The following is a 111273-nucleotide window of genomic DNA, read 5'->3' as shown; positions in this document are numbered from 1 at the left end:
GCTTTGAGATTTCTTTGGACCTTTCTCCCTCTGTAAAAAATAATTTAGACAGGCTTATTGAGGAGGTCATAAGTCAGCTAAAAGAGTGGAATGTGGAGGTGAGAGATGAGGCGGGTGAGCCTTTTGGAGCTTCAAGCCCTTAAGGAAGAAAAAGGGGATTTCATACTATATGTGAGGTCTGACAGGGCAAGGGAGAGGATAAGGGAGGTCTTTGATACGGATGTGGTGGTGCCAGAGCTGGAAAAGAGCTTTAGGCTAGATTTTTTCTCCATAAATGCGGATGAGGAGCCAGATGTGCTAAAGGAGTTTCCCCTCCCTTCCCTCATACTTTTCAAGGATGGAAAAGTTGTTCATGTGCTAAGGGGTATAAAAAATTGGAACGAGTATGTAAAAGCCATAACAGAGACCTACTTTTAGGAGGATTGGCATGCTTATGAACGCTCCCGCCTTACTCAACGAGATCCTACAGGCCCTAAAGGACCTCTACGAAAAAGGAAAGGAACACATCATATACTCCAACAAGGTGCCCATAACGGAGGAAGACAGAATAGCCATACTGGATGTTTTGGGAGAGGGTCAAATAAAGATAACGCTGAACTCTAAAAGTCAAAAGGTGGAGTGGAGGGAGACAGGTATATATGGAGTGTGGATAGGTGTATTCTACGATAGGGACAACAAGCCCATTCTGGAGACTGTAGAGATAAGCTACTTTCCAAAATTGGCCTCTGCGCAGAGGGAGGATGTGGAAGAGTCCATAAAGGTTTTGGAAGAGAGGATAAGGGCGCTTCTTAGCCCTCTTGAGGCTGAAAGAGTGCCTGACCAAGAGAGAGGCCCCCATCCGTAGGTGGCACCCTCTGATGTGTATAGACCTTAAAGCCTTCCGCCTCCAAAAGCTCCTTTATCTTGCTTACAAGGGGGTCGTTCTGCATCACACCTCCAGAGAGGCATACCCTTTCCATGCCCAACTCCTTTGCCACATGCAGGCATACATGGGCCAAAGTGTTTATAAACCTTGATGGAATCTTTTCCCTTTCCCTGTCCTTTATGATCGCCTCAAGCATGGGCCTCCAGTCTATCTGCCTTTTTTCCAAGGCGTAGGGGTAGTGGTCCTTTACAAGGGGGTCGTAGAGGTCCTCAAGCATCATGGCACCTTGGCCCTCATAAGAGACCACTTGCCTTAGCCCTATCAAAGAGGCTACTGCATCAAAAAGCCTTCCCACAGAGCTGGAATAGGGTGAGTTTATCCCCTTGGACCATGCTATGTATAGGTTTTTTAAATCTTCTTCCCTGAAGGACCTTACAGGCTCTAAGGACATGCCTGTGGCATCCTCTCTGTAGAGTTCAAAGAGTAGGGATAGGGCAACCCTCCTTGGCTCCTTTACAGCCCTCTCACCGCCTATTAGCCTAAAGGGTCTAAAGTAAAAGGCCCTTTCATAGCCTTTGTAATCGCACACTAAAAACTCACCACCCCAAAGGCTTCCATCCTCACCATAGCCCGTTCCATCCCAAGCTATGCCAAGCACCTTTCCTTCTATCCCCCTCTCTCCCATGCAGGAAAGCACATGGGCAAAGTGGTGCTGGACCTGAAGGAGTGGAATGCCTTTCCTCTGAGAAAACTCCTTTGCCCACCTTGTGGTCTCATACCTGGGGTGTAGGTCGCACACCAAAAGCTCTGGCTCAAACTCATACAGGCTCATGAGGTCAAAGACCATATCCTCAAAGCTTTTTAATGTTTCTATGTTCTCTATGTCTCCCACATGTTGGCTTAGTATTACCATGTCTTCAAAGCCTATGGCAAAGGTGTTCTTTAGCATGCCCCCAAGGGCCAAAACCTTCCTTTTTAACTTAAAGGGTAGCCTTATGGGCATAGGTGTATAGCCCCTAGACCTCCTTATGGGTGTGGGCAAACCACCTATGACTTTGACCACAGAGTCGTCGCACCTCCTTTTTATATCCCTGTTGTGGAGAAGCAAAAGGTCTGCCAAGGGACTTAGCCTCTCTATGGCCTCTTGGTTGTCCTTTACTATGGGCTCATCCGAGAGATTGCCAGAGGTGGCCACCACTGGAAAGTCCAAAGAGTGCAAGATTATATGGTGTAGGGGTGAATAGGGCAAAAAGGCTCCTATCCTTTTGAGGCCTGGGGCCACAGAGGGCGCAAGCCCTCCCTTACTCCTTATAAGCACAATGGGCCTCTCTGGAGACAAAAGCAAAGCCTTTTCAAGCTCCGTTGGCTCCGCATAAAGGAGTAGCTGTTCCATATCCCTGAACATGACCGCAAAGGGCTTTTCCTTCCTCCTTTTCCTCTCCCTCAAGGTTCTCACCGGCTCTTCCCTTGTGGCATCACACATAAGATGAAAACCACCTATGCCCTTGACTGCCACAATCTTTCCCTCTTTTAAGGCTTGCAGGGTGGCCTTTATGCTTTCTTCTCCCTCCGCCAAAAGTTCTCCATCCTTTGTAATCAGGCTAAGGCTTGGACCGCAGGATGGGCATGCAATGGGCTGGGCATGGAACCTTCTGTCCCTTGGGTCCTCATACTCTTTTTTACACTGAGGACACATGGGAAAGGCCTTCATTGTAGTGTTTGGCCTATCGTAGGGAAGCCTTTCAATGATGGTAAACCTTGGACCGCAGTAGGTGCAGTTTATAAAGGGATACATATACCTTCTGTCCTTTGGGTCAAAAAGCTCTTTGAGACACCACTGGCATGTGGCTATGTCGGGCAGTATGAGAACCTCCTTCTTCCCCTCCTCCTTGCTTTCCCTTATCTCAAAATCCTCATAGCCTACCTCTTCCAAGTATTCTATCTCTTGAGAGTATATGTGGGCCAAGGGAGGCTTCTCTGTTTGAAGCCTAAGGAGGAACTCCTCCAGAAGTTGCACCTTTCCTTCCACCTCTATCTCCACGCCGGAGGAATTGTTTATGACCCAACCCCTAAGGCCCAAATCCTTTGCAAGCCTGTAGACAAAGGGCCTAAAGCCCACACCTTGAACGGCTCCCTTAAGCCTTACCCTTAACCTCATCCTCACATTCCAATTCCAAACTCTTCAAAAGCAAGTCCTGTCCACCTTTTATATGGGTCTTCAAAGACCCACAGGCTGGACACAAGAGGTTTAGCTCCTCCTTTTCGTATTCCCTTTTGCAGTCCTCACACCAAAGCCTTAGCCTTTCTATCTCCAAAACAATCTCCGCCTTTTCCGCAATGGTCCCTTCCTTAAAGGTGTTAAAGGCAAGCTCCAAAAGGTGAGGCTCCACACCGGATAGCACACCCACCAAAAGCTCCACCCTTAACACCTTTTGCGCCTTGTGCCTTTTTGCCTCCTCTTCTATTACCTCCAAAAGGCTTTGGACTATGGAAAACTCATGCATCAGCAGATCCTTGGTAAAAGCTCTCCCATGGGTGGCTCAAGGAACCTTTTTGTCCCATAAGGAGTCTTCAGTATGACCGATGGCCTCCCTTCAGGCCTTATGGCGTAGCCTATGATGCTTGCCTCCTCTCCCTTAGGATGTTCCTTTAAGACCTTAAGGGCCTTCTCTGCCTCCTCTCCCTTTACTGCAAAGACTATCCTGCCCTCACAGGCAAGGTGGTATGGCTCAAGGCCCAAAAATTCACATATACCAAGCACCTCCTCTCTGATTGGCACCTTCTCCTCCTCCACCAAAAAGGAAACTTGAGAGGCCATCGCCCACTCATGAAGCACGGCCGAAAGGCCTCCCCTGGTTGGGTCCCTCATGGCATGGACTTCCACACCACTCCTTAGCATGTGTTCCACCAGGTCCCAGAGTGGTTCGCAGTCGCTCCCAAAGCCCTCTCCAAAGTAAAAACCTTCCCTTTCTGCCAACACGCAGGCACCATGGTCTCCTATGGGCCCAGATACAATTACGGCATCCCCTTCCCTTATGTTCCTACAGGAAAGGCCCTCATAGACCACCTTCCCTATGCCGGAGGTGGTAATAAAAAGGTCCTCGCCCCTGCCGGATGGTATGACCTTTGTATCACCAGCCACTATGAGAACTCCCGCCTCCCTTGCCGTCCTTGCCATGCTTTCCACTATCTTTTCTAAGTCCTCGTAAGGAAAGCCCTCCTCTATCACAAAGGCCACAGAGAGGTAAAGGGGCTTTGCACCCATTACCGAAAGGTCGTTTATGGTGCCAGCCACCGCCAGCTTCCCTATATCTCCACCCCTAAAGAACAGGGGCTTTACTGTAAAGGCATCGGTGGTAAAGGCCACCTTTGAACCCACCTCAAGCAGGGCAGAATCCTCAAGGGAAAAGAGTATGGGGTTGTTAAAATGCTTTAAAAAGAGACCTTTTATGAGCCTCCAGGTCTCTTCTCCACCACCACCTTCAGAAAGTTTTATCCTCTTCATCTTATCACCTCAATGGGTTGTGCATACAGAACACAGGTCAAAGCTTCTAAGCACCATCTTTGCATGAATTTCCTTTTTTAGGCCCAAAAGGGCCCTTTCTGCCACCCCATAAAACCTTTCACACCTTGGCCCAAGGTTCCACTGGGATGGTGTAATTATTAAATAGCTATCTATAATGCCCTTCTTTATCCTTATCCTGTGGATAAGCGTCCCCCTTGCTGCCTCCACAGCACCATAGCCCAAGCCATTGACCTCTAAGGGAGGCCTCTTTATACTTGAGGACCTATCTTGTAAGACCTCCTTTAACTCCTCCGTCCAATCCTCTATCTTCTTTGCCACAGTCCAAACCTCCAAAAGCCTTGCAAAAACCCTTACCACAAAGGAGTCCTTCAATTCTTTATGCATTGCCTTTATAATGGGTGTGCCCGCCAAGAGCTGTCTGGAGAGGGGTCCAGTCTCAAAGGGTAAGCCCCTGTACCTTACAGGCCTTGCCCTTGTGTATTCTGGTGCTTCCATCTCCTCCACACAGCCAAACTTTAACCTGCCATGAACCATCCTCTTCATGTAGTATCCAGAAGGGCCATAGAGGCTTGCAAAGCTTATAAACCTATCGTAGGACCTTCCAGCCTCCAAAAGGTCTTCCCTTTCGCAAACCTCAAGAAAAATAGCCATATCACCCTTAACATCCCTCCAGCTACCCTTATAAAGCCACTGGTTAAACTCTCCCTCTTCCATACCCACCACAAGCTTGAGGAAGAAGTCCTTGAGGGCCAAAAGGGTCTGTTTTAAAGATACTATGTCCTTGGGTGTGGGCTGTGATGTTATGCCGCCGGGTATGGCGTAAGAGGCGTGGGGCCATTGTCCGGAGAAGAGGGCTATGGCCTTGGTTATGCTTGATGCCACCTCTATGGCCTCTTTCCATCTTTTGCCAACAAAGGGCCCATAAAGGTCCCGTAGGCTGTTTTCTATGAGGACAAGGTCTGGCATAAGGAACAGATAGAACCATTTGATATGGTTTTGAAGGACCTCAAGGCTTTGGGTTATGTTCCTAACAAGCTCCGCCTTTTTGGTAGGACCTATACCAAGGGCATCCTCTATGGCCTTTGCAGTGGCTATAAGATGTGCATGTCCGCATATGCCACACACCCTTGGTGTTATAACCAAGGCATCCATATAGGGCCTGCCCACAAGCACCCTCTCTATACCCCTTGTAGAAAGGATGTTTATCCTTGCATCCGCCACCTCTCCATCCTTCCAAAAAAGCTCAAGCCTTGCCTCGCCTTCAACCCTTGGAAGACTTATACCTTCAACCCTCATCCTTTAACCTATCGGGTGCAAACATCTTTGCTACGCCGGAGAGCATTATGTAGCCCCTCTTGGAAACACCTATGGGGAGCTCCGCCGGTATGCCAGCATATTGCTTTGTCTCCCACAGACCTATGCGTGGGAAGTCATACTCGGTGCATCCAAAGCAAGGAGTTCCCGCCCTTGTCTTTGAATTAACACCGTTCCAAAGGATTTGATTGCAAGAACTGTAGCTAAGGGGCCCTCTACAGCCAAAGTGATAAAAAAGGCATCCCTTTTTTGAACCAAGCTCCTCGGCCTCCACCTTCCATTCAAAGTATTCGTTCCTTGTGCATCCACAATGGGTAAGGGAGGAGTAAAAGGCAAGGGGCCTGCCCCATTGGTCAAGCTCCGGCCTTATGCCCTCCGCAAGCATAAGCATGGTCGTCGCTATCCATTCTGGGTGGGCCGGACACCCAGAGAGGTTAATAACGGGCAAGCCTCCCTTTGAGAGGAAATCACCGCCCAAAAGGCCACCCCTTTCCTTAAACCTATAAGAAAGGCCACAGATATTTTGGTCCGAAAGGGCTGGTATGTTGCCATACACGGCGCAGTTGCCAACGGCCATAACAAAAAGGGCCCTCTGGCAAAGCCTTTTTATCTCCTCATCATCACACCTTACCGCACCCTCAAGCACCAAAAGGTCTATATCTTCTCCTGTCTCAAGAATTCTCTCTATTACTCTATCCTGTGGTTCCAAAGAAAGGGAAGGGTGGTATATAAACTCCACACTCTTTAAAAGGCTTTCCCAGTTTTCATAGTTGAGGAAGGAATGTGTGTTGCCACAGCAAGACAATCTCTGTATCCACAAAACCCTCATACCAAAGCCCTCTTATAGGCCTTTACCTTAAACCTTATATAGTCCAGCCAATCTTCCATGCCCTCTCCCGTCTTTGCAGAAAGCCTTATTATGTCCATATGGGGGTTTACCTTCCTTGCGGAGTTTATAGCCCTTTCTATGCTAAAGTCCACAAAGGGAAGGAGGTCTATCTTTGTTATAACCATAAGCTGTGCGCCTTTGAACATAACGGGATATTTTTCTGGCTTGTCATCGCCCTCCACCACGGAAAGGAGGACCACGTTCATGTGGGCCCCCACATCATAGCTTGCTGGACATACAAGATTTCCCACATTTTCTATAAAGACAAGGTCAAGCTCCTCAAGGGGAAGGCCATGTATGCCCTTATGCACCATAAAGGCATCAAGGTGGCAGGCAGAGCCGGTGCTTATCTGAACCGCTGGCGCACCCTTGGCCCTTATCCTCTGAGCATCCCTGTCCGTTTCCAAGTCCCCCTCTATAACACCTATCCTTAAATCCTTCAAAAGCTCTATGGTCCTCTCCAAAAGGCTTGTTTTCCCAGCACCCGGCGAGGACATGAGGTTTATGGCAAAGATGCCATGCTCTTCAAAGTGCTTTCTATTTTCCTCCGCCTGATGGTCGTTCTTTTCAAGGACCTTTTTAAAGATGGCAACTTCCTTATGTGTATCTTCCTTATGGTTTATGGAGCATCCGCATTCCTCACACATGGCTACCTCCTGAATAATTATTCACCTAAATTAATATAGGCTACTACCTCCTTTTTGCAAGCCATGTGCAAAAAATATTTGAGACAAAAGATAGGGCTTAGTGCTTTTTACCCCCCGGAGAAGGGGGGTAGGAGGAGGTGAGCCATGGGGGATCGCTGGGATTAGAGTATAATAATATAGCATGGAATTTGCAAAATTGCAAGGGTCCGGAAACGATTTTATAGTAATAGACAACAGGGATGGAAAGGTAGATAAGTTAATTGAAAAGCTTGGCATTTCAATAAAAGACTTTGTAGTAAGGCTTTGTGCTTTCCATACGGGCATAGGTGCGGACGGTTTAATACTCATAGAAAACCCAGAAAACAAAGAAAACCATTTTAAGTGGAAGTTCTTCAACTCCGATGGCTCTGTGGCGGAGATGTGTGGCAATGGTTCAAGGTGTGCGGTGAGGTTTGCCTACGAAAAGGGTATAGTTGGAGAGGAGGTAAGGTTTGAAACCTTAGCTGGGCTTATAAGAGCTTGGGTGCTTGAAGGAGGGAGAAGGGTAAAGGTGCAACTTACCAAGCCCTTTGGCTACAAGGATGTAGCCCTTGAGGTGGACGGGCAAAGGATAGAGGGAAGCTTTATAAACACGGGCGTGCCACATTTTGTGGCGGTTGTGCAGAACTTGGATAGCTTGGATGTTAAAAAGCTTGGAAGGGCCATAAGGTTTCACAAGGAGTTTGAACCAAAGGGAACCAACGTAAACTTTATAGAACCTATAAGTGAGATGGCCATAAGGATAAGGACCTACGAGCGTGGTGTGGAGGCCGAAACACTTGCCTGCGGGACTGGCGCCACAGCCAGCGCCATAGTGGCCTACAAAAAGGGCCTTGTGAAAGAAAGGCCTGTGGAAGTTTATACAAAGAGTGGCGAACTATTGAGGATAGACTTTGACCAAGGCTTTGAAGAGGTCTTCCTTGAAGGTGGTGTTTGTAAGGTTTTTGAAGGCATTTTTACAGAAGAGGCCCTTCTTTGTATGAGATAGCTCAAGGTCAATAGACTTTAAAGGTTCTATAATCTTCCTATGCCTGAGATAATAATAGCGGAACATGCGGGCTTTTGCTTTGGAGTAAAAAGGGCCATAAGCCTTGCGGAAGAAGCCCTAAGGGATGGTCAAAAGGTCTTTAGCATGGGTCCCCTCATACACAACCCACAGGAGGTGAAAAGGCTTGAGGAGAAGGGCCTTGTGCTTCTCAAAGACGAGAACCATCTAAAAGAGGGCCATAGGGTGCTTATCCGTTCCCATGGCATTCCACCCCAAAAGGAAAGGGAACTCCTTTCAAAAGGTGTGAAAATAATTGATGCCACATGTCCCTACGTCAAGGCGGTGCATTCTGCAGTTATAAGGCTTTGCCAAGAGGGCTACTTTGTGGTTTTGGTAGGAGAGAAGAACCATCCCGAGGTGATAGGCACCCTTGGGTATTTGCAAGAGTGCGGCGGCAAAGGAATAGTGGTAGAGAACAAAGAGGACCTCAAAGAAGCTCTTGGAAAGGAAAGGGTGGGCGTGGTGGCCCAAACCACCCAAAAGGAGCAGTTTTTCAAAGAAGTGGTGGGAGAGCTTGCCCTGTGGGTAAAGGAATTAAAAGTAATAAATACCATATGCAACGCTACATCCGAAAGGCAGGAGGATGTTTATAGCCTTGCGCCCAGGGTGGATGTGATGGTCATAATAGGCGGTAAAAACAGTGGAAACACAAGAAGGCTTTATGAGATAGCCAAAAGCCTAAACCCCAACAGCTACCATGTGGAAACCGCAGAAGAGCTAAAAGAGGAGTGGTTCAAAGGCGCCCAAAGGGTAGGCATAACGGCAGGTGCCTCTACCCCCGATTGGATAATAAGGGAGGTGGTGGAAAGGATAAGGGCTTTGACTGTATAATTAAATCTATACGTGGGGTGAGAAATTCATCCTTTGTAGTGGCAGGTTTTAAACCTGCCAAATTATAAAACATCAGGCGGGTTCAAGACCCGCCACTACTTTTGGATTTTTTATTAGTAGTTGCACGGCATGCCGTGCTTCTACATTTCTTGTCTCATTTATTTTTTGCAAGAAGGTATGATGGTATCCCAGCTTCTTAATTAATTTCTCACCCGGCGTGTGTTTTGACTGTATAATTAAATCTATGAGATGGTTTTTCTTTTTGCTTTTTGTTTTTAGCTTTTCCTTTTCACAAGACCTCTACACAGAGTTTATAAAATCCCAAGTAAAAGAGATACCCCTAAACAAGGCCATAGTGGTAGGGAAGGGAAAAAATGAACTCATCAGCTTTATAAACCCCGACTGCGGGCATTGTAGGAAAGAGTGGAAGGCCCTAAGGCCCCATCTGGACAAGGTCAAGATATACGTGTTTTTACTGCCCTTTAAAACCTTTCCGGAGAGCTATGCAAAGTCCAACTACATAGCCTGTTCAAAGGACAAGTTAAAGGCCCTTGATGAGGTCCTCTCTGGAAAGTTTGACGGAAGGCCTCCCCTTGTAAAAGACTGCCCTCTTGTGCAAGAACACATAAAGGTGGCGGAAAAGTTAAACGTGCAAGGCACGCCCTACAACATAATCCTTAAAAATTACAAGGTAATAGAAGGCTATAGCCCAGCCCTTCTTAAAGAGCTTGGTATTCAATGATAGTGGTTGTTATGGGCCTTTCTGGCTCTGGCAAGTCCTTTTTGGCAAGCCTTTTGCATGAAGAGTTTGGCTTTGAATGGATAAGGAGCGACCAGGTAAGGAAGGAGCTGGCGGGTATAGAAGCAAGCCAAAGGGTAAAGGTACCCTACGGGGAAGGTATATACTCTCAAGAGTGGACTCAAAGGGTCTATAAGGAGATGGTAAGAAGGGCAAAGGAGAAGGCAGAGGAGGGAAAGGATGTGGTCTTGGATGCCACCTTTCTTGAAGAGTGGCAAAGGAGCTTGGTAAAAGAGGAGTTCAAAGATGCTCTTTTTCTTTTGGCCTTTGCCCAAGAGGAGGAGATAATAAGGAGGTTAAAAAGCAGGAAAGATATATCTGATGCGGACATAGAGGTTTATCTAAAACAAAAGGAGAGGTTTGTGCCACCAGCGTATGCCATCCCAATAGATACTCAAAGGTCCAAGGAGGAGCTTAAGGCTGTCCTGCTGGAGCTACTCCAAGGTTATGGATGGAAAGGCACTCAATAGACTTATTTAAAAAATCGCCATTGGTCAGCTTACAATCTGGGCTCAATCCCTTATCGCTGGTTATAGTTTCTCCACTTGGTAGTTTCATCTCAAAAGTGACAAGCCTTAGGACATGACCGCAAGGGTCAAGAGGGTATAAATTGCTTCCCACATACTTTCCAACTGTGTTTTCTCCAACTATAATAGCTTTTGCGTGTCTTTTCAAAAGCACGGCCACAAGCTCGGCAGCGGAAGCAGTTTGCTTGCTAACCAAAATAACCATAGGCTTGTTTAATCCTTCCTTGTTTTTAAACTGGTATACACCGAAGTTTCTATCCCTACCCTCCAAATAGAACATCACACCCTCTCCACCAACCAGCATATCCACTATACCCTTTGCTACGGAAATTAGACCACCACCGTTGTCTCTAAGGTCCAAAAGTAATACATCAAAACCCTCTTGTTTTAATTCTTCCAAGGCCTTTTCAAAGGCTCCAAGGGCAGGCTGGGTAAAGTTATTTATCTTTACATAGCCCACCCTAAGCTCCCCATACCTTAATACCTTTACATCCTCCACAACAGGAACTTCAAACTCTCCCTTTACCACTTCAACTTCTTTAAAAAATCCCTCCCTTATAAGCTCAACCTTTATGATTTCACCCCTCTTTGCCTCTGTTAAAACCTTTCTCCATAGGCTTTTGTCCATAACACCGTTAATGGAAATGATAAGGTCTCCCTCCTTTATGCCGTATTTTTCCGCCGGCGAGTTTTTAAAAACTCTAACCACATATCCTTTATCATCCCATCTTATACCCAAGCCCAGCATCTTGGAAGAGGAATACCATAGCCTTTCATCCTCTTGCTTTGTTATGGCACTCCAACGGTCTCCTATCTTCCTTAGGTATTGGATTAGCTCCTGCTCATCCTTCCACTGTATGTCTTTTATTTTGTCCCACCAAAGATAGTGTCTTTCCATCAAAGATTTTATGTTTTTTAAAAGCTCTTCCTTTGGGCAGTCCTCCCCTCCCAAGGCTACACGAAAGAGTAAAAGGATAAGGATAAGGGGCGCACCCATAAACGTATAAAAATTATACACTATCGCAAGCCCTTGAAAAACTCCTTTATTAAAAGGCTTGCTTCTTCCACCGGAAAGTACTCCCACCTTACCCTGTGGTTAAAGCACTCCTCATCCAATAGGTTAAACCTACTCATAACCGCACCGTATTTCTCATCGGGGGCAAAAAAGACTACTTTTTCTACCCTTGAAAGCACCAAGGCATAAGCACACATGGGGCATGGCTCCAGACTAACATAGACCTCACAACCATAGAGGTATTTACTATCAAGAGCTTTTGTAGCCTCCCTTATGGCAAGCATCTCTGCATGGGCTGTGGGGTCTTTTAGTTCTTGTACTCTATTATGGGCCTTTGCAACCACTTGACCATCTTTGACCACCACACACCCTACTGGTACCTCCCCCTTTTGAAAGGCATCTTTAGCCTCTTGCAGACAAAGCCTTATAGCCTCTTTCACAACCCAAATGTTAAAATCTCTTCTTCTACAAACTTGCCGTCAATTAGCTCCCAGCTTCTGTAAGATACCACCTTACCCTTGCTTACAGAGAGTATTATGTAGGACCAGCCTTCAAAGGCTCTATCTTGGTCAAACTGGGAGGGCCTGTCGGGATGGTCTGGATGGGAGTGGTATACACCAACTATTTCAAGGCCAAACTCCTTTGCCTTCTTTTCAGCCCTTAGATAGTCCTCTGGAGCTATCTCATACCTGTCGTGCTTCCTGTCTGGGTTGGCGTTTGGTGTTTCATAGGCTCCAAAGACGGTCCTAAGAGGCCCTTCTATCTTACCCAAAAGAAGCCCACACGTTTCGTAAGGGTAATCCCTTTCTGCTTGTTCTATGATCTTCCTTAAAGCTCCTTCTCTTATTCTAAGCATGTTTAAACCAAGGCATATTGGTGTAAAAGTTCTGCTATCTGCACTGCGTTGGTGGCTGCGCCCTTACGTATGTTGTCGGCCACCACCCACATGGAAAGCCCGGGCTCAAAGGCAAGGTCCCTTCTTATCCTTCCCACAAAAACCTCATCCCTTCCTGCTACCTCTATGGCAATGGGGTATGCCCTTTCTTCTGGATCATCTACCACAACCACACCCTTTGCCTTCTTTAGAATCTCCCTTGCCTCCTCCGGAGATAACTCTCCCTTTAGCTTTACGCTTATGGCCTCCGAATGTCCATAAAAGACTGGTACCCTCACGCATGTGGCGGAGACCCTTATCTCTGGGTCGTGAAGCATCTTTCTTGTCTCATTTAGCATCTTCATCTCTTCCTTTGTGTAGCCGTTTTCTGTGAAAACATCTATCTGGGGTATGACGTTAAAGGCTATCCTTTTTGGTAGGTTTTTGGCCTCCGGCATCTCTTTCCCTTCACACCAGGCTTTTACCTGTTCTTCAAGTTCCCTTATGGCCTTTGCACCTGCACCAGAAACGGACTGATAGGTGGAAACTACTATGTGGGATATGCCCACCGCATCGTATATGGGCTTTAGAGCCACAAGCATCTGTATGGTGGAGCAGTTGGGATTAGCTATTATGCCCTTATGTTCTTTTACATCCTCCGGGTTTACCTCTGGTACCACAAGGGGCACCTCTGGGTCAAGCCTCCAGGCGGAAGAGTTATCTATTACCACTGCACCATCGGAGGCAAACTTGGGAGCATATTCTTTGCTGATGGAAGAACCTGCGGAAAAGAGGGCTATATCTATACCAGAAAAGCTACTGGCCTTGTTTAGAGCTTGAACCTTTATCCTCTCTCCCTTAAAGGTTAGTTCAATGCCTTCTGACCTTTCTGAGGCAAAGAGATAAAGCTCATCCACGGGGAAGTTCCTCTCTTCCAATACTTTGAGAAAGGCTCTTCCCACTTCTCCAGTGGCACCTACTATTGCTACCCTGTATCCCATGGGTATAAATTATAAGACAGTAAAATATCCTTGGGGTGTGTTATGAGCGAAGACCTAACACCAATGCTCTCTCAATACCACCACTTTAAAAAGCAGTATCCAGACTGCCTTCTTCTCTTTAGGCTTGGAGACTTTTATGAGCTTTTCTATGAAGATGCAGAGGTGGGTTCAAGGGAGCTTGGTCTTGTGCTTACCTCCAGGCCCGCAGGAAAGGGCAAAGAAAGAATTCCCATGTGCGGAGTGCCCTACCACTCTGCCAGCTCTTACATATCAAGGCTTGTGGCAAAGGGCTACAAGCTTGCCATATGCGAACAGCTGGAGGATGCCTCCCAAGCCAAGGGCCTTGTAAGGAGGGATGTGATAAGGGTCATCACACCCGGCACCTACTTTGAAAAAGAGGCCTGCGGGCTTGTAGGCCTTGTAAAGAGGGGAAAGGAGCACCTATGTGCCTATCTAAACCCAGCCACGGGCGAGTTTGTAGGCGGTAGCTTTGACCTACGGGGTGCCAAAGAGTTCATCCTCAAGTTTTCACCAAGGGAGCTTTTGCTTCCAAAGGACCTTGAATTTGAAATAAAGGAGATGGAGGTCTTTATAAGCAGGCTGGAGGAAGAGTTCTTTGAAGAGGGGCTAAGGGCATTAAAGGAGGAAATGAACATATACAGCGCTAAGGGCCTTGGCTTTGAAAAGGAAGAGGACCTTTTGCCCTTTGGTGCCTTGTACCTTTACCTTAAGAGGACCCAAAAGTCCTTTCTGCCCTATTTGAGAAGGCCAAGGCCTTATGGAAGTGAAGGCTATGTGCGCATAGACTACAGGACGGCCAGAGGCCTTGAGCTTTTAGAGTCCTACGATGGCTCCGAGAGGTATTCCCTCTTTGGTGTGATAAACAGGACCCTAACGGGCATGGGAAGAAGAAGGCTAAGGTTTCATATATTGCACCCCTTCAGAGACAAGGAGACCATAGAAAGAGTCCAAGAGGCTGTGGAGGACCTAATAGACAAAAGGGAACTTCTAAGGTCCATAAGAGAGAGCCTTGAGAACATGCCAGACCTTGAAAGGCTCATAAGCAGGATAAGCGGAGGACTTTCCACGCCAAAGGACCTTGTGCATATCAAGAAAACCCTATACGCCATTGAGAACTTGAAGGCTATCCTCTCTTCTGCGAAGGCATCCATGCTGAAAGAAATAGGCCAAGGCCTGCTTGAGCTAAAGGAGCTGAGGGAGGACATAGAGAGGACCCTTGTGGATGACCCACCCCTTCACCTCAAAGAGGGAGGCCTTATAAAGGAGGGTGTGGACCCAGAGCTTGACCAGCTAAGATACTACAGGGACAACGCCCAAAGGCTTATAGAGGAGTATGAAGAAAGGCTAAAGAGGGAGACGGGCATACAGAGTCTAAAGATAGGCTACAACAGGGTGATGGGCTACTACATAGAGGTGACAAAGCCCAACCTCAAGTATGTGCCAGACTACTTCAGAAGAAGACAGACCCTCTCCAATGCGGAGCGCTTCACCACCGATTACCTTCAAGAATTGGAAGATAAGATCCTTTCCTCTCAAAGCAAGATAAACAACCTTGAGTATGAGCTCTTTTTAGCCCTCAGGGAAAGGGTTTTAAAGAGGCTTGAGGAGCTTGCGGAGAACGCAAGGCTTTTGGGCTTGCTTGACTACCTTCAAAGCCTTGCCACCATAGCCCTTGATAAGGGATGGGTAAAGCCAAAGCTTGTAGAAGACAAGGTGCTTTACATAGAGGAGGGGAGGCATCCGGTAATTGAGGAGTTTGTAAGGCCCTACTGCCCAAACCCAACCAAATTGGACGAGGAGAACCTTGTCCTTATCATTACAGGGCCCAACATGGCTGGAAAATCCAGCTACATAAGGCAGGTGGCCATCCTCACCATCTTAGCCCACATGGGATCTTTCTTGCCCTGCTCTTCCGCCACTACAGGCTTAGTTTCGTCCATCCATGCCCGCATAGGCTCTGGAGACATCCTTGCCCTTGGTGTCTCCACCTTTATGAACGAGATGCTGGAAGTTTCCAGTATCCTTAACAATGCAGATTCAAGGAGCCTTATAGTGCTTGATGAGGTGGGGAGGGGCACATCCACCTACGATGGCATAGCCATAAGCAGGGCAATAATAGAGTATATATTGGATAACATAAGGGCCAGGACCCTTGTGGCCACCCACTTCCTTGAGCTCACAGAGATAGAAAGGAAAGGTGTTAAAAACTACCACATGGCCATAAGCAAGGAGGGAGAGGAGATAAACTTCCTATACCTTTTGAAGCCCGGAAGGGCGGAGGGTAGCTTTGGTATAAAGGTGGCCCAAAAGGCAGGACTGCCTAAAGAGGTCATAAGAAGGGCAGAAGAACTCCTAATGGACCTCAAGGCTTCAAAGAGCCTGCCTGTGCTAGAAAGGGTCTATACGGAAAGCTTAAAGGAAGAAGAAAAACAGATATTGGAAGAGCTAGCCCAGCTGGACATAGCCAACCTCACACCCCTTCAAGCCCTCCTGAAGCTGGCAAGTTTGAAGGAGAGGCTTATGGAGATAAGGAAGGTAGGAAAATGAAAGAGGAGGTAAGGGAGGGCTTAGAAGAGAAGGGTGAGTTTGGCAGGTTGCTAAGGTATACCATTGGAGGGTATGTCGGTGGGCTTTCCCTCGGGGCTTTGCTGGATTTTCTAGGCTATCAGCACAACCCTGTTGGAGAATGGGCAGTTCGCACCCTTTCGGGAGAGGGAGAGAGCATCTTTGAAGGGGTTTATGCCTTACGTCAGAGGCTTAGTGGCGTAGCAGGGTCTATGGCAGAGGCCTACGGATGGGGCAAGTTTTTGGGAATGACCTTCCCATGGTTTATTGATTGGGGAAGTCGTCTCTTTGGTATAAACGTTTATGGAGTGGAAGGCTTTTACATTCCATACTTTTATGCACTCAGCGACCAGATAGGAGCCAACATATCTGGGTTTATCTATCTTTACAGAAAGGAAGGATCTTTGTTAAAGGCCATAAGCCAGTATATTCGTCATCCGGTGATGCTCACCAGTCTATTGATTATTTTGATTGTTCCAATAGGATTGCTTATAGCCCGCCTTATAGGCTTTAGCCCAACCACACAGGTCTATACGGCCTTAGAAACGATTGTGGCAAATCTTTGCTGGCTTCCCCCTTTAGTGGGATGGCTGAAGGAAAGATTTCAAAAGAGCGTTTAGCAATATGTATGGGGGTTGATGGAATTTTATAAAAAGGTTGGTGGGAGTTATCGTTTATTGACAGGGTTATAGGTTTTTGGTATGATGATAGGCAATATACGAGCCGTAGAAAATTGGGAGGTGTAGTTGAAATGGATAAGGAAGGTAGGAAAATGAAAGAGGAGGTAAGGGACAGTTTAGAGGAAAAAGGTGAATTTGGTAGGTTGCTAAAGTACACCATTGGAGGGTATGTTGGTGGGCTTTCCCTTGGAGCTTTGCTGGATTTTCTAGGCTATCAGCGCAACCCTGTTGGAGAATGGGCAGTTCGCACCCTTTCGGGAGAGGGAGAGAGCATCTTTGAAGGGGTTTATGCCTTACGTCAGAGGCTTAGTGGCGTAGCAGGGTCTATGGCAGAGGCCTACGGATGGGGCAAGTTTTTGGGAATGACCTTCCCATGGTTTATTGATTGGGGAAGTCGTCTCTTTGGTATAAACGTTTATGGAGTGGAAGGCTTTTACATTCCATACTTTTATGCACTCAGCGACCAGATAGGAGCCAACATATCTGGGTTTATCTATCTTTACAGAAAGGAAGGATCTTTGTTAAAGGCCATAAGCCAGTATATTCGTCATCCGGTGATGCTTACCAGTCTATTGATTATTTTGATTGTTCCAATAGGATTGCTTATAGCCCGCCTTATAGGCTTTAGCCCAACCACACAGGTCTATACGGCCTTAGAAACGATTGTGGCAAATCTTTGCTGGCTTCCCCCTTTAGTGGGATGGCTGAAGGAAAGACTTGATGCTAAAATATAAACCTTAATGAAAAAGGTTCTAATCCTAGGCAGTGGTCCCAATAGGATAGGTCAGGGTATTGAGTTTGATTATGCCTGCGTTCATGCCGTTTTTGCCCTAAGGGAACAGGGCATAAGGACCATAATGTTAAACTGCAATCCGGAGACGGTCTCCACCGATTACGATACGGCGGATGCCCTCTACTTTGAGCCCATAGTGCTTGAAAATGTTTTGGAAGTGATACGCAGGGAGAGGCCCGATGGGGTCTTTTTGCAGTTTGGAGGCCAAACGCCTCTAAAACTTTCCTTGCCTCTTAAAAACCTTGGTATAAACATCCTTGGCACACCACCGGAAAGCATAGACATGGCAGAAGACAGAGAACTCTTCAGAAACCTCATAAACTCCCTTGGGATAAAACAGCCACCAAGCGGGACCGCAAGGACAAAAGAAGAAGCTTTAAAGATAGCACAGGAGCTTGGCTATCCTGTGCTTGTGAGGCCCTCTTATGTGCTTGGTGGTAGGGCTATGAGGATCGTTTACGATGAGGAGGAGCTTTTAAAGTACCTTGAGGAGGCGGTAAGCGTTAGCTACGAGAGGCCCATACTCATAGACAAATACCTCTCCGACAGCGTTGAGGTGGATGTGGATGCCATTGGAGATGGTGAGGATTACCTCATAGGTGCAGTCATGGAGCATATAGAAGAGGCTGGGGTCCATTCGGGGGACAGCGCAGCCAGCATACCACCCTATACACTTTCAAAGGATGTGGTAGAAGAGATAAAAAGGCAGTCAAAACTTATAGCCAAGGCATTAAAGGTAAAAGGCCTTGTAAACTTGCAGTTTGCGGTAAAGGATGGAGAAGTTTATGTGCTGGAGGTAAACCCAAGGGCATCAAGGACTGTGCCCTTTGTGAGCAAGACCATTGGCTACCCCCTTGCCAAGCTATCGGCCCTTATTGGCATAGGCAAGAGGCTAAGGGAGCTTGTGCCAGAGGTCTTTGAAAGGCTATCTCAAGGGAGGGCCCACTTTGCCAGCGACTTTATGCCGGCGGACAAACACATATATTCGGTAAAAGAAGTGGTCTTTCCTTGGAACAGGTTTCCCGAAGAAGACCCAGTGCTAGGCCCTGAGATGAAAAGCACCGGTGAGGTGATGGGTATTGCGGAAGACTTTGGCCTTGCCTACTATAAGGCACAACTTGCAGCAGGAAGTAGGCTACCCCTAAAAGGTAGAGTATTCATAAGCGTGGCAGACAGGGACAAGCCAAAGATAGTGGACTTGGTAAAGGGTTTTTTGGATTTGGGCTTTGATGTGTATGCCACAAGCGGCACTTATAGATTTTTGAAGGAAAGTAGCCTTGATGTAAAGCATGTGCTAAAGGTGTCCGAGGGAAGGCCCAACGTGGTGGATATGATAAAGAACCAGGAGATAGACCTAATAATAAACACGCCCACTGGAAGAAAGGAAAGGGGTGATGCATACCATATAAGGAGGTCTGCGGTCCAGTATAGGGTTCCTTACACCACCACCGTGAGGGGTGGTTATGCCATGCTTTTGGCCATAAGAAGCTATTTAAACAACGGGGGAAGGCTAAAGGTGTATGCATTGCAGGATCTATGAAGATAGTCATCACTGGCGAGCCGGGTGTGGGTAAGACTACCCTTATAAAAAGGCTTGTAAAGGCCTTGGGAGACAAAGCCATAGGCTTTTGGACAGAAGAAGTAAGAGACCCAAAGACAAAAAAGCGCACAGGCTTTAAAATAATAACCACAGAAGGCAAAAGCCTGCTCTTTGCCAGCAAAACCTTTACATCAAAACACCTTGTGGGGTCCTATGGTGTAAATGTGGGAAGGTTTGAAAGCTTGGCACTGCCCATACTTCAAAAGGCCCTCTCGGAAAAGAAGATAGTGGTGGTGGATGAGGTGGGTAAGATGGAGCTTTTCTCCAAGCCTTTCAAAGAGCTGATAAGACGGATCATTTACGACCCTACAAAAAGCCTTGTCATCACCATACCCATAAGGGATGTGGACCCACTTGTGGCGGAGATAAGGAGGCTTAGAGGTGCGGTGCTTTTGGAAATAACCAAAGAAAACAGAGACAGCCTACTGGAGGATGTCCTATACCTTTTAGAAAGTGCTTGACTTTTATAAGAACTGTCATAAATTGTTAAGCAAGCGGAGGGGTAATGAAGGGTGAAGGTGTGAATTTAATATTGCCTTTGGGGTGTGGCTCACAATTAACGCCTTGCTTTTCTAATGTGGCCCAAGGGGAGGACTTTTTATCCATACTGTTTGGAGTTATGGAAGAAGAGGGAAGTGATAAGATAAGCGACAACAAAAAACAGGAGGTTCTTATTACATCCTTTGTGAATGTTCCAAATACCATTCCACCTTTTAAGGTTGATGCTCCTTTAGAGTTCAAACAGCAAGGTGTTGTAATTAATACTAAAGAAAACACCTCTCAAGGAACTACGGTTCAAAAAGAGACAAAATTATTTGTAGACAATGGAGAGTTTATAAAACTTCCTGAGGTACAACAGGATGGTCTAGAGTATGCTTTAGCCTTTGAAAAGGCTGAAGTGTCCGAGGAAGTCCTTAGCTTTAGAAGTGATAAAAGTAATAAGGTAATCACGGAAGAGTTTAGGTTGGTACATGAAAATACCAGTTTAAAGGAAATGGAAAACATTCAAACTACCAGCTTGGATAAGGGAGGTAAAAAGCCTATTACAAATAACACAAAAATAGCACACCTGTTAAATCCTATGGGGGTGGAAGGTTCATATATAAAAGATAAAAGTAACCAAGGCACTTTTAATCAAAAAGGTGGTAATGAGGCTTTTATAAACACTAAAGAACCAGAGCAAGCTATCAGACCGAAAGAGTCATATCTTTTAGAACCTTTTAAAAACCCAGAGCCTACAGCTCCAAAGGAATTTTTAAAACCTTTACAACCTTTTCAAAAAATGCAACTTGATAGCAAAGATATACCACTTGAAAATAAAACAGTAGAACAGAAGGTTTCTCATAAGGATGCTGTCCAGAGCCTGATCTTGGAAGATATATCACAAAAGGATACCTTAACACTCTTTAAAGAAAACGCACCTACATGGGAAGAGCATCAAAAGGTAAAAAGTGAATATAAGGAAGAGAGGTTTATGGATGACCTAACGCTTCATAACCCTGTACGTAAAGAAGAAGCAACACCTATTAAACAAGAGGATACAAAGATAGAATCTGTAAGAAGGCATGAGCCCATTATAAACCACGAGCCAAAGCAGATAAGCATAAAGCTTGATGAGGCATTTCTAAAGCTCAACCTTCTTGGAGACAAACTCAGACTTTCCATAAACCTTAAAGAAGAGGCCTACAGACAGCCTACAGAGTTTGAGGTTCAAAGGCTTGTGCAATCACTGCAAAATCTTGGTCTTAACCTTGAGGTTTTGAAGCTAAACGGCAGCACGCTTTACTATAGCGATCAAAGACAGAATAAGAGGGAAGACAGAGAAAGGAGCTTTTTAAGCGCTGTAAGTGAAGGAAACAAAGTTAGTAAGGAAGAAAAGAAGAGCTTTAGCCTATATCTTTAAACTTTAAAGATCTTTAGCTTGCTCAGAAGCTCAAGGAATACTTTGGCAAAATACACGTTGGAGACAAAGGAGGCTATGGTGCCTATGGTAAGTGTGGTGGCAAAGCCCTTTACGGGACCACTGCCAAACTGAAAGAGAATGAGGGCTGCAACCAGCAGGGTTATGTGGGTATCCCACACGGCGCTTAAGGTTCTTCTGTAGCCAAGCTCTATTGCCTTTCTTACACTGTTGCCAAGCCTTAGCTCCTCCTTTACCCTTTCAAAGATGAGCACATTGGAATCCACCGCAATGCCCATGTTTAGGATTATGCCCGCTATACCCGGCAATGTCAAAGTTCCACCGAGGAGCACCAAGCCAGCCCAAAGCATGAGGGCGTTAAGGAGTATGGAAAGGGTGGCTGTTATGCCAGAGGTTTTGTACCTAAATATGAGTAAAAGCACAAGAAGGACAAAGCCTATTATACCAGCTCTTATGCCTTGCTCTATGGCGTCCCTACCGAGGGAAGGACCAACCACCGTCTCTTGGAGAAATTCTACCTTTGTAGGCAATGCTCCAGCCCTTAGCACAATGGCAAGCTCCTTTGCCTCCTCTGGTGTAAAGTTTCCGCTTATCTGGCCCCTATCGCTTATCTTACTTCTTATCACCGGTGCAGAGATGACCCTTTTATCAAGCACTATGGCAAGCCTTCTTCCTATGTTCTTTTCCGTAGCCTCCGAAAAGGCCTGAGAGCCTTTGTCTGTGAGTTCAAAACCCACCGCCGGCATGCCAAACTCATCGGTAGTAACATAAGCCGTCTTAAGGTCCGCTCCGGTTATGACAGGCACCTTTTCCACCAAAAACCATTCAACACCCTTTTGGTTTGGAAGAAGCTCATAGTCCCTTGTTAGCTTCTCTTGCAAGGCTTCCTTTGGACCAGAGTCTACAACCAATTTTAGCTCTAAGAGGGCTGTCCTACCCACTATGGACTTGGCCTTTTTTATGTCCAAAACGCCGGGAAGCTCCACCAATATCCTATCGGAACCTATGCGTGTTATAACAGGCTGTACCACACCAAGCTCATCAATCCTTTTCCTCAAAACCTCTATGGTCTGCGTAAGCACTCCGTTTTTTAGCTGTTCTATTTCAGACTCCTTTAGCCTTAAGATCACCTCACCTTTTTGCCTAACTATCTCAAACCTTGGAAAATCCTTTTCCAAAAGGGCAGAAAGCTTAGCATAATCACTCTCTTCTAAGAGTTCAATCCTTATCCCATCTTTTTGAGGCACTACATCAAGCACCTTTATATCTCCCTTCTCCCTTATCTTCCTTTCTATATCTTTGGCATACCTTTCATACTCCTGCTCAAGGCTATAGTTTATGTCTGGCTGTATTACCATAGATATACCGCCCTTTAAGTCAAGCCCAAGGTTTATAGGCTTTAGGAGGACTATTGCAATAGAAATGCTTGTCAAAACAAGCAATAGAATAAGGTTTAGTCTAAGGTCCTTCATGTATGGGTAATTATTTTACATTAAAAACACACGCCGAGTGAGAAATTCCCTTTAAGCTAAACCTTCCATATCAATAAAAAGACAGCAGGGCTACTATAATAGTAGCCCTAAAAACCATCGGAGGTTTTTACCATGGAAATTATACCACCTTACCTACGCATCTACCAACAAATCCTAAAAGACCTTGAAAATGCCTTGCCATTCCTTAATGTGCCAAAAGCTAAAGCAGGCAGAAAGCCTAAACTCACAGACATCCATATAGCAGCCATCTTTATACTCTCCTACATAACCAATACAAAAGTTCTTACATTAGCCCAATTACTTATTGACCCATCCATACAATCATGGCATATCTTCAGAAGATACAGACTCAAGAGAGTATACAGGATATTGAGAGAATACAAGCTTCACAAGCTGAGGCTTATGATTTTAGCAAGGCTTTTGTATGGTAAGAAGATAGAACTTGTAATAGATGGAACCATAGTGGACATAGCCAATGTAAACAGGGCGAGGACACAGAAGATAAGGAGGGTAAGAGGGAAGGTATGGTGGGCAAAGAGGAGAAGGAAGATAGTTCGGAGAGACAATGGGAAGGTAGTGGAGTTTGAGGAGGTCAGGTATGGCATGTTGATGATGGTGTTATGTGATAGGTGGGGAAGAGTTTATGATGTGTGGATAAGCTTTGGAAGTGTGCATGAGGTTAGGGCATTTAGGGAAAGGAAGAGAAGGAGTTTATGGTTTAGGAAGCTTGTGGAGAGTTGTGTGGTGTATGGAGATAGGGGTTATAGGGGTTGTGAAGGTGTGATTGTGTGTGGTAGTAGGGAGATGAGGGCAAAAAGGCAGGTAGTGGAAGGTGTTATAAGTCAGATAAAGCTTTTTAATGCTGGTAGTGGGTGGAGGACTTTAACTTGTGTGCTTGTGTATGTATATGCTTATGCTATTGGATATAGCTATTATAGGAGGGGCGAACTTGAGGTCTAATTTCTCACCCAGCGTATCCATATGCTTATACTTGGGAATATGGAAGGGTGAGCCGCTAAAAAGGCTAAGCAAAAACCCCACGGCGGATTACATCATAAGTTGCAATAAAAGCTTAGGTAGGATTATCAAAGAGTATGACCTAAGTGGTAGAAAGGTATACCTTGAGGCATCCTCTGGTGGTTTAAATTATTAAAACATGGATATAAAGCCGGAAGAGGTCTACACTTTAGAAAAGAGAATTCTGGTGGATATTAGAAGTCCATCCGAATACGAGGAGTTTCATATACCGGGAGCTATTAACATACCTATTTTTGAAGACGAGGAAAAAAGGCTAATAGGCCTTGTGTATAGAAGGGAGGGAGTAGAAAAGGCAAAAGAGCTTGGCTACGAGATAGCTTGGGAAAAGCTACAAAGCCTTCTTGAAAGGTTTAGGAATCTTAAAAGGGATTATAAAAATGTAGTAGTCTATTGCTGGAGGGGAGGGCTAAGAAGCCAAGAGCTTTACAAAGTGCTAAGGTCTATGGGTATTGAGGTCCTGAGGTTGGAAGGAGGCTATAGGGCTTACAGAGAGTTTATCCTAAGGGACATGGAAAGGCTTTTAGAGGGTAAAAGCTTTTTGGTACTTACTGGCAAAACGGGGGTGGGAAAGACAAGGCTTCTTAGAAGGCTAAAGGATGAGGGCTACCCTGTTATAGACCTTGAAGCTATTGCACAGCATAGGGGATCTGTTTTTGGAAGAGTGGGCATAAGAAAAAGTGTAAGTCAAAAAATGTTTGATGCCTTGCTATACGAAGAGCTAAGAAGGATAAACTCTGATATTTTGATAGCAGAAGATGAAAGTAGGGTAATAGGAAACATACACATACCAGAAAGTTTATGGCAAAAAAAGGAACAGGGTATATTCATAGAAATAGAAGCGGACCTTGAGACAAGATTAAAAAACATCATAGAAGAATACACCGCTTTTGAAGGTTGGCAGGAGGAAATACAGCGTGCAATAAACAAAATAAGAAAATACCTTGGAGAAGAAAAATATAAAACCGCAATAGGAATGCTTAAAAATGGCCAAACAGAGGAGCTTGCTCTTTTTTTAATGAGGGAATATTACGACAAAATTTACAAGCTTAACAAAAGGGTACATATTAGGCTGCACTGCTCTAATGAAGAGGAATGCCTAACGAGAGTAAAAGAAATTTATTCAAACCTTCTTAAGGAAGGGGTAATCTCTAAGCTTGGCGGGTAGCCTTTTGTCTCTCACTTCAAGTTCTACATCAAGGCCCTCTTGCCTAAGGTGGACATCCACAAAGCACAAGGCTATGCCCTTCTGAAGGGTGGGAGAGTAAGTGCCACTGCTCACATACCCTATGGGCTCATCCTTATAAAAGACCCTGTAGCCTTCCCTTGGCACACCCCTGCTAAGAAGTTCCAAACCAAAAAGCCTTCTTTTTATTTCCTTTTTTAAAAGCTCTTCCTTTCCCAAAAAGTCTTTTTCAAGGCTAACATATCTATCCAGGTTTGCTTCAAAAGGTGTTATTTCTTCAGAAAGTTCATGTCCATATAGTGGCATGCCCGCTTCTATCCTAAGTACATCCCTTGCACCAAGCCCGCAGGGAGTGCAAGCCTTTATCAGTTTTTCAAAAAGCTCAATCCCTTTTGAAGTCTCTGCATACACCTCAAAGCCATCCTCTCCTGTGTAGCCCGTCCGTGATACAATGGTGCCGTCAAAGACCTCAAAGTGGTAATACTTTATCTCTTCCACCGGAAAGTAGTTCTTTAGCACTTCCACAGCCTTATGACCCTGAAGGGCGAATTGGATTGTCTTGTTGCTTATATCCTCCACCTTTATACCGTTATCTTTAAACCATTCATACACCTTTTCTTTGTTTGCCGCATTTACACAAAGGAAAAACTCATCTTCGGAAAGCCTATATATGGTTATATCATCCCTTATGCCACCCCTTTGGTTCATAAGGAGGTTGTATTGGACTCTTTTGGGCTTTAGCTTGGTTATCCTCCTTGAAGTAAGGTATTCAAGCCTTTCAAGGCTGTCTTTTATCAAAAGCCTTCCCATGTGGGATATGTCAAAAATTCCGCAAGCCTCTCTTACAGAAAGCACTTCCTTAGAAATGGATGAATACTCTACAGGCATCTCCCAGCCTGCAAACTCTGTAAACTTGGCTCCTAGGCTTTTGTGCAGATTGTATAAGGGCGTCTTCATATTAAAATTTTAACCTATGCTTGCCAGATACATGCTTTTGAACTACACAAAAACCTTTTTCATCATACTTTTTGTGCTTTTTGGCCTTCTGTATTTTTATCTTATTGGTGAAGTTTTTACAGTCTTTAAGCAAAAAAGTATTAAGATATTTTTGTCTTACACATTTAACCTTTTACCATTGGTCTTTTTTTATATAAGCGCCTTTGTAAGCGGTTTAGCTCTAATCCTATTCCTTAGAAGGCTCATACAGAAAAAGATGGACCTTTTGACCCAGAGCTTTGGTATATCTCCTTTGAGCTTTTCTTTTTCTATCATAGTTTTTTCCCTATTTCTCTTCCTTGTTAATCTTATAGGGTCTTACGAACTTTATGCAGAAAATCAAAAAAGGTTATACGTAATAGAGAAGGAATATAGGAAAGCCAAAGAATTGGAAAAGGGGATAATAAGAGGCCTTTGGCTCTTGGAAGAAAAAAATGGAGAAAAAGGCTTTTATAACTTTGAACTTATAGACCTATCCACTGGAAATGTTTATGGTTTTTACTACCTTAAGGTGGCGGAAGGCTCCATAAAGGAGTTAATAGTGGCACAAAGGGGGCTGTGGAGGGGAGAAAACATAGAATTGAAGGAAGCGAAAATAAAAAATCTATTTACGGGTGAGGAGTATGTAAAGGATATAAGGGTCCATTATATTGACCTTTCCCAAATAAGACCTCTTGCCGAAAGGCCAGAACACCTATCTATGAAAAGTCTATTTATGCTTAGCTTGATAGGTGAAAAGATAGGTATAAACCAACGGTATTACCTTTATGAGGTCTTGAGGCGTGTGCTTACAGCCCTTCTTCCCATCTTTATAACCATAAGCATAAGCTGGATGTGTTTGAGGTGGCGACGCCTTAGCTTTTCTCTTTTAGGCCTAATTGTCTTATTTTCCTACCACTGGCTTTCTTTGAACATAATAAAGTCCTTTGTGGAAAACACTAACATAAGCCTTACCCTTCTTTCTTTGATCTATGCACCACTACCCACACTATCCCTAAAAGGACTTTACGATCTTGGCAAAGGATTCAGGGTCTAGGCCGGCCCCACCCACCAGTAGCCCATCCACGTCCTTCATCTTCATAAAATCTGGTGCATTATTCGGGTTTACGCTTCCGCCGTATAATACCCTAGTTTTTCCAGCATGCTGTGGGTTTATGCTATAAAGTAAGTCCTTTATGAAGGCATGCACAAGCTGGGCATCCTCTGGCGTGGCTGGGTTTCCCGTGCCTATGGCCCAAACGGGCTCGTAGGCTATGTCTATGCTGTCTGTGTAGGGCTCTATGCCCGAAAGGGCAAGCCTTATTTGAGTTTCTATAACCTTAAAGGTAAGCCCTGCTTCCCTCTCCTCTATTCTCTCTCCCACGCACAGTATGGGTCTTATGCCTGCCTTCAAACAGGCCGTTAGCTTTTTGTTTATAAGCTCGTCCGACTCTCCAAAGATCCATCTTCTTTCCGAGTGGCCCACTATCACGTAGGAGACTCCAAGCTCCTTTAACATATCCAAAGATATCTCACCGGTGAAGGCCCCCTTTGGCTCAAAGTGGCAGTTTTGGGCTCCAAGCTTTACCTTTTTTTCCTTTAGCATCTCACTTGCCACGCATAGAGAAGTGAAAGGCGGGCAAAGAAGAATTTCCCTGTCTTCTATTCCCTCCACAAGGGGCAAAAACCTTTGTATGTATTCCTTGGTTTGAGATGGTGTTAAGTTCATCTTCCAGTTGGCGGATATGAGTTTCATCGGATAATTATAACATAGGATTATTATCTCAAAAACACATAAGCATAAAGCAGGCCAACTAATATTCTGTAGACTCCAAAGACAAAAAAGGAATGGTTTTTTAGAAAGTTAAGGAGTGTTTTTACACTCAAAAGGGCAAAGAAAAAGGCCGTTATGAAGCCTACAAAAAGGACTTGCCACTCTTGGAGGTTAAAGCTTTGATGGGATTTGTAAAGGTCGTAGCCTGTGGCTATGAGCATGGTTGGGACTGCCAAAAGGAAGGAAAACTCTGCAGCAGTCTTCCTGTTTAAGCCCATAAGCATACCACCTATTATGGTGGCGCCAGAGCGGGAGACTCCCGGTATCATGGCAAGGCTCTGAAAGACTCCAATGGCGAAGGCCCTTGGATAGCTAAGGTCCCTTATATCTCCCATATAACAAAACCTCTCACAAAGCCTGTCTGCAAAAAGGAGGAAAAAGCCTCCCAAAACCAAGGCTATAACCACCACATGGTCGTTGCCTATAAGGTAGCCCTTTATGAACTTGTAAAGGCTAAAGCCCAAAAGACCTGTGGGCAAAAAGGCAGTGATGATTCTCTTCCAAAGCTCCACATCTTTTAAAAACCTTTGCCAGTATAGGAAGAGGATCGCCATTATGGCTCCAAGCTGTATGGATATTTCAAAGCTTTTGGTAAAGCTATCCTGAGGTATGCCAAGTATATGGGCTGTGAGAATAAGGTGGCCTGTGGAAGAGATGGGCAAGAACTCTGTTATTCCTTCTACTGCTCCCATAATAAAGGCATGTTTTATATCCACTATAGCACCTCCGCATATATGCCCTTTAGATAAAGGGTGTTTGGCATCTGAAGTATCCAAGGATGGTCAAGGTCTTGGAAGCTCTCTCCCACTATCCTGAGCTGTCTTCTGGCGTCCTTGCCAGCGGACAGAAGGGTTTGCAAAAGGTGGTCCCTTGTGATGTGGAAGGAGCAAGAGTAGACTGCTAAATAGCCTCCGGGCCTGGTGAGCTGTATGCCTCTCAAAAATAGCTCCTTATAGCCCCTTAGGGCGTTTGGCACTGCCGCCTTGTTCTTTGCGAAAGATGGTGGGTCAATTACCACCACATCAAAGCTTTTGCCCTCGGAGAGAAGTTTTTTGAGTATATCAAAGACGTTTGCCTCTATCCACTCTATACCGGATAGTTGGTTAAGCTCAGCGTTTTTCTTCCCTACCTCAAGGGCTTGGTCTGAGATATCCACCGCCATAACTCTGCTTGCACCAGCCTTTTTCATGCTTAGGGCAAAACCGCCCGTATGGCAAAAGAGGTCAAGGCATTCCGCACCGGGCTTTACAAAGCCTCTTATAAGCCTTCTTGCCTGCCTCTGGTCCAAGAAAAAGCCCGTCTTTTGCCCCTGTGGTATGTTTACAAAGAACTTAAGGTCATGCTCCCAGATGATGATCTCCTCTGGCACCTCCCCATAGATGACACCTTCCTTGTTATCCATTCCCTCCACAGAGAGCACATACTCGCTCACCTTTTCATAGATGCCCTTGGGCTTAAGAAGGTCTATGAGGGCTGGTATTACCCAATGTCTTAGCTTATTCATCCCGTAGGTGGTAAACTCCACTACCGCATACTCACCATAAACATCCACTATAAGGCCCGGCAGAAGGTCTCCCTCTGAGTGCACAAGCCTGTAAGCGTTGCTATCAAGGTATAGCCTTTTTCTGTATTCAAGGGCTTCCTTTAATCTTTTTCTTATAAGCTCTTCCGTTATAGGCTCTTCCTTGTCAAAGGAGAGTATTCTTATGCTTATGTTGGCAGAGGGGTTTATGTATCCGTAGCCCAAGAACTTGCCTGCAAAGTCTCGGACTACTACCAGGTCTCCCTTTTGTGGGCTTTTTGAATAGCCTATTATCTCAGGCCTGTATACCCAAGGGAAAAAGCCCCTTATCTTGTCTTCTACCCCAGGCCTTACCCTTACCTGTATCATTGATACCTTACAAGCATCCTTTGAGCTACCTCCATCGCCTTCTCTTTACCCACAAGCTTTTCTGCCAGCTTAAGACCAAACTCAAGGGCTGTGCCAGGTCCTTGGCTTGTCACTATGTTCTCATCCTCCACCACAGGCTGGTTCACAAAGTGGGCTGGCTTTATCTCCTCCACAAGGGAAGGATATACAGTAGCTTTTTTGCCCTCCAACACTCCAAACTTTGCCAAGGCTGTGGGTGCTGCGCATATGGCACCTATGAGCTTTTTCTTTTCTTGCATGGCCTTTATGAGCCTTTCCACCCTTGGGTCTTGCTTTAGCCTTTCCACACCGCCCGCACCGCCGGGCAGTATTACCATATCAAGCTCTTCAGGGTTTAGGTTATCCACCGTAGTATCTGGCACTATCCTAACATTCCTTGCGCTCGCCACAGGCTCGGGAGTTAGCCCTGCTATGATAACTTCCACACCAGCACGCCTTAGCACATCAATAGGAGCTACAGCCTCTACCTCTTCAAAGCCTTCTGCCAATATGATGGCCACTTTTGCCATGGCACTACCTCCTACCTTATTATCTCCCTCTCCCTTACCCTCGGGTCAATTATGGCCAAAAGTATGTCGGCAATCAGGTTGCCCACAAGTAGCATTATAGTACCAATATATAGCCCACCCATCACAAGGAAAAGGTCTTGGGATAGCACAGCATCCAGCATAAGGGTTCCAAGCCCTGGCCAGCCCACTATTATCTCAATGAGGGCCGCACCGGAAAGCAGGCCAGCTATCTCATAGCCGATGAGTGTGGTAAAGGGGTTCATGGCGTTTTTAAGTATATGCTTTATCATAACCCATTGGGAAACACCTTTGGCCTTGAGCATTATCACCATAGGGCTGTTTTTTATTTCTATCACTGCACTTCTCATGAGCCTTATAAGGCCTGCAGAAGAGACAAGGGTAAGAGTTAGCACTGGCACAAACATATGGGCCAAAAGGTCTACTATCTTGCCAAAAAGGCTTAGCTCATGGAAGTTGGGGCTATGCACACCGCCCACTGGCACATGGCCAGTTTTTGAGACCAAAAGAAGGATTATAAAGGCTAAGAAAAAGGAAGGAAAAGATACAAAAGCATAGCTGTACAGCCTTATTATCTTGTCTGGGAGTTTGTCCTCCTTTAGGCCCGCCAAAAGGCCCAAGGGAACTGCAATGAGCCAGGAGAGTATGGTTGAGGTAAGAGTGAGAAGAAGAGTGTTCCCTATCCTCTCTCCTATAAGCTGGGATACGGGAGCATGGTATTGGAAGCTATAACCAAGGTCAAAGGTCAAGGCGGAAGAGAGCCATTTAATATACTGCACAAAAAAGTTTTGGTCCAAGCCATACTGTCTTTTTAATGCTTCTATGGTCTCCGGTGAAATCTGTGGGTTTAACCTTAGCTGGTCCAAGTAGTCTCCCGGCGCCAGCTTTATTATCAAGAAGGACAAAAAGGTAACGCCTATAAGCGTCAAAAAAGCCTGAAAGGTCCTATAAGCCAAAAACCAAAGCATTAGAAGTAATTGGCTATAAAGTGCTTTACCTGTGAAAAGTACCTGTTTATCTCTTCCTTATGCTTATTCTTCACATATTTTAGCAATTTGTAGTCATCCCAATAGCCGATAAGTGGTATTTTGTCCGGTATGGAGTCCCTATCCTCTATAAGGTAGAGGAGGGCAGATATGAAGTCCCTTTTGGCCTCTTCCTTTAGGTCAAACTCCTCATCGGAGAGTATCCTCATAAGCATCTTGGCATCAAGGATAAGGTTCCTCACATACTCCATGGTGGGTGGAATACGGTTTAGCTTCTCCTCCAAAAGCCTCCTTAATTCCTTTATGCCAATATCCCTGTAGTACTTTCTGAGCTTCTCCTCCATGGGAGTTTTATTATAGCATTACCTACGGCTCCAAACTATAAAAACTATCCCTTCTAAACTCCTCTCTTTCGTGAGGGTAATCCACCCTATAATGCACTCCCCTGCTTTCCCTTCTCCGCAAAGCACAGGTAAGGGTTGCCAAAGCCACAAGGCTTATGTCAAAAAGTTCTCTATTCTCCACTGTGGGTTTCCACTCCTTCCAACTCTCAAGCCAGCTCTGTAGCCTACTTATGGCCTCTTTTAACCCCTCCTCTTCCCTCTCAAGGCCACAGTTTTCCCACATGAGCCTTCTTAGGTCCTTAAAGCCGTAAGGTGGGTCCATCTTCCCTTCCCTTCTATTCTCAAAGTGGCCTTCCTTAAACTTCAAAAAGCCTATATCACCGCATATCCTATAGGCAGTCCTATATCCAAAAACCACACCCTCCAAAAGAGAGTTGGAGGCAAGCCTGTTGGCACCATGCACGCCAGTGCAGGCACATTCTCCAACCGCATAAAGGCCTGGTAAGGTGGTCCTTCCATAGTTATCTACCTCTATGCCACCGATAAAGTAATGGGAAGCTGGTGTGATGGGTATGGGCTGTCTTTCTGGGTCGTAGCCTTTTTCCCTTAGCATGGTGTATATGGTGGGAAACCTCTCTGAGAGCTTTACACCCTTATGGATAAGGCCTCTTAAGTCTATAAATACCTCTTGTCCTTCCTTTATCTTTTTGTATATGGCTCTTGCCACTTCGTCCCTTGGCTTTAGCTCATCTACAAACCTCTCACCCCTTTGGTCTATAAGCACTGCACCCTCACCCCTTACGGCCTCCGATATGAGTATGCTGGTGTTCTTTACCACCGTGGGGTGGAACTGCACAAACTCTGGGTTCATCAAGCTTAATCCCTTCCTCAAGGCTATTCCGAGGGCATCCCCCCTTACCTTAACTGGGTTGGAAGTGTGTAAGAACATGCTTGCTGCACCGCCTGTGGCAAGCACAAGGACTGGAGTTCTTATAAGCTTTAACTCTCCATCGTTGTATATTAGCCCTTCAACCCTATCTTCTCCCAGAATCTCTTGAAGCTCTCCCATCAAAACCCTTATATTTAGTTCCTTTACCCTCCTCCAAAGGGCTTCGTATATAGCCCTGCCCGTGTAGTCCTTTACCTTATAAACCCTTGGAAAGGAATGGCCCCCTTCTATGGTGGTCTCCTCGTCAAACTCCACACCCCACCTTTTTAAATCCATAAGCCTTTGAATGCCTTCATCCACCAAAATCCTAAGACTTTCTTCTTTACACAGACCCCTTCCTGCCCTAAGTGTATCCAACATATGAAGGTAGGGACTGTCCTTTGGATGAAGGGCGCAGGCTATCCCACCTTGAGAATAATAGGTGTTCCCAATGCCCCTTGTCAAAATGATGGGTTCAAGGCCAAGCTCCTTTAAGACTATGGCCACAGTTAAGCCGGCTATACCGCTACCGCATACAACTATATGGGCTTTTTCTGTGGGAAGCTTTGAAGTATCAAAGTCAAGAAAATACAGCATGCTTTTTGTATATTTCTACTATAAGGTCTGCAAGCCTTTTGGAATCGTGCCTTACAAAGTCTTCCTTTTCGCCTATTAGGTCTTCTGCATACACTTCAATACCCTCCTTTGCTATCTTGGCTACATCGGGTATAACCGGCTCTTGTCTTTCCTTTATATACCTTCTTAAAATCTGGTCCGATGGCATTTTTGTGTTTACAATGGCTGCATCTATTCTATCTATGCCGGTAATTTCTTTGAAAACCCTAATATGGTCATAGGCCGTAAAGTCATCTGTTTCTCCCGGTTGGGTCATTGCATTGACTATAAATATTCTAAGGGCTGGCGACCTTAATACTGCTTCCTTTATATCCTTTATAAGCAGGTTTGGTATAATGCTCGTGTAAAGACTTCCCGGACCAAAGACTATCACATCGGCCGATTCTATTTTGGCTATTGCATCAATGGGGGCCTTGGCATCCTCCGGTTCTATCCATATGCTTTCAATCTTTGCCTCTTTTGCCTTACCGTATTCCGTTATATCCTCTTCTCCACATATCTTTTCTCCATCGCTGAACTTTGCGCAAAGCTGTATGCTTTCAAGGGTTGCGGGTATGATCTCGCCCTTTGTTCTAAGTATCTGAGAGGCTATGTTTATGGCTTGCATAAAGCTCCCTGTTATCTCTGTAAGTGCCACAAGAAAAAGGTTTCCAAAGGCGTGCCCTTCAAGTTCTCCCCCCTTAAACCTAAACTGGAAAAGTTCCCTTATTATGTCTTCGCTTTCCGAGAGGGCCACTATGCAGTTTCTTATATCTCCAGGTGCTGGAAGGTTATACACCTTTCTTAGCCTTCCAGTGCTTCCTCCGCTGTCTGCAACGGTAACTATGGCAGAAAGGTCCTGTATTTCTTTTCCAACCTTTTCCTTTAATCCCCTCAAGAGAGTAGAAAGACCTGTTCCTCCTCCTATGGCTACAAGCCTCATTCATACCTCCTTGAAATCTTTTTAAGCATGTATATTTTAAAACATATGGTTAAATTAAACCTAAAGGAACTTTTTAAAACAAGAAAAAAGTTTTCTCAAAACTATGTTTTTAAACCGGAAGATATTAAACTACCTCCAGACTTAGGAGAAATAAAAGAACCCATATCTTTGTATGTGGAAATAACAAAAGAGAAGGGCGCCTATAAGGTTTATATGGAAATAGAGGGCTATGTGGTGCTTGAGTGTAGTAGGTGCCTTACCCTATACCATAAGGATATAGGTAAAAAAGAAGTGGTAAGGATAGAGCCATATCCCACAAAGGATGTTATATATCTAAGGCCTTCTGACTTGGAAGTCTCCTTCTATGAAGACGAAGAAGCTTTTGACCTGACTAATCTACTAAGAGAACAGATCATTTTAAGCATACCAACTAAACCCCTATGCAGTCCAGACTGTATGACGGGCTTTGAAATAAGCTTGAAAGAAGAAAGGACTACCCTTGGGGACCTTCTAAAAAAGAGTAATGTGCTATAATAGAAATCTCTTATCAAACCTACGGAGGCGTTAAAATGGCTGTTCCTAAGAGAAAGACCTCAAAATGGAGAAGGGACCAAAGAAGGGCTCAAAATTTCTTTTCCAAGCTAAGTGCCATGTCTTTGGCTACATGTCCAAACTGTGGCGAGCTTATGATGCCCCATAGGGCATGCCCCTACTGCGGCTACTATAAGGGCAGGGAAGTTGTAAAAACTTCATGACAAGGATAGCAGTTGATTGTATGGGGGGTGATTACGCCCCCGAGGAGATAGTAAAGGGTTGTCTTTCAGCTTATAAGGAATTGGGCCTTGAAAGCATATTGGTTGGAGACGAAGAAAGGATAAAAAGCATACTAAAGAGGGAGGGCTTTAAGGGAGAGCTGGAGGTGGTTCATGCACCAGAGGTCATCCAGATGAACGAGCCACCTTCCAACGTTTTAAAGAAAAAACAATCTTCCCTTTTTGTGGCTGGAAAGCTTGTAAGGGACGGGCTTGCCGATGGCTTGGTCTCCGCCGGAAATACGGGCGCAGTGCTTACAGTTGGTAAGTTTGTCATAGGGTCTATTGAGGACCTTGAGCGCCCGGCCATTGGTGTGGCACTTCCAAACCCAAAGGGAAGAACTGTGCTTATTGATGTAGGTGCCAACGTGGACTGTAAGCCAAGGCATCTATTGCATTTTGCCGTAATAGGGCATACTTACGCCGAGGAGATACTGGGAATAAAGAATCCAAGGGTGGGAATCCTTAGCATAGGAGAGGAGGAAGGCAAGGGCAACGAGCTTGTAAAGGAAACCTATCCGCTTTTGAAGGCAAGCAACCTAAACTTTAAAGGGAACGCTGAAGGAAGGGACATATACGCGGGCACCTTTGACGTTATAGTATGCGATGGCTTTGTGGGCAATGTTATACTAAAGGCAAGTGAAAGCCTTGGCTTTGCTGTGCTTCAGATGATAAAGGAGGAGGTGCAAAAGAGCCTTTTGGCAAAGATAGGGGCCTTGCTCATGAGGCCTGCCTTGAACAACTTCAAGAAGAAGGCAGACTTTACCGAGTATGGTGGCATACCCCTCCTTGGTGCCAAAAAGCCAGTCATAATAACCCATGGAAGGGCAAACGCCAAGGCCATAAAGAATGCCATAAGGGTGGCCAACGAGTTTTTAACCCATCACTTCAACGAAAGGCTTTCTGAAAACCTTAAAAGATTATTGCCTCAAGAGGTAAAGGTCTGATGGGTATAAGCATAAAGGGTATGGGCCATTACACTCCAGAAAACCTTTTGACCAACTTTGACCTTGAGAAGATGGTGGATACATCCGACGAGTGGATAACCACAAGGACCGGCATAAAGGAAAGAAGGATAGCAAAGGAAGAAAGCCTTGTTGATATGGCATACAGGGCAAGCCTTAGAGCCTTAGAGGATGCGAGCCTCTCCGTAGAGGATATTGATGTTATAATCCTTGCCACCCTCACGCCAGACCTTGGCTTTCCAGCCAGCGCATGCCTTTTGCAGGCAAGGCTTGGATGCCACAAGGCCTATGCCTTTGATATATCTGCCGCCTGTAGCGGATTTTTGTATGGCCTTGAGATAGCCAGCGCCCTACTAAGTTCTGGAAAGGCAAAAAACATCCTTTTGGTGGGCGCTGAAAAGCTATCTCAGATAGTAAACTGGACGGACAGGGCCACATGCGTCCTCTTTGGAGATGGTGCGGGTGCGGTGGTTCTCTCCTCCGAAGGGGAAGGGGAGCTTTTGGCGTCGGTCATGAGGTCTGACGGCAACTATTGGGAGATACTGTACGCCGAAAGGTGTGGCTATATAAACATGAAAGGAAAGGAGCTTTTTAAGCTGGCCGTGAGGGCCATGGCCGATGTATGTGAAGAAGTTATGCAAAGGGCTGGAGTTTCCAAAGAAGACATAGATTTGGTAGTTCCACATCAGGCAAACATAAGGATCATGCAGGCCTTGGCCGAAAGGCTTGGTATTCCTATGGAAAAGGTCTATTCAAACATACACAAGTATGGAAATACGAGCGCCGCATCCATACCCATAGCCCTGTGCGAGGCCAAAGAGGAGGGAAGGCTAAAAAGGGGTAATATGGTCCTCCTTACTGCCATGGGTGGTGGCCTCACATGGGGGGCAAGCCTCTTGAGGTTCTAACTTGAGGTATGATGCTATAGTCGTAGGAGGAGGTCCGGCTGGGGCCTCTACAGCCTACCACCTCTCAAAGAAAGGCCTTAAAGTCCTTCTTGTGGAAAAGGAAAGGCTTCCAAGGTTTAAGCTTTGCGCCGGCTGTCTTTCTGCCAGAGCCTTAAAACTTCTTCCAGAAGGCTATGAGAAGCTTTTGATAAACAGAATAAGGATTGGAAGGCTTGGCTATAGGGGGCTTGAAGAGTATAAACTGGAGGCGGGCAAAGAAATAGCCTACATAGTGGACAGAAGGGATTTTGACCACTTCCTTGTAGAAAAGGCCCTTGAGGCTGGTGCGGACCTCTTGCAGGCAAGCTTTTTAGGCTTTGAGAAGGAAGGACAAGGCTACAGAGTTTATACTTCTTCTGGAAGTGTTCTTTCGGACTTTATAGTGGGTGCAGATGGAGCCAATTCAAAAACGGCGGATATTTTGGGCTTTGGGAAAAGAAGGGCCTTCAAAAGCCTTGAGTTTTTTACAGAAGGAGACCTAAAGGAGGAGGTGCTTATAGAGATAGGCTGGGTAAGCAGGGGCTACCTTTGGGTCTTCCCTCACGGTGATGGCATAAGCGTGGGCATTGCCACCACGGGCAAAGAAGACCTTTTGAAAATACTAAGAGAGTATTCAAATAAAAAAGGCATAAAGTTTATCCATCCGAAGGGTTGGCACATACCCTTTCCAGAAGGGGACCTAAGGCTTGGAAGGGATAGGGTGTTGCTTGTGGGAGACTCGGCAAGCATGACAGACCCACTTTTGGGAGAAGGCATATACTACGCCCTTTGGGCGGGAAGGCTTGCCTCGGAGGCAATAGTCAAAAGCCCGCAGGAGCCTCTAAAGGCCTACAGAGAGCTTTTAAGGCCTCTAAAAGAAGAGCTTCTGAGTGCTGGAAAGATAGCCAAGCTTGCCTATAGGTTCCAATATGTGGCGTATAAAATGGGAAGGGATTATGCCTTGAAAAACTTTTACAGGGTGCTTTTAGGAGAAAAAAGCTATGGAGAGCTTTACCTTAAAGGATTGTTTGAATTTTTAAAACACTTGACCATAGAGAGCTTTAAGAGTATACTTAACCCACATGAGGGGAGGAATAGTAGGGGTATTTTTAGTCGGAAGTTTGGCCTTGGCAGGAACGGATAGCATAGTTCTTACAGCCCTCACCTATATGGAGAGGCCTTACCAGTTTGGCGCCAATGAACTTTACCGAATGGACTGTTCCGCCTTTGTAAAAAGGGTGTTTGAGGTAAACGGTATAAGCCTTCCGAGAAGCACGGCAGAACAAGCCCAAGTGGGAGTTCCAGTAAGCCTTGATGAGATAAGGCCGGGAGACCTACTGTTTTTTAGCACATACAGGCCGGGGCCTTCCCATGTGGGTATATACATTGGCAACGGTAAGATGGTCCATGCCAGCGAAAGCAGGGGAATAACCATAGATAGGATAGATGACCCCTATTGGCAGAGAAGGTTTCTCTTTGCAAGGAGGGTAGATAAGAGGCCCGTTGTGGCCAAAGCAGTGAAAGTGGATAGAGGTAGGGAAGACAAGGGCCGTGATGAGATAGCAGAGCTTATTCTTATACTTTCCAACCGTTGAGGGAAAGCCTCACTTTATCCTTAGCTTCTCCCATATCCTATCTATCTTTTCTTTTACTTCCTTTGACATCTCTATCACCTTTGGCCATTCCCTTGTGTAGCCCTCTTCCTTCCACTTGGTTGTAGCATCTATTATCATCTTTCCACCAAAGCCTACCTGATTGGTGCTGTGGTCCAAAACGTCTATAGGGCCTTTCAATATAAGCACATCCCTTGATGGGTCCACATTATTGCCCCAGGCCCAAAGCACCTGCCCAAAGTCATGAACGTCTATGTCTTCGTCAAAGACCACTATATGCTTTGTGAGGGACATAAGGCCAAGGCCCAAAAGGCCATAGGCTACCTTAAAGGCATGCCCTGGATAGCGTTTCTTTATGGATACAAAGCAGAAGTTGTGGAAACAGCCTTCGGCGGGCAGGTGGTAATCTACCACCTCAGGCAGGTTGAACTTTATAAGGGGCAAAAATATCCTCTCCGTTGCCCAGCCTATGTATTTGTCCTCTTGTGGTGGTCTTCCCACTATGGTGGTAAGGTATATAGGATTGTTTCTGTAAAGGATGGCCGTTACGTGCATCTTAGGATACTTGTCCACAGGCGTATAAAAGCCCGTGTGGTCCCCAAAGGGACCTTCATCTATCAGAGGCTCTTCTGGGTCCACATAGCCTTCTATCACTATCTCCGCATGGGCTGGATATTCAAGGTCAACGGTTATACCCTTTATGAGTTCTACACCCTCCTCCCTTATGAGGCCTGCAAAGAGGTATTCATCCACCTCCGGTGGCAAAGGTGCAGAGGCCACATAGGAAAGCACAGGGTCTCCACCTATGGCAATGGCCACCTCAAGCTTTTTCCTTAACCTTTTTGCCTTCCAGTAGTGATGGTTTCCATCCTTGTGTATCTGCCAATGCATGGCCAGTTCGGTAGAAGATAGCACCTGAAGGCGGTATAGGCCCACGTTCCTTATTCCGCTTTCTGGGTCCTTTGTGATAACCTGGCCAAAGGTTATATACCTTCCGCCATCCTCTGGCCAGCATTGGAGTATGGGAAACTCAAAAAGGTCAATCCTTTCCCTTTTTACATTCTCCCTTATGGGACCATCCTTTACAACCTTTGGCAAGGCATCGTTTAACTTTTTTAGCTCTGGCAGTCTTTTTAGCTTGTCAAGGAAGGTATGAGGGATCTCTGGCCTCAAGAGTTTGTATAGCTTCCAGCCTATATCCTCAAGCCTTTCATAGCCAAGGGCAAGCTTTATCCTTTTTTCAGAACCCAAAAGGTTGGTAAGCACTGGAATAGAGTAGCCTTTTGGCCTCTCAAAGAGTAAGGCCTTTCCACCACCGGGAAGCTTACAAACCCTGTCTGTCACCTCCGTTATCTCAAGTATGGGAGAAAGTTCTTCTTCTATCCTTATAAGTTCTCCTTCCTTTTCAAGCCTTTTTATAAAGTCTCTAAGGTCCTTGTAAGGCATCTTCTCCTCCTTCCATAAGGCAAAGGTCTTCCCTACACCTTACCGCTGGCGCTTTGCTGATTTTCTTTGAGACATCAAAAAGCAGTTCTCTTATAGAATTTCTCAAAGATTGGCGAAGCTCATACAGCTCTTTTAGCTTTTTAGAAAGCTTCTTTGCAGTTCCCTCTTTTCCTTGCGCCAAGGCGCAGTCCATCCTTCTTATTACCTTCTCCGCAGACTCATCGCAATGCACCAAAGCCATAGAAAGATGTTTTAGAACACACCAAAGGCTCTCTATCTTGCTCCTGAACTCTCCACCACCTTCCCCCGATAGATCAAGAATGGAGAAAAGAAGGTTTCCTACAGTTTTTCTCCTGTTCCTTAATTCATCTATGTATGTCACAAGGTCTTCAAGCTTTGTCTCTCCTTCCAACTCCATAAGGTGCTGTTCCGCATGGGCAAGATGGGCTATCAGATATATCATCTCCTCCACCAAAGCCTCTTCCCAAAGGCCTTTTTCCATAAAGGATAATATTAATGCAAAATACATACGTTGGCTATCGCATTTATTTTGAGAAAAAGCATACCTTTGGCGAGAAGTTTATCCTTTGTAGGAGCAGGTTCAAAACCTACCCCCGATTATTGGACAGATCTTGGACCCGAGGGCAAGCTTGAAACCCGCCACTACATTTGGAAAATCAACGCGCCAGAAGCTTACGGGCTTTAATTTCTCACCCAGCGTATAATATGGAATACAATAATAGCTTATGAAAGTGAAGCAAAGACCAAGAAGTAAGGATTTGGAACACATTATAAAAACCTTAAGAAAACACCTTAGGTATTTAAGGAAGGAATATGGAGTTAAAAGCTTGGCCATATTTGGTTCTTATGCCAGAGGAGAACATAAAGAAAGTAGTGATGTGGATATACTGGTAGAGTTTAGCAAGCCAATAGGACTAAAATTCATAAGTTTGGCGGACTATCTGGAAAAAATATTGGGGAAAAGAGTGGACCTTCTTACACCCAACGCCCTCAAACAGGTGCCTGAAGTTTGGAAGAAAGTGAAGGAGGATTTGATACCTGTAATATAATAATCTCCATGAGATTAAAGGTCCTTCTATTTTTCTTACTTGCCTTTCTTATCTCATGTTCTAAATCCAACTATGCACATGTAGAAAAAGCACCTTCAAACATACCATCCAACACCACACCTTGCACTGTGGTCCGTGTGGTGGATGGAGATACATTCCATTGCACCTTATCCAATGGAGAAGAGGTTAAGGTAAGGCTTATAGGAGTGGATACGCCAGAAAGCGCAGACAATCCAAAGGCCAGAAGAGATTCGGAGAGGACTGGGCGCTCCTTGGAAGAGATCATAAAAATGGGTAGGCAGGCCAAGGAATTTACAAAAAGCCTTCTCCCAAAGGGTGAAAAGGTGTATTTGGAGTTTGACGTGCAGAAGACGGATAAATACGGAAGGCTTTTGGCCTACGTGTGGCTATCCGATGGTAGGATGCTAAACGAAGTTTTGATAAGGGAAGGCTATGCACAGGTCTATACCATACCACCCAACGTGAAGTATCAAGAAAGGTTTTTGGAGGCCCAAAGGTATGCAAGGGAAAACAGAAAGGGCCTGTGGGGACAATAAATAGTATTTACTTCTAAGGTCCCTATCCTATATTAAAATATTAACCCATTTACTCTTTTGAGAGGTGAAGGAATGGAGCTTTTGGAATACGACTCCTGCGGTGTAGGCTTTGTATGCAATATAAAAGGAGAAAAAAGCCATCAGATTGTAAGCTGGGGCATTAGGGCCGTTAAAAACTTAACCCATAGGGGTGCAGTGGGCGGTGATGGCAAAACGGGCGATGGTGCGGGTGTTCTTATAGAGGTTCCAAGAAGATTCTTTGCGGATTTTATAGATAAGGAAGGGCTTGAGCTTTCCTCCTTGGAGAACCTTGCGGTGGGTGCAGTCTTTCTCTATGAAGATGTGAGACCTCAGATAGAAGAATACATAAGGAAAAGTCCCTTCTCCTTGGTAGGTTGGAGAGAGGTGCCTGTGGACAAGTCCGCCGTAGGCGAGTCTGCCCTTAAGGTTATGCCCAAAATATTCCACCTTCTTTTGGACACGGAAAAGTGCGACCCAGAAAGGAGAGAATTGGAGCTTTACATCCTAAGAAGGCGCATAGAAACGGACAAAAAGATAAAGGACAAGGTTTATTTTGCTTCCCTCTCTTCTAAGACCTTGGTCTATAAGGGTATGCTTGTGGCACCCCAGCTGGATGTTTTTTATCCAGAGTTAAGGGACGAAAGGATAGAGTCTTCTTTTTGTCTTTTCCATCAGAGGTATTCCACCAACACCTTCCCAAACTGGAAGTTGGCACAGCCTTTTAGATACTTAGCACACAACGGAGAGATAAACACCTTGCTTGGCAATAGAAACTGGATGAGAGCCTTAGAGCAAGAGCTTCAGCATGAGGTTTTTGGAGACAACATAAAACTTGTAAGGCCTTTGGTCTATAATGATGAGAGCGATTCTGCTTCCCTTGATAGAGTCTTTGAGCTTCTTTTGCTTGTGGGCTATAGTCCAGAACACGCCATAAACATGCTCATACCACCAGCATGGGAGGGTATGCCTTGGCTAAGCAAGGAAGTAAGGGACTTTTTTGAATACCAGTCCCTCCTTATGAAGCCTTGGGATGGTCCTGCAAGCATAGCCTTCACCGACGGCAAAAAGATAGGCGCCCATCTGGACAGGAACGGCCTTAGACCCGCACGGTACGTGCTAACGGAGGATGGCATCCTTGTGCTTGGCTCAGAGGTTGGGATGGTGGATTTGGAAGATAGAAAGGTCCTAAAGAAGGGTAGGCTTGGGCCTGGGGACACTTTGGTGGTGGACCTCTCAAAGGGCGAGGTAAAGGAAACAGAGCAGATACTAAAAGAGCTTGCCTCTAAAAAGCCTTATGGAGAGTGGCTTGAAAAGCATTTGGTTAGACTATGGAAGATAGTAAAGGATTACAACCTTCCAGAACCAAAGGAGGACCCAGAAAGGATAAGGAAGCTTGTGGCCTTTGGATACACCCAAGAGGAGATAAAGCATGTCTTGACGCCTATGGCGGAAGAGGGCAAAGAAGTTACCTTCTCCATGGGTGATGATACACCAATCCCACCCCTATCAGAAAAGCCTGTGCTTCTCTTTAGATACTTCAAGCAAAGGTTTGCCCAAGTTACCAACCCACCCATAGACCCCATAAGGGAAAGGTCTGTCATGTCCCTTAAGATGAACTTGGGACACAAGAGAAACTTCTTAAAGGAAGATGAAGAACATGCCAAGAGGCTCCAGATAGAAAGCCCCATCCTTTTGCCATACCAGTTTAAGGCCTTGATGGAGCAAAAGGATTTTAAGGTGGCCTGGGTTCCAATGACATATCCCAAGGAAAGAAGCTACTGCGTTGTAGAGCTACAAGACTTAGCTGGCGAAAGGAGGATAACGGATATCCTTTATGACGCCATGTATGAGGGTATAAGCATATGCGACCTCAGACTTGGTGTGGAGATAGTCTGCAGAAGGGTGGAGGAGGCGGTAAGAGAGGGCGCAAACATTGTAGTGCTTTCCGATAGGAATATATCAAAGCATAGGCTTGCTGTGCCAAGCCTTTTGGCCGTTTCCGCCGTCTTTAAATGGCTATCGGACAGGGGCCTTGCCAACAGGGTCTCCATTGTGGTAGAAACGGGCGAGGCAAGGGACACACACCATATGGCATGCCTTATAGGCTATGGAGCTTCTGCTATATATCCATACCTTATGTATGAGCTTATAGGTGAGCTTTGTCAAAAGGGTGAGATAAAGGTGCCTTATGATAAGGCCTTGTTCAACTACAAAAAAGCCTTGGAGGATGGGCTTTTAAAGATAATGTCCAAGATGGGTATATCCACCCTCAATTCTTATCAAGGTGCCAAAATATTTGATACGGTGTGCCTAAACAGAGACTTTGTGGAGGAGTATTTCCCGGGAACTCCAACAACCCTTGAGTCTGATGGCATCTTTGAAATCCAAAACAGCCTTTTGGCAAGGCATGATGCGGCCTATGAGACAGATAGCCCACAGCTTGACTATGGTGGTGATATGAAGTTTAGGAAGGGGGGCCAATACCACGCCTGGTCTCCTTTTGTGGTAAGGGCTTTGCACAAGTTTTTAGAGACAAAGGATTATAAGGATTACAAGGAGTTTTCCCGTATAGCCAACGAAGAGCATCCCACCTTTATAAGGCACCTTTTGGACTACAAGAGGGCAGAAAAGCCTATACCCATAGAAGAAGTAGAACCCGTAGAGAGCATTCTTAAAAGGTTTGTAACGGGCGGTATGTCCTTGGGAGCTTTGTCTCCCGAGGCTCATGAAGTAATAGCGGAAGCCTGCAACAGGCTTGGTATGAAGAGCAACTCTGGAGAGGGTGGAGAGGACCCAGCAAGGTATTGGACCATAAAGAACTCCGCCATAAAGCAAGTGGCCTCTGGGCGTTTTGGTGTAACACCTACCTACTTGGCTTCCGCCAAAGATATTGAGATAAAGATAGCACAAGGTGCAAAGCCTGGAGAGGGTGGCCAACTTCCCGGAAAGAAGGTAAACGAGTATATAGCAAGGCTAAGGCATGCCCAGCCGGGCATAACCCTTATCTCCCCACCACCACACCACGATATATACTCCATAGAGGATTTGGCACAGCTTATAAACGACTTAAAAGAGTCAAACCCACAGGCTAAGGTATGCGTCAAGCTTGTGGCCGAAACGGGTGTGGGAACCATAGCTGCCGGTGTGGCAAAGGCCTATGCAGATATAGTGCAGATAAGCGGTGCGGAAGGCGGAACGGGCGCAAGCCCCTACTCCTCCATAAAGAACGCAGGAAACTACTGGGAGATAGGCCTCTCTGAAACTCAAAGGGTCTTGATGGAAAACAACCTAAGGGACAAGGTAAGGCTTAGGGTGGATGGTGGCATGAGGACTGGTAAGGATGTGATCATAGCTGCCCTTCTTGGTGCGGAGGAGTTTGGCTTTGGCACGGCGGCCATGATAGCGGAAGGTTGTGTGATGGCAAGGCTTTGCCACACCAATCAATGTCCCACAGGTGTGGCCACCCAAGACCCCAAATACAGGGAGAAGTTTAAAGGAAAGGTGGAAAACGTAATGGCCTACTTTAGGGCTGTGGCGCAAGAGGTGAGGGAAATATTGGCGGAGATGGGAGTAAGGTCTCTTGATGAGATAATAGGAAGGAGAGACTTGCTTGATATAAAAACTTACGACCACATACCCGGTTCCAAGAGGGTAAAACTGGAAGAGTTTTTAAAGGAGGGCTATCCCAAAGACAAACCCTTAAGGTGTATGCAGGAGAGGAACGACAACCCAAGAAGGAGCGACCTGGCAAAGAGGCTGGAGGAGGAGGTTCTTCCATACATAGAAAGGGGAGAAAGGTTTTACGGAGAGTATACTATAAGGAACGTAGACAGAAGCGTGCCTACAAGGCTTGCTTATTACATAGCCTTAAAGTATAGAGATGAAGGCCTTCCTGAGGATACCATACAGCTTGTCTTTAAAGGCACTGCAGGCCAGAGCTTTGGAGCCTTCAACCACAAAGGAATGTCCTTGACCCTTATAGGTGATGCCAACGACTATGTAGGTAAGGGCATGTACGGTGGAAGGATAGTCATAAGGCCTTACGATGTGGAGGACACTCAAAACCATGTGATCATGGGCAATACATGCCTTTATGGTGCCACAGGTGGTGAGCTATACGCCAGCGGAAAGGCTGGAGAGAGGTTTGCAGTAAGGAACAGTGGAGCTATGGCGGTGGTGGAAGGTGCTGGCATGCACTGCTGTGAGTATATGACCGGTGGTGTGGTAGTGGTCCTTGGCCCTGTGGGAATGAACTTTGGAGCGGGAATGACCGGAGGCTATGCCTACGTTCTTGATGAAGATATAGACCTTAAGATAAACAAGGATTATGTGATTACGAGGGAGCTTTTGGATGCCGAAAGGGAAGAGCTAAGAGGTCTAATAGAAAAGCATGCGGGCTATACACAAAGCCCATGGGCCAAGCATATATTGGAAAACTGGGAGGACTTTGTGGAAAGGTTTAGAAAGGTTATGCCCATTGAGCAGTGCAAGAGGGACCCCTATGGCATTACAGACCAGTGTGAGATAGAGGTTCAAAAATAAGGGCAGTAAGGCTTTTCTCCTTTGCCCTCTATGACTCTGGAGAAACCATCTTAGGAGCCCTCCTCTTCTCCACCCTTTACCCCCTCTATATTACCCAGCACATAGACGTAAAAACCTATTCAACCCTCTATGGCCTTGCCTTTTTACTTTCCTTTTTTATTGCCCTAAGGCTTAGCAAAGTGGCAGATTACAGAGGCCTAAGGAAGACATTCTTCAGCCTCTTTAGCCTTCTCATACCACTTGTTTGCTTTGCCCTCTACCTTTCCTTTCACAGTGTAGAATTGAACTTCCTCCTTTACCTTCTTTTGGCCATCATCCACCAGCAGGCCATGCTCTTTTATAACTCCTTGCTAAAAATCTTTGAGACAAAAGGGACGGCCTCCGGCCTTGGTGTGGCCTTGGGCTACGTTGGCTCTGCGGTGGCTTTAATACTTTTTGCACCAAGGCTTAGCCTTCCCACAGCCTTCATCTTCATAGCCCTTATCTTTTTCCTTTTGTCCCTTCCTTCCCTAATTTACCTCACAGAACCAAAAGAAAGACAGATCATAAGCATAAGGGAGGTTCTAAAGGACAAAAACTTTCTTTTAACCATGGCATCCATGCTTTTGCTTATGGAGCTTGCCAATACCATGATAGCCATGATGGGGGTCTATTTGAGGGAGGTCTATGGGCTAAAGGAGGGGGAGATATACAGGACCATAGGCCTTTCGGCCATTGGCGGTGTGCTTGGAGGCCTTCTGTGGGGAAGGCTTACAGATAGAATTTCGGCCAACAGGCTTTTCCCTTTTGGCTTTTTTCTTTGGAGTGCCTTTTTAATACTCCTTTTCTTCACGCCAAGGTCCATGATACTCCTACTTGGCCTCTTTGCAGGCCTTTCCCTCTCCCACCTTTGGACCACATCAAGAGTGCTTCTTATTGAAAAATTCACAAAGGGAGACATAGCCATAAGGTTTTCTTTCTATTCCCTTAGCGAGCGTATAGCCTCAAGCTTGGGCCTCTTAAGCTGGTCCCTATTACTCTATCTTACAGGCGGAAACTACAGGCTTTCTGCCCTTCTCATGCTTGTCTTTCCCATTCTGGGCTTTGTCATATACAAGCTTTCAAACAGGAGGCCTCAGATATATGGGTTCTAAAAGCACGGGGTTATCACCACCATAGCCTTCCATTAACCTTTTGTATGCCCAAAGGCCACCATAGAGGGAAAAGGGAAAAAACTCAAGAGAGATATCTCCCAGGCCTTGACCGCTTAGCCCTACCACCTTTATGCTTTCCGGCAAGCTTTTTAAAACCTCTATCTCCCCTATCTTCCCATCTTTGCATCTTCTACAAAATATCTGGTTGCTAACTTTGAGTGCCACACAAAACTCCCCTTCCCTTTTTAGAAAGTGGCACATCATATAGAGGTTTTCATAGCCCACTATGGGCTTTTTGGTAAGGTATGCCAAGGTCTTCATAAAGGTTATGCCTATCCTCAAGGAGGTCAAATAGCCCACCCCCAAAGAGACGGCGAAGGCATCCATATGCTCTGGCTCTACGCCAAGGCTTTTCAGCAAAGAAGGCAGATGTTCTAAGGTCTTTTTCCCATCATCCACATAGTGGTGCAAGACCACCTTGCCATCCTCTATAAGGGTGAGGTTTATAAAAGAAAAGGAAGTGTCAAGGGATAGTAGCCTCATGGGTGTGTTTATTTTACAATAGATAGTGTATGGAAGGAAGGCATAAGGCGAGATTGATCATAGGTGATAGTAGGAGTATGGCTGAAGTAAAGGATGGGGAAGTGGATTTAATCATAACATCTCCGCCTTACTGGCATTTAAAGGATTATGGAGTTAAAGGACAGATAGGATACGGTCAAACTCTCCATGAATACCTTACAGACCTATATATGGTATGGAAGGAGTGTTTTAGGGTGCTTCGGGAGGGCGGTAGGCTATGTATAAACATTGGAGATCAATTTTCAAGAGCTGTTGTATATGGAAGGTATAAGGTTATACCTATCCATGCCGAGATAATAAGCCAGTGCGAAAGTATAGGCTTTGATTACCTTGGCTCTATAATATGGCAAAAAAAGACCACCATGAACACCACAGGCGGAGCTGTAGTTATGGGTTCCTTTCCTTATCCACCTAATGGCATAGTGGAAATAGACTATGAGTTTATTCTCATATTTAAAAAACCTGGTAAGAATAAGATTGTGCCAAAGGAAATAAAAGAGGCTTCAAAGCTTACAAAAGAGGAATGGAAAGAATATTTTTCTGGGCATTGGCGGTTTGCAGGGGCTAAGAAGATAGGCCACGAGGCTATGTTTCCAGAAGAGCTTCCAAAAAGGCTTATAAAAATGTTTTCCTTTGTAGGCGATACGGTGCTAGACCCCTTTCTTGGTAGTGGAACCACTATGAAGGTTGCAATGGAATTAAACAGAAAAGCCATAGGCTACGAGATAAACAAAGAATTTCTTAGTCTAATCTTGTCAAAAATAGGAGATGCTAATCAGATTGACATTATTGAAAGAGAAGTTGATATTGTAAATAAGCCACCCATAGAATATTTACCAAGAATAAAAGATGCTAAACCGCTTATAGAACCAAAGAGTTTTAACTTTAATGGAGAAAGGTTATATAAAGTTATTAGAATTTTAAATGAAGAAACTATTGAGACCAATACAGGTTTAAATATAAAGTTCCTGGGGGTTAAAGTCATAGATAGAGAAAGGACGCTGAAGTATTTAAAGGATTATATTCTTGGAAAGGAAATATTCATAAGAAATTACCAAGTGCTTGATGAACATACAGTAAAAGCTTATGTTTATTTAAAAAATAAAATCTTTGTAAATGCCTACCTTTTAAAATCCGGCTTAGCACTGCCAGACTTATCTGAAAACCACCTTTATAAGAAAAAATTTATCAAACTATGGCAGGAGGTATCCAGTGGGGAAAGAGTGGATACTTAACATAGCAACCAATAGATGGGGCTATAACAAGAAAAAGTATGTAGGCCCTGTAGCAGAATGGATTCGTGAAGCTTCTCCTAAGAATTTGGAAGAATGGAAGGAACGTTATTATGAAAAATTATTAGAAAAGCTTAAAAGTGAAGGTGTGGATTTAACTCCTGATGAGTATCTTGAAAACTTAGGACAGAAGTTATATGTAAAAATTTCGGAGGTGCTACAGTCAGAAATATCTGAAATAACGCAGGAGGATTGTATAAGTTATATAAAAGAGCTGGTACTTAACAGAACTTATGAAGAGTATAGAACAGAGATTGATACCATATACGGACAATTGGCGGATTATCTTGGCGTTGAGATAAGGCCCGCTCCAGACGAGTGGGACAGGTTATACAATGTAGATTTTTATATAGAGGTTGATGGAAAGTATATAGGCTTGCAAATAAAACCCATAACTTATAAACACACATCTAATATTCATAAATGGGAGGATATACTGAAGAGAACTCATGAAAAATTTAAAAGTGAATTTGGGGGAAGTGTTTTTATAGTCTTTTCAATAAAAGAAAAAGATAAGAAGGTGATATATAACAAAGAAATTGTAGAAGAGATAAGAAAAGAAATTGAGAGATTGAAAGGAGAGCAGGGTAAGTAAGGTGGCTATGATCTTTGATATGGAAAGGCCTGAGGGCTTTGACCCTTATGAGGTGCTTACAAGCCTTGTGGTGCCAAGGCCCATAGCATGGGTATCTTCTATGAGCCAGGAGGGCCTTTTGAACCTTGCACCCTTTAGCTTTTACAATGCGGTATGCGATGAGCCACCGGTTATCCTTATATCTATAAGCAAAAGGGAGGACGGTAGCAGGAAGGACACAGCGAGGAACATCCTTAGCACAGGCGAGTTTGTGATAAATCTTGTCTCAGAAGAGCTAATCAAAGAGGTGAAGATAAGCTCGGAAGACTTTCCACCAGAGGTAAGCGAGTTTGAAAGGGCTGGCCTTGAGCCGGCAGAAAGCTATAAGGTAAGGGTGCCAAGGGTGGCAAGGGCTAAAGCATGGCTTGAATGTAGGCTTTTAAAACACGAAGAACTTTTTGGCTATGACCTCATCTTTGGCAGGGTCCTTTTGGCCGGTGCAGAAAGCCTAAATGTGTGGTCCTTGAGGCCTGTTGGTAGGGTCTTTGGAGGCTTTTGTAAAATCATTGAGATAAATCAAGAACTTTAAGGCATTTCAAGATTAAAATAAATATTGCAATGGCTAAGGTAAAGATAAACGGAAAGGTGTTGGAAATTCCGGCGGGCGTAAAGTTTGGCGAATACCATCATGAGATAGAAAAGGCTGGGGTTGAGTTTGGTTGCACCGACGGTCAGTGTGGTGTTTGTGTATGCACTGTGGTAAAGGGGCTTGAGTGCCTGGCAGAGCCTTCCGAGCAGGAGGAAGAAACCCTCTGGCGCATAGGAGAGTATGAGGAGAACAGGAGGCTCACCTGTCAGCTTGTTATAGAAAAGGAAGGCTGTGAGATAGAGCTGGAGACGGATTAACAGGTGCATTCCTTTATGCCCAGCCTCCTGTAAAGGCTAATTACAGGACACCATCCAGTAAAGGCAGACTGTATTTGGTTTATGGACATAAAGACTATAAAGAGCTTCCAAAACCAATGAATGTCCGCAGGACGTATGGCTATAAGAAAGACTATCAAAAGCACCAAACCAGAGGTTAGTCTAAGGGCCCTATCCATAGTCATGGCTTACCTCCACGCATAAGATTATAAGAATATTCTAATTTACTTAAAAGCCTTAGTCAAGAGGTAAGGGAGGTTGTTTCAAAAATCCATCCTACTTAAGGACCTGTTCCCGCATCCTAAGCTTTATAATTTTCCTATGAGGCAGAAGGGCTTTACACTTATAGAGCTTTTGGTGGTTATCATCATCCTTGGTATATTGGCAGCCATAGTGGTTCCAAGGATAACGGGAAGGGTGGATGAGGCAAAGATTGAGGCTACCAAAGTTCAGATGAAGGCCATAAAGGATGCCTTGGAACAGTATAAACTTGACAACGGCTTTTATCCCACCACAGAACAAGGGCTAAAGGCCCTTGTGGAAAAACCCACCACACCACCCATACCCCAAAGGTGGAGGCAGTATCTGGACAAGCTTCCAAAGGATGCTTGGGACAGGGATTTTATATATATGTCTCCTGGGATAGGAAGGCCATATGAACTGAGGTCTATGGGGCCGGATGGAAAGGAAGGCACGGAAGACGATATAGATGTGTGGCAATAGGGGCTTTACCCTTCTTGAGCTTTTGGTGGCGCTTGTTGTGCTTGCAGTGGGCTTTTCTGTAGTCTTTGAAGTTTTATCCTTTGCAAGGCTTGAGTATTCAAATGCTTATGAACTTTCCGAAGACCTAATAAAGCTCAATAACGCTCTGGTGGAGGGAAAAACAGAAGGCTTGGAGGTGGAAAAGAAAAGCCTTGAGGATTATCCACAGCTGGAAGAGATAAGCTACAGGCTTGGGTCTGCGGAAGTATTTATCTATAAATTAAAAGATGAAAAGGGCCTTTACCCTCATTGAAGTGCTTTTAGCTTTGACCCTAATGGGCCTCTTTTTGGGCTTGCTTTCCTATAGCTTTTACTCTTCTTTGCGTAGCTCCTATCTTCTCTCCCAGTCTTCACAGCTCACAAAGGAAGAGATATTGCTCTTTTGGAACCTTCAAAGAAAGCTAATAGGCGCCACAGACCTTTACTTAAGAAAGGATGCTATCTTTATGATAACTTCCTCCGGGGATTACTATCAAGGCATAGTAAAGTGTGCATACATATACAAGGATGGCTGGCTCTATTACTATGAGTTTCCCTACCCTTATGGGGATATAGCCTTTTATGAGGAGGACAGACTTATAAAGCTTGGAAGGTTTAAGGACCTTTCCTTTAGGGCCTTTTCCAACGGAAGCTACTATGAGGAGTTTAAAGGGCTTCCTCAGTGGGTTGAACTGTTCTTTGAAGGGAAGCTTTTGAGGATAGGTTTACAATAATTAACATGCTTACGCCGGGTGAGAAATTAATTAGGAAGCTGGGATACCATCATACCTTCTTGCAAAAAATAAATGAGACAAGAAATGTAGAAGCACGGCATGCCGTGCAACTACTAATAAAAAATCCAAAAGTAGTGGCGGGTCTTGAACCCGCCTGATGTTTTATAATTTGGCAGGTTTAAAACCTGCCACTACAAAGGATGAATTTCTCACCCCACGTATAGGTTTACAATAATTAACATGCTTGTGTTTTACCCTTTAATTCTTCTGCCCTTTTTTGTGCTTATACTATTGTATATTTGGATAGCAAAGGATATTAAAATTGTGCCACCGGATTTAAAAAGGGAAAGCCTTCAAGTTTCAAGCCTTTTTTCAAAGTTTGAAAGCCTCTATCCAAAAAAGGAGGAAAAGCCCACATCCATTAAACTGCTTGCCACGGCTACAGGCTCTGTGCGCCTTGCCCTCATTGAAGTGGATGGCTCCACTCAAACTGTAAGGATAGGCTCAGAAGTAAAAGGCTACAGAGTAGTGGATATAGAAAGGAACTACATAGTCTTGTCAAGGGATAAGGATAGGCTTGCCATAGGCTTTAGCTTTAAATCTGGAGAGCCTTCTATGCAGGTCTCCAAATCCACATCTCCAACACCACAGGCCACAAAGAGCCTCCAAGCCAGCGTATCAAAAGAAGAACTCCAGCGCATCACCGCAGATCCTGGCGTAATGTTTAGGCAGATAAGGCTTGTGCCTTTTGTGCAGGAAGGAAGGACAAAGGGCTTTCTCTTTGAGTGGATAGAGCCCGGAAGCATCTTTGAAAGGGCTGGTATAAAACCAGGAGATGTGCTACTGTCTATAAACAACCAAGAGATAAAAAGCGGTGAGGACGCCTTTAGAATATTGCAGGTGCTAAGAAACGAAAACAGTATAAAATTGAACTTGCAGAGGGGCAGTGAAATTATAGAATTGCTTTTGAGGGTAGAAGGATGAAAAGGTTAATGGCGGTGTTTTTGCTTCTTTTCTTTTTTGTGCCTGCGTGGTCTCAGGATGCGGAGGCTATCCAAAAGCAGGCTCAAGAGCAAAAAAGGACTGGAAAGGTATTCCTTAACTTCCAAAATGCGGATATATCCCTTGTGGTAAAGTTCATGTCGGAGCTCACGGGCAAAAACATAGTGCTTGACCCCAACGTGAAGGGAACTATAACCATAAGCTCTGCCAAGCCTGTAAGTATTAAACAAGCCTGGGACCTTTTTGTTATGTCCCTTACCCTTCAAGGCTACGGTGTGGTGGAGGACAAAAACTTTGTGCGTATACTTCCCATAGCTCAGGCTGTGCCTCTGGCGGAGCCAAAAAGGCCTACCACTAGCGCAGATGTGATCCTTTACCTTTATACCGCAGAAAACACCCAAGCCCAACAGCTCCAGCAGGCCATACAGCCTTTTCTCTCTCCCTTTGCCAAAGTGGGAGTCCACACTCAGTCCAACACCCTCATAGTGGCAGACATTGCCAAAAACATAGAAAAGATAAAGGGTATACTCAAAGAGCTTGACTCTCCACAAAGAGGTCTAAAGGTAAAGCTCTATCCTCTCCAAAAGGCTAAGGCGGAAAATGTTTTGCAGAGCCTTCAGGGTGTGTTAAGCACCCTACAACAGCAAACTGGCGCGCCAAGTGTGGCCACAATAAGCAAAGATGCCAACGCCATAGTGGTGGTGGCAAGGGAAGACATTCAAGCCATAGTAGAAGAGATAATAAAAACCATAGACCAATCCACGCAGATCACAGAAGATAGGAGCTTTTATGTGGTTCCCTTAAAGTTCATATCGGCAGAGGAGCTCCATAAGAGCCTTCAAAGCCTTCTTACTGGTGTTGTCCCTACTGTGGCCCAGCCCACTCCTCAATACCAAGTACAACCGGTGGATATAAAAGGGCTTGAAACGCCCTTGCAAAAGCCCAAGCAACCAACGCCACAGCCCCAGCCCATACCATCCATACAAACAAAGGAAGGCACCCGCATAGGCTTTGACAGAGGAACCAACTCGGTGCTTATATACGCCACTCCACAAGAGTTTGAAAGCCTAAAGGCCCTTATAGAAAAGCTTGATGTGAGAAGAAGGCAAGTGCTAATAGCCGCCTCTGTGGTGGAGATGTCTACAAGTAAAGCCTTGGATATTGGAGTACGGTGGCAAGCTTTTGGTTCAAAGGGAGGCGCTGGCTTTGGTGTGGGAAGCCTTCAGGACATATACAGTTCAATGCTTACTGGCAACTTTGTCCTTGGCTTTATAAACAACGTAGGGAAAACCATCACCATAGGTGGTGTTAACCTCTTTTTCCCAGACTTGGTACTTCTCTTTTCTCTCTTGGAAAAAGGCACGGGCTTTAATCTTATCTCAAACCCAAAGGTACTTACCCTTGACAACCAGCCTGCGGAGATAAAAGTAGGTCAAGTAATACCCTATGCCTCTGGCGTAAAGTTTGATATAAACGGACAACCCGTTATAACCTACGACTATAAGGAGGTGGGCCTGGACCTAAAGATTACACCCACCATAGCGGAGAACAACCTAAGGCTCACCATAAACCTTCAGGTGCAAGAGATAGTGGACTTTATAAGGCCTCAAGTGGGACAGCTAAGCTATGCGGTGCCTATAACTTCCAACAGACAGGTCAACTCCGACGTGGTGGTGGAGAACGGACAGACCATCATAATAGGCGGGCTTATAAACAATAGGACCATAAACACCGTAGAAGGTGTGCCGGGCCTAAAGGATATTCCACTTTTTGGAAGGCTTTTCAGAAGAGATACCAAAACGGAGGATAAGGTTTCCCTCTTTATATTCCTAACTCCCTATGTGGTAGAAAAGCCAGAGGAGCTAAGCAAGATAACCCAAGAACATCAAAAACTGGCAGATGAATTAAGAAAACTTTTAGAAAAGCAGGAAAAGAATGAGAAAGCTAAGCCTTAAATCTCTGTTTTTATACATCTTCTTGAGTCTTTTATTTTTCTTAGCTATTCTTTTTTTAACATTTCCCAAGTTTTTGGTCCTTGATAAGATGCTTTTGAAGAACGGTTTATACCTGACGGCGCAAAAAGTAGAAGAGGGACTTACACATATAAACCTGAAGGGCGTTGCCCTTTATGACCAAAACTTCAAGCTTGTGCGCTTTGACTCTCTTAAAATAAGCCTTTCTCTCTCTGGGCTTAGCCTTTCTGGTTTGTGTGATGGAAAGAGCCTTTATGTGGAGTGGTCCTTGGGTGCAAAGAGGCTAAAGGCTAAGGACTTTACCTGCCTTGGAGATGTGGAAAGCTTATCCGGAGATATACTTATCAAGGATGGCCTTTATGGCAAGCTGGAGATAAAGGGCCTAAAGGCTCAAGAGCTAAAGCTGGAAGAACTAAACCTTGACCTCAAAGGTAGGGTCTTTACTGCAAAAGGGAGGGCCATGGGCCTTAACTTAGTAGGCGACGGGCAGATAGTTTATAACCATTCAAACCCCCTAAAATCCACCATAAACGGCCAGGTCTCCGGCGGTGGTATGAGGCTTGTTATAAGCGGTCGGCTTGAAAGGCTTGAGCTGAAAACTCCTTGACAAGGTGGGGGGGTGATAAAATATAAAATCAAAGCTTTTAAAGAGGAGGGACTAGTATGAGAAAAATAGCCCTATTGGCTATTGCACTCATAGCCGGCCTTGCCCTATTTATGGCTTTCACCATGTTTGGAAGTAAGCCACAGGCTCATCTATCAGAGGAGAAAAAGGCTCAGGTTCTACAAAGGCTAAAAACCCTTGAAATGCCCTTTATTGAAAACAGAGGGCAGACAGACGAAAGGGTTGCCTATTATACCAAAACCTTTGGTGGCACACTCTTTATCACAAAAGAAGGCGAGCTAGTCTATAGCTTTCCTAAGGTAGAAAAGGCAGAAAAAGGGAAAACACCTAAAGTGGAAGGCGTGGCGGTTATAGTAGAAAGGCTATCCAACGCAAAGGTAAAAGAGCTAAAAGCCCTTGAGAAGTCTCCTACCAATGTGAGCTATTTCGTAGGCAATGACCCAAAAAAGTGGCAGACAAACATAGCCACCTACAGAAAGGTCTCCCTTGGAGAAGTCTATGAAGGCATAAAAGTAGAATTAAAAGCCTATGGCAACAATGTGGAAAAGCTCTTTTATGTATCACCTGGAGCAGACCCAAGCAAGATAAGGCTTGAATTGGATGGAGTAAAGTCTGCACAGGTAAAGGAAAGCGGAGAACTACTTTTAAAGACAGAGCTTGGAGAGATAGTTTTTACAAAGCCAGTGGCCTATCAGGAGATAGGTGGAAAAAGAGTGGAAGTGCCAGTGTCTTACAAAGTGGCAAAGGTGGATAACAAAGTAGTTTATGGCTTTGAGGTAAAGGACTATGACAAAAGCAAGGAGCTTGTGATAGACCCGTTGGTGCAGGCTACGTATTTGGGGGGAAGTGGTAATGATGCTGCTCGCGCAATAGTTTTTGATAGCTCAGGCAATGTATACATAGCAGGTGCTACACCTCATATTAGTGGGCTTGATGTCTTTGTTATGAAGTTGAGTGGAGACCTAAAAACTGTAATCAAGGCTACTTACTTTGGTGGGAGTAATGATGATGGAGCTCTAGCTATTGCTATTGATAATTCTGGTAATATTTTTGTAGCTGGTAATACATTTTCTAGTGACCTTCCTGGTACACAAGGTGGTGCTCAAGCAAATTATAAAAGTGGCAGCGAGGTTTTCGTAGCAAAGTTAAATGGAGATCTTACAAATCTTATACAGTCTACATACCTTGGTGGAAGCGGTGGTGATTATGCCGAAGCTATATCTATTGATGATTCAGGGAATATATATGTAGCTGGTTCTACTTTCTCTACAGATTTTCCGGCTACGAATTATGGTTTTCAAACAAAGAATGCTGGTGATAGTGATGTGTTTGTGGCAATGTTAAGTGGTGATCTCAAGACTATTATTGTAGCTACTTATCTTGGTGGCAGTAAATATGACGATGCAGAAGCTTTAGCTCTTGATAAAGATTCAGGAAGCATATATGTAATTGGTATAACTGAATCTACTAACTTTCCTGGTGTAGCTGATGGAGCTCAACCTAGCTTTGGGGCTTTAAGGATGCTTTTATAGCAAAGTTAAATGCCTCTCTTACAAATCTTATACAGTCTACATACCTTGGTGGTAGTAATCTTGATGGTGCTCTTGCTATTACCCTTGACAGTATGGGAAAGATTTATGTGGTAGGAGCTACATATTCCACCAACTTCCCTGGAACAGCTGGTGGTGCCCAACCTAACTATGGTGGAGGGAGTGACGTATTTGTGGCAAAGTTTGATAGCTTGAGTGCTACATCTGGCAATACTGGAAGTGTAAATACTCCTAATGGCCAAGTGAATATATCTATCCAAAACGGTACCTTTACACAGCCACCGCAATCTCAGACAAACATACCACCTTTACCTTCAGGCTTTTCTGCCCCATACGGTGCTATAAGCTTTAAAGCTCAAGTTCCACAGGGAGCAACCATAACCATAACTATAAACTTCCCACAAGCCATACCACAAGGTGCAAAACTCTATAAGCTTATAAATAATCAATACATAGAGGTAACTAATGTACAGTTTGCTGGCAATACAGCTACTTTCCAGGTTCAGGATGGCAGTTCTCTTGATGCGGATGGGCAGGCCGATGGTTTTATAACAGACCCTGTGGTATTAGCTGTACCAAGTGGTTCTGGTGGTGGCGGTGATAGTGGCACCGGCGGTGGCGGTGGTGGATGCTCCATGGGTGCTGGTGCAAGCCCTGTAAATGCCCTTATGTGGCTCTTGTTGCCAATGCTTGTAGCCTTTAGGAGGCTCTTCAGAAAATAACTCCCTCGGCGGGCTTTGCCCGCCCTTTTGTAAAAAACTGATAAAATTTTCTCAATGGACGCCAAAATCCTGATAAATGGTAAAGAGGTAAGGCTAAAGGACTATCCTAAAAGGGTGCTTTATAACCTACTTGTGGGCTATGTAAAGAGCCTAAACCTTGAGGAAGAGCCAAGAGAGATTGAGGTGTATGTCAAGCTCAAAGAAGAGGATTGTAGAAAGTCTTAGCTTTGAGGTTCAAGAAGAGCATGAGGGCCTAAGGCTTGACCAGTTTTTGGCAAAGGTCTATCCAGACTTTTCAAGGAGCTACCATCAAAGGCTCATTGAAGAAGGATATGTATACTTGGACGGAAAAATTTTAGACAAGCCGAGCAAAAGGCTAAAGGTGGGCCAGCGTGTGGAGCTTTTGGTGCCAGAGCCAGAGCCTTTGGAGGTCCTCCCAGAGAGCATACCACTGGATATAATCTACGAGGACGATCATATACTTGTGCTTATAAAGCCTTGCGGCCTTGTGGTCCACCCCTCCCCGGGCTACACCTCTGGAACCCTTGTCAATGCCCTTTTATACCATGTTAAAAACCTCTCCTCCATAGGCGGTGTGGAAAGGCCCGGCATAGTGCATAGGCTTGACAAAAACACCATGGGTCTTATGGTGGTGGCAAAGACGGACATAGCCCACAGAGGCCTCTCAGAGCAGTTTAAAGAGAGAAAAGTAGAAAAGCTTTACAAAGCCCTCGTTAAGGGCCTGCCAGAAAAGGATTACTACATAGTAGAGGCGCCCATAGGGAGGCACCAGGTAGACAGAAAGAAGTTTGCCATAAGGGAGGAGGGAAAGCCTGCCAAAAGCGAGGTTTGGGTGTTGGAAAGATTTTACCGCCAAGGCATAAGCCTTTTAAAGGTAAAGATACACACGGGCAGGACGCACCAGATAAGGGTACACCTCTCTTCTCTTGGCTTTCCCATCCTTGGAGACACAACTTATGGCTTCAAAAGAAGCTCGGTGGACAAAAGGGTCCTTGAAAAAATAGGCGATTGCCACATGCTTTTGAGCTATTATCTTGCCTTTGAGCATCCTACAGAAAAAAGGTGGATGAGCTTTCAGATAGAGGACCCAAAGCCATTCAAAGATGTTTTAGAACTCATAAAGTATTTGGAGGAAGAGGCTTCTTAGCCTCTCAATGGCACCCTCCCCACCAAGGGCCTCCCTTAGCCTTTTGAAATCCTCCTTCATAGACTCCCTCAGCTTTTCATCTTCCAAAAAGCTTTTTACCTTTTTGCACAGCTCCTTTGGGCTCCTTTGTATGAACTCTGGCACCACCTCCCTTTGTAGTATGAGGTTTGTGAGAGCCACATAGTTTACCTTTACCAAAAGCCTTGCCAAAAGGTAGGTGATGGGATTGACCCTGTAGAAGACCACATGGGGAGAGCCAAGCAGGCTTGCCTCCAGCTCCGCCGTCCCGCTGGCAAGCAATGTAAAATGGGCGTAAGCCATAAGGTTGTAAGAAGGGCTTTCCATATCCCTTGGAGTAAATACCTTTACCGGAAAGCCTCTTAGGCTCTCTTGCACATAGTCCTTAAAGCTTTCAAAGGTGGGGACAAGCAGGGGCATATTAGGCCTCAAACATTCAAGCACAGACCTAAGGTAGGGCACATGTCTTTTTATCTCACTCCACCTGCTCCCTGGAAGGAGTGCTATATACCTTTCTGAACCCGCAAGCCTTTTTACCTCTTCTTCATTCATGGTGGGCTTTGCCAAATCTACCAAGGGATGGCCTACAAAATGGACCCTAAAGCCCTCCCTTGCATACCTTTTGTAAAACTCCACCTCAAAGGGGAGGATGACTATAAGATGGTCTACAAGCTCTGAGATAACTTTGGCCCTTCCCTCCTTCCATGCCCAAACCTGAGGAGATATAAAGTAGATGATCTTTTTGACCTTTCCCTTTGCCCTCTTGAGAAGGGGCAGGTTAAAGGCTGGAGCATCGCACAGCACTAAGGCATCCATCTCTGGCAGAAGTTCTTCTATCCTCTTCCAAAGCCTGTAGACATAGGGCACCTTTGGAAGGGCTTCTATGAGGCCCACTACCGATAGGTCCTCTATCCTTGCCACGCTTTTAAAGCCTATGGATTCAAGCCTCTCGTCCGTTATGCCATAAAGGTCTATGCCTTTTATATCTTTAAAGATGTTATATACGTAGTTGCTGGCAGACCTCTCACCCAAAGAGACAAAAATTTTCATTGAGCCTTGGCAAAGAGGCTAAAGAGCCCCTCTCCAACCCTTTCAACCCTTATGCTTACACCATCAAGCCTTAAAAATAGAGCATACCCTATCTCCACCCTCCCAGAGCTCCTTATGCTTACATACCTTTCCGCATGGCATTCTTCAAGGCTATTCCTAAAGGTGGTCTTAAGGTAGGCTCCATCGTGGTGCTCCATTATCTCGGTAAAGACCACCTCCATATAGTTGTTCTCCTCCACAGCCTTTTTCCAAGCCTCCTCAAGCTCTGGGCTTTTTAGCTCAAGCTTTACACCAAACTCTAAGTCTTCTTCCTCCGCCTCTTCCAAAAGACCTTTTACCTTTGGGCTAAGGCTTTGGCATAGGTCCTTTAGCTTAGATAGGGCCTCCTGCCTGTAGCTTTCCTGTATGGGCATGGGAATATTATAATTGGCCAAAGACCTTTAGTTCAAGCCTTTGAATCCTTGTGAGCACATCCTCAATAACTTCCTTCTGAGATAGGGCCCTGTTTAGGTCCCCTCTTATGTGAGAAAGTTGAATATACAGTTTGTCAACCCTCCTGTTTAGCTCATCAATCCTCAAAGTATTTTGCATTATCTCCTCTTTTAGCTCCGCCCTTGTTTGGTCAATCCTCTTATTTGTCTCGTCAATTCTCTGGTTTGTCTCGTCTATCCTTTGGTTGGTGTATTCAATGGACCTTCTTATATCCCTAAGCTCTGCCTCAAGACTGCTCTGTCTTTCCTCAAGGGCAGAAAGCCTTTGGTTCATAGACTCAATGGCAAGCCTAAAGCCAGCAAGCTCACCGCTAACGGTGGCCTTAAAGTCCCTAAACTCTTCCTTTAGCTCACCCACTATAAGCTCCTTTAGCTTCTCCGCCAACTTTTCAATGTCCATCTTTCCCTCCTTTTAGAATTTATCCCGATCCTCTCCTTATTCCACCCTTAGCACCACCTTCCCAAAATGCCTTGACCCTTCCAAGTATGTGTGCGCCTCTTGAGCCTTCTCCAAGGGAAAGACCCTATCCACCACAGGCTTTAAAAGGCCCCTTTCAAATAGCTCTGTTATCTTAAAGAGGTCTGCCCTTGGGCCCATATAAACGCCCAAAAGCTCAATCTCCCTCACAAAGATGTACCTTATGTCTACGCTTGCCTCAGAGCCGGTGGTAGTTCCAAAAAAGACAAGCCTTCCACCACGTCTCAAACATTCCACGCTCTTCCAAAAGGTCTGGCTTCCCACATGGTCCATCACTACATCCACACCTTCTTTGAAAAGCTCCCTCACCCTTTGTACCACATCCTCCTTGTAGTGGTCAATTACCACATCTGCACCAAGCTCCTTGCACCTTTTTGCCTTCTCCTCCGAGCCTACTGTAGCTATCACAAAGGCTCCAAAAAGTTTGGCAATCTGGATGCCAGCCACACCCACGCCGGAAGATCCTCCCCATATGAGAACTCTGTGGTAAGGCTTAATGTTCGCCTTATTGACAAGGGCATTCCAAACGGTTAAAAAGGTCAAAGGATAGGAGCTTGCCTCCTCAAAGCTAAGGTTGGATGGCTTTTTTATCACATTCCTTGCGGGCACCTTTACATACTCGGCATAACCACCCTTTGACCTAAGGCCCAGAATATCGTAGTGTCTGCAGTGGTTGTCATGACCGCTCTGACACTCATAGCAAACACCGCAGGAGAGGCCCGGCGCCACCACCACCTCATCCCCTTCCTTTATATCCTTCACCAAGCTTCCCACCCTTTCCACCACACCGCTTATGTCCGCACCCAATATATGAGGAAGCTCGGGCCTTATGGCAAGGGCCCCCATCCTAACCCATAGGTCAAGGTGGTTTAGGGCCACCGCCTTTACCCTTATGAGGACCTCATCTTCCCTTATCTCTGGTTTTGGAAAATCTTCCACAAACCTTAGCTTTTCCACACCACCAAAGCCTTCAAGCAAAACTGCACGCATGAGGTAGTATTATATTAGAGATGGACATCCTTAGGACCTACCGCCTTGTGCCTTTGGAGGAGGGAGAAGGCTATATAAAGCTTTTGGTCCCAAAGGACTTTGACCCACTTGTGTTAGAGGAGGTGCGCTTTTCTTTGGGAAAAGAGATTATCCCCGTTTATGTATCTGAAGAGGAGTTTTCTCAAAGGCTTCAAGAGGTTTTGGCCCAAGAGGAGCCCCTTGTGGAGGTAGAAGGTGCGGAGGAATCTGAAGTAAGGGATATACTCTACGAGGAGGAGACAAGCCCGGCGGTAAGCTTTGTAAACCAGACCCTTATAAAGGCCATAAACCTTGGAGCTTCAGACATACATATAGAACCTTATGAGGGCCAGTCTTTTGTAAGGCTTAGGCTTGACGGCATGCTACACAACTATACTCAGATTCCCCTTTCCCTTCATGAGCAGGTGGTATCCCGCATAAAGGTTCTGGCAAACTTAAACGTGGCAGAGAAGAGAATTCCACAGGATGGGAAGATAGCGGTCAAGGTAGGCAAAAGGCATTTGGATATAAGGGTTTCGGTGGTGCCAACCGTCTTTGGTGAGAGGGTGGTGTTAAGACTTCTGGAAAAGGGTGGGAAGATACTAAGGCTGGAGGACCTTGGCCTCTGGGAGGAGGACCTTTTAAAGCTAAAAAGGCTTTCTCAAAAGCCCTATGGTATTGTGCTTGCCACAGGTCCCACAGGTTCGGGAAAAAGCACCACCCTTTACGCCATCATAATGGAGATCAAAAGCCCAAAGAAGAACATAATCACCATAGAGGACCCACCAGAATACCAGATAGAGGGCGTGAGCCAGATACAGGTGAACCCAAAGGTGGGCCTCACCTTTGCCACAGGCCTTAGGGCTATACTAAGGCAGGACCCAGATGTGATAATGGTTGGGGAGATTAGAGATTCAGAGACGGCCCAGATAGCAGTCCAGTCAGCTCTTACGGGCCACTTGGTTCTCTCCACCCTTCATACCAACGATGCACCCTCCGCCATCACAAGGCTCTTTGACCTTGGCATAGAGCCATTTTTGATAGCCAGCGCCTTAGAGGGTATAATAGCCCAAAGGCTTGTAAGGAAGATATGCCCATACTGTAAGGAAGAGTATAGGCCTTCAAAGGAGGAGTTAAAGGAGCTTGGGCTTTCGGGAGACCATACCTTCTATAGGGGAAGGGGCTGTGAGCAGTGTATGGGGACAGGCTACAGGGGAAGGACGGGCATATTTGAGGTGCTGGAGGTGGATGAAGAGATAAAAAAACTCATAGTAAAAACCCAGTCTGCTACAGATATAAGGAACTTTGCAAGGTCAAGAGGTTTCAAAAGCATGCTGGAGGATGGCATAAGGAAGGTCCTCTCTGGCATAACAACGCCGGAGGAGGTGCTAAAGGCTGTAAAGGCGGAGGAAGGATGATAAGAAAAGTAGTGAGCGCCAAAGAGGGTGAAAAGAGGTTCTCTGTGGAGTACAACCCTATTACAAAAAGCTGGCAGGTCTCCAAAAGGTCTGGAAGGGTCCTATGCGTGGTGCCTTCACACAAGAGCCTCATAAAGGTAGAGGGAAGGAAAAGGATAGAAGACCTTAGGGCCTATGTGAAGGAGAGGTTTCCAGAGAGCAGGTATGATATTAAGCTTTTGGAGGATAGGGCTTACATAGGCTTGTGTAGAGATTGCTTTGAGTGTGAGGATATAGAGCTGGAGCCCTTTGCGCTGGCAAGGCTCTTTAGCCTTTATGAAAAGGAGGGTCTTGTCATAGACTTTGGAAAGAGCAAAACGGTCTTTGTGGAGGTGGAAGGGGGGCTTTTGAGGTCCCTTAGGGTGGTTATGAGGGGAGGGGACTACCTTACGCAAAGGGTAATGGAAAAGAGGAACATAGGCTTTGAAGAGGCGGAGAAGCTAAAGAGGTCCGAGGGCTTAAATTTGGAAGAAGTAAGAGAGGGTCTTTTGGAAATTTTGGAGCTTTCTGGCTACTCTTTTGAAGAAAAAACTCTTCTCCTTACCGGCGGTGGCTCAAGGCTAAGGGGCCTGAGGGAGGCCTTTAAAAGGATTATAGACCTTAGAGCTTGTGAGCCCGAGTATGCGGTGTGTCTTGGTGCATGCCTGAGGGAGGTATTAAAAAACCCTTATCCAGACTTTACAAGGAAGGAATTAAGTAAGCAGGATATAAAAAGGATAGCTTATACCGGTGCCAGCATGGGGCTTCTTTTCTTTCTTAGCCTCCTTGCTATGGATAGAATTTACTCGGCAGAAAAACTAAGAGAACTTCAGAGGTCTGAGTTTAAAAGGCTCTTTCCAAAGGAGCCCATAGTGTCCCTTTATGATCAAGTGAGGGCAAAGGTCTCCACAGGGGAAGAGTACAGGCTTACAAAGGCATTGCTAAAAGCCCAAGATAGTCTAAGGCCCGGCATGAGGATATACACCTTTGAGTATGCAGAAGGTAGGCTCATCATAAAAGGTGAGGCGGAAAGGAGCCTTCTTGAGGGCATAAGGCCCTATGCTATAAAGGAGACCACAACGGGCAAGGTGGAGTTTGAGATAAGATGGCCATGATGGTAAAGAGGATAAACCTTATAATGCTTTTAATCTCTGTGCTTTTGCTTGCCCTTCTCCTTGATAGGTATTACAGGCTAAGAGCCTCTTACTACCTTGAGTATTTGAGGCACAAGGAGGTTATGCTACTCCTTAAGAACTACCAGGCTCGCCAAAAGGCTACCATAGATGAAAACTTTGTAAGGCAGAGGCTATCGGAGGTTGGTGCGGACTTCCTCTCTTTTAAACAAACGGATGTAGGTTATGAGGTAAAGGCAAGGAACTTAAAAGGGGAAGGAATTCCAAGGCTTGTTTATGCCCTTGAAAATGCAGGAGTGGAGATAATCAAGTTTAAGGCTGTGGATAACACGGGGCAGGGCATATACGAGTTAGAGATGGTCCTAAGATGACCATAGTATTGGCCCTTTTTTTGTTTCTTAGCGCAAGCCTTGTGGTCATGGACCTATACACCACAGTGAAAAGCACACAGATGAGCCTTCAGCAGGTCTATGCACGCATGCAGGCTCTTTATGTATTCAAGTCTGCCCTTCCCTTAGCCATAGCCATCATAAGGTCCGATGATGCTTCCATAGACCATCTGGGAGAAAGGTGGGCAACGCCTATTAGCTTTAAGACGGAGAGGGGGGAGCTAAGCATAAGCATATACGATGAGGACAGGTTTATAAACCTAAACACGGCGGGCGACCATCCAGAGCTTTTTAAACATCTCTTTTCAACCCTTAGGATAGATGAAGAATATCTAAACAGACTGCTCATATGGATAGGCAAAAGGGATAGCTCCTTTGAAAACCCCTACCCCATAAAGAGGGCACCCCTTAGCTCAAAGGAGGAGCTTTTGTATGTGGGCCTTAGGCAAGAGGACCTTCAGGGAAAGACCATAGGCAAAGACTTTTACCCAGGCCTTTGGAGCCTTACCACCACCTTCTCCTCTGGAAAGGTCAATATAAACACTGCACCCTTTTATGTATTACTTTCCCTTGACAGGCACATGGACGAAGCCCTTGCCAATAGGATCATGGAAAGAAGGTCTAAAGAACCCTTCAAAAAGCCAGAAGATCTTGTGCTTGTGGAGGGCTTTACCTTTGACATGCTATACAGGATGAAAAACTACATAGACACAAAAAGCAGGTTTTTCCACATAGTCATGGACCTAAAAAGCGGAGGATACAGCTTTAGCTTCTCCGCCATATACGACAGGCAGGAGGGAAAAATTGTTTATAAAAAAATATACTGAAGCTGTGCTCTATGGCCTTCTCCTTGTGAACCTTCTCCTTCACAGGCTTTATGGCCTTCCAAACCTTAGCCCAATAGTGCTTTTGCTTCCCCTTGCCTTTTTGCCCTATGAAAGGCTTGGCATAAAAAGCTGGTGGAACCTAAGCCTTCTTGCCTTGCCTTTCCTTTACATGCTTCATAAGGAAAACTTTCTTGCCCTTTCCTTGCAGGCCTTTGCCGAAGAGCTTTTCTTTAGGGCCTACCTTATGCAAAGGCTTTCTAACTTTACCGTCTCTCTCCTTTTTACCCTTCCCCACATCATCCTATATGGCCACCTTTGGTCCTTCCTTACCTTTTTCCCTTCCCTTCTTTACGGCTTTGTATACCAGAGGACTGGTTCCCTTATTCTTGTGAGCCTTTTGCACCTTGGTAGTAATGTGCTGTGGTTTAAGGTGATAAAATTTTTTCTATGCACCAGCTAATCATAATAGGCGGAGGCCCTGCGGGCATCTCCGCAAGCATATACGCCCAAAGGAAGAGGATGGACTTTTTATTGATAACAAAGGAAATAGGGGGGCAGGTGCTAAAGGCTGGAGAGATAGAGAACTACCTTGGTTATGCCTTGGTGGATGGCATTGCCTTTGTGGAAAGGATGCTAGACCAGATGAGGAGGCTTGGTGTGGAGCCTATTGTGGATGAGGTGGTGGAGGTAAAGAGGGAGGAGGAAGGCTTTAAAGTAAAAACAGCCTCTGGGAAGGAGTTTTATACAAAGACGGTGCTATTTTGCACGGGAGCAGAGCACAGAAGGCTTGGAGTTCCTGGAGAGAAGGAGTATACGGGAAGGGGAGTTTCCTACTGCTATACCTGTGATGCACCCTTTTTTAAGGATGCCAAGGTGGTGGTAGTGGGGGGTGGAAACTCGGGCTTTGAGGCCGCAGACCAGCTTACCAACTACGCAAAGGAAATATACCTTGTGGAGATATCAGACCAGTTTAGGGCGGACGAGGTCCTAAGGGAAAAGGTGCTTTCAAACCCAAAGGTGAAGACTTTATTAAGACATAGGGTCCTTGAGATAAGGGGAGATGGCAATGGGGTAAGGTCTGTGGTTTTGGAGGACCTAAGGGAGAATAAAATTTTTGAGCTTGAGGCGGAAGGGGTCTTTGTTGAAGTGGGTCTAAAGCCCAACTCTGAGCTTGCCAAAAGCTTGGGAGTTTTAACCACACAAAGGGATGAGATAATTATAGATTGCAACAACAGGACCTCTGAGAGGGGAGTTTATGCGGCGGGCGATTGCACCAACATCTTTGCCAAGCAGATAATAACAGCAGCGGGCGAAGGAGCCAAGGCCCTTTTATCCATATACCACGACCTCACCTACGGTGTATCCTCATGGATTTAGCCAAGTTTATAGACCACTCCATACTGAGGCCAAACCACACTTTAAAGGAATTGGAAGACCAGATAAACAGGTGCGCAGAGCTTGGTGTTTATGCCGTATGTGTAAACCCCTTTTGGGTAAAGAAGGCTGTGGAGATAGCCAACGGAAGGCTAATTGTCTGTAGTGTTATATCTTTTCCCTTTGGCCTTGACAGAAAGGAGGAGAAGCTTTGGCAGGCCATAAGGGCCTTGGAAGAGGGGGCAAGAGAATTGGACATAGTTATGAACATATCGGCCTTCAAAAGCGGTTTGTATGGCTATGTGGAGGAGGAGTTGAGGGCTATAGCAAGGAACACGGAGGGCGCCATAAGAAAGGTGATCATTGAAACAGCTTACCTTACAGAAAAAGAGAAGGCCCTTGCGATAGAGCTTTTGGCCAATGCGGGCATGGAGTTTGTAAAGACTTCTACGGGCTATGCTCCCGCTGGTGCCACAGAGGAAGATGTGAGGCTTTTGGTAGATCTTTCAAAGGGGAGGCTAAAAGTTAAGGCCTCAGGCGGTATTAGGACAAGGGAGCAGGCCCTAAGGTTTATAAGCCTTGGTGCAGAAAGGATTGGGACAAGTAGCACCTTTGAAATACTTGGAGGAGAAGGATGATAGAGAGGTATACAAGGAAGGAAATGGGTGAGATATGGTCAGACCTTAACAAGTTTAGGCTGTGGCTAAATGTAGAGCTGTCCGTATGCAGGGCATGGCAAAGGCTTGGTAAGATACCAGAGGAGGCCCTAAGGATCATAGAGGAGAGGGTGCATGTGGACGAGGAGGTCTTAAAAAAGATAGAAGAGTATGAAAGAAAATATAGGCACGATGTTTTGGCCTTTGTATCGGCCATAGGCGAGCAGATACCAGAATACTCTCACTACTTTCATATGGGGCTTACCTCCTCCGATGTGGTGGATACGGCCTTAGCTTTGCAATTAAGAGAGGCCCTAAGGCTCATACTTGAGGACATGGACAAGGTAATGGAAAGGCTAAAGGAGCTTGCCATAAATCACAAAAGGACAATTATGATGGGGAGGACCCATGGGGTCCATGCAGAGCCTATAACCCTCGGCTTAAAGTTCCTAAGCTGGTATGAAGAGCTAAAAAGAAACAGGGAGAGGCTTTTGCAAGCCTTGGAAAACATATCTTACGGAAAGCTTTCCGGTGCCGTAGGCACCTATTCAAACCTTCTGCCAGAGGTGGAAAGGCTTGCCCTTGAAGAACTTGGCCTAAAGGTGGAGCCAGTCTCTACCCAGATAGTGCCAAGGGACAGGCATGCCCAGGTTATGTATGCTTTAGCTTCTACGGCCTGCGCCCTTGAGAGGTTTGCCACCGAGATAAGACATCTGCAAAGGACGGAGGTGCTTGAGCTTATGGAGCCTTTTAAAGAGGGCCAAAGGGGATCTTCGGCCATGCCCCACAAGAAAAATCCCATACATGCGGAGCGCCTCTGTGGCCTTGCAAGGATAATAAGGGCAAACCTTTTAGTATCCCTTGAAAACATACCCCTATGGCACGAGAGGGACATTTCCCACTCTTCGGCAGAAAGGATCATTTTGCCCGACTCCACCATAGCCCTTGACTACATGCTAAACCTCTTCCTTGAAATGCTACAAGGCCTTGTGGTAAATAAGGAAAGGATGGTAAAAAACATGGAGCTTTCCCATGGCCTTTATGCCTCCTCCAAAATATTGGTGTTGCTTATGGAAAAGGGTGTGGCAAGGGACAGGGCTTATGATATGGTCCAAAGGTGTGCAATGAGAAGCTGGAAGGAGGGCATAGCCTTTGAAAGGTCTCTGATGGAAGACGGGGAAGTAAGCCAGTATTTGAGCCAAGAGGAGATAAGACAGGCCATAGACCCTTGGGCCTTCTTAAGGCACATAGACCACATATACGAGCGGTGCCTGCAAGGGTAGAAAGTTTATATTTAAAGATTATGGAGCCAAGGACCATATCAAAGGAAGAGCTAAAAGAGCTTTATGAAAAGGACTTCCCTCTTTGGGTGGAGAAAAACTTAGAACTCCTGAGAGAAAAGGCCTACGACTTGGTAGACTGGGAGAATCTATTGGAGGAGATAGAGGATATGGGCCTAAGACATCTTGAAAGCTGTATAAGCCATTTGGCGGTGATTTTGGAACACCTATACAAATGGGACCATTTTAGAGGACTTACAAAGGCTGGGAAAGAAAAAGGTGGGCTAAGCTGGATAAAGAGCGTAGAGCTTGCAAGGGAAGATATTAAAGCTTTATTTAAAAGATATCCAAGTCTGAGGAGTAAATTACCAACAGAGCTTCAAAGTGCTTGGATTGAGGCTGTAAAAAACCTTAGAAAATGGCTTATAAAGATTGGAAAGAACCCAGACAAATACTCTATCCCAGAGGAATGTCCCTACACCTATGAAGAAGCCATGACAAGAGATTTAAGGAAGGAGATAAAGAGATGAGGACCATAGGCAAGGAGGAATTAAAAGAACTTTACGAAAAGGACTTTCCCCTTTGGGTGGAGAAAAATCTGGAGCTTCTTAGAGAAAAGGCCTATGACTTGGTAGACTGGGAAAACCTCTTGGAGGAAATAGAGGATATGGCAAAGGCAGAGCTAAGAGCTTGTAGGAGCCATCTTGCTGTTATCTTAGAACACCTATATAAGTGGGACCACTTTAGAGAACTTACCAGGGCTGGAGAGGAAAAGGGAGGGCGTAGCTGGATAAAGAGTGTGGAGCGTGCAAGAGAAAGGCTTGAACTAATTTTTGAAGATGCTCCAAGTTTAAGAAAAAAGCTACCCGATGAACTTTCAAAAGCATGGAAGGAAGCAAGGATAAGGCTTTTAGAATGGCTTGACGAAATCGGAGAAGACTCAGACAAATACCACATTCCAGAAAAATGCCCCTACACCTATGAAGAAGCAATGACAAGGGACTTGAGAAAAGAAATATAACACTTCCTGTGTTAAAATTATACTCCCAGTATGGTAAAGCACCTTATCTCCGTGAGAGACCTTGATAAAGGAGATATACAAGAGTTAAAAAGCCTTTGTGAGGACTTCAAAAGGGGAAGAAGGGAAAACCTTGAGGGTGATGTGGCCCTTTTCTTTTTGGAAAGCTCTACAAGGACGCGCCTCTCCTTTGAAAAGGCCTGCAGGCTTTTGGGTCTTAGGACCTACTATGTGGGAAACAGGGAAAGCTCCATAGAAAAGGGAGAGAGCTTTTTTGACACAATAAAGACACTCTCCGCCCTTGGCTTTAGGTCCCTTATATTCAGAGTTCCCTTTGTGCTTTTCCCTTACGAAAACTATCTAAAAGAAAGCATAAGCCTTATAAACGCTGGAGATGGAACCCATCAGCATCCCACACAGGGCCTTATAGACCTTTTTACCGCCCTTGAGGCCTACGGAAAGGTGGAAAACTTAAAGGTGGTCTTCATCGGTGATATACTCCACAGCAGGGTCTTTAGGTCCTCAGCTTACCTTTTTAAGCTCTTTGGCGCAAGGCTTGGAGTGTGTAGCCCAAGGACCCTTATCCCTTCCGACCTTACTCCCTTTGGCGTGGAGGAGGTCTTTGACAGGGTAGAGGATGCCGTAGAATGGGCAGACCTTTGCGTATGGCTAAGGCTTCAGGAGGAGAGGTTCAAAGAAAACTACATAGCCAGCAAGGAAAGCTACTTTTTGCAGTTTGGCCTAACAAAAGAAAGGTATAAGGCTCTAAAGGGCTACTTTATGCATCCGGGGCCTGTAAACCTTTATGTAGATATTGATGCAGAGGTGCTATACTCGGAAAAATCTTTGGTTCTAAAGCAGGTGGAGATGGGCCTTTATGTTAGGATGGCTGTGCTTTATTGGGCTTTGAAAGATGGCTAAGATACTTTTGGGTGTTAGCTCAAGCATAGCCATATACAAAGCTTGCGAGCTTATAAGGGAGTTAAGAAAGGCTGGCCATGAGGTAAGGGTGGTCCTTTCTCCCTTTTCTGAAAGGTTTATAAGCAGGCTTACCTTTTGGGCCCTTTCGGGCCACAAAGCCTACGTGGATTGGGAGGATGACCCACTTCTGCATATAAACCTACCAAGATGGTCTGACCTTTTCCTTATTGCTCCCTGTAGCATAAACACCCTCTCAAAGGTGGCCCTTGGCATAGGCGATAACCTTTTGACCACATGCGCCCTTTCTCATAAGGGAACCCTTATGGTGGCTCCAGCCGGAAATGTGGAGATGTATAAAAATCCTGCAGTGCAGGAGAACATAAGAAGGTTAAAAGAGAGGGGTGTGATAGTGATAGAGCCGGAGGAGGGAAGGCTACTTTGTGAAGAGGAGGGACAAGGCAAGCTTGCAAGCATAGAAAGACTGCTTGACTGGGTGGAGTATGGTTTGAGGCCAAAGCCACTAAAGGGGAAAAAGGTTCTTATCACCGTAGGTGCTACAAGGGAGTTTATAGACAGGGTAAGGTTCATATCCAACCTTTCTAGCGGTCTTATGGGCTTTTCCTTGGCAAGGCTTTTCCGATGGTATGGCGCAGAGGTCAAAGTAATAGCAGGCTTCACAACGGCCAAAGAGCCACCGGAGGTGGAAATAATAAGGGTTGTCTCGGCGGAGGATATGCTAAAAAAGGTTATGGACTTAAAAGATTGGGTAGACATCATAGTCATGAACGCCGCAGTGGCAGACTATAGGCCTCTGGAGGTCTACGGGGGAAAGATGAAAAAGCAAGAGAGGATTAGCCTTGAGCTTGTAAAAAATCCAGACATACTTAAGGAGCTTGGAAAGGTAAAAGGTCAAAGTGTTCTTGTGGGCTTTGCCCTTGAGGAAAAGGAAAGGTTAAAGGAGGAAGCCATAAGAAAGCTAAGGGATAAGAAACTTGACATAATAATAGCCAATCCTTTGGAGAGTATGGGTTCTGAGGCCTATGAGGGCCTTATGGTCTTCAAGGATGGCAAGGTAGTAGAAATAAAGGCACAGAGCAAGCTGGAGGCTGGGGAGAGGATCGTTTCAAATATTTTGAAAATAATTGAAGCAAATGGGTAGGTAAGGAATTAATTAAAGAATGGCTTACCACTGGCCCTTGCAAAAAATAAATGAGACAAGCAATGTATGGGCGGGTCCCAAAACCCGCCTGGTGTTTAAGTATCTATATTATCACCTGCTTTACAAAGATGATGTGGGGTAGCTTTCTTAGCTCTTCAAGAACATCTTGTGGCACTGGATCATCAAGGTTTAGGATGCCAAGGGCTATGCCACCCTTCTTTTCTCTTCCAAGCCTAAAGCCAGCTATATTGATTCCTGCATTACCCAAAAGACTGCCTATCCTTCCTATTACACCCGGCACATCCCTGTTTTCAAAAACAAGCATTATGCCCTCAGGCTCCACATCCACCCTATAGGAATCAATCTGGAATATTCTGGGAATGTGTCCCTCAAGCACAGAACCAGCCACCACCCTTTCCGTACCGTTCCCCTTTGCCACCACCCTTATATAGTGCTTGAAGTCCTCGCTCTCTTCGGAGGTTAGCTCTTCTACCTTTATGCCTCTGTCCTTTGCCACATAGCTGGCGTTTATGATGTTTACCGGAAAGTCCACAATTTCTTTCAAAATACCCATAAGCACGGCTGAAGCTATAGGATGAAAGTGTTGTGCTATATCTCCTCTTACTTCAATATGCACCTCCCTTATGCCCTCATCGGCCCACTGAACCAAAAACCTTCCCATCTTCTCCGCAAGGTCAAGGTGAGGCTTTATAAGGGTGATAACAGACAAGTCTGGGAAGGGAGCATTTACCACATACTCCACCGTTTGGCCCCTTAGGGCCTTTATAACCTGCTGGGCAATAATTACTGCCACATTCTCCTGAGACTCGTAAGTGTTGGCTCCTATGTGGGGAGAAAGGGACACGTTGGGAAACTTTGATATCTTATCTATAAACTCCTTTGGAGGAGGCTCTACAGAAAAGACATCAAGGCCTACTCCAGCAAGCTTTCCGCTTTCCAAAGCCCATATCAAATCCTCATCCTTTACTATTCCGCCTCTGGCGCAGTTTATAAGTATGGCACCATCTTTCATTATTTCAAACTCTTTCCTTGTTATCATATGCTTGGTCTCATGAGTTAAGGGCGCATGGATGGTAAGTATATCCACCTGCTTTAACATATGGTATAGGTTGTCAAAAAGTTTTACACCAAGCCTGTCGGCCTTTTCTTTGGGTATGTATGGGTCGTAGGCGTATACGGTCATACCAAAGGCCTTTGCCCTTATGGCCACCTGAGAACCTATGTTTCCAAGGCCTATTATGCCAAGGGTCTTACCGTATAGCTCCCTACCCATAAACTTCTTCCTGTCCCACCTTCCCTCTACCATGCTGTTGTGGGCCACATGGGTGTTCCTTATCACGTTTAACATATGTGCAAGGGTTAGCTCGGTGGCTCCTATGGTGTTGGCACCGGGGGTGTTTATTACAAGTATACCCTTCATAGAGGCCGATTCTATATCCACGTTGTCCACACCTACGCCTGCCCTTCCTATAACTTTGAGGTTTTTGGCCCTTTCTATAAGCTCTGCCGTCACAGGCGTTCTACTCCTTGTGATTATGCAGTGGTAGTTTTCTACCACCTCAAGAAGCTCCTCATAGGATATGTCAGGTTCGTTGTCCACTTCAAAATCTGGCTCACGTTTTAGCAGTTCAATGCCTTTTTCGGAGATAGGGTCCGTTATAAGAATTTTGTGCATGCCTACGCCTCCAAAGAATGGTATATATTAGAATAACATGAAAATTGATTTGAGCGATCTTTTAAAAAAGGAAGATAGTCAAAGCTGGACGCCAGAAGGCTTTAAAGGCTATATTAAGAGCTCCCTCATAGACCTAATAAAGCTTGAGCTGGAAAACCTTCCAAGGGATGATTGGGAAAGAACACTGCATACTTGGAGAAGGATATGCGCCTTTTGCAAGAATATAATGAAAAAGGGGGAAAAGGAAAGGTTTGGCCTTTACCAAAAGTTTGAATTTGACCAAACCATGATACATATTTCTGAAAGTGTGATAGAAAAGCTACAAACGGCCTACAACCTTGGCCTTTTAAAAGAAAAGGACCCACCAGACTACATAATAAGGCTTGGGCTTGAAGAGGATAAGGAAGATTCGGAAGCGATAAAGTTTATGAAAGCCTTCTTTAAGGTTAGATAATTTCCTGTATAAAGGTACTTATTGTTCCGAATTGGACATTTAGCCTTAGCAACACTTAACACCTGCTTTATTAACTGATAAATGTATAAAAGCCTTTTCCTAACGCTTGATAACTTAGGGCCACTAATGTAATAAATTATACGGTCCAATTATAAATTAAAGGTTGAGGCTTCCACAAAATTGATTTTACAAATTAGAGGACTTACCTTTACATTCAATAGGGCACCTGCAATAGGCACACTACAAAAACAAATACAAAATGCCAGAATCATCATTAAATTTAAACGTTTTTATATGGACAGGGTTGAACTACTCTAAATTTTAATGAACGTAGCAAATTCTGAACCTGTCTCCACAAACGATTAATCTACAATAAGTATTTAATCATTATACGTCGGCTGAAAAATTAATTATGTATGGCCGTTTCTAGTCTTTTACCGCTAAAAATACATGAGGCAATTAAATGTAGGTACATGTTGGCACCTGTCTACAAAAACATCAATTATGTACGGATCCAAGACATGCCTAAATTTTAATGAAACAGGTTGAAACATGCCACTGTAAACATGTTGCATCCTGTTAATACAAAAAGAAAATTTCTCACCCAGCGTGGTTTTAAGTGTTTAAATTAAATACACTATGAACCAATATTGGGATCCACATGCATATGCAAGAGATGCGAGCTTTGTCTCGGAATTAGCCACACCAGTAATAGAACTGCTGAATCCCCGTCCAGGTGAGCGTATTCTTGACTTAGGATGTGGTGATGGCGTTTTAAGCCGAAAACTTATGGATATGGGTTGTGTTGTTATAGGTATTGACTCTAGCCCTGATATGGTAAAGGCGGCTGTAGAGCTAGGTGTGGATGCACGCGTCGGTGATGGGCAAGAGCTTGCCTTTTATGAGGAATTTGATGCAGTATTTTCTAATGCAGCACTCCACTGGATGACCCACCCAGATGCTGTCATCTCCGGGGTGCAGCGCGCTTTGAAACCAGGGGGGAGGTTTGTGGGCGAGTTCGGAGGGTATGGAAACATTGAAACAGTAATCAGGGCTTTACGTAAAGCCTTACCCAAGTATGGTATAGATTTTTATGAGGTAAACCCATGGTACTTTCCTACAGCCAAGGAGTATAGAGCACGGCTTGAAGCTCACTCAATGGATGTCCGCCTGTGTGAGCTTATCCCTAGGCCTACAAGGCTAAATACGCAACTTGTGAATTGGTTAAAAGTATTTGCTAGGAGATTCTTGGAGACTGTGCCCGAGTTTGAACGTGAAAACTTTTTAGAAGAGGTTGTTACCCATTGCAAGGGAGGACTACAGAACTTAGAAGGTAAATGGATATTGGACTATGTGCGCTTGCAGTTTATAGCTTTTAAACCCAGTAGACCAAAAAGTTGCAAAATGTAAAAAAGTGCTGAAAAAGATCATCCATATGGATAACCACTTCATAGTATATTTAGTACGAGGAGGTTAAGCATGAGCAACGTGCTAATCATCTACGATAGCAGGACGGGAAATACCAAAAAGATGGCCGAGCTTGTGGCTGAAGGAGCAAAAAGGGTGGAAGGTACAGAGGTGAGATTAAAGTACGTGGAGGAGGCCACAAAGGAAGATATCCTTTGGTGTCATGGTCTTGCGGTGGGGACGCCAACCCACATGGGCATAGTCTCATGGAGGCTAAAGAGGTTTTTTGATGATGTGATGGGAGACCTTTGGGGCACCATTGACGGCAAAATAGGCTGTGCCTTCTCCTCCTCCGGCGGTTGGGGCGGTGGCAATGAAGTGGCCTGTCTTTCTGTCCTCTATATGCTCATAAACTACGGCTTTTTGGTTTTTGGCCTCACAGACTATGTAGGTAAAAAGTTTACCTTGCATTATGGGGCTGTGGTGGCTGGAGAGCCAAGGACGGAGGAAGAAAAGGAGGCCTGTATGAGGCTTGGTGAGAGGCTTGCCCAGTATGTGGCAGTCCTTTACGATGGAAGGGGGGAGCTTATAGAACATGTAAGAAGCTTTGGAGGTAAGTTTCCATGGTGAAGAATTTTGAGCTAAAGATAAACGGCAAGCTATACAAAGTAAAAGCTTACGAGGATGAGCCTCTTCTTTGGGTCATAAGGGAGAGGCTAAGGCTCACAGGCACCAAGTTTGGCTGTGGCATGGGCCTGTGCGGTGCCTGCACGGTGCTGATAGACAAAAGGGCCCAAAGGTCCTGCCTTGTGCCAGTTTCTTCCGCTGTGGGAAAGGAGATAATAACCATAGAAGGTATCCCCTCAAACCACCCTCTAAAACGGGCTTGGATAGAGCTTCAGGTGCCACAGTGTGGCTACTGTCAGCCGGGACAGATAATGGAGGCCTACGCCCTACTCCTTGAAAATCCAAAGCCCACAAGGGACCAGATAGTCCAAATGCTCTCCTCCCATATCTGTAGGTGCGGGACCTACAACAGGATAATAGGCGCAGTAGAAAAAGCGGTGAAGGGAGGTAAAACATGATTACAAGGAGGGATGTTATAAAGGCTGGTGGCTTGACCCTTTGTGTGATGCTAACTCCGGAAGGATACAAGGTTTTAAAGGCACAGGAGCTTCCCAAGAGGTATGCACCCAACCTATGGATAAACATATCAAAGGACAATTACCTTACAGTCTTTGTAAACAAGTCCGAGATGGGGCAGGGTGTTTATACGGGCCTTGCCATGCTTGTGGCAGAAGAGCTGGACTTTCCTTGGGAGAGGGTAAAAGTAAAACCTGCGCCGGCGGGAAGGGCCTATGTGGACCCAAAGATGGGCATACAGCTAACGGGTGGAAGCACAAGCGTGAGGAACATGTATGAGGTGCTAAGGCTTGCGGGCGCCAGCATGAGGGAGATGATAGTTGCCTCTGCCAGCAAAAGCCTAAAAGTGCCAAGAGAAAAGATAAAGGCAAAGGGTGGCTTTATAATGGTGGAGGGCAAAAGCTACCCTTACGGGGACTTTGTGGACCTTGCCGTAAAAGAACCCATACCACCCAAGCCAAGGCTAAAGGAGCCTAAGGAGTTCATATACATAGGTAAATCTGTGCCAAGGGTGGATGTGCCAGAGAAGGTGGAAGGGAGTGCATCCTTTGGCATAGACAGCTTTTTGGAGGGCATGGTCTATGCGGTAGTGGAAAGGCCTCCCTACTTTGGCGCAAGACCTTTGAAGGTAGATGCCACATCTGCAAAGAGACTGCCGGAAGTGATAGATGTCTTTCCAATTTCCACAGGTGTGGCAGTATGCGGAGAGTCCTTTTGGGCATGCCAGAAGGCAAGGCAGAGCTTAAGAGTAGAGTGGAGCGAAAGCTTTGTAAAGGGCTGGGAAGACAAGGACTTTGAAAGGTACTTTTTGCAGAAGCTAAAGGATAAGGGGGAAGTGGTAAGGGTAAAGGGAAGCCCGCAAAGGGTCTTTGAAGAATCACCCATAAAGGTGGAAGAGACCTACATACAGCCCTACCTATACCATGCTACCATGGAGCCTATGGCCTGCCTTGCCTGGGTGAAGGAAGATGAGTGCATAGTCTATGCGCCTATTCAGTCCCAAACATGGGCTTTAGAGGCTGCCAAGAGGATAAGCGGGCTTCCGGAGAGCAAGATAAAGATAATGACCACATACTTGGGTGGTGGCTTTGGTAGGAAGGCAAACGTGGAGTTTGTGGCGGAGGCCCTTGAGATATCCAAAAGGCTAAAAAGGCCAGTAAAGCTCATATACACAAGGGAGGACGATATAAGGTCTGGCTACTTTAGGCCCTACAGCATAACCCACATTAAAGCCTCAGCGGACAAAAATGGAAACTTGAACTCTTTGACCTTCAAGATAGCGGTTCAGCCTTTACTAGGTGGCAATGCTTCCGTGGAGGGTGTGGCAAACACACCCTATCAGATACCAAACCTACATGTGGAAAGGATAGACATGGAGCTTCCGGTGAGCGTTTGGTTTTGGAGGTCTGTGGGCTCCACCCATAACGCCTTTAGCCTTGAGACCATGATTGACCGTATAGCCTACCAGACAGGACAGGACCCTGCAGAGCTTAGGCTAAGGCTTTTGAAGCATAACCCTGTTGCCTACAGGGTGGTCCAAACTGCCATGGAAAAGTCGGGCTGGGGCAAGAAAAGAAACCTTGGCATAGCCTACCACTATTCTTTCGGAAGTCATGCCTGCCATGTGGCGGAGGTGTCCCTTGAAAAGGGAAAGGTTAAGGTCCATAGGGTGGTGGCGGTCATAGATGTGGGTCCCATAACGGTCCATCCGGACCTAATTAAATCTCAAGTGGAAGGTGCCATAATGATGGGCCTTAGCATGGCTCTAAAGGAGGGAGTGAGCTTTAAAGATGGCGGTGTGGCAAACACCAACTTCAGCGGGTATGAAATACTGAGGATGGATGAGGCCCCCAAGGTGGAGGTGTATATACTAAACTCAAAGCGTGAGATGGGTGGAGTGGGAGAGCCGGGACTTCCACCCATAGCACCGGCGGTAGCCAACGCCTTGCTTTGGGCCTACGGCATAAAGGTAAACAGACTGCCAATAAGGTTATGATGAAGGTCCTAAAGGCCAAAGAGATGCAACTTTTGGACCAAAGGACCATAGAGGGCCTTGGTGTGCCTTCTATTTTGCTTATGGAAAAGGCTGGCCTCTCAGTAGTTGAGGCCATAAGGCGCGAGTTTCTGCATGTAAAAAGAGTGCTTGTGGTGGCTGGCAAGGGCAACAACGGCGGTGATGGGCTTGTGGTGGCAAGACACCTACACCTTTTGGGCTACAAGGTGGGCTATGTGCTTGCCCTGGGAGAGGATTTAAAGGGCGATGCAGGCCTACAGCTAAAAATCCTAAAAAGCCTTGGTCTTGAGCCTCTAAGAGAGGTGGATTTTAAAGACTTTGACCTTGTGGTGGATGCCCTCTTTGGCACAGGCTTTGAACCACCCGTGAGGGGAGAGGCCCTCAGATGGATTGAACTTATAAACAACTCTCACCTTCCCGTGGTCTCTGTAGACATACCCTCTGGCCTCTCCGCAGACAGCGCAAAGGAATACGAGCCTTCTGTAAAGGCAGACATAACCGTTACCTTCCAATTTCCTAAGGTGTGCCACCTTCTATATCCTTCTGCCAAAAGGTGTGGAAGGCTTTATGTGGCAAACATAGGCATACCCACATGGCTTGCGCAGGAGATAAAGAGGGAAGTGCTTTTGAAGACAAACCCACCCAAAAGGGAACCAGACGTGCATAAGGGCCTTATGGGCCATGTGCTTATAATTGGGGGAAGCACTGGAAAGACTGGGGCAGTAATTATGAGCGCAAGGGCCTCCACAAGGACAGGTGCTGGGCTTGTAAGCGTTGGCATCCCAGAAGATTTAAACTCCATCTTTGAATCAAGCCTTGTGGAGGAGATGAGCATACCATTAGGGGGCAAGGGAAGGCTTTCGGTGGAGGCTGTAAAAGAGGTGCTTGAAATCCAAAGCAGGTTTTCCGCCGTGGCCGTTGGCATGGGCATGGACAGATACCAAGAGGGAAGGCTTATCATAAGAGAGCTTTTGCTTGGCCTTGAGAGGCCCCTTCTTATAGACGCAGATGGCATTAACAACCTTGCGGACCTTGGCGTGGAAGTGCTAAAAGAGAGGAAGGGCATCACTGTTTTGACGCCCCATGTGGGAGAGTTTGAAAGGCTAAGCGGGCTAAGGAAGGATTACATAGTGGAAAACCTAATAGATGTGGCCCAAGACTTTGCGGTAAAATACGGATGCTACCTTGTGCTAAAGTCTTCAAGGACCGTCATAGCCACACCGGAGGGAAGGGCCTACCTTTCCATCAGAGGCACGCCAGCCATGGCAAAGGGTGGAGTGGGCGATGTGTTATCTGGCATCCTTGTGGCTCTCCTTGGAAGAGGCATGCCAGCGGAAGAGGCCCTACGGCTTGGAGTCTTTTTACACGGCTTGGCTGGAGAGATAGCGGAAAGGAAAAGGCACAAGGAGAGCCTAAGGGCCCTTGACCTTGTGGAAGCTATTCCAGAGGCTTATAATCTTATTGAAAATGAAGCCTTTGATAGCCCTATCTCTTATATTCCTTAGTGGCTGTGGCATAGTGCATATAGAGATAAGGGACAAAACGCCAAAAAGGGAGGTGCAAAGGCCACAAAGAAGGGTGGAAGCTCCACAGAGAACCTATCAGCCACCAGCGGAAGCCCTTAAGGTTCCTTTGCCGGTAAAAGGAAAGGTTACGCCTACAGATAGGGGCTACTATATAAACACAGCCTGCGGAGAGTATTTTAGGTCCGTGGGCGAGGGCAAAGTTCTGTATGCGGGAAACGATATTAAAAACTACGGCTGGGTGGTTATGGTAGAAAGCGATGAAAGATTTGTCTACGTTTATGCAAAGGCTGGTAGCCTATTGGTAAAAAGGGGTGAGTGGGTAAAGAAAAGCCAGCCCTTAGGCAGGGTGGGAGAAGATAGGGAAGGCTGTGGCCTGCTTTTTGAGGTGAGAGACCAAGAGGGAAGGCCGGTAAAGTTTAGTGTGGAGTGATATTAACCTCAATCTTCATCTGGTTAAAGGCCTCTTTTATCCTTTCCTCTATCTCATTCTCAGATATTTCTCCCTCAACCGCCCTAAGCTCAAACTCAATCCTTTGAAACCTCTCGCTTAAAAGCCTCAACACACCCATCACATCCGACAACTTACCCCTTGGAATTACAAAGCTCAAAGAAAGCCCACTTATAGCTTTTTTTTCAAGTAATGCACTACCTACAGGCTGTTTTATAGTTTCTACTGGTTTATTATCTATTTTTACATCCGGCGATCCTACTGGTATTCTACAACCTATCTCCCCTTCCTCCTCTTCCTTTTTACAAAGCTCTGCCCTTACAATAACCTCTCTTTCAGAAAAATAGACTGACGCACTCTCTTTAAAATACCTGCATTCCACCCTTCCATCCTCAAGCATCTCTCCAAGCCCAAACAGCCCCTTGGCCACTCCCTCAGATATGGACCTTTCTATAACCTCTTTATCTACAGGCCTTGGCTCTCCCGGCGTCCTAAGGAAAGCCTCATAAAGCTTACCCGTATAAAGGAAATCATTATCCCTAAGATACTTTTCCCTTATCACCAAAGGGTCAAGCCTTTCAATGATTTCATTTTCCGTCTTTAGCGCATCATATATCTCCTCATCAATACCCCTTGAGTCCCCATAAGTTGGCACTCCAAGGTCCAGCTCTTTGACCCCATCCTTAGAGGGTATAAGGACCATCCTGTATAACTTCCTTATAAGCTCCTTAAGAACTTCCTCCGTTTTACTTAGTTTGTCCTTTAAATCCTTTTTCTGTTCTTCCCTTAGGTTTAGGCTCTTGTCCTTTTCAATAGATTGATAAGCTATCCTTTTTCTTGCCTCTCTCTCAAAGTTATTTCTCTCCCCCTCCATAGGCACAAGGAAGAACAGAGTATTCCTGTTTATGCGCGGAGAGGACCCCTTGTTCTTTAATATACTGTCAATCAAACTTCTATCATCTTTCCTCAAAACTACAAGCTTTAGGTCTTCTGTATCCGGAATATTGACAGAGTTCTCCACCCAAATATATACCTTTAGCTTTTTCTCCCTTTAATCTACCTCTTAGCAGTTCACTTTCCAGCTTTTCTATATCCTCATCCTTTACATTCTCCATTTTGGTAAGCAATATTCTGTTTAGGTTAGGAATGTTGGAAAAGAAGTATCTATCCTCCGTAGCTTGTAAATAGAAGAGGTTATTTTTTAGCTGTTCTACCGCTTCTACCACGGCGCTGGCTGGGTTGTTCATTGTGGTGGCAGACCTTTTTATCTCTCCCAAGGTAGCACCCTTTGACTGACCACTGGAAAAGGAATAAAGGAATATAACCCTTGCAGACCTTGTTCCAAGCTTCAAACCTTGATAGGCATTCCCCAAGGACCTATCCACCCTTTTGGCACCAGCAGAATGGCCAGTAATATCTTGGTCCAATATGCTGTTATACTCATTTCCTATGTGTTTTATAAGCTCTTGGCGTAGCTCTTGGTTTGAAAGGTCAAAATCCGCAAGGCTGATATAGGGTATGTTTTTGTCTTTTAAAGAATATACGACCAAGGACAAAAGCCTTAAGACACCCCTCGTTCTTTGAAAGGTATGAATGCTCCCCCAACGATGATATAGAACATCCAAAACCTCTGGCATAAAAGGATAGGAATCAAGAAATTTGTCTCTGTATTCGCTTGGCTCCATACCCGCGGGAAGTATATTTTCCTTTTGGGCATAATCCACAAACATCTGAACTATCTTCTTAGCTTCCTCTTCGTCAATATGGCTAAAAAGCCTCCTTTTTATAACCTTGGCTATTTCTCCTTCTTGCACTGGTGTATATACCTTTTCTACCCTTCCTATTACCTTCTGAAGTTGATTATAAAACCTTTCTGCGTTCTCATCGTAGTGTTCCAAAAGGCTGGATGGAAGAGTTATCACAAGACAAACTTTATCCAAGGTTTTTACCGCTTCTGTAAGCTCCTGCATAAAGGCAAGGCTTTGGGCGTAAAGGGTGCTATCACCCACCCTTTGACCGGCAGCCTTTACCGCATACTCAAGCACTTCATCCATAAGAATAAGCACAGGCTCATGGCTTAAGAGAAGTTCCCTTATGGCCTCTCTACCCGGTGAAGTATAGCCAGTAAGCCTTGTGTTTTGACCCGTTAGTCCCCTTTCCAAGGCTCCCCACAGAGTATCCCGCGGTCCCAAAACAGTTCCTACTATTACCACAGGCTTGGCTTTCCATTCCCTTGCCTTGTGATAGAGGGCTATAAGGCTGTGGGTTTTTCCACCTCCAAAGGGTGTTTGAATCTGAATAATATGGTCCCCGCCTTCGCCTTTTAATCTTCTCTCCACCATGCTCAAAAGGTTCCTTAGTCCCTCCGTAAGGTAGGTCCTTTGGAAAAAGATGTCTGGGTCCTTATACTCTTCTGGGCCCCTACCTTGACTTACCTCGTATAGGTCTGCAGCAAAAACATCCTGCTCAAGCCTTCCTTCAAGGATGTCTTTGTGTGGTATGGCTATGGTATGAAAGGGCCTCATCAGAACAACCTCCCTTGCTTTCTAATCTCTTCTTTTAATCTTTCTCTTCCAACCAAAAAGCCGTCAAGAAGCTTTTTCTCTTTACTCTCCTGCGGTAATGTTTCAGATATGGCTTGGGCCACCCTGTAAAAAACCTCCCTATCTCCAAAGCCCGTCTCCCTTAGCACCCTGATCATCTCGTCCCTTCTTCCCTTCTCCCACAACAAAAGGACAAGATGCAAAACATCAACAAGCTCCGTAGAACCCTCAAGCTCTTCCATCTTCCTGTCCTGTGGCCCCAGCACCTTTATAAATTCCTTCTCCTTTTTTATAAAGCTATTTTTGTTCCAATGGGTGGCAAGGTCTATACCACAACTGGTGGCAAGCTTTCTTGCCTCATCAAAAGGCACCTTTGCCTCACCGTAGTTCCACCTGTATAGCACATAAAACATGGTAAGCTCGGAGATCTCCCCAGAAAAACCATTGTGGAGTATTTGCCTTATGACAAAGTCTGTGACTATCTTCCTCACATCTTCCAACAGCCTATCCGCCCGTATAAGCTTGCCCTCATAGTCCATAACCTTTTCATACTTTCCAAAGACCTCTATGGCGGAACCAATGGCCGATATAAAAAAGTCAGCCCCACCTATCCCCTTCTGCCATAACCTTTCAAGCCTTCTATTCAAATGCTCTTTCAATTGATGCTTAACCTCATTATACATACCAATAGGCTCGCGCTCCATCTTTCTGGCAACTATGTAGATGGATGATGAAAGGGTAGCAGATTCCTTTGCTCTTAACCTTGCCTGCATCTCCGTATTTATGGGCCATGCGCCCGTTATAACCAAGCCAGAATCCAAAAGAGAGTTTATAAGCGTTTCCCATCCCTCCGTAGATTTATGGGCATATACAATTACCGCAATGCCATAGGGCTTTAAAACTCGGTGTATCTCTTGAAAGGCTTTTTTAAGCATATCTTCAAAGAATTTTTTATCCTTATAACTATATCTTAATGAATCCCAAGTAGACATTTCTGTAATCTCTTGAGATTTTGGAGTGAGTGGAGTGGAAAATAGTTCAGGATATAAATCTCCAATACTTCTTTTTAGCCATACATAAAAGAAGTCGGATAAATCTGCATATGGAACATTGTTATAATAAGGTGGGTCTGTAATGACTGCATCAAAGTAGTTGTCTGGATAGGGTAGAGAGGTGGCGGAGAATTGGGTGATGACTGGAATGTGTAAGCTTTTCATAGCCCTTCCTCTATTAGTTTCATATATAGACCACCTGCTTTTATCAAGTTCTTTGATTTATCTTCTTCCTCATCTTCTTCATTGGGTAAAGGTGGGGTGGAAAAGTGGGTGATTGAATTGATGCGAGAAGTGTGTTCTAAAACTCTCAAAATCCAATCCATAGCTGAGTTCCAGTCTCCTGTTGATCCACTCCAAGGACAAAGCTCAAAATAGTCCCATATCATAGGAAGAGCCTGTCGCCCAAAAGTGTGTGCCACAAATTCTCCTGCCACAGCCCAAACACACAGAATTGAGTTATAGTCCGCCAACCTATCCACTCCCAACGCCAAATAACTCACCACTGCCTTTGTATATTCTTCATCATAGCCTTCTTCAACCATTCTTTTGTAAGCCAGCCTTACCTTTTCCGTAAAGGTAATCAAAGCCAATTTTTGGCGAGAATTGAAAAGGTCGCCCCATTTAGTCATGCCATATAAAGGCACATTAAATACACCACTCATTAAAGGTAATTCCTCATCCGGCACAGGGTCTATTCCCCATTCTTCCATAAGCTTTTTCCTTTTCTCCTCAAGGTATTTTTCTGCCTCTTTAAAAACATCCAAGTCTTTCTCCGTTGCCAGCCTGTAGCTTTTTCCTTCTTTGTTTGGATGATGCAAAACCACTGCCACCATCCTTTGACCTGCCTTTCCCTCTTGAAATAGCTTTCTCACATCTTTGTCATCAATAGCAGAACCACACACAGGACATACCGCCACAGCCCTTGAAATGGTGCCTTCCTCTGGGTCAAAATCCTTTGGCATAGGCTCATATCCATCTCCCACTATTTTAAAAAGCACCTTATTGCCCTCCTTATAGGGGTATAGGGCTACTTTCTTCTTATCCTTCTTTGCCAGCCAGTATTGTCTCATCAAAGGAATTTCCGCTCCACAGTTAGGGTTTTGGCAGGGTATAGTCCTTGCCCAAAGGTATCCAACCGGTATAGAACCATCCTCCTCTGCCGGATAGAACCTACCTATTTCCTCTTTTGCAAGCTCCAAAACCCACTCCCCCCATCTTTTTACATCCTCCAATAGCACATTCTCAACCCTTACCTTTCTCCTTACCTTCTTACCAAACTCTTCCACCTCTATCTCTACCTCTCCCGGCTTTCCATACTTTTGAGGGTATTCAAGGGTGCATTTTTGTATCAAAACGGCCACAGGATTATAATCACCCGAATAGACTTCACAGCCAAGGCGCAAGGCTTCAAGGGGTATGGAACCACCTCCTCCAAAGGGGTCCAGAACTCTCGGGGGCCTTCCTCCATTAGAGGCAAGAATATCCCTCCTCGCCTTCTCTATAATGGTCCTGTTTAAAGAATTCTCCCACTTACAAAGGTCTATAATAAAGGCAAGCCGGTTGTTGCGTTCCAGCTCATCCTTTGGTGCGGGTATAAGGCTTGCGTATATGGTGGCTCTGGAAGCTGCCAAGGGCCTCCTTGCCCACCAAATATGAAGGGTAGAAATATGTCCATGGCGTATGTTTTTCTCCCTTGCGGACTCTTGACCGACCTCCTTTACAGGAAAAGACTCCTCTATAAAGCGCCTATGGCTCATCCTTTCCTCCCACATACTTCAAAATTTCCCTCTCATCCACAATATATCTTACCACCTCCACCTTCTCTTGGGGTTTTAACCTCTCTGCGGGGTTTTGGATTATGATAAGCCGTGGAGAACTTACTGCATTAAAGACCACATAAAGGTAGTAATCATCCTTCAGCCTTTGGGCCTTAAACCACTCGTTTTGAGTTAAAGCCACCTCTCCCACACCAGCCCTTGCCTTCACTTCAATATACCTCACCCTTCCATCCCTATCCACAGACCTTATATCAAAGCCAAGGTTTTGAGAAGAAACATCCTCCGGTCTTCTACCTTCCCTTATCTCATACTCCATAGCCACCTTCATACCTACGGCTTCCACTTCCGGATCACCTTCCACACCAATCCTTTCCCTCATAGGCTTTATCCTTATGACTCCCAAAAAGTTTGGTGGAGAAAGAGACAGGGCCTTTTCCCTTTCCAATCTTTCTTTTAGCTCCTCCAAACCCCTTTCATACTCGTGCTTTTTCTCCCTTTTTCTGTTTATCATCTTATCCACATCCTCGCCCTTATCCTTTTTTCCATAAAGGTCCAAAATCTCCCCATCCAATTGATAGATCAAATATTCCAAGGATTTAACACCATACCTTTCTTTTATCTCCACCTGCCTTAGCCTTTCCTTTAAAAGCTCCTCCTTATATCTTTCAAGCCCTTTAATAACAACATCTTCCACCCTTTTCCTTAACTCCTCCATATTCACAGCTTCCTTTTCTGTAGTAAAACCTTCCGCCAGGTCCCACAAGATAGCAGGAGAAACTTCCACCACCTTCCTTCCATCATCATAAAAAGCAAAAAGCCTTTTGCCTACTATGGACCCCGTTCCGTCCCTCACCTCACCCTCATAAAAAAGCATATAACCGTCCAGCCTCCCATCTGGGTCAAAAAATACCGCACCCTTCAAAAGACTATCCCTTAAATGCTTTTCTACCCACCTCATAACAGCTTCAAAAAGTGGATGCCCAAAGGATACAAACTCCGCATCGGGCGTTCTAAAGGCCTTCTCCTTATCAAAGGTGATCTTAGGATATTTGGTCTGAAGCTGTCCAAAGCTCCTTTTAAATTCCTCCTCCTCGGCAACCCGTCTTATATCCAGTGGAATGCTTTCCACACTCAAAAAACCATCCTTGCGTTCCCTTATCTTTCCACCAGCCTTCTCAAAAGCCTTCTTAAAGTAGTTTTCCGTATATTCTGGAATTAGGCGCTCTTCCTTGGCCTTTTGTGCCAGCTCCCTTATCCTTGTCAAGTCAATATGTCTTGTGGCAAGAGCCTCCCCCAAGCTCTCCTTTATTCTGTTTATATACTCCTCATCAACCTTTATATCAATCTCCTTCAGAATCTCATCCATATCCCTTGCGTTCACAGCAGCCTCCACCAAAAGCTGTGAAAGGTTTTTATTAAGCAAAATCTCCCCTATCACATCAAAAACCTTATCACTACCAAGTGCTTCCCTTATCTTATTAAGCTTTTCAAGGAGATTGTAAAGAACTTTTCCTTCCCTGGTTCTTCTTGCCACAAGATTGTATATATGCACCTCCCTTTGCTGTCCGTAGCGATGTATCCTTCCCATCCTTTGCTCAAGCCTGTTTGGATTCCATGGTAGGTCATAGTTAATCATAAGATTGCAAAACTGAAGATTTATACCCTCTCCAGCCGCCTCTGTAGCTATCAAAACCTCTGCCTCATTCTTAAACCTTTTCTCCGCGTCTATCCTTTCGTATAGATTCATACCCCCATGGATGATAACCGTTGAAAAACCCCAGCTTTTTACCTTTTCATTCAAGTATTCAAGCGTATCCTTTGACTCTGTAAATATGATAATTTTGAAATCTTTAAACTCCTCTTTAAGTCTAAGAAGCGTCTCTTTAAGCTCCTTAAGCTTTGCCTCTTCTTCATTCCTTAATATATCCTCGGCCCTCCTTATAAGCTCGTCCACCGTCCTTATCTCTTCCTCCAACTCCTTCATATTTTCAGAAAGGGTTATGGTTTCCCATTTGATCTCTTCGGCCCACCTCTCACTCTCGGACATATCCTCCACTTCTTCAAAGTTAATGACCTCTTCAGGCTCTCTTTGTTGGTATGCACTGCTTTTAAGCTCTTCAAGTCTTTTTTTCCTTCTTTTCAAAGACTCAAGCAAAGCATAAACACTGGAAGAGAACCTTCTTTGCAAAATAACAAGGGCAAAGGCCACATTCCTCCTTCTGTCTCTTTTTATAGCCTTATCATACTGGCTTTTTACATACCTTGAAAGCTCATTATAAAGCTCCATCTCCCTATCGCTAAGTTCTAAAGGAACTGTATTAACACGCCTTGGTAGGAACAAGGGCCTACCCTCAAAATCCTTTAGGTCCTCCTTTAACCTTCTTATAAACAAAGGATTGTTTCCACTCTGTATTGCCTCCCTCATAATCTCCTCGTTTGCAAAAAAGCCCCGTTCAAGCAGGTCAAGAAGTAATCTGAAATTCTCCGGGTCTCCCTTGTGTGGCGTGGCTGTAAGGAAAAGCAGGTGGTTGCTTATTTTGGAAAGCACTTCTCCAAGCTTATATCTGTCAGTCTTTTCCGTTTTATTGCCATACCTATAAGCGCTCATCTTGTGAGCCTCATCCACTATAACAAGGTCAAAATCAGCATCTTCCAAAGATTCAAGCACTTCTTTCTTTTTGGCAAAGTCCATGGAAGTGATGATTTGAGAATACTTTTGCCAGGGGTTTATACCAAAGTTGGAATTAAACCTCCCTCTATCCACTATCTCAAAATGCTCGTCAAATTTTTCAGAAAGCTCCCTCTGCCACTGATCTCTGAGATGTCCGGGCACCACAATCAAAATTCTCTTTATAAGATGGCGAAGCTTTAGCTCCTTTATGATTAAGCCGGCCATAATGGTCTTCCCAGCACCAGGGTCATCCGCTATCATAAACCTTATCCTTGGAAGTTTAAGAACATAACCATACACAGCCTCTATTTGGTGTGGAAGTGGGTCAATCTTTGATACATTTACAGCCAACAGAGGGTCATACACAGAGGCATACCTATACCGTATGGTTTCAAGGGCAAGAAATACCTTCCACGTCTCTTCAGAAAAGCTTAATTCACCACCTATAACTTCCACCTTAGGCAATTCATCCTTAGGAATTAATCTGTTATCAATTCCGCCCGTATTCTTACCTTTTGTGATAATTAACACATAATTACCTTGGTCCTCCGTATAAATAACCTCTACAGGCTCAGACCAAAAAGGCCCCCTAAGGACACTTCCCTTTTTTATTTCCATCCCCATATTAGTATTTTATTTAGCATTCTACTTCTACGTGGGTTAATGTTATAATTAAACACCATGATAGACATAGCCTTTGCACAGCAGACAGGACATGGTTCAAGTCCAGTGGGAGCTTTGCTTTTCCAGCTTGTTTTCTTCATATTGCTCTTTGTTATGTTCTACTTTTTACTCATAAGACCACAAGCAAAAGCAAGGAAAAAACATCAGGAGTTTTTGGCAAACCTTAAAAAGGGAGACAGGGTGGTCACCACCGGTGGCATATGGGGCACGGTGGTAGAGATAGGAGACGAAACTGTCACCCTTAAAGTGGATGCCAACACAAGGATAACCTTTACCAAAGAAGCCATAGCCCACTACCAGCCCAATTACAAGAAAGAAGAAAAGGAAAAAGAAGAATAAATTTTTTCCTATGAAGCTACTCTTAGAGGAGGGGGTGGTCCTTCCAGAGATAGAAGATTTTGGCAAGACTGCCCTCATAAAGGGAAACTATAAGGTAAGCTACAAAGAACTAATTGAAAACATATCAAGCTTTGCTCGGTTGGTGGATATACTGCCCGGAGAAAGAGTGGTAATATGCTCCGAAAACAGGCCAGAGTGGGTTTATGCCTTTTATGGCGCATGGCAAAGGGGGGGCATAGTGGTTCCCATAGACTACATGTCCTCTGTGGAGGAGGCTTATTACATAGTCAAGGAAGTTGAACCTACAATAGTCTTTTGTTCAAACCAAACCCAAAGGACCATAAAGGAAGCCCTTGAAAGGTCTGGTATAAAGGCTACCATTTACAACTTTGATGACCTTATAATTCCAAAGCCCTTTGGCAAAGTTCTAAGCAGGTCCCTTCATGAGACAGCCCTAATACTTTATACCTCTGGCACCACCGGAGAGCCAAAGGGCGTCATGCTAAGCTTTAAAAACCTACTTTCCAACATAAAGGCTATAGAAAAGGTGGGAGTAGCGGGAAAAGAAGACATAACCCTTGCCCTTTTGCCCTTTCACCACTCTTACCCCCTTATGGTCACCATGCTTGTGCCACTTTATCTTGGTGCCACCATAGTCTTTTTGGAAAGGCTAAGCTCGGAAGAACTCATAAAGGCTCTGCAAGAACACAAAATAACCATACTTGTAGGAGTGCCAAGGCTATACCAGCTTTTGCACCAAAGGATCATGGAAGGCATAAGGTCAAACCCAGCAGGCAGGTTGCTCTTTGCTCTTTCTCCCTACCTCAATCCACCTTTAAGAAGGCTACTTTTTAAAAAGGTTCATAAGGCCTTCGGCGGAAGGATAAAATACCTTGTGAGCGGTGGAGCCAAACTCCCCTTAGATATAGCCCTTGACCTAAATAGGCTTGGATTTACCATACTTGAAGGCTATGGCCTTACAGAAACCTCTCCCATAGTCTCCTTTAACCCACCCCAAAGGCCCAAGCTTGGCTCTGTAGGCCTTCCCATAGAGGAGGTTTATGTAAAGATATCCGAAGAGGGAGAGGTGCTTGTAAGGGGTGTTAATGTGATGCAGGGCTATTATAAGAAGCCAGAGGAGACAAAAAAGGCCTTCAAAGACGGCTGGTTTATGACGGGAGACCTGGGCTACCTTGACCAAGAGGGCTACCTATACATAACGGGTAGAAAAAAGGAGATCCTTGTGCTTTCCGGTGGCAAAAAGGTAAACCCGGAGGAGCTGGAAGCTCTTATTATGAAGGAAGGAGCAGGCATAAAGGAGGTGGCGGTCTTAGAAATAGACGGCTCTGTGAAAGCCCTTGTGCTTCCAGACTTTGAAAGGCTAAGGAGCCAAGGCATTCTAAACATAGAAGAGTACATAAGATGGCAAGTAATAGACAAGGTAAATCAAAAACTACCCGATTGGAAAAGGATAACGGGGTTTAAAATCATCAAAGAAGAACTTCCAAAGACAAGGCTTGGGAAGATAAGAAGGTTTTTATTGCCACAGATATACCTTTCCCAAGAGGAAGCCTTAGAAAGAGAAGAAGAAAGCCCCCTTTTGAACACTCAGGAAGGTATGATAATAAGGTCCTACCTTGAAAAGGCCACCCAGAGGAAGGTAAAGGGCCACCACCATGTAGAGCTTGACCTTGGCCTTGACTCTTTGGGTAAGGTGGAGTTTTTGAGCTTCCTTGAGTCTTCCTTTGGCATAAGGCTTACAGAAGAGGACTTGGCCCAAAACCCAAGGGTGGACCAGATTGTAAGTCTCATAATAGAAAAAAAGGAAAAGGTAGAAGCCTCAGAAAAAAGTTGGAAGGAAATCCTCTTGGAAGCCCAGCCATACACTTTAAAGGACTATGCTCCCATCTTCCATGCTGGTAGGCTTCTTTTAAAGCTCTTTTTTAAACTCTACAACAGGCTTAGTGTAAAAGGCTTGGAAAACCTGCCGAAGGCGCCCTTTATCCTTGCTCCAAACCACGCCAGCTACTTGGATGGCTTTGTAATAGTCAGCGCCCTTCCACCTTCCATAGCGGAAAGGACCTACTTTCTTGGCGCAGAGGAATACTTTAAAAATCCTTTAACTTCTCTCTTTGGAAAGCTCGCCCATGTGATAACGGTAAACCTTGACAGAAGGCTAAAAGAATCCCTGCAAAAGACCGCATGGGCCTTAAGGCTTGGAAGGGTGGTGGTCATATTTCCAGAAGGTGCAAGAACAAGGGACGGCAGGCTTTTGCCCTTTAGAAAAGGCTTTGCCATACTAAGTAAAGAACTCTCTGTGCCGGTGGTGCCAGTGGCCATAAAAGGAACCTATGAAGCCATGTCCATCTACCATAAACTACCAAGGCCAAAGAAGATTGAAGTTATCTTTGGAAGGCCCATTTATCCAGAAGGCAAAAGCTACGAGGAAATTGTGGAAGAGGTAAAGAAAGAGGTTGAAAGGCTTTTGGAGGCTTAGATGTATAAAATCTACGAAAATTCACATAATTAGGATAAGGTTAATCTAAGGCTTTTGAAAATTTTAAAAAAAATATATTCCTTCTTTCGTAATTTTTTGATATAATTAGCAAGCATACGTTGGGTGAGAAATTAATTAGGCAAAGGTGATGCCATTATACCTTTTTGTTAAAAAAAATAAATGAGACAAGAAATTTAGAAGCACGGCATCTGTGCAACTACTAATAAAAAACCTACTGGTCTTTGACCCGCCCAATGTTTTATAATCCGGCAGGTTTAAAACCTGCCCCTACAAAGGGCGAATTTCTCACCCGGCGTTTTTTTTTGATATAATTAGCAAGCATGAAAGGGGGAGATAAATTAATCAAATCAGAGGTTTTTCCAGTAAATATATCCGCCATCCCAGAACTGCACGCCTATGAGGTAGAATTGGCTGGTTCTACTGAACAGCTTAACAAGGTTGGTGGTAAATTAGCCTATCGTTTAAAGAAAAAATTTGGAGGACATTGGGTTTGGGTGAGAGAAGACAAGAAGCTTATTACAGATTTAGAACCTATTGATGAAAGGGAAATTAACACCTTTATAAGCGAGCTTCGTAGAAGTGATAAAGAAAAGGAAAGCTTTAAATACTTAAACGCTATAAGGTATGTTGGGGATTGGGAACCTACCCCTATTGCAAAAGCGAGGTACGTAGAAAAGCTGTTTGATGAATTACAGAAGGAAATTAAAAATATTTTATCAAAATATAGTTATCGCATAGAAAATGTATACATTGAAAGACTATGTGATGTTCAAGCTTTAACTGTTAAAAATGGCTCTGCTGTTGAACCAGCCATTGCCCTTTCTATATCCTCAGAGCTTGTTTATGAACAAGACCTTAAAGGCTATATAGAAGAACTAAAGAGAAAAAATGTTAATATTGAGGATGAATTAAAAGGTTTGTTGGTTTATAGTAAGTTCCAATCCCTGAAAGGAGAAATAACTGAAATAGTGGGTGAATTAAAGTATCACAGAGAGAGATTGCTGGATATTGCTAGCGAGCAAGAAATCATAGACTTAATAAATAAAGCTCCAGATGATGAATTAATAGTAAGAGTAAAAACGAAGTCAGGCGAATATGATTATATTATTTCTGCTTTAGGAGTAATAGTGCATCCAGATTATGTAAGAAAGTTTACCAGAGATAACAAGAGTGTGAATGATCTTTTTAATAAATTGAAAATAGAGCCAAATGAAAGATATAGGATTATAGAAGATATCTATAAGGTTTTGAAGGATAAAGGATGGTTAGGGGAACCTTATAGTTCGCAAAGCTTCCCAAACCTGTTTATTAAGTCCAAGGATATAGGTTTTTCACCGAATATACTTATAGGGAATAATAAAAAGACTCACATCGACCGCCTCTGGTCTGAAATTACGGAGAATGGTATATATGCTATGTCTGAGAAGTTCCATGGAGGTGAGCCTATAAATCTGGGAATAATAAATGCGATATATAATAAAAGTCGTGATGTAGAAGGTTTTCTCAAATCTATAGAAGAAGAGTTAAAAAGACTTGGTTTTAAAACAAACATTGCTGGATACCATCAATTAAAGGTGGATAATTCAGACTTAATAGCATTTCGAAGAGATTTAAACGATGTAATTAGCAAAATAGACGAGAAAAACAAACCAGATATATATTTGGTGTTTTTCCCTGGTGAACCAAGAGAGGATGATTATGATGGTTTCTACGATGAGCTTAAGATGGTATGCTTGAAAGAAGGTTTACAAAGTCAAGTAGTATATGAGCGCACAATTGGAAATAAATTTGCACTAAGAAATATAGTCTTAGGTATTATTGGGAAAACAGGCAACAAACCTTATATTTTAGGAGAGTCTTTGGATTTTGCAGATTACTTAGTGGGGCTTGATAGAAGCGGCATACAAAAGGATAAATTAGCTGGGACTATAAACGTGGTAGGTTTTGTAAGGATATACCAAAATAATGGCGAGTTTCTGCGGTATAAATTCTACAATATGTTGGTTGAGGGTGAAACTATACCGGAGAAAGTTTTGAATTCTCTTTTTAATGACCTTAAATTTGAAAACAAAAAGGTAATAATCCACAGGGATGGGCTTTTTCGCGGAAATGAAATAGAGGTTTTGAAAAAGATTGCGCACAAATTAAACTCAGAGTTTTACTTTATTGAGGTAATTAAAAATGATGTTCCGCGGATATATGAGTTTGACAATGGGATAGCTAAAAAAGCGGAAAAAGGAACAGCCTTTAAATTGAATGATAAAGAAGCTATTTTAGTCACTTCCTCTCCTCAAAAAGGTACACCAAGGCCGCTAAAAATCAGGACAGATGGTAAATTAGATATTGAAAAGGCTATTCACTCTGTCCTTTCTATGACCATTCTTCATTATGGCTCTCTTATCCAACCACGTCTACCGGTAACCACCTACTATGCAGATAAGATAGGCAAATTTATATTAAGAGGAATTGAACCCAAAGAACCAGAGGGCAATATTCCCTTTTGGTTATAGGCTAAGTCAAAACTAAGACTAAAATATAAATTATGGACCTAAGCAAGATAAGGAACTTTTCCATCATAGCCCATGTGGACCACGGTAAGTCTACCCTTGCGGACAGGCTTTTGGAGTTCACCGGCGCAGTATCAAGGAGAGAGCTAAAGGAACAAATGCTGGATACTTTGGAGATTGAGAGGGAAAGGGGTATAACTATAAAGCTCCAGGCAGTAAGGATGTTTTACAAGGCAAAGGATGGAGAGGTATATACCTTGCATCTTATAGATACGCCGGGGCATGTGGACTTCTCTTATGAGGTTTCAAGGGCTTTGGCTGCATGCGAGGGAGCCTTGCTTTTGGTGGATGCCACGCAGGGCATAGAGGCCCAAACGGTTGCTAACTTCTGGAAAGCCATAGAGCAGGACCTTGTGATCATACCGGTCATAAACAAGATAGACCTTCCGGCGGCGGACCCAGAGAGGGTAAAAAGGCAAATAGAAGAAATATTGGGACTTCCATCGGAGGAGGTAATCCTTGCCTCAGCAAAGGAAGGCATAGGCATAGAAGAGGTGTTGGAAGCCATAGTGAAAAGGATACCACCACCCAAGGGAGACCCTACAAAGCCTCTAAAAGCCCTCATCTTTGACTCATACTACGACCAATATAGGGGTGCTGTTGCCTTTGTTAGGGTCTTTGACGGTGAGGTAAGGCCCGGCACGCGCATAAGGCTCTTTTCCACCGGAAAAGAGTTTGAAGTGACAGAGGTGGGCGCCCAAACGCCCAAGCTTACAAAGTTTGAAAAGCTTTCTGCAGGGGATGTGGGATACATTGCAGCTTCTATAAAGGATGTGAGAGACATAAGGGTTGGCGATACCATAACCGATGCCAAAAATCCAACTCCAGAACCAGTGCCAGGCTTTAGGCCTGCCAAGCCCATGGTCTATGCAGGCATATACCCATCCGAGGGCTACACCTACGAGGAGCTAAGGGATGCTTTGGAAAAATATGCCATAAACGATGCGGCCATACAGTTTGAACCGGAGACATCTCCAGCCCTTGGCCTTGGCTTCAGAGTAGGCTTTTTGGGCCTTCTGCACATGGAGATAGTGCAGGAAAGGCTTGAAAGGGAGTATGGCGTAAGTATAGTGACCACCGCACCAAGCGTTGTATACAGGGTTAGGTTCAAAAATGGCCAGATAAAGGAGATAAGAAACCCTTCCGAGCTTCCAGAAAACTGGGGCATAATAGAAGCCATAGAAGAGCCCTTTGTGCTTCTTACAATTATTACTCCCAAGGATTACGTGGGCAACATAATGAACTTATGCCAAGAAAAGAGGGGCGTTCAAAAGAAGTTTACATACCTTGACCCAAACACGGTAATGCTTGAGTATGAGATGCCTTTGAGTGAGATAATATTGGACTTCCATGACAAGGTAAAGAGCCTTTCAAAAGGCTACGCCTCTTACGATTATGAATTTATAGGTTTTAGGGAAGAGGACCTTGTAAGGTTAAACGTCTTTATAAACAACGAGCCAGTGGATGCTCTTTCCTTTATAGTTCATAGGGACAAGGCTTACAGGAGGGCAAGACAATTGGTAGAAAAGCTAAAGGAAGTCATACCAAGACAGCTCTTTGAGGTAAAAGTTCAGGCTGGAATAGGAACAAAGATAATAGCCTCAGAAAGAATTCCACCCCTTAGGGCAAACGTAACGGCCAAGTGCTATGGTGGAGATGTGACAAGGAAGAAAAAGCTCTTGGAAAAGCAAAAGGAAGGAAAGAAAAGGCTAAAGCAGTTTGGGAAGGTGGAATTGCCTCAAGAGGCCTTTTTGACCGTGCTTAAGGTAGATTAAACATTTCCTTTGCCTTTATAAGCTTTACTATCATCTCGTTTGTAGGCACCTTTATTCCCTTTTCCTTTGCAAGCTCCACCAAGGCACCGTTTAAGGCATCTATCTCCGTTTTGCCCCTCTTTACGTCTTCCAGCATGGAAGGGTAATGGTCAGCCGTTGGCGGTATGAGCCTCTCATAAAAGTGTCTTTTGTAATCTTCTGGGCCTTTCCAAAAGGTCTCTATGGAGTTTGCCCTTAGGACATTAAAGGCCTCCTCTATTATCCTGTCCATAAGCTCCTTTGTGTATGGATTTTTTGCAAGGTCTCCGTAGCTTCTTTCAAAGAGGGCTCCCAAAGGATTCAAGGCACAGTTATAGAGTATCTTGTCCCAGAGGTATTTATAAACCTCCTTCTCATACCTTGTGGGTATGCCAGCCTTGGAGAAAAGGTCTGCCAGGTCTTTCAAAAATCCTTCCTCCATGATGCCCGATGGGTCTCCGATCACCACATCATCGGCGCATACCGTTATCCTCACATGACCCCACTCTAAAAGCTTGGCGCCAAAGATAACCCTGGATAGGATAACTTTACCCTTTCCAAAATACCTTATAGCCTTTTCATAGTTGCCATAGCCATTTTGTGCTACCATCAAAAGACTTTTTCCTTTGCTTAAAGGCTCTATATCCTTCAAAGCCCTCTCTGTGTCATAGCTTTTTACCGTAAGGATTATAAGGTCTGGCTCAAAGTCAAGGAGTTCCAAAGAGTCTATGGCTTTTACCTCTTGCTCAAACTCTCCCCATAGGCCTTCCACCCTTATTCTGCTTAAACTCCTTCCCTTTTTTAAAAGCCCTACAGCCCTGTGTCCAGCCCTGCTTAAAAAGGCAAGGTAGGTGCTTCCAAGGGCACCCACACCCACCACCAAAAATTTCACTCCTTTTCCTCCAGCTTTACAAGTGGTAGTAGGTCTCTTAGGTCTATGTATCTGTCGCAGGCGTTTACAAGCTCAACCGCCGTGGCCTCCTTTGTAGAAAGGCATATTATCTCTTTCCCAAAGTTCCTCAAGGTCCACACAAGCCTTTCAAAGTCCCCATCGCCGGTGCATAAGATGGCAGTATGGTAGTTATCCTTTGTTAAAAGGGCATCTATGGTTAGGTTTACATCAAGGTCTCCCTTGTATGTGCCGTCCTTTAGCTGTTTTATGGGCTTTTTAACCACCGTTATACCGCTAAAAGCCAAAAACTTGATAAAATCCTCCTGCTTTTCATCCCCTTCTCTGTAGGCAAGATAAAAGAAGGTGTTGTATATGTCAAACTCCACCTTAAAGTAGTTTACAAGCTTTACAAGGTCAATCCTTTGATGGAGTATATTCTTTTGGATAAAGTAAAAGTTTGCCCCATCAATGAATATACATGCCCTTCTCTTCATTCCTGAATATACCATATCCTTATCCCCACCGATACGTGTGAATTTCTCTCCCAAAGAGTTTCTACGCTAACTATCTTAGGCTTATTTAACTTTATCCATTGGTTCACCTGCTCTTCAAGGAGCTGTTCCATGCTCTCATCTCTAAAAGGTGTAAGCTTTCTATGAAAATCCTTAAATCTTAGCTCCATTAGGTAATTTCCTCTTCGTAGTAAGATACTACCACCTTTGCAGGCCTTAAAACTCTATCGTGCAACAGGTAGCCCTTTCTTTCAACCCTTATGATGGTATTGGGTGGCACATCTTGATTGTATTCTTTATCCACGGCCTCCGCAAGGTATGGGTCAAACTCCTTCCCTTCCAGCTCCATAGGCCTTATGCCATGCTTTTCCAGTATTCTAAGAAGTTCTTTGTATATGAGTTCAAAGCCCCTTCTAAAGCCTTCCAAGTCTGCACCCTCATACTGGAAGGCCCTTTCAAAGTTATCCACTATCTCAAGAAGGTCAAGGGCGAGTTTCTCATGGCCATACTTTCTTAGCTCCTCAAGGTCTCTCCTGTATCTTTCCTTGAGGTATTCCGCCTCCCTTTGAAGCTCCACATACCTTTGATTTATAGCCCTTGCTGTACTCTCAAGCTTTAAAACCTTCTCCTCAAGCTCCTTTATTCTAATATCCTTTTCATCTTCTACGTGTGCTTCTGTAGTTTGCTCTAAGGCTTCTTCCTTCTTTTCCTTCTCTTCCATAAGATTTAATTATAGCACCCTACAGAGTTGCTATAGCCATTTTGGGCTCATAGCACTCTGTATAAGATGTATCAATGCTTAGAGGATTATTTACAAAAAAAATTCTCAATGCACAACTGGAGGTTCGCTGCAATTTTGCTTCACTTGAACCACTTGACAGATTACTAAAATTGGTGTATTATCTATGCTAGCTTTAGGTGGTGGGTGTTGGGTTTTATCTGAACTATGTGGGATGTAAACACAGGAGGGATAGGGCTTCCCTTAGCCTTCTTATGCCTTCTTTTATGTGGTCTTCCGAGACACAGTAAGAAAGCCTCAAATATCCCTCTGCGCCAAAGGCAGAGCCCGGCACGCCAGCAACCCTTCCCTTTTCTATAAGGTAGTCTGCAAGCCTCAGGTCGGAGCCAAGCTTTTCGGAGTAGGCCTTGAGGTTTGGAAATATATAAAAGGCTCCCTTGGGCTTTACCACGCTCACATTGGGTATTTCCTTCAGAAGTTCATAAGCCAAGTCTCTCCGCCTTTCAAAGGTCCTTCTCATATTCTCCACAAACTCCTTGGCCTTTGGATTTTTTAGGGCTTCTAAGGCTCCATACTGGGCAAAGGTGGTAGCGTTGGATATACTCTGACTGTTTAAATCCGCAATCACTTTGGCGTACTTTTCTGGACAGGCCACATATCCCACCCTCCAGCCTGTCATGGAAAAGGTCTTTGAAAAGGCGTTTATGGTAAAGGTTATCTCTTTTACCTCCTTTGAAAAACTGGCTGGGCTTACAAACTTTTCACCATCGTAGAGAAAGGCCTCATAGCACTCATCGGAGACCAAGAATATGCCCTTTTCAAGACAAAGCTGGGCTATCTTTCTTTGCTCTTCTTCCGGCACCACCGCACCCGTTGGGTTGGAAGGAGAGTTGAGTATGAGCATCTTGGTCCTTGGTGTTATGTAATCCTTTAGCATCTCTGCCTTTAGCACAAAGCCTTCCTCTTCCTTTAATGGTACTTCCACCACCTTGGCACCACATAAAAGTATCTGTTCTGGATAGGTAACCCAGTAAGGTGAGGGAAGCAATACCTCATCCCCTTCTTCAAGGAGGGCAAGCATGACCAAAAAGAGGGCCATCTTGGCACCTGCTGTTACCACAATCTCCGAAGGCTTATACTCTACGGAGTTTTCCTTCAAAAGCTTTTCCGCAAGGGCTTGTCTTAATTCGGGTAGGCCTGCGGAGGGTGCGTACTTTGTTTTGCCATCTTTTAAAGCCTTTATACAGGCTTCCTTTATAAAGTCTGGTGTATCAAAGTCTGGCTCACCAGCACCAAAGCCTATTATATCCACACCTTGAGCCTTTAGCTGGTTTACCTTTGCCGTGAGGGCAAGGGTAGGCGCCGGTTTTATGTGAGAGACTCTCCTTGCAAGCATAAAGCTATTATAAAGTAATTTTGAGATTAAAGTTTAAAAAGGCAGTGTTTTATCACACATGCAGGTTCATTATGAGGGCTGTAGCCACCGCTCCAGCCATTTCAGACCTATATATATAGGGTTTAAGAATTAAGGTTAAAAAACCTCTATTTTTTAGGAGTTCCACCTCCTCTTGGGAGAAGCCCCCCTCGGGACCTACCACTATCCCATAACTTTCCCTGCTTAAGTCTATATCTTTTATGCTTAAGCTTCCCCCAAAGTTATCCAGCACAAGGGAAACCTCCTCCCTCGGATAAAGGTCTGTTAGCTTAACAGGGCTGTCTATTTCCATAGGCCTTGGTCTTTTGCACTGCTTAAAGGAAGCTAAACTTATCCTTCTCCACCTTTCCATCTTTTCTTTTATCTTTGATATTTCTTTAAAGCCCCTTTTGCATATAACTGGAGCGAGCTTGAAGGCGCCCGCCTGGCTTACCCTATCTATTACCTCGTCCATTAGGCTAAGCTCTATGGGTATACATTGATATACCACAATCGTAGGTTTGGTAGGTGGTTTTTCAATCTCCTCCAATATGGAACATAGTGCATAGTCTTTGTTTATCTGTGATATAACGGCTAAATAAAGCTTGTCTTCACAATAGACCTCCAGCCTTTCCCCTTCTTTAAGTCTTAAGGCTTTTAAGTGTTTAAATTCTGAATTGCTTATCTTTAATAAGCTCCCCTCCCTCTGAGCGCATATTAGCCTTTCCATACCAATAAGAAGAGGCGGGCAAAGCCCGCCGCTTAGGCCTACTTACTTTACAGACTCTCTTAGGTCCTTTGCAGGCCTAAAGACCACCACCTTCCTTGCTGGGATCTTGATCTCGGCTCCGGTCCTTGGGTTGCGACCTTTCCTTGCTGCCCTGGTCCTAACTGCAAATATACCAAAACCAGGCACTGCAACCCTTTCACCCTTTTTGAGGGCCTCTGAAACAGCTTGGATGGCAGCTTTGAGGGCAGCGTCCGCCTGCTTTTTGGTGATACCTGCCCCTTTGGCTATGGCTGAAACAAGTTCTGCTTTGGTCATGGCGTTCCCTCCTTAAAAGTATTTAATAGGTAGTATAATCATATATCAATACAAGTCAAGATGCAATAGTATTTTTAAGGTTTTTATCATGAAAAGCTTGATATTTGCTCTTTTGGCAAGTTTAACATGGGGAATAGCTCCCATCTTCTTTAAGCTTGGCTTGAAGGGAGGTATTCCTCCAATTGTGGCTTTGGTCTTCCACAACCTTTCTGCCTTTCTTTTAGCTTCGGTAATAGTGGTGGCTACTACGGGTATAAAGATGGACTTTTCTATTAAGGACCTCTTTTTTATAGCCATTGGAGGCATTATGTCCGGCTTTTTGGGGCTTTTTTTCTTCTTTAAAGCGGTAAAAGAGGGGCATGTATCGGTGGTGGCTCCCATAGCCTCTACTTCACCTCTATGGGGTTCCCTTGTGGCCTTTTTGTTCCTTGGTGAGCCTTTTAGCTGGCTTAGGCTCTTTGGTATACTTCTTGTAGTATGTGGAATAGTTCTTATAAGCCTCTCCTCTGGAAGGTAGCCCTTTCCATATTTGCTGGCACCTTTCTTTACCTTCCCTTTTCCAAGTATGAGCTATGGCCCTTAGCCTTTTTAGCCTTTTTGCTTTTGCTAAGGTTTAAGGATACTACCTTTTGGCTTCTTAGTGGCTTTGTTTTCTTCTTTCTTTCCCTTAGGTGTGCAAGCATAGCCGCCATAGAGTTTGGTGGTATAAATCCCTTCCTCTTTTACCCAATTTTTACTCTTTTTGCCCTATTTTTGAGCCTATATCAGTTCTACCTTCCCATCAAACTCTGGCAGACCATCTTTAAAAAATTCTCCTTTTCTTTACCCTTTCTTTATGTGCTTTTTGAGCTTTTAAGGTCCTACTTCCCATACGGTGGCTTCCCTTGGCTCATCCTTGGCTCCCTCTCTGTCTATATCCCCATCATAAAAGACAGCCTTCTTTATGCCAACGTTTATATCCACAGCCTTTTACTGCTTTTTACCTCCCTTTTCCTTCTTCAAAAGAGGTTTAAGGCCCTCTTCTCCCTTTGGATATTATTTTTTATCATGGGCCTTTTGGCCATAAAAGAAAAGGAAGACAAGCTAAAAGAGGCCAAAACTGTAAGGGTGGCCCTTGTGCAGACGGCGGTTCCACAAAAAGATAAGCTAAACAGGGAGGCCTTCAGGAGGCATTCGGAGGATATAATAGGGCTTGTGGAAAAGGCTATAAAAGATAGGCCACAGCTTGTTATCCTTCCAGAGTCTGCCCTTTCCTTTTTCTTTTCCGAAGAGGAGGATGATTACAACATAAGGCTTAAAGGCTTAAGTATAAAGGTACCTATCTTGGTAGGACTAATAGACATAAGGGAAGGTATGAGGCCCTATAACTCTGCATACCTTTTGGCGGAGGGAAGGGCTGTAGACTACTATGATAAGGTTAGGCTTTTCCCAATAGGGGAGTACATGCCAAAGCCTTTTGACTTTCTAAAGGAGTTTTTCCCGGCCATAGGCGGTATAGATTATGTAAGCGGGGATAGAATAAGGCCATTGGAATACAAGGGCATAAGCGTGGCCACTCCTATATGCTTTGAGGTGGCCTACTTTGACCTTGTGAAAAAGTTATCTCAAGGTGCTAACTTTATAGCTGTGCTTACCAACGACGGATGGTTTAAGGATTCTGACTGCACACACCAGCATTATCTTTGGGGAAGGGTAAGGGCTTTGGAAAATGGCAAATACCTTCTATGGGTTAACAATTCAAGCGATACAGGTTTTATAGACCCTTTTGGAAGGCCCATAAAGAGGATGCCCTACATGGAAAGGGGGGTGGTTATATATGAAGTCAAAGCTATACAATAACCTTCCCAACCTTATTTCCCTTAGCAGGCTACTTTTTAGCCCATTTTTATTTTTCCTGTCAGAAAAGCTTCTTCCCTTCTTCTTCCTTTCTCTTGCCCTTTCCGATGCCTTGGATGGCTTTTTGGCAAGAAGGCTAAGGCTCAAAACGGAGCTTGGAAAGGTGCTTGACCCTTTGGCGGACAAGGTTATGATGCTGTGCGGTCTTTCTCTGTGCGTTTTTAAGCTAAACAGCTTGCCAGCTTGGCTACTTTACCTTACCCTTATGAGGGACCTTTTTTTGGTGCTTGGCTCAATCCTTCTCACCCTTAGAGGCATAGGAATACCAGAGGCGAGGCCCTTGGGCAAGGCTTTTACCTTTTACCTTTCTTTACTTGTATTCCTTTCCATGATAAAGCCTTTGCCTTCATGGCCCTTGTGGCTTGCCCTCCTTCTTCTTATCCTCTCTTGGCTTGACTATTCAGTCCTTGGAATTAAAAGGTTCAGAAATCAAACTTTTTCCTTATCCTAACCCTATACTCTTGGGACCTATCCGAGTATATTCTTCCTCCTATGGAGGTATTGGGTGTGAGCTTTACTTCTCCTCCTGTGTAGGTCTCCTTTGGGTTTTTTAGTGTGCTTTGTTTGTGTTCCACGGATATTTTTTCCGTTATGTCTTTTGAGATGGTGGCGTTTATGCCCACTTCACCAGTGGGAGATACTGTTGGAGAAATTTGAAGCTTTACGTCAAGCCCAGTTATGCTTTGGGCGCCTTTCACGATTTGACTAAGCTGTGGTACTTGGCTTATAAGAGCATCCGCCACGGGTATTAAACCTTCCGTTTCTTTACCGCCCAAAACTAAGGTGGTTAAAACCTCTCTTATGTCCCTTGGTGGTTCGGACCTCACTATAGCCTTTGGATACTGTGGATTTCCTTTTATATCAATGATGATACTATAATCGGGTGTGGGTGTAAGGACCGTAAGGTCAAGATGGCTTTCTTTGTTGGTAAAGGTGGCCTCCCCACGTCTAACATAAAAGTTCTTACCAAAGTAGTTGAGGTTTCCACCCTTGAAGTGCGCATTTATCCTATACTCTGGCTCATAAAGGTCCCCCTTTATGGTAGCCAAAAGGTCTGTGTATAGAAAACCTTCCGGAAGGTTTATCCTCAAAGGTTCGGAGGATGCCACGTTTATATCAAGCCTTATCCTTTTGTACCACTCTGGTGGGCTTTGCCTTTTGGCTGTAAGCTTTTGTAGATTAACAAAGCCAGAGGTGTAAAACCTACCACCTATGGAAAGGTTTTTGTAATCCCAGATAAGATTCCCCTTCCCAGACAAAAGGAGGCTTGCCCTCATGCTCTGTTCTCTAAGGAGGACAGGCAAGTCAGAAAGGTCAAGATTTACTCTTGCAAGCTTTCCATCGCCTGTAAAGTTGGCAAGCACAAAGGCCCTATTATTTCCTCTAAGGCTAAGACTTCCAGAAAGCCTATCTTCCTTTAAGCTTACCCTCAATCCACCTTCCAAAGGCAGGGCCACATACCTTGACCTAAGGATCAGCTTGTTAGATTCTGCAAAAAGGCTCAAGCTTCCACCATGATAAGAAAGGCTATAGGAAACCCTTCCCTCACCATCGGCCAAAATCCTGCTTTTTACAAGGGAGAAAAGCTTTGTAAGGTCCACAGTTCCAGCAGAAGTAAGGCTAAGAGTATTATGGTAGCTTACCCCAACGTTGCCCTCCACAACACCACTTATCTTTCCCTTTATGCTAAGGGACTTCCCTCTGTACGTTCCTTTTTCAAACTCAAGCTTTGAAAGAAGGTCTTGACCTATAAAAAGCCCTATGGGCTTTATTTCCAAAATTCCACCATCTTTGTCCCCATAGACCTCCGCTCCACCGCTTCTTATGCTTATAAGACCATCTTTTGTAGTAAAGCCTTCCAAAGAGGCCTTCAATCTATTCCCCCTTAGGCTAAGGGATGCTTTTATAGGAAAGGAAAAATCTCTATATCTTCCCTCTCCCCCAAAGGAAGCCTCAAGGTCCTCCTTTACACCCCTTATGCTATAGCCTCCATCCACAAAAAGCCCCATGATGGTATCCTTTACAGACCCCGTCAAGCTATAAGAGCCTTCTTTTAAGCTGTATTGACCACCGCCCCTTAGCCTTTGGTCAAGGTCAAAGGAAAAGTAAACCCTTTCCTTCTGCACCTTTCCAGAAAAGCTTCCCTTCTCATAAACAAGGTCAAAGGCCCTTACATCCTTAAGACCTCCCTCAAAGCTTCCAAAGACTTCCTCCCCCTTCTTTGTCATATCAAGGCTTAAAAGTACATGGGAAGAGAGCCTATCTCTTGAAAGGAAAGTGCTAAGGTTTCCCACAAGTTTAAGAGAGTTCTTGTCAGCCCTTATATCCATATGACCGTTCAAAGACTTGACCAAAAGGTCTTTGTATGAAAGGTCCATGCCCATAAAAGAAAGCCTTCCAGAAAAGCTTTTTTCCTCTAAGGACCCACCACCAGAAAGGGAAAAGGCCTCCCCTTTTAGGTCAAGGCTGTAGCTATCCCCATCAAGCTTAAGGCGGTAGCTTGCTGGCCCAAGGCCCATATCTCTATAGGTTAAGTTCAAAAGCCTTCCATCTCCTTCTGTAAAAAGCCTTCCATCCTTTATGTATAAGGACCCTTTGTATGAAAGCTTGGAAGAAAGGCTCTCTACCTGCAAAGGATAGTCCAAGAGGGCCACCTCCCCCACCACACCACCTTTTGAAAAGCTACCACCTATGCTAAGGTAAAAGGGCTGTAGCGCCAAAAAATCAAAGCTTCCCTTTGGTGTGTGGCTGTAGTCAAGGTCAAGCTTTAAGGTGCAATTGTTTAGCGCATGTTGGTCCACCCTTAAAATGGGTGCATAAGCTTGCAAGTTTAGATGTTTCTTTTCCAGATTGGCCCTTATGCTACCGCCTACCACAGAGAAGATATTCCTTTTTACGTTTAAAAGCTTGCCGTCAAGCTCAATGCCACCAAAGCTTCCCTCAAAGGTCTTATCCTTCAAAGAGTAGTCAAAGCTAAGCCATGTGTTTGCTTTCCAAAGCCTACCTTTCAAGGCATTTTCCTTCCTCCAACTCCAAAGGTATTCACCTTCTATTCCAAGGTCCCTATACTCCCTTCTGTTTTTTACCAAAAGCCCTTCTACCCTTCCAGAAAAAGCCACCTTCAACCTTGTGTATTCCACATTGCCTTCTAAGTCAAGCTTTATACCACCCATAGAGTAGCTTTCTCCTTCTACAGGCTCTATCCTTCCCCATGCCTTAAAGCTTCCTCTTTTCCCTTCCCAAAAGCCCTTAAGGTCAAAGGAATAAAGATGGCTTTTAACCTTTGCCCTATCAACTATAAACTTGTCTCCTTCCACATGGGCTTTTTCCAAATACACCTCAAGGCTATGAATGTCTTGAGAGTGCATCCAATAGGCCTTTGTCCAACCTTGAGAAAAGACATTACCCGACCTTATCTCCGTCCTTGGTATAAAAAGGGTCAAGCTTTCGCTGTAAGGTATAGAGTTGGTGGAAATATAAAGATTGTCTACCCTTAAATTTATCCTTCTTGCAAGCCTTGTAAGGTTTGTAAAATCATAATCAAAGGGTTTTTCAGATACAGCCTTTGAAACCTCTATTAGACTAAACTCTTTCGCATAAAACTGCCAAGGCAATAGATTCGCTTCCTTTATAAAAAGGTGTAGGGTAAAGTCCCCAGAAGGCAAGTATAAAAGAAAGCTTTTAAAAGTAAGGCCCCTTTCAAGGCTAAAGCTTAGGCCTTCTACCTCCCATTGAATCCTTTTTGCCAAAAGATAGGGCTTTAGGAAGATAAAATACAAAGCAAGCACTAAAAGTATTAGATAACCTATCAATCGCATAGCATCCTCCCTATAATTTTAAGTTGAGTTTTGATATAATTCTAAACATACGCCGAGTGAGAAATTCCCTTTAAGCTAAACCTTCCATATCAATAAAAAGACAGCAGGGCTACTATAATAGTAGCCCTAAAAACCATCGGAGGTTTTTACCATGGAAATTATACCACCTTACCTACGCATCTACCAACAAATCCTAAAAGACCTTGAAAATGCCTTGCCATTCCTTAATGTGCCAAAAGCTAAAGCAGGCAGAAAGCCTAAACTCACAGACATCCATATAGCAGCCATCTTTATACTCTCCTACATAACCAATACAAAAGTCCTCACCTTAGCTAAACTACTTATTGACCCATCCATACAATCATGGCATATCTTCAGAAGATACAGACTCAAGAGAGTATACAGGATATTGAGAGAATACAAGCTTCACAAGCTGAGGCTTATGATTTTAGCAAGGCTTTTGTATGGTAAGAAGATAGAACTTGTAATAGATGGAACCATAGTGGACATAGCCAATGTAAACAGGGCGAGGACACAGAAGATAAGGAGGGTAAGAGGGAAGGTATGGTGGGCAAAGAGGAGAAGGAAGATAGTTCGGAGAGACAATGGGAAGGTAGTGGAGTTTGAGGAGGTCAGGTATGGCATGTTGATGATGGTGTTATGTGATAGGTGGGGAAGAGTTTATGATGTGTGGATAAGCTTTGGAAGTGTGCATGAGGTTAGGGCATTTAGGGAAAGGAAGAGAAGGAGTTTATGGTTTAGGAAGCTTGTGGAGAGTTGTGTGGTGTATGGAGATAGGGGTTATAGGGGTTGTGAAGGTGTGATTGTGTGTGGTAGTAGGGAGATGAGGGCAAAAAGGCAGGTAGTGGAAGGTGTTATAAGTCAGATAAAGCTTTTTAATGCTGGTAGTGGGTGGAGGACTTTAACTTGTGTGCTTGTGTATGTATATGCTTATGCTATTGGATATAGTTATTACAGGAGGGGTGAACTTGAGGTCTAATTTCTCACCCGGCGTATTGTTTATCTCAAATATTATCTTGACATTATATTAAGAATTTCTTATATTCTAATAAATGATAAAAATCATACAAGGAGGTAGGCCATGAAAAAGGCTCTTTTAGCTCTTGTGGTAGGCTCGGTGATTCTTTCTGGAACGGCACTATCCTACGATAAGGAGTTGGCAAAGCGCTTTGATGCTATGTTTTCCCAAATGACCCCATAGGTTCTAAAGCAAAAGCCATGTCAGATAACTTCAAAACAGCTCCTTGAGATGATAAAAAAGGGAGAGGATTTTGTATTGCTTGATGTGAGAACGCCCGCAGAGCAGGCCATAGTAGGGCCAAGGTGGAAAAACACCCTTTACATACCCATGCATGAGCTATTTAAGGAAGAAAACCTTAACAAACTTCCAAAGGATAAGAAGATAATAGTGGTATGCCATTCAGGGAATAGAGCTGCTGCAGTAGTGGCGGCCTTAAGGGCTGTTGGTTTTCAAAATGCTTTTATGTTGAAAGGTGGGATGATGGAACTATCAAAGGAGGTAGGCACAAACACGGTAGATTACGTAAAATAACACCCTTGGGGGCTTTGCCCCCTTTCTCAAAAAAGACTATATTTAATCCTTATGAAAACCATTTTTAATGAAGAACTTATAAGGAAGTATGACAAGCCTGGACCAAGATACACCAGCTACCCTCCCGCCACCGAGTTCCATGAGGGAGTAAAAGAAGAAGATTACAAAAGAAAGCTCTTGGAGAGCAACCTAACAAAAAGGCCCTTATCCCTTTACTTTCATATACCCTTCTGTGAGAGCGCCTGTTGGTTTTGTGGGTGCAACGTGATCATATCCCACAGGAAGGATGTAAGCAGGAGATATTTGGACTATGTGTATAAGGAGATGGACCTACTCAAAGAATACCTGGACACATCCAGGCCAGTAGTACAGCTTCATTGGGGTGGCGGAACGCCCAACTTCCTTACCAATGATGAGATAAAAGAGCTTTTTGGAAGGATAAGGGAGGTATTTAACATTGATAAAGATGCGGAGATAAGCGTGGAGATTGACCCAAGATACCTTTCAGAGGGCCAACTGGAGACTTTAAGGGAGGTAGGCTTTAACCGTGTTAGCATGGGCCTTCAGGACCTTGACCCAGAGGTGCAAAGGGCCATAAACCGCATACAGCCCTACGATTTAATGCAAAAGGTTATGAAAGAACTCAGAAGTCTTGGCTTTGAAAGCATAAACATAGACCTCATATACGGCCTTCCCTACCAAAACCCTCAAAAGTTCAAAGATACCATAGAAAAGACCATTGAATTGGACCCAGACAGAGTGGCCGTCTTTAACTTTGCCTACGTGCCTTGGCTAAAGCCCCTCCAAAGGAAGATAGACCCTTCAACCCTTCCACCACCAGAGGACAAGCTCACCATCTTGGAGATGACCATAGACCTATTCCAAAAGCACGGCTATGTCTTTATAGGCATGGACCACTTTGCCAAGCCGGAGGATGAATTGGCAAGGGCGCAGAGGGATGGCACCCTTTGGAGGAACTTCCAAGGCTATACCACCAAAAAGGGCGTGGACCTCATAGGCATAGGGGCCACTTCCATTGGTATGCTTTACGATGCATACTTTCAAAACTACAAGACCATAAGGGAGTATTACATGGCCATAGATGCGGGTAAGCTTCCCACCATGCGTGGCTACATACTCAACGAGGAGGATATAATAAGGCGTGAGGTGATAATGGACCTTATGTGCAACTTCCAGTGTAGCTTTGAAAATATAGAGAAGATGTTTAACATAGACTTTGAAGACCATTTTTCCGCAGAGCTTGAGGACCTAAAGGATATGGAAAGGGATGGCCTTTTGAAGATAGAAGATAGAAGCATAAAGGTTTTGCCAGAGGGTAGGCTACTTATCAGGAACATAGCCATGGTCTTTGACCAATACATTAAGGCAAATAAGGAAAGAAGGTTTTCCAGAACTATATGAAGAGTAGTCTTCTCAGTTTGGAAAAAGTTTCCAAGCTTTTTAAAGTAGGACTTTTTACAAAGAGGCTTGTTTGGGCTGTGAGGGATGTAAGCCTTTCTATAAGCCATGGCGAGGTCTTTTCTTTAGTTGGGGAGTCTGGCTCTGGCAAAAGCACCATAGGCAAACTAATCCTAAGGCTTGAAAGGCCAACATCTGGCCTCATACACTTTGAAGGAAAGGACCCCTTTAAAATGGGAAAGGAATACACCAAGCTCGTCTCTGCAGTTTTTCAGGACCCAAGGACCTCCCTAAACCCACGCATGAAGGTCTCAGAGATCGTAGAAGAACCTCTTTTGGTGCATGGCATTTCTCAAAGGAAAGAGAAGGTAATAGAAGCCTTGCAAAAGGCTGGGCTTGGTGAGGAGTTTTTGGAAAGAAGGCCAGAAAATCTTTCGGGCGGTCAAAGGCAGAGGGTTGCCATTGCAAGGGCCATTGTTTTAAGGCCCAAGCTTATAGTGGCGGATGAGCCAACTTCTTCTTTGGATATGTCCTACCGTGCGGGCATCTTGGACCTATTTTTAAAATTAAAGGAAGAGGGTATAAGCACCTTGCTTATCACCCATGACCTAAGGGCTGTGGAAAGGATAGGTGATAGGGTAGCCGTTCTTTATAAGGGAAAGCTTATGGAGATGGGAAGTGCGCAAGAGGTGCTAAAAAGGCCACTCCATCCCTACACCCAATACCTTATCAGCACCATGCCTGTAAAACACCCCTCTCAAAGGAAAACCTATCTGGAAGATATGCCCCAAGAGGAATGGGAAGGTGTATGCCCCTTTTTGTCCCAGTGCAAGTATAGGTTAAAGGAGTGTAAAGAAGGAGTTAAGGAGGTAATGGTGGATGGACGCATCCTCTCATGCAATCTATACTGAAGTTCTAATATTCACCTTTTTACTCTTCCTTTCTGGCTTCTTTAGCTCTTCTGAGGTGGTCTTCTTTGGAGCAAACCCCTATATCCTTAAATTAAAAAGAAGAAGGCGCATATACTCGGCCTTGCTTCGCCTCCTTTCAAAGCCAAGGGAGGTGCTTTTAACCATACTCCTCGGCAACGAGCTGGTAAATATACTTATCTCTTCTTACGGCACCAAGCTTTTTGTGGACCTCTTTGGCTCAAAGGGTGCGGGCATTGCGGTCCTCTTTTCAAGCACCCTCATCTTCCTCTTTGGCGAGGTTCTTCCCAAAAATATGGTTTTACCCTTTACCACAAGGCTTGCACCCATCTATTACATACCCTTTGTCCTAATACACAAGCTTATGTATCCAATAAGAAAAGTCCTTTCTATGCCAGTAAACAGATTGATAGAGATGATAAAGGTGGAGGAAAAGGAG

The 111273-nt window shown here is 44.7% G+C and carries 113 protein-coding genes and 1 pseudogene (2 of these 114 only partly in view); 72 read left to right on the top strand and 42 right to left on the bottom strand.

The features are described 5' to 3' along the window. From ACZ5GB_RS05700 to ACZ5GB_RS05690, 3 genes and pseudogenes are all read left to right on the top strand, one after another. Nucleotides 1-143 (top strand): annotated as a pseudogene (locus tag ACZ5GB_RS05700) (HyaD/HybD family hydrogenase maturation endopeptidase); it begins 366 nt to the left of the window's first position. Continuing rightward, nucleotides 106-417, top strand: a complete 312-nt coding sequence (locus ACZ5GB_RS05695; RefSeq protein ID WP_464326293.1) for a thioredoxin domain-containing protein — start codon at nucleotides 106-108, stop codon at nucleotides 415-417. The pseudogene ACZ5GB_RS05700 and the gene ACZ5GB_RS05695 overlap by 38 nt, the downstream one beginning before the upstream one ends. Before the next feature lie 10 nt (nucleotides 418-427). Further along, a complete protein-coding gene (locus tag ACZ5GB_RS05690; RefSeq protein WP_464326292.1) occupies nucleotides 428-844 on the top strand; it encodes a hydrogenase expression/formation protein in 417 nt (138 codons plus the stop codon). On the opposite strand, the gene hypF is transcribed toward ACZ5GB_RS05690, so the two are convergent. The 6 genes from hypF to hypB are packed head-to-tail and all read right to left on the bottom strand — an operon-like array spanning nucleotide 789 to nucleotide 7241. Further along, complete coding sequence (hypF, locus tag ACZ5GB_RS05685; protein WP_464326291.1) at nucleotides 789-3023, bottom strand: carbamoyltransferase HypF; 2235 nt, start codon at nucleotides 3021-3023, stop codon at nucleotides 789-791. The two genes, ACZ5GB_RS05690 and hypF, sit on opposite strands and share 56 nt — an antisense overlap. After that, on the bottom strand, nucleotides 3001-3369 hold the full coding sequence (gene hypA / locus ACZ5GB_RS05680) for a hydrogenase maturation nickel metallochaperone HypA (protein ID WP_464326290.1): 369 nt from the start codon (nucleotides 3367-3369) through the stop codon (nucleotides 3001-3003). The genes hypF and hypA overlap by 23 nt, the downstream gene beginning before the upstream one ends. After that, on the bottom strand, nucleotides 3369-4370 hold the full coding sequence (gene hypE / locus ACZ5GB_RS05675) for a hydrogenase expression/formation protein HypE (RefSeq protein ID WP_464326289.1): 1002 nt from the start codon (nucleotides 4368-4370) through the stop codon (nucleotides 3369-3371). The genes hypA and hypE overlap by 1 nt, the downstream gene beginning before the upstream one ends. 9 nt (nucleotides 4371-4379) lie before the next feature. Beyond that, nucleotides 4380-5687, bottom strand: a complete 1308-nt coding sequence (locus ACZ5GB_RS05670; protein WP_464326288.1) for a nickel-dependent hydrogenase large subunit — start codon at nucleotides 5685-5687, stop codon at nucleotides 4380-4382. Continuing rightward, on the bottom strand, nucleotides 5677-6534 hold the full coding sequence (locus ACZ5GB_RS05665; protein ID WP_464326287.1) for an NADH-quinone oxidoreductase subunit B family protein: 858 nt from the start codon (nucleotides 6532-6534) through the stop codon (nucleotides 5677-5679). Before ACZ5GB_RS05665 ends, ACZ5GB_RS05670 begins: the two co-directional genes overlap by 11 nt. Further along, complete coding sequence (gene hypB / locus ACZ5GB_RS05660; protein ID WP_464326286.1) at nucleotides 6531-7241, bottom strand: hydrogenase nickel incorporation protein HypB; 711 nt, start codon at nucleotides 7239-7241, stop codon at nucleotides 6531-6533. Before hypB ends, ACZ5GB_RS05665 begins: the two co-directional genes overlap by 4 nt. A 181-nt stretch (nucleotides 7242-7422) precedes the next feature. On the opposite strand from hypB, the gene dapF reads away from it, so the two are divergent. The 4 genes from dapF to ACZ5GB_RS05640 all read left to right on the top strand — a co-directional run bounded on the left by dapF (nucleotide 7423) and on the right by ACZ5GB_RS05640 (nucleotide 10428). After that, nucleotides 7423-8268: a diaminopimelate epimerase gene (gene dapF, locus ACZ5GB_RS05655; RefSeq protein ID WP_464326285.1), complete on the top strand. Its 846-nt coding sequence runs from the start codon at nucleotides 7423-7425 to the stop codon at nucleotides 8266-8268. Between the two features lie 39 nt (nucleotides 8269-8307). Beyond that, nucleotides 8308-9159, top strand: coding sequence for a 4-hydroxy-3-methylbut-2-enyl diphosphate reductase (gene ispH, locus ACZ5GB_RS05650; protein ID WP_464326284.1), 852 nt, complete (start codon nucleotides 8308-8310; stop codon nucleotides 9157-9159). Nucleotides 9160-9403: 244 nt separating this feature from the next. Next, nucleotides 9404-9901 (top strand): DsbC family protein, encoded by a 498-nt coding sequence (locus ACZ5GB_RS05645; RefSeq protein ID WP_464326283.1) that lies wholly within the window; start codon nucleotides 9404-9406, stop codon nucleotides 9899-9901. After that, nucleotides 9898-10428 (top strand): P-loop nucleotide/nucleoside kinase family protein, encoded by a 531-nt coding sequence (locus ACZ5GB_RS05640; protein WP_464326282.1) that lies wholly within the window; start codon nucleotides 9898-9900, stop codon nucleotides 10426-10428. Before ACZ5GB_RS05645 ends, ACZ5GB_RS05640 begins: the two co-directional genes overlap by 4 nt. Here ACZ5GB_RS05640 and ACZ5GB_RS05635 read toward each other — a convergent pair. The 4 genes from ACZ5GB_RS05635 to asd are packed head-to-tail and all read right to left on the bottom strand — an operon-like array spanning nucleotide 10373 to nucleotide 13375. Then, on the bottom strand, nucleotides 10373-11482 hold the full coding sequence (locus tag ACZ5GB_RS05635) for a S41 family peptidase (RefSeq protein ID WP_464326281.1): 1110 nt from the start codon (nucleotides 11480-11482) through the stop codon (nucleotides 10373-10375). The two genes, ACZ5GB_RS05640 and ACZ5GB_RS05635, sit on opposite strands and share 56 nt — an antisense overlap. A gap of 20 nt (nucleotides 11483-11502) precedes the next feature. Continuing rightward, on the bottom strand, nucleotides 11503-11940 hold the full coding sequence (locus ACZ5GB_RS05630) for a nucleoside deaminase (RefSeq protein ID WP_464326280.1): 438 nt from the start codon (nucleotides 11938-11940) through the stop codon (nucleotides 11503-11505). Further along, complete coding sequence (locus ACZ5GB_RS05625) at nucleotides 11937-12356, bottom strand: M67 family metallopeptidase (RefSeq protein ID WP_464326279.1); 420 nt, start codon at nucleotides 12354-12356, stop codon at nucleotides 11937-11939. Before ACZ5GB_RS05625 ends, ACZ5GB_RS05630 begins: the two co-directional genes overlap by 4 nt. A 2-nt stretch (nucleotides 12357-12358) precedes the next feature. After that, nucleotides 12359-13375: an aspartate-semialdehyde dehydrogenase gene (gene asd / locus ACZ5GB_RS05620; RefSeq protein WP_464326278.1), complete on the bottom strand. Its 1017-nt coding sequence runs from the start codon at nucleotides 13373-13375 to the stop codon at nucleotides 12359-12361. A 42-nt stretch (nucleotides 13376-13417) separates the two neighbouring features. Between asd and mutS the strand changes: the two genes are divergently transcribed. The 6 genes from mutS to ACZ5GB_RS05590 all read left to right on the top strand — a co-directional run bounded on the left by mutS (nucleotide 13418) and on the right by ACZ5GB_RS05590 (nucleotide 20937). Then, nucleotides 13418-15943 carry a DNA mismatch repair protein MutS gene (gene mutS, locus ACZ5GB_RS05615; protein WP_464326277.1) on the top strand — a complete coding sequence of 842 codons (2526 nt, stop codon included), beginning with the start codon at nucleotides 13418-13420 and terminating at the stop codon, nucleotides 15941-15943. Beyond that, nucleotides 15940-16581, top strand: coding sequence for a hypothetical protein (locus tag ACZ5GB_RS05610; protein ID WP_464326276.1), 642 nt, complete (start codon nucleotides 15940-15942; stop codon nucleotides 16579-16581). Before mutS ends, ACZ5GB_RS05610 begins: the two co-directional genes overlap by 4 nt. A gap of 131 nt (nucleotides 16582-16712) precedes the next feature. Then, complete coding sequence (locus ACZ5GB_RS05605) at nucleotides 16713-17375, top strand: hypothetical protein (RefSeq protein ID WP_464326275.1); 663 nt, start codon at nucleotides 16713-16715, stop codon at nucleotides 17373-17375. A 6-nt stretch (nucleotides 17376-17381) separates the two neighbouring features. Then, nucleotides 17382-18974 (top strand): carbamoyl-phosphate synthase large subunit, encoded by a 1593-nt coding sequence (gene carB / locus ACZ5GB_RS05600; RefSeq protein ID WP_464326274.1) that lies wholly within the window; start codon nucleotides 17382-17384, stop codon nucleotides 18972-18974. Beyond that, entirely contained in the window at nucleotides 18971-19495 is a 525-nt protein-coding gene (locus ACZ5GB_RS05595; RefSeq protein WP_464326273.1) for an NTPase, read from the top strand. Before carB ends, ACZ5GB_RS05595 begins: the two co-directional genes overlap by 4 nt. A 44-nt stretch (nucleotides 19496-19539) precedes the next feature. Then, the gene (locus ACZ5GB_RS05590; protein ID WP_464326272.1) at nucleotides 19540-20937 is read left to right on the top strand and encodes a hypothetical protein; all 1398 of its coding nucleotides are present in this window, start codon (nucleotides 19540-19542) and stop codon (nucleotides 20935-20937) included. Here the strand turns inward: ACZ5GB_RS05590 and secD are convergent. After that, nucleotides 20934-22427 (bottom strand): protein translocase subunit SecD, encoded by a 1494-nt coding sequence (gene secD, locus ACZ5GB_RS05585; protein ID WP_464326271.1) that lies wholly within the window; start codon nucleotides 22425-22427, stop codon nucleotides 20934-20936. The genes ACZ5GB_RS05590 and secD overlap by 4 nt on opposite strands. A 132-nt stretch (nucleotides 22428-22559) precedes the next feature. Here secD and ACZ5GB_RS05580 point away from each other — a divergent pair, with 132 nt between their 5' ends. Genes ACZ5GB_RS05580 through mnmH form a run of 3 tightly spaced genes read left to right on the top strand, consistent with a single transcriptional unit; the run spans nucleotide 22560 to nucleotide 24651 of the window. Next, complete coding sequence (locus ACZ5GB_RS05580; RefSeq protein ID WP_464326270.1) at nucleotides 22560-23408, top strand: hypothetical protein; 849 nt, start codon at nucleotides 22560-22562, stop codon at nucleotides 23406-23408. Beyond that, nucleotides 23398-23601, top strand: coding sequence for a hypothetical protein (locus tag ACZ5GB_RS05575; protein ID WP_464326269.1), 204 nt, complete (start codon nucleotides 23398-23400; stop codon nucleotides 23599-23601). Before ACZ5GB_RS05580 ends, ACZ5GB_RS05575 begins: the two co-directional genes overlap by 11 nt. Before the next feature lie 3 nt (nucleotides 23602-23604). Beyond that, nucleotides 23605-24651: a tRNA 2-selenouridine(34) synthase MnmH gene (gene mnmH, locus ACZ5GB_RS05570; RefSeq protein ID WP_464326268.1), complete on the top strand. Its 1047-nt coding sequence runs from the start codon at nucleotides 23605-23607 to the stop codon at nucleotides 24649-24651. Here the strand turns inward: mnmH and gcvT are convergent. Beyond that, complete coding sequence (gene gcvT, locus ACZ5GB_RS05565; protein ID WP_464326267.1) at nucleotides 24607-25626, bottom strand: glycine cleavage system aminomethyltransferase GcvT; 1020 nt, start codon at nucleotides 25624-25626, stop codon at nucleotides 24607-24609. The two genes, mnmH and gcvT, sit on opposite strands and share 45 nt — an antisense overlap. Nucleotides 25627-25642: 16 nt before the next feature. Between gcvT and ACZ5GB_RS05560 the strand changes: the two genes are divergently transcribed. Next, a complete protein-coding gene (locus tag ACZ5GB_RS05560; RefSeq protein WP_464326266.1) occupies nucleotides 25643-26701 on the top strand; it encodes an LptF/LptG family permease in 1059 nt (352 codons plus the stop codon). On the opposite strand, the gene tpiA is transcribed toward ACZ5GB_RS05560, so the two are convergent. The 8 genes from tpiA to ACZ5GB_RS05520 are packed head-to-tail and all read right to left on the bottom strand — an operon-like array spanning nucleotide 26660 to nucleotide 33751. Further along, nucleotides 26660-27400, bottom strand: a complete 741-nt coding sequence (tpiA, locus tag ACZ5GB_RS05555) for a triose-phosphate isomerase (RefSeq protein ID WP_464326265.1) — start codon at nucleotides 27398-27400, stop codon at nucleotides 26660-26662. The genes ACZ5GB_RS05560 and tpiA overlap by 42 nt on opposite strands. 23 nt (nucleotides 27401-27423) lie before the next feature. Next, a complete protein-coding gene (gene uppP, locus ACZ5GB_RS05550) occupies nucleotides 27424-28194 on the bottom strand; it encodes an undecaprenyl-diphosphatase UppP (RefSeq protein ID WP_464326264.1) in 771 nt (256 codons plus the stop codon). Further along, nucleotides 28194-29369, bottom strand: a complete 1176-nt coding sequence (locus ACZ5GB_RS05545) for a class I SAM-dependent rRNA methyltransferase (RefSeq protein ID WP_464326263.1) — start codon at nucleotides 29367-29369, stop codon at nucleotides 28194-28196. Before ACZ5GB_RS05545 ends, uppP begins: the two co-directional genes overlap by 1 nt. Then, the gene (locus ACZ5GB_RS05540; protein WP_464326262.1) at nucleotides 29366-29917 is read right to left on the bottom strand and encodes a DJ-1 family glyoxalase III; all 552 of its coding nucleotides are present in this window, start codon (nucleotides 29915-29917) and stop codon (nucleotides 29366-29368) included. The genes ACZ5GB_RS05545 and ACZ5GB_RS05540 overlap by 4 nt, the downstream gene beginning before the upstream one ends. Before the next feature lie 11 nt (nucleotides 29918-29928). Further along, complete coding sequence (locus tag ACZ5GB_RS05535) at nucleotides 29929-30903, bottom strand: ABC transporter permease (protein WP_464326261.1); 975 nt, start codon at nucleotides 30901-30903, stop codon at nucleotides 29929-29931. After that, complete coding sequence (locus tag ACZ5GB_RS05530) at nucleotides 30903-31265, bottom strand: YkvA family protein (protein ID WP_464326260.1); 363 nt, start codon at nucleotides 31263-31265, stop codon at nucleotides 30903-30905. The genes ACZ5GB_RS05535 and ACZ5GB_RS05530 overlap by 1 nt, the downstream gene beginning before the upstream one ends. A 22-nt stretch (nucleotides 31266-31287) precedes the next feature. After that, complete coding sequence (locus ACZ5GB_RS05525) at nucleotides 31288-32790, bottom strand: L-aspartate oxidase (protein ID WP_464326259.1); 1503 nt, start codon at nucleotides 32788-32790, stop codon at nucleotides 31288-31290. Beyond that, nucleotides 32774-33751 carry a gluconeogenesis factor YvcK family protein gene (locus tag ACZ5GB_RS05520; RefSeq protein ID WP_464326258.1) on the bottom strand — a complete coding sequence of 326 codons (978 nt, stop codon included), beginning with the start codon at nucleotides 33749-33751 and terminating at the stop codon, nucleotides 32774-32776. The genes ACZ5GB_RS05525 and ACZ5GB_RS05520 overlap by 17 nt, the downstream gene beginning before the upstream one ends. Nucleotides 33752-33796: 45 nt before the next feature. Between ACZ5GB_RS05520 and ACZ5GB_RS05515 the strand changes: the two genes are divergently transcribed. Genes ACZ5GB_RS05515 through ACZ5GB_RS05490 form a run of 6 tightly spaced genes read left to right on the top strand, consistent with a single transcriptional unit; the run spans nucleotide 33797 to nucleotide 38049 of the window. Next, a complete protein-coding gene (locus ACZ5GB_RS05515; RefSeq protein ID WP_464326257.1) occupies nucleotides 33797-34285 on the top strand; it encodes a YceD family protein in 489 nt (162 codons plus the stop codon). 35 nt (nucleotides 34286-34320) lie between these two features. Continuing rightward, on the top strand, nucleotides 34321-34506 hold the full coding sequence (gene rpmF / locus ACZ5GB_RS05510; protein ID WP_464326256.1) for a 50S ribosomal protein L32: 186 nt from the start codon (nucleotides 34321-34323) through the stop codon (nucleotides 34504-34506). Beyond that, nucleotides 34503-35510, top strand: a complete 1008-nt coding sequence (gene plsX / locus ACZ5GB_RS05505) for a phosphate acyltransferase PlsX (protein ID WP_464326255.1) — start codon at nucleotides 34503-34505, stop codon at nucleotides 35508-35510. Before rpmF ends, plsX begins: the two co-directional genes overlap by 4 nt. Then, a complete protein-coding gene (locus ACZ5GB_RS05500) occupies nucleotides 35510-36436 on the top strand; it encodes a beta-ketoacyl-ACP synthase III (protein WP_464326254.1) in 927 nt (308 codons plus the stop codon). The genes plsX and ACZ5GB_RS05500 overlap by 1 nt, the downstream gene beginning before the upstream one ends. Nucleotide 36437: 1 nt before the next feature. After that, entirely contained in the window at nucleotides 36438-37598 is a 1161-nt protein-coding gene (locus ACZ5GB_RS05495; RefSeq protein WP_464326253.1) for a geranylgeranyl reductase family protein, read from the top strand. After that, the gene (locus ACZ5GB_RS05490) at nucleotides 37582-38049 is read left to right on the top strand and encodes a C40 family peptidase (RefSeq protein ID WP_464326252.1); all 468 of its coding nucleotides are present in this window, start codon (nucleotides 37582-37584) and stop codon (nucleotides 38047-38049) included. The genes ACZ5GB_RS05495 and ACZ5GB_RS05490 overlap by 17 nt, the downstream gene beginning before the upstream one ends. Nucleotides 38050-38058: 9 nt before the next feature. Here ACZ5GB_RS05490 and ACZ5GB_RS05485 read toward each other — a convergent pair whose 3' ends face one another. Together ACZ5GB_RS05485 and ACZ5GB_RS05480 are read right to left on the bottom strand one after the other, a co-directional pair. Then, nucleotides 38059-39513, bottom strand: coding sequence for a menaquinone biosynthesis decarboxylase (locus ACZ5GB_RS05485; protein WP_464326251.1), 1455 nt, complete (start codon nucleotides 39511-39513; stop codon nucleotides 38059-38061). Next, a complete protein-coding gene (locus ACZ5GB_RS05480) occupies nucleotides 39494-40015 on the bottom strand; it encodes a hypothetical protein (protein ID WP_464326250.1) in 522 nt (173 codons plus the stop codon). Before ACZ5GB_RS05480 ends, ACZ5GB_RS05485 begins: the two co-directional genes overlap by 20 nt. Nucleotides 40016-40259: 244 nt before the next feature. Between ACZ5GB_RS05480 and ACZ5GB_RS05475 the strand changes: the two genes are divergently transcribed. From ACZ5GB_RS05475 to ACZ5GB_RS05460, 4 genes are all read left to right on the top strand, one after another. Beyond that, a complete protein-coding gene (locus ACZ5GB_RS05475) occupies nucleotides 40260-40583 on the top strand; it encodes a nucleotidyltransferase family protein (protein ID WP_464326249.1) in 324 nt (107 codons plus the stop codon). An 8-nt stretch (nucleotides 40584-40591) separates the two neighbouring features. Next, nucleotides 40592-41140 (top strand): thermonuclease family protein, encoded by a 549-nt coding sequence (locus ACZ5GB_RS05470; protein ID WP_464326248.1) that lies wholly within the window; start codon nucleotides 40592-40594, stop codon nucleotides 41138-41140. Between the two features lie 72 nt (nucleotides 41141-41212). After that, complete coding sequence (gene gltB, locus ACZ5GB_RS05465) at nucleotides 41213-45703, top strand: glutamate synthase large subunit (protein ID WP_464326247.1); 4491 nt, start codon at nucleotides 41213-41215, stop codon at nucleotides 45701-45703. Between the two features lie 179 nt (nucleotides 45704-45882). Beyond that, nucleotides 45883-46836, top strand: a complete 954-nt coding sequence (locus ACZ5GB_RS05460; protein WP_464326246.1) for an MFS transporter — start codon at nucleotides 45883-45885, stop codon at nucleotides 46834-46836. On the opposite strand, the gene ACZ5GB_RS05455 is transcribed toward ACZ5GB_RS05460, so the two are convergent. Next, the gene (locus ACZ5GB_RS05455) at nucleotides 46804-47379 is read right to left on the bottom strand and encodes a tRNA threonylcarbamoyladenosine biosynthesis protein TsaB (RefSeq protein WP_464326245.1); all 576 of its coding nucleotides are present in this window, start codon (nucleotides 47377-47379) and stop codon (nucleotides 46804-46806) included. The two genes, ACZ5GB_RS05460 and ACZ5GB_RS05455, sit on opposite strands and share 33 nt — an antisense overlap. Nucleotides 47380-47408: 29 nt before the next feature. Between ACZ5GB_RS05455 and ACZ5GB_RS05450 the strand changes: the two genes are divergently transcribed. The 4 genes from ACZ5GB_RS05450 to ACZ5GB_RS05435 are packed head-to-tail and all read left to right on the top strand — an operon-like array spanning nucleotide 47409 to nucleotide 50190. After that, nucleotides 47409-48653, top strand: coding sequence for a DNA methyltransferase (locus ACZ5GB_RS05450; RefSeq protein WP_464326244.1), 1245 nt, complete (start codon nucleotides 47409-47411; stop codon nucleotides 48651-48653). Beyond that, nucleotides 48631-49305, top strand: a complete 675-nt coding sequence (locus ACZ5GB_RS05445; RefSeq protein WP_464326243.1) for an MjaI family restriction endonuclease — start codon at nucleotides 48631-48633, stop codon at nucleotides 49303-49305. Before ACZ5GB_RS05450 ends, ACZ5GB_RS05445 begins: the two co-directional genes overlap by 23 nt. Before the next feature lie 19 nt (nucleotides 49306-49324). Next, the gene (locus ACZ5GB_RS05440; protein ID WP_464326242.1) at nucleotides 49325-49873 is read left to right on the top strand and encodes a flavin reductase family protein; all 549 of its coding nucleotides are present in this window, start codon (nucleotides 49325-49327) and stop codon (nucleotides 49871-49873) included. Between the two features lie 29 nt (nucleotides 49874-49902). Continuing rightward, nucleotides 49903-50190, top strand: a complete 288-nt coding sequence (locus ACZ5GB_RS05435; protein WP_464326241.1) for a 2Fe-2S iron-sulfur cluster-binding protein — start codon at nucleotides 49903-49905, stop codon at nucleotides 50188-50190. On the opposite strand, the gene ACZ5GB_RS05430 is transcribed toward ACZ5GB_RS05435, so the two are convergent. Then, a complete protein-coding gene (locus tag ACZ5GB_RS05430; RefSeq protein WP_464326240.1) occupies nucleotides 50187-50393 on the bottom strand; it encodes a YgaP family membrane protein in 207 nt (68 codons plus the stop codon). The genes ACZ5GB_RS05435 and ACZ5GB_RS05430 overlap by 4 nt on opposite strands. A 136-nt stretch (nucleotides 50394-50529) precedes the next feature. On the opposite strand from ACZ5GB_RS05430, the gene gspG reads away from it, so the two are divergent. The 10 genes from gspG (at nucleotide 50530) to ACZ5GB_RS05380 (ending at nucleotide 58723) form a co-directional block, all read left to right on the top strand. Then, entirely contained in the window at nucleotides 50530-50931 is a 402-nt protein-coding gene (gene gspG, locus ACZ5GB_RS05425) for a type II secretion system major pseudopilin GspG (protein ID WP_464326239.1), read from the top strand. Further along, nucleotides 50918-51223 (top strand): prepilin-type N-terminal cleavage/methylation domain-containing protein, encoded by a 306-nt coding sequence (locus ACZ5GB_RS05420; protein ID WP_464326238.1) that lies wholly within the window; start codon nucleotides 50918-50920, stop codon nucleotides 51221-51223. The genes gspG and ACZ5GB_RS05420 overlap by 14 nt, the downstream gene beginning before the upstream one ends. Continuing rightward, nucleotides 51198-51683 (top strand): type II secretion system protein, encoded by a 486-nt coding sequence (locus tag ACZ5GB_RS05415; RefSeq protein ID WP_464326237.1) that lies wholly within the window; start codon nucleotides 51198-51200, stop codon nucleotides 51681-51683. Before ACZ5GB_RS05420 ends, ACZ5GB_RS05415 begins: the two co-directional genes overlap by 26 nt. A gap of 240 nt (nucleotides 51684-51923) precedes the next feature. Next, nucleotides 51924-52667 carry a PDZ domain-containing protein gene (locus tag ACZ5GB_RS05410; protein WP_464326236.1) on the top strand — a complete coding sequence of 248 codons (744 nt, stop codon included), beginning with the start codon at nucleotides 51924-51926 and terminating at the stop codon, nucleotides 52665-52667. Continuing rightward, nucleotides 52664-54640: a type II secretion system secretin GspD gene (gene gspD / locus ACZ5GB_RS05405; RefSeq protein WP_464326235.1), complete on the top strand. Its 1977-nt coding sequence runs from the start codon at nucleotides 52664-52666 to the stop codon at nucleotides 54638-54640. The genes ACZ5GB_RS05410 and gspD overlap by 4 nt, the downstream gene beginning before the upstream one ends. Further along, a complete protein-coding gene (locus ACZ5GB_RS05400) occupies nucleotides 54621-55265 on the top strand; it encodes a hypothetical protein (RefSeq protein WP_464326234.1) in 645 nt (214 codons plus the stop codon). Before gspD ends, ACZ5GB_RS05400 begins: the two co-directional genes overlap by 20 nt. Before the next feature lie 56 nt (nucleotides 55266-55321). Further along, nucleotides 55322-56815: a DUF7948 domain-containing protein gene (locus ACZ5GB_RS05395; protein ID WP_464326233.1), complete on the top strand. Its 1494-nt coding sequence runs from the start codon at nucleotides 55322-55324 to the stop codon at nucleotides 56813-56815. A gap of 191 nt (nucleotides 56816-57006) precedes the next feature. Then, on the top strand, nucleotides 57007-57555 hold the full coding sequence (locus ACZ5GB_RS05390; protein ID WP_464326232.1) for a choice-of-anchor U domain-containing protein: 549 nt from the start codon (nucleotides 57007-57009) through the stop codon (nucleotides 57553-57555). 54 nt (nucleotides 57556-57609) lie between these two features. After that, on the top strand, nucleotides 57610-57780 hold the full coding sequence (locus tag ACZ5GB_RS05385) for a hypothetical protein (RefSeq protein WP_464326231.1): 171 nt from the start codon (nucleotides 57610-57612) through the stop codon (nucleotides 57778-57780). Then, on the top strand, nucleotides 57743-58723 hold the full coding sequence (locus tag ACZ5GB_RS05380; RefSeq protein ID WP_464326230.1) for an RluA family pseudouridine synthase: 981 nt from the start codon (nucleotides 57743-57745) through the stop codon (nucleotides 58721-58723). Before ACZ5GB_RS05385 ends, ACZ5GB_RS05380 begins: the two co-directional genes overlap by 38 nt. Here ACZ5GB_RS05380 and lpxB read toward each other — a convergent pair. The 4 genes from lpxB to ACZ5GB_RS05360 are packed head-to-tail and all read right to left on the bottom strand — an operon-like array spanning nucleotide 58685 to nucleotide 61750. Further along, on the bottom strand, nucleotides 58685-59791 hold the full coding sequence (gene lpxB, locus ACZ5GB_RS05375) for a lipid-A-disaccharide synthase (protein ID WP_464326229.1): 1107 nt from the start codon (nucleotides 59789-59791) through the stop codon (nucleotides 58685-58687). The two genes, ACZ5GB_RS05380 and lpxB, sit on opposite strands and share 39 nt — an antisense overlap. Further along, nucleotides 59788-60204, bottom strand: a complete 417-nt coding sequence (locus ACZ5GB_RS05370; RefSeq protein WP_464326228.1) for a hypothetical protein — start codon at nucleotides 60202-60204, stop codon at nucleotides 59788-59790. Before ACZ5GB_RS05370 ends, lpxB begins: the two co-directional genes overlap by 4 nt. A gap of 7 nt (nucleotides 60205-60211) precedes the next feature. Continuing rightward, nucleotides 60212-60682 (bottom strand): coiled-coil domain-containing protein, encoded by a 471-nt coding sequence (locus ACZ5GB_RS05365; RefSeq protein ID WP_464326227.1) that lies wholly within the window; start codon nucleotides 60680-60682, stop codon nucleotides 60212-60214. A gap of 36 nt (nucleotides 60683-60718) precedes the next feature. After that, nucleotides 60719-61750 (bottom strand): zinc-binding dehydrogenase, encoded by a 1032-nt coding sequence (locus ACZ5GB_RS05360; RefSeq protein ID WP_464326226.1) that lies wholly within the window; start codon nucleotides 61748-61750, stop codon nucleotides 60719-60721. Nucleotides 61751-61770: 20 nt separating this feature from the next. On the opposite strand from ACZ5GB_RS05360, the gene ACZ5GB_RS05355 reads away from it, so the two are divergent. The 12 genes from ACZ5GB_RS05355 to coaBC are packed head-to-tail and all read left to right on the top strand — an operon-like array spanning nucleotide 61771 to nucleotide 71961. After that, nucleotides 61771-63186, top strand: a complete 1416-nt coding sequence (locus ACZ5GB_RS05355) for a GspE/PulE family protein (RefSeq protein WP_464326225.1) — start codon at nucleotides 61771-61773, stop codon at nucleotides 63184-63186. Next, nucleotides 63183-64319 (top strand): cell division FtsA domain-containing protein, encoded by a 1137-nt coding sequence (locus tag ACZ5GB_RS05350; protein ID WP_464326224.1) that lies wholly within the window; start codon nucleotides 63183-63185, stop codon nucleotides 64317-64319. The genes ACZ5GB_RS05355 and ACZ5GB_RS05350 overlap by 4 nt, the downstream gene beginning before the upstream one ends. Continuing rightward, the gene (locus ACZ5GB_RS05345; protein ID WP_464326223.1) at nucleotides 64316-64708 is read left to right on the top strand and encodes a hypothetical protein; all 393 of its coding nucleotides are present in this window, start codon (nucleotides 64316-64318) and stop codon (nucleotides 64706-64708) included. The genes ACZ5GB_RS05350 and ACZ5GB_RS05345 overlap by 4 nt, the downstream gene beginning before the upstream one ends. Continuing rightward, nucleotides 64705-65553: a type II secretion system minor pseudopilin gene (locus ACZ5GB_RS05340; protein WP_464326222.1), complete on the top strand. Its 849-nt coding sequence runs from the start codon at nucleotides 64705-64707 to the stop codon at nucleotides 65551-65553. The genes ACZ5GB_RS05345 and ACZ5GB_RS05340 overlap by 4 nt, the downstream gene beginning before the upstream one ends. 4 nt (nucleotides 65554-65557) lie before the next feature. Then, nucleotides 65558-66013 (top strand): CPBP family glutamic-type intramembrane protease, encoded by a 456-nt coding sequence (locus ACZ5GB_RS05335; protein ID WP_464326221.1) that lies wholly within the window; start codon nucleotides 65558-65560, stop codon nucleotides 66011-66013. Continuing rightward, nucleotides 66001-66930 carry an NAD(P)/FAD-dependent oxidoreductase gene (locus ACZ5GB_RS05330; protein WP_464326220.1) on the top strand — a complete coding sequence of 310 codons (930 nt, stop codon included), beginning with the start codon at nucleotides 66001-66003 and terminating at the stop codon, nucleotides 66928-66930. The genes ACZ5GB_RS05335 and ACZ5GB_RS05330 overlap by 13 nt, the downstream gene beginning before the upstream one ends. Next, on the top strand, nucleotides 66921-67565 hold the full coding sequence (gene deoC / locus ACZ5GB_RS05325) for a deoxyribose-phosphate aldolase (protein WP_464326219.1): 645 nt from the start codon (nucleotides 66921-66923) through the stop codon (nucleotides 67563-67565). Before ACZ5GB_RS05330 ends, deoC begins: the two co-directional genes overlap by 10 nt. Then, nucleotides 67562-68866 carry an adenylosuccinate lyase gene (gene purB, locus ACZ5GB_RS05320; protein ID WP_464326218.1) on the top strand — a complete coding sequence of 435 codons (1305 nt, stop codon included), beginning with the start codon at nucleotides 67562-67564 and terminating at the stop codon, nucleotides 68864-68866. Before deoC ends, purB begins: the two co-directional genes overlap by 4 nt. Before the next feature lie 20 nt (nucleotides 68867-68886). After that, nucleotides 68887-69393, top strand: a complete 507-nt coding sequence (locus tag ACZ5GB_RS05315; protein WP_464326217.1) for a DUF29 domain-containing protein — start codon at nucleotides 68887-68889, stop codon at nucleotides 69391-69393. Beyond that, nucleotides 69390-69884 (top strand): DUF29 domain-containing protein, encoded by a 495-nt coding sequence (locus ACZ5GB_RS05310; protein WP_464326216.1) that lies wholly within the window; start codon nucleotides 69390-69392, stop codon nucleotides 69882-69884. The genes ACZ5GB_RS05315 and ACZ5GB_RS05310 overlap by 4 nt, the downstream gene beginning before the upstream one ends. Nucleotides 69885-69914: 30 nt before the next feature. Continuing rightward, entirely contained in the window at nucleotides 69915-70802 is an 888-nt protein-coding gene (locus ACZ5GB_RS05305; protein WP_464326215.1) for an aspartate carbamoyltransferase catalytic subunit, read from the top strand. Beyond that, complete coding sequence (gene coaBC, locus ACZ5GB_RS05300; protein ID WP_464326214.1) at nucleotides 70795-71961, top strand: bifunctional phosphopantothenoylcysteine decarboxylase/phosphopantothenate--cysteine ligase CoaBC; 1167 nt, start codon at nucleotides 70795-70797, stop codon at nucleotides 71959-71961. Before ACZ5GB_RS05305 ends, coaBC begins: the two co-directional genes overlap by 8 nt. Before the next feature lie 103 nt (nucleotides 71962-72064). Here the strand turns inward: coaBC and serA are convergent, their stop codons facing one another. After that, the gene (gene serA / locus ACZ5GB_RS05295; RefSeq protein ID WP_464326213.1) at nucleotides 72065-73657 is read right to left on the bottom strand and encodes a phosphoglycerate dehydrogenase; all 1593 of its coding nucleotides are present in this window, start codon (nucleotides 73655-73657) and stop codon (nucleotides 72065-72067) included. Between the two features lie 37 nt (nucleotides 73658-73694). Between serA and ACZ5GB_RS05290 the strand changes: the two genes are divergently transcribed. The 7 genes from ACZ5GB_RS05290 to ACZ5GB_RS05260 all read left to right on the top strand — a co-directional run bounded on the left by ACZ5GB_RS05290 (nucleotide 73695) and on the right by ACZ5GB_RS05260 (nucleotide 80631). Then, on the top strand, nucleotides 73695-74111 hold the full coding sequence (locus tag ACZ5GB_RS05290) for a hypothetical protein (protein ID WP_464326212.1): 417 nt from the start codon (nucleotides 73695-73697) through the stop codon (nucleotides 74109-74111). A 639-nt stretch (nucleotides 74112-74750) separates the two neighbouring features. Beyond that, nucleotides 74751-75521 carry a class I SAM-dependent methyltransferase gene (locus ACZ5GB_RS05285; protein WP_464326211.1) on the top strand — a complete coding sequence of 257 codons (771 nt, stop codon included), beginning with the start codon at nucleotides 74751-74753 and terminating at the stop codon, nucleotides 75519-75521. 69 nt (nucleotides 75522-75590) lie between these two features. Then, the gene (locus ACZ5GB_RS05280; RefSeq protein ID WP_464326210.1) at nucleotides 75591-76148 is read left to right on the top strand and encodes a flavodoxin family protein; all 558 of its coding nucleotides are present in this window, start codon (nucleotides 75591-75593) and stop codon (nucleotides 76146-76148) included. Beyond that, the gene (locus ACZ5GB_RS05275) at nucleotides 76142-76603 is read left to right on the top strand and encodes a (2Fe-2S)-binding protein (protein ID WP_464326209.1); all 462 of its coding nucleotides are present in this window, start codon (nucleotides 76142-76144) and stop codon (nucleotides 76601-76603) included. Before ACZ5GB_RS05280 ends, ACZ5GB_RS05275 begins: the two co-directional genes overlap by 7 nt. Then, entirely contained in the window at nucleotides 76600-78657 is a 2058-nt protein-coding gene (locus ACZ5GB_RS05270; RefSeq protein WP_464326208.1) for a xanthine dehydrogenase family protein molybdopterin-binding subunit, read from the top strand. The genes ACZ5GB_RS05275 and ACZ5GB_RS05270 overlap by 4 nt, the downstream gene beginning before the upstream one ends. After that, nucleotides 78654-80180, top strand: coding sequence for an NAD(P)H-hydrate dehydratase (locus ACZ5GB_RS05265; RefSeq protein ID WP_464326207.1), 1527 nt, complete (start codon nucleotides 78654-78656; stop codon nucleotides 80178-80180). Before ACZ5GB_RS05270 ends, ACZ5GB_RS05265 begins: the two co-directional genes overlap by 4 nt. Further along, on the top strand, nucleotides 80143-80631 hold the full coding sequence (locus ACZ5GB_RS05260; protein ID WP_464326206.1) for a murein hydrolase activator EnvC family protein: 489 nt from the start codon (nucleotides 80143-80145) through the stop codon (nucleotides 80629-80631). Before ACZ5GB_RS05265 ends, ACZ5GB_RS05260 begins: the two co-directional genes overlap by 38 nt. On the opposite strand, the gene ACZ5GB_RS05255 is transcribed toward ACZ5GB_RS05260, so the two are convergent. From ACZ5GB_RS05255 to ACZ5GB_RS05235, 5 genes are read right to left on the bottom strand one after another with little or no spacing between them, the layout of a single operon-like run. Then, nucleotides 80618-81670, bottom strand: a complete 1053-nt coding sequence (locus tag ACZ5GB_RS05255; RefSeq protein ID WP_464326205.1) for a DUF499 domain-containing protein — start codon at nucleotides 81668-81670, stop codon at nucleotides 80618-80620. The two genes, ACZ5GB_RS05260 and ACZ5GB_RS05255, sit on opposite strands and share 14 nt — an antisense overlap. Further along, nucleotides 81606-83174 carry a DUF499 domain-containing protein gene (locus ACZ5GB_RS05250; RefSeq protein WP_464326204.1) on the bottom strand — a complete coding sequence of 523 codons (1569 nt, stop codon included), beginning with the start codon at nucleotides 83172-83174 and terminating at the stop codon, nucleotides 81606-81608. The genes ACZ5GB_RS05255 and ACZ5GB_RS05250 overlap by 65 nt, the downstream gene beginning before the upstream one ends. After that, the gene (locus ACZ5GB_RS05245; protein WP_464326203.1) at nucleotides 83174-84409 is read right to left on the bottom strand and encodes a hypothetical protein; all 1236 of its coding nucleotides are present in this window, start codon (nucleotides 84407-84409) and stop codon (nucleotides 83174-83176) included. The genes ACZ5GB_RS05250 and ACZ5GB_RS05245 overlap by 1 nt, the downstream gene beginning before the upstream one ends. Continuing rightward, nucleotides 84406-86004, bottom strand: coding sequence for a DUF1156 domain-containing protein (locus tag ACZ5GB_RS05240; protein WP_464326202.1), 1599 nt, complete (start codon nucleotides 86002-86004; stop codon nucleotides 84406-84408). Before ACZ5GB_RS05240 ends, ACZ5GB_RS05245 begins: the two co-directional genes overlap by 4 nt. Beyond that, nucleotides 85994-89314 carry a helicase-related protein gene (locus tag ACZ5GB_RS05235; protein WP_464326201.1) on the bottom strand — a complete coding sequence of 1107 codons (3321 nt, stop codon included), beginning with the start codon at nucleotides 89312-89314 and terminating at the stop codon, nucleotides 85994-85996. The genes ACZ5GB_RS05240 and ACZ5GB_RS05235 overlap by 11 nt, the downstream gene beginning before the upstream one ends. A 63-nt stretch (nucleotides 89315-89377) precedes the next feature. Between ACZ5GB_RS05235 and yajC the strand changes: the two genes are divergently transcribed. From yajC to lepA, 4 genes are all read left to right on the top strand, one after another. After that, entirely contained in the window at nucleotides 89378-89719 is a 342-nt protein-coding gene (gene yajC, locus ACZ5GB_RS05230; RefSeq protein ID WP_464326200.1) for a preprotein translocase subunit YajC, read from the top strand. Between the two features lie 10 nt (nucleotides 89720-89729). After that, complete coding sequence (locus ACZ5GB_RS05225) at nucleotides 89730-92216, top strand: AMP-binding protein (RefSeq protein ID WP_464326199.1); 2487 nt, start codon at nucleotides 89730-89732, stop codon at nucleotides 92214-92216. 341 nt (nucleotides 92217-92557) lie between these two features. After that, complete coding sequence (locus ACZ5GB_RS05220; RefSeq protein WP_464326198.1) at nucleotides 92558-94747, top strand: Piwi domain-containing protein; 2190 nt, start codon at nucleotides 92558-92560, stop codon at nucleotides 94745-94747. 32 nt (nucleotides 94748-94779) lie between these two features. Further along, nucleotides 94780-96579, top strand: coding sequence for a translation elongation factor 4 (gene lepA / locus ACZ5GB_RS05215; RefSeq protein ID WP_464326197.1), 1800 nt, complete (start codon nucleotides 94780-94782; stop codon nucleotides 96577-96579). Here lepA and ACZ5GB_RS05210 read toward each other — a convergent pair. The 7 genes from ACZ5GB_RS05210 to ACZ5GB_RS05180 all read right to left on the bottom strand — a co-directional run bounded on the left by ACZ5GB_RS05210 (nucleotide 96566) and on the right by ACZ5GB_RS05180 (nucleotide 101199). After that, on the bottom strand, nucleotides 96566-97489 hold the full coding sequence (locus ACZ5GB_RS05210; RefSeq protein ID WP_464326196.1) for a ketopantoate reductase family protein: 924 nt from the start codon (nucleotides 97487-97489) through the stop codon (nucleotides 96566-96568). The two genes, lepA and ACZ5GB_RS05210, sit on opposite strands and share 14 nt — an antisense overlap. Then, the gene (locus ACZ5GB_RS05205) at nucleotides 97486-97998 is read right to left on the bottom strand and encodes a LabA-like NYN domain-containing protein (protein ID WP_464326195.1); all 513 of its coding nucleotides are present in this window, start codon (nucleotides 97996-97998) and stop codon (nucleotides 97486-97488) included. The genes ACZ5GB_RS05210 and ACZ5GB_RS05205 overlap by 4 nt, the downstream gene beginning before the upstream one ends. Then, the gene (locus tag ACZ5GB_RS05200) at nucleotides 97980-98171 is read right to left on the bottom strand and encodes a hypothetical protein (protein ID WP_464326194.1); all 192 of its coding nucleotides are present in this window, start codon (nucleotides 98169-98171) and stop codon (nucleotides 97980-97982) included. The genes ACZ5GB_RS05205 and ACZ5GB_RS05200 overlap by 19 nt, the downstream gene beginning before the upstream one ends. Next, entirely contained in the window at nucleotides 98171-98722 is a 552-nt protein-coding gene (locus ACZ5GB_RS05195) for a nucleotide exchange factor GrpE (RefSeq protein ID WP_464326193.1), read from the bottom strand. The genes ACZ5GB_RS05200 and ACZ5GB_RS05195 overlap by 1 nt, the downstream gene beginning before the upstream one ends. Before the next feature lie 223 nt (nucleotides 98723-98945). After that, complete coding sequence (locus ACZ5GB_RS05190; RefSeq protein ID WP_464326192.1) at nucleotides 98946-100136, bottom strand: pyridoxal phosphate-dependent aminotransferase; 1191 nt, start codon at nucleotides 100134-100136, stop codon at nucleotides 98946-98948. Between the two features lie 52 nt (nucleotides 100137-100188). Continuing rightward, on the bottom strand, nucleotides 100189-100884 hold the full coding sequence (locus ACZ5GB_RS05185; RefSeq protein ID WP_464326191.1) for an RsmE family RNA methyltransferase: 696 nt from the start codon (nucleotides 100882-100884) through the stop codon (nucleotides 100189-100191). Between the two features lie 42 nt (nucleotides 100885-100926). Next, nucleotides 100927-101199, bottom strand: coding sequence for an HU family DNA-binding protein (locus ACZ5GB_RS05180; protein WP_464326190.1), 273 nt, complete (start codon nucleotides 101197-101199; stop codon nucleotides 100927-100929). Nucleotides 101200-101287: 88 nt separating this feature from the next. Here ACZ5GB_RS05180 and ACZ5GB_RS05175 point away from each other — a divergent pair, with 88 nt between their 5' ends. From ACZ5GB_RS05175 to ACZ5GB_RS05165, 3 genes are read left to right on the top strand one after another with little or no spacing between them, the layout of a single operon-like run. Continuing rightward, on the top strand, nucleotides 101288-101716 hold the full coding sequence (locus ACZ5GB_RS05175) for an EamA family transporter (protein WP_464326189.1): 429 nt from the start codon (nucleotides 101288-101290) through the stop codon (nucleotides 101714-101716). After that, nucleotides 101677-103038, top strand: coding sequence for an apolipoprotein N-acyltransferase (lnt, locus tag ACZ5GB_RS05170; RefSeq protein ID WP_464326188.1), 1362 nt, complete (start codon nucleotides 101677-101679; stop codon nucleotides 103036-103038). The genes ACZ5GB_RS05175 and lnt overlap by 40 nt, the downstream gene beginning before the upstream one ends. Next, a complete protein-coding gene (locus ACZ5GB_RS05165; protein WP_464326187.1) occupies nucleotides 103016-103546 on the top strand; it encodes a CDP-alcohol phosphatidyltransferase family protein in 531 nt (176 codons plus the stop codon). The genes lnt and ACZ5GB_RS05165 overlap by 23 nt, the downstream gene beginning before the upstream one ends. Here the strand turns inward: ACZ5GB_RS05165 and ACZ5GB_RS05160 are convergent. Next, nucleotides 103518-106913 (bottom strand): translocation/assembly module TamB domain-containing protein, encoded by a 3396-nt coding sequence (locus ACZ5GB_RS05160; protein WP_464326186.1) that lies wholly within the window; start codon nucleotides 106911-106913, stop codon nucleotides 103518-103520. The two genes, ACZ5GB_RS05165 and ACZ5GB_RS05160, sit on opposite strands and share 29 nt — an antisense overlap. A 151-nt stretch (nucleotides 106914-107064) precedes the next feature. Between ACZ5GB_RS05160 and ACZ5GB_RS05155 the strand changes: the two genes are divergently transcribed. The 5 genes from ACZ5GB_RS05155 to ACZ5GB_RS05135 form a co-directional block, all read left to right on the top strand. After that, nucleotides 107065-107913: a hypothetical protein gene (locus tag ACZ5GB_RS05155; RefSeq protein ID WP_196607743.1), complete on the top strand. Its 849-nt coding sequence runs from the start codon at nucleotides 107065-107067 to the stop codon at nucleotides 107911-107913. Between the two features lie 270 nt (nucleotides 107914-108183). Continuing rightward, nucleotides 108184-108486, top strand: a complete 303-nt coding sequence (locus ACZ5GB_RS05150; protein ID WP_464326185.1) for a rhodanese-like domain-containing protein — start codon at nucleotides 108184-108186, stop codon at nucleotides 108484-108486. A 51-nt stretch (nucleotides 108487-108537) separates the two neighbouring features. Beyond that, a complete protein-coding gene (gene hemN, locus ACZ5GB_RS05145) occupies nucleotides 108538-109908 on the top strand; it encodes an oxygen-independent coproporphyrinogen III oxidase (RefSeq protein WP_464326184.1) in 1371 nt (456 codons plus the stop codon). Then, nucleotides 109905-110816 carry an oligopeptide/dipeptide ABC transporter ATP-binding protein gene (locus tag ACZ5GB_RS05140; protein ID WP_464326183.1) on the top strand — a complete coding sequence of 304 codons (912 nt, stop codon included), beginning with the start codon at nucleotides 109905-109907 and terminating at the stop codon, nucleotides 110814-110816. The genes hemN and ACZ5GB_RS05140 overlap by 4 nt, the downstream gene beginning before the upstream one ends. Then, on the top strand, nucleotides 110785-111273 hold the beginning of the coding sequence (locus ACZ5GB_RS05135; protein ID WP_464326182.1) for a hemolysin family protein. Its footprint extends 759 nt past the window's final position; the window shows 489 of its 1248 coding nt (coding positions 1-489); the start codon lies at nucleotides 110785-110787; its stop codon lies beyond the right edge, outside the window. Before ACZ5GB_RS05140 ends, ACZ5GB_RS05135 begins: the two co-directional genes overlap by 32 nt.

It is taken from the genome of Hydrogenobacter subterraneus (assembly GCF_055390195.1).
Note: the sequence above shows the minus strand (reverse complement) of the source record. Positions and strands in the feature narration are given on the sequence as shown.

Excerpts from the sequence above, each read along its gene's own strand:
- ACZ5GB_RS05695 (WP_464326293.1), top strand. The coding sequence starts at position 106 with ATGAGGCGGGTGAGCCTTTTGGAGCTTCAAGCCCTTAAGGAAGAAAAA.
- ACZ5GB_RS05690 (WP_464326292.1), top strand. The coding sequence starts at position 428 with ATGCTTATGAACGCTCCCGCCTTACTCAACGAGATCCTACAGGCCCTA.
- hypF (WP_464326291.1), bottom strand. The coding sequence starts at position 3,023 with ATGAGGTTAAGGGTAAGGCTTAAGGGAGCCGTTCAAGGTGTGGGCTTT.
- hypA (WP_464326290.1), bottom strand. The coding sequence starts at position 3,369 with ATGCATGAGTTTTCCATAGTCCAAAGCCTTTTGGAGGTAATAGAAGAG.
- hypE (WP_464326289.1), bottom strand. The coding sequence starts at position 4,370 with ATGAAGAGGATAAAACTTTCTGAAGGTGGTGGTGGAGAAGAGACCTGG.
- ACZ5GB_RS05670 (WP_464326288.1), bottom strand. The coding sequence starts at position 5,687 with ATGAGGGTTGAAGGTATAAGTCTTCCAAGGGTTGAAGGCGAGGCAAGG.
- ACZ5GB_RS05665 (WP_464326287.1), bottom strand. The coding sequence starts at position 6,534 with ATGAGGGTTTTGTGGATACAGAGATTGTCTTGCTGTGGCAACACACAT.
- hypB (WP_464326286.1), bottom strand. The coding sequence starts at position 7,241 with ATGTGTGAGGAATGCGGATGCTCCATAAACCATAAGGAAGATACACAT.
- dapF (WP_464326285.1), top strand. The coding sequence starts at position 7,423 with ATGGAATTTGCAAAATTGCAAGGGTCCGGAAACGATTTTATAGTAATA.
- ispH (WP_464326284.1), top strand. The coding sequence starts at position 8,308 with ATGCCTGAGATAATAATAGCGGAACATGCGGGCTTTTGCTTTGGAGTA.
- ACZ5GB_RS05645 (WP_464326283.1), top strand. The coding sequence starts at position 9,404 with ATGAGATGGTTTTTCTTTTTGCTTTTTGTTTTTAGCTTTTCCTTTTCA.
- ACZ5GB_RS05640 (WP_464326282.1), top strand. The coding sequence starts at position 9,898 with ATGATAGTGGTTGTTATGGGCCTTTCTGGCTCTGGCAAGTCCTTTTTG.
- ACZ5GB_RS05635 (WP_464326281.1), bottom strand. The coding sequence starts at position 11,482 with ATGGGTGCGCCCCTTATCCTTATCCTTTTACTCTTTCGTGTAGCCTTG.
- ACZ5GB_RS05625 (WP_464326279.1), bottom strand. The coding sequence starts at position 12,356 with ATGCTTAGAATAAGAGAAGGAGCTTTAAGGAAGATCATAGAACAAGCA.
- asd (WP_464326278.1), bottom strand. The coding sequence starts at position 13,375 with ATGGGATACAGGGTAGCAATAGTAGGTGCCACTGGAGAAGTGGGAAGA.
- mutS (WP_464326277.1), top strand. The coding sequence starts at position 13,418 with ATGAGCGAAGACCTAACACCAATGCTCTCTCAATACCACCACTTTAAA.
- ACZ5GB_RS05610 (WP_464326276.1), top strand. The coding sequence starts at position 15,940 with ATGAAAGAGGAGGTAAGGGAGGGCTTAGAAGAGAAGGGTGAGTTTGGC.
- ACZ5GB_RS05605 (WP_464326275.1), top strand. The coding sequence starts at position 16,713 with ATGGATAAGGAAGGTAGGAAAATGAAAGAGGAGGTAAGGGACAGTTTA.
- carB (WP_464326274.1), top strand. The coding sequence starts at position 17,382 with ATGAAAAAGGTTCTAATCCTAGGCAGTGGTCCCAATAGGATAGGTCAG.
- ACZ5GB_RS05595 (WP_464326273.1), top strand. The coding sequence starts at position 18,971 with ATGAAGATAGTCATCACTGGCGAGCCGGGTGTGGGTAAGACTACCCTT.
- ACZ5GB_RS05590 (WP_464326272.1), top strand. The coding sequence starts at position 19,540 with ATGAAGGGTGAAGGTGTGAATTTAATATTGCCTTTGGGGTGTGGCTCA.
- secD (WP_464326271.1), bottom strand. The coding sequence starts at position 22,427 with ATGAAGGACCTTAGACTAAACCTTATTCTATTGCTTGTTTTGACAAGC.
- ACZ5GB_RS05580 (WP_464326270.1), top strand. The coding sequence starts at position 22,560 with ATGGAAATTATACCACCTTACCTACGCATCTACCAACAAATCCTAAAA.
- mnmH (WP_464326268.1), top strand. The coding sequence starts at position 23,605 with ATGGATATAAAGCCGGAAGAGGTCTACACTTTAGAAAAGAGAATTCTG.
- gcvT (WP_464326267.1), bottom strand. The coding sequence starts at position 25,626 with ATGAAGACGCCCTTATACAATCTGCACAAAAGCCTAGGAGCCAAGTTT.
- ACZ5GB_RS05560 (WP_464326266.1), top strand. The coding sequence starts at position 25,643 with ATGCTTGCCAGATACATGCTTTTGAACTACACAAAAACCTTTTTCATC.
- tpiA (WP_464326265.1), bottom strand. The coding sequence starts at position 27,400 with ATGAAACTCATATCCGCCAACTGGAAGATGAACTTAACACCATCTCAA.
- ACZ5GB_RS05545 (WP_464326263.1), bottom strand. The coding sequence starts at position 29,369 with ATGATACAGGTAAGGGTAAGGCCTGGGGTAGAAGACAAGATAAGGGGC.
- ACZ5GB_RS05540 (WP_464326262.1), bottom strand. The coding sequence starts at position 29,917 with ATGGCAAAAGTGGCCATCATATTGGCAGAAGGCTTTGAAGAGGTAGAG.
- ACZ5GB_RS05535 (WP_464326261.1), bottom strand. The coding sequence starts at position 30,903 with ATGCTTTGGTTTTTGGCTTATAGGACCTTTCAGGCTTTTTTGACGCTT.
- ACZ5GB_RS05530 (WP_464326260.1), bottom strand. The coding sequence starts at position 31,265 with ATGGAGGAGAAGCTCAGAAAGTACTACAGGGATATTGGCATAAAGGAA.
- ACZ5GB_RS05525 (WP_464326259.1), bottom strand. The coding sequence starts at position 32,790 with ATGCTGTATTTTCTTGACTTTGATACTTCAAAGCTTCCCACAGAAAAA.
- ACZ5GB_RS05520 (WP_464326258.1), bottom strand. The coding sequence starts at position 33,751 with ATGAGGCTTGTAGCCATAGGAGGAGGAACAGGTCTTTCTACTCTCTTG.
- ACZ5GB_RS05515 (WP_464326257.1), top strand. The coding sequence starts at position 33,797 with ATGGTTAAATTAAACCTAAAGGAACTTTTTAAAACAAGAAAAAAGTTT.
- rpmF (WP_464326256.1), top strand. The coding sequence starts at position 34,321 with ATGGCTGTTCCTAAGAGAAAGACCTCAAAATGGAGAAGGGACCAAAGA.
- plsX (WP_464326255.1), top strand. The coding sequence starts at position 34,503 with ATGACAAGGATAGCAGTTGATTGTATGGGGGGTGATTACGCCCCCGAG.
- ACZ5GB_RS05500 (WP_464326254.1), top strand. The coding sequence starts at position 35,510 with ATGGGTATAAGCATAAAGGGTATGGGCCATTACACTCCAGAAAACCTT.
- ACZ5GB_RS05485 (WP_464326251.1), bottom strand. The coding sequence starts at position 39,513 with ATGCCTTACAAGGACCTTAGAGACTTTATAAAAAGGCTTGAAAAGGAA.
- ACZ5GB_RS05480 (WP_464326250.1), bottom strand. The coding sequence starts at position 40,015 with ATGGAAAAAGGCCTTTGGGAAGAGGCTTTGGTGGAGGAGATGATATAT.
- ACZ5GB_RS05475 (WP_464326249.1), top strand. The coding sequence starts at position 40,260 with ATGAAAGTGAAGCAAAGACCAAGAAGTAAGGATTTGGAACACATTATA.
- ACZ5GB_RS05470 (WP_464326248.1), top strand. The coding sequence starts at position 40,592 with ATGAGATTAAAGGTCCTTCTATTTTTCTTACTTGCCTTTCTTATCTCA.
- gltB (WP_464326247.1), top strand. The coding sequence starts at position 41,213 with ATGGAGCTTTTGGAATACGACTCCTGCGGTGTAGGCTTTGTATGCAAT.
- ACZ5GB_RS05455 (WP_464326245.1), bottom strand. The coding sequence starts at position 47,379 with ATGAGGCTACTATCCCTTGACACTTCCTTTTCTTTTATAAACCTCACC.
- ACZ5GB_RS05450 (WP_464326244.1), top strand. The coding sequence starts at position 47,409 with ATGGAAGGAAGGCATAAGGCGAGATTGATCATAGGTGATAGTAGGAGT.
- ACZ5GB_RS05440 (WP_464326242.1), top strand. The coding sequence starts at position 49,325 with ATGGAAAGGCCTGAGGGCTTTGACCCTTATGAGGTGCTTACAAGCCTT.
- ACZ5GB_RS05435 (WP_464326241.1), top strand. The coding sequence starts at position 49,903 with ATGGCTAAGGTAAAGATAAACGGAAAGGTGTTGGAAATTCCGGCGGGC.
- ACZ5GB_RS05430 (WP_464326240.1), bottom strand. The coding sequence starts at position 50,393 with ATGACTATGGATAGGGCCCTTAGACTAACCTCTGGTTTGGTGCTTTTG.
- gspG (WP_464326239.1), top strand. The coding sequence starts at position 50,530 with ATGAGGCAGAAGGGCTTTACACTTATAGAGCTTTTGGTGGTTATCATC.
- ACZ5GB_RS05420 (WP_464326238.1), top strand. The coding sequence starts at position 50,918 with ATGTGTGGCAATAGGGGCTTTACCCTTCTTGAGCTTTTGGTGGCGCTT.
- ACZ5GB_RS05415 (WP_464326237.1), top strand. The coding sequence starts at position 51,198 with ATGAAAAGGGCCTTTACCCTCATTGAAGTGCTTTTAGCTTTGACCCTA.
- ACZ5GB_RS05410 (WP_464326236.1), top strand. The coding sequence starts at position 51,924 with ATGCTTGTGTTTTACCCTTTAATTCTTCTGCCCTTTTTTGTGCTTATA.
- gspD (WP_464326235.1), top strand. The coding sequence starts at position 52,664 with ATGAAAAGGTTAATGGCGGTGTTTTTGCTTCTTTTCTTTTTTGTGCCT.
- ACZ5GB_RS05400 (WP_464326234.1), top strand. The coding sequence starts at position 54,621 with ATGAGAAAGCTAAGCCTTAAATCTCTGTTTTTATACATCTTCTTGAGT.
- ACZ5GB_RS05395 (WP_464326233.1), top strand. The coding sequence starts at position 55,322 with ATGAGAAAAATAGCCCTATTGGCTATTGCACTCATAGCCGGCCTTGCC.
- ACZ5GB_RS05385 (WP_464326231.1), top strand. The coding sequence starts at position 57,610 with ATGGACGCCAAAATCCTGATAAATGGTAAAGAGGTAAGGCTAAAGGAC.
- ACZ5GB_RS05380 (WP_464326230.1), top strand. The coding sequence starts at position 57,743 with ATGTCAAGCTCAAAGAAGAGGATTGTAGAAAGTCTTAGCTTTGAGGTT.
- lpxB (WP_464326229.1), bottom strand. The coding sequence starts at position 59,791 with ATGAAAATTTTTGTCTCTTTGGGTGAGAGGTCTGCCAGCAACTACGTA.
- ACZ5GB_RS05370 (WP_464326228.1), bottom strand. The coding sequence starts at position 60,204 with ATGCCCATACAGGAAAGCTACAGGCAGGAGGCCCTATCTAAGCTAAAG.
- ACZ5GB_RS05365 (WP_464326227.1), bottom strand. The coding sequence starts at position 60,682 with ATGGACATTGAAAAGTTGGCGGAGAAGCTAAAGGAGCTTATAGTGGGT.
- ACZ5GB_RS05360 (WP_464326226.1), bottom strand. The coding sequence starts at position 61,750 with ATGCGTGCAGTTTTGCTTGAAGGCTTTGGTGGTGTGGAAAAGCTAAGG.
- ACZ5GB_RS05355 (WP_464326225.1), top strand. The coding sequence starts at position 61,771 with ATGGACATCCTTAGGACCTACCGCCTTGTGCCTTTGGAGGAGGGAGAA.
- ACZ5GB_RS05350 (WP_464326224.1), top strand. The coding sequence starts at position 63,183 with ATGATAAGAAAAGTAGTGAGCGCCAAAGAGGGTGAAAAGAGGTTCTCT.
- ACZ5GB_RS05345 (WP_464326223.1), top strand. The coding sequence starts at position 64,316 with ATGATGGTAAAGAGGATAAACCTTATAATGCTTTTAATCTCTGTGCTT.
- ACZ5GB_RS05340 (WP_464326222.1), top strand. The coding sequence starts at position 64,705 with ATGACCATAGTATTGGCCCTTTTTTTGTTTCTTAGCGCAAGCCTTGTG.
- ACZ5GB_RS05330 (WP_464326220.1), top strand. The coding sequence starts at position 66,001 with ATGCACCAGCTAATCATAATAGGCGGAGGCCCTGCGGGCATCTCCGCA.
- deoC (WP_464326219.1), top strand. The coding sequence starts at position 66,921 with ATGGATTTAGCCAAGTTTATAGACCACTCCATACTGAGGCCAAACCAC.
- purB (WP_464326218.1), top strand. The coding sequence starts at position 67,562 with ATGATAGAGAGGTATACAAGGAAGGAAATGGGTGAGATATGGTCAGAC.
- ACZ5GB_RS05315 (WP_464326217.1), top strand. The coding sequence starts at position 68,887 with ATGGAGCCAAGGACCATATCAAAGGAAGAGCTAAAAGAGCTTTATGAA.
- ACZ5GB_RS05310 (WP_464326216.1), top strand. The coding sequence starts at position 69,390 with ATGAGGACCATAGGCAAGGAGGAATTAAAAGAACTTTACGAAAAGGAC.
- ACZ5GB_RS05305 (WP_464326215.1), top strand. The coding sequence starts at position 69,915 with ATGGTAAAGCACCTTATCTCCGTGAGAGACCTTGATAAAGGAGATATA.
- coaBC (WP_464326214.1), top strand. The coding sequence starts at position 70,795 with ATGGCTAAGATACTTTTGGGTGTTAGCTCAAGCATAGCCATATACAAA.
- serA (WP_464326213.1), bottom strand. The coding sequence starts at position 73,657 with ATGCACAAAATTCTTATAACGGACCCTATCTCCGAAAAAGGCATTGAA.
- ACZ5GB_RS05290 (WP_464326212.1), top strand. The coding sequence starts at position 73,695 with ATGAAAATTGATTTGAGCGATCTTTTAAAAAAGGAAGATAGTCAAAGC.
- ACZ5GB_RS05285 (WP_464326211.1), top strand. The coding sequence starts at position 74,751 with ATGAACCAATATTGGGATCCACATGCATATGCAAGAGATGCGAGCTTT.
- ACZ5GB_RS05280 (WP_464326210.1), top strand. The coding sequence starts at position 75,591 with ATGAGCAACGTGCTAATCATCTACGATAGCAGGACGGGAAATACCAAA.
- ACZ5GB_RS05275 (WP_464326209.1), top strand. The coding sequence starts at position 76,142 with ATGGTGAAGAATTTTGAGCTAAAGATAAACGGCAAGCTATACAAAGTA.
- ACZ5GB_RS05270 (WP_464326208.1), top strand. The coding sequence starts at position 76,600 with ATGATTACAAGGAGGGATGTTATAAAGGCTGGTGGCTTGACCCTTTGT.
- ACZ5GB_RS05265 (WP_464326207.1), top strand. The coding sequence starts at position 78,654 with ATGATGAAGGTCCTAAAGGCCAAAGAGATGCAACTTTTGGACCAAAGG.
- ACZ5GB_RS05260 (WP_464326206.1), top strand. The coding sequence starts at position 80,143 with ATGAAGCCTTTGATAGCCCTATCTCTTATATTCCTTAGTGGCTGTGGC.
- ACZ5GB_RS05250 (WP_464326204.1), bottom strand. The coding sequence starts at position 83,174 with ATGAGGCCCTTTCATACCATAGCCATACCACACAAAGACATCCTTGAA.
- ACZ5GB_RS05245 (WP_464326203.1), bottom strand. The coding sequence starts at position 84,409 with ATGAAAAGCTTACACATTCCAGTCATCACCCAATTCTCCGCCACCTCT.
- ACZ5GB_RS05240 (WP_464326202.1), bottom strand. The coding sequence starts at position 86,004 with ATGAGCCATAGGCGCTTTATAGAGGAGTCTTTTCCTGTAAAGGAGGTC.
- ACZ5GB_RS05235 (WP_464326201.1), bottom strand. The coding sequence starts at position 89,314 with ATGGAAATAAAAAAGGGAAGTGTCCTTAGGGGGCCTTTTTGGTCTGAG.
- yajC (WP_464326200.1), top strand. The coding sequence starts at position 89,378 with ATGATAGACATAGCCTTTGCACAGCAGACAGGACATGGTTCAAGTCCA.
- ACZ5GB_RS05225 (WP_464326199.1), top strand. The coding sequence starts at position 89,730 with ATGAAGCTACTCTTAGAGGAGGGGGTGGTCCTTCCAGAGATAGAAGAT.
- ACZ5GB_RS05220 (WP_464326198.1), top strand. The coding sequence starts at position 92,558 with ATGAAAGGGGGAGATAAATTAATCAAATCAGAGGTTTTTCCAGTAAAT.
- lepA (WP_464326197.1), top strand. The coding sequence starts at position 94,780 with ATGGACCTAAGCAAGATAAGGAACTTTTCCATCATAGCCCATGTGGAC.
- ACZ5GB_RS05205 (WP_464326195.1), bottom strand. The coding sequence starts at position 97,998 with ATGGTATATTCAGGAATGAAGAGAAGGGCATGTATATTCATTGATGGG.
- ACZ5GB_RS05200 (WP_464326194.1), bottom strand. The coding sequence starts at position 98,171 with ATGGAGCTAAGATTTAAGGATTTTCATAGAAAGCTTACACCTTTTAGA.
- ACZ5GB_RS05195 (WP_464326193.1), bottom strand. The coding sequence starts at position 98,722 with ATGGAAGAGAAGGAAAAGAAGGAAGAAGCCTTAGAGCAAACTACAGAA.
- ACZ5GB_RS05190 (WP_464326192.1), bottom strand. The coding sequence starts at position 100,136 with ATGCTTGCAAGGAGAGTCTCTCACATAAAACCGGCGCCTACCCTTGCC.
- ACZ5GB_RS05185 (WP_464326191.1), bottom strand. The coding sequence starts at position 100,884 with ATGGAAAGGCTAATATGCGCTCAGAGGGAGGGGAGCTTATTAAAGATA.
- ACZ5GB_RS05180 (WP_464326190.1), bottom strand. The coding sequence starts at position 101,199 with ATGACCAAAGCAGAACTTGTTTCAGCCATAGCCAAAGGGGCAGGTATC.
- ACZ5GB_RS05175 (WP_464326189.1), top strand. The coding sequence starts at position 101,288 with ATGAAAAGCTTGATATTTGCTCTTTTGGCAAGTTTAACATGGGGAATA.
- lnt (WP_464326188.1), top strand. The coding sequence starts at position 101,677 with ATGTGGAATAGTTCTTATAAGCCTCTCCTCTGGAAGGTAGCCCTTTCC.
- ACZ5GB_RS05165 (WP_464326187.1), top strand. The coding sequence starts at position 103,016 with ATGAAGTCAAAGCTATACAATAACCTTCCCAACCTTATTTCCCTTAGC.
- ACZ5GB_RS05160 (WP_464326186.1), bottom strand. The coding sequence starts at position 106,913 with ATGCGATTGATAGGTTATCTAATACTTTTAGTGCTTGCTTTGTATTTT.
- ACZ5GB_RS05155 (WP_196607743.1), top strand. The coding sequence starts at position 107,065 with ATGGAAATTATACCACCTTACCTACGCATCTACCAACAAATCCTAAAA.
- ACZ5GB_RS05150 (WP_464326185.1), top strand. The coding sequence starts at position 108,184 with ATGATAAAAAAGGGAGAGGATTTTGTATTGCTTGATGTGAGAACGCCC.
- hemN (WP_464326184.1), top strand. The coding sequence starts at position 108,538 with ATGAAAACCATTTTTAATGAAGAACTTATAAGGAAGTATGACAAGCCT.
- ACZ5GB_RS05140 (WP_464326183.1), top strand. The coding sequence starts at position 109,905 with ATGAAGAGTAGTCTTCTCAGTTTGGAAAAAGTTTCCAAGCTTTTTAAA.